This is a genomic window from Limnobaculum xujianqingii, assembly GCF_013394855.1.
Lineage (GTDB): Bacteria > Pseudomonadota > Gammaproteobacteria > Enterobacterales > Enterobacteriaceae > Limnobaculum > Limnobaculum xujianqingii.
Map to the genome: position 1 here is coordinate 576716 of NZ_JABMLK010000001.1, position 113712 is coordinate 690427.

At 45.8% G+C, this 113712-nt stretch carries 129 protein-coding genes and 3 pseudogenes (2 of these 132 only partly in view); 36 read left to right on the forward strand and 96 right to left on the reverse strand.

Annotated features, from left to right (window positions below):
* On the reverse strand, positions 1-227 hold the beginning of the coding sequence (locus tag GOL65_RS02355) for a YdgA family protein (protein ID WP_140918613.1). 1315 nt of this gene lie to the left of the window's left edge; the window shows 227 of its 1542 coding nt (coding positions 1-227); its start codon is at positions 225-227; its stop codon lies beyond the left edge, outside the window.
* Positions 228-491: 264 nt separating this feature from the next.
* Between GOL65_RS02355 and fumC the strand changes: the two genes are divergently transcribed.
* Entirely contained in the window at positions 492-1889 is a 1398-nt protein-coding gene (gene fumC / locus GOL65_RS02360; RefSeq protein ID WP_140918614.1) for a class II fumarate hydratase, read from the forward strand.
* Between the two features lie 133 nt (positions 1890-2022).
* Here the strand turns inward: fumC and GOL65_RS02365 are convergent, their stop codons facing one another.
* Both GOL65_RS02365 and GOL65_RS02370 read right to left on the reverse strand, forming a co-directional pair.
* Complete coding sequence (locus GOL65_RS02365; RefSeq protein ID WP_228723034.1) at positions 2023-2160, reverse strand: DUF2770 family protein; 138 nt, start codon at positions 2158-2160, stop codon at positions 2023-2025.
* A 10-nt stretch (positions 2161-2170) separates the two neighbouring features.
* Positions 2171-3391, reverse strand: a complete 1221-nt coding sequence (locus tag GOL65_RS02370) for an MFS transporter (RefSeq protein ID WP_140918824.1) — start codon at positions 3389-3391, stop codon at positions 2171-2173.
* 446 nt (positions 3392-3837) lie between these two features.
* Here GOL65_RS02370 and mlc point away from each other — a divergent pair, with 446 nt between their 5' ends.
* The 3 genes from mlc to GOL65_RS02385 all read left to right on the forward strand — a co-directional run bounded on the left by mlc (position 3838) and on the right by GOL65_RS02385 (position 6859).
* Positions 3838-5055 (forward strand): sugar metabolism global transcriptional regulator Mlc, encoded by a 1218-nt coding sequence (gene mlc, locus GOL65_RS02375; RefSeq protein WP_140918615.1) that lies wholly within the window; start codon positions 3838-3840, stop codon positions 5053-5055.
* Positions 5056-5315: 260 nt separating this feature from the next.
* Positions 5316-5987: a dethiobiotin synthase gene (bioD, locus tag GOL65_RS02380; protein ID WP_140918616.1), complete on the forward strand. Its 672-nt coding sequence runs from the start codon at positions 5316-5318 to the stop codon at positions 5985-5987.
* A gap of 125 nt (positions 5988-6112) precedes the next feature.
* Positions 6113-6859, forward strand: a complete 747-nt coding sequence (locus GOL65_RS02385) for an SDR family oxidoreductase (RefSeq protein WP_140918617.1) — start codon at positions 6113-6115, stop codon at positions 6857-6859.
* A gap of 73 nt (positions 6860-6932) precedes the next feature.
* Here the strand turns inward: GOL65_RS02385 and osmV are convergent, their stop codons facing one another.
* The 8 genes from osmV to GOL65_RS02425 form a co-directional block, all read right to left on the reverse strand.
* Complete coding sequence (gene osmV / locus GOL65_RS02390) at positions 6933-8069, reverse strand: osmoprotectant ABC transporter ATP-binding protein OsmV (RefSeq protein ID WP_140918618.1); 1137 nt, start codon at positions 8067-8069, stop codon at positions 6933-6935.
* A complete protein-coding gene (osmW, locus tag GOL65_RS02395) occupies positions 8069-8716 on the reverse strand; it encodes an osmoprotectant ABC transporter permease OsmW (protein ID WP_140918825.1) in 648 nt (215 codons plus the stop codon). Before osmW ends, osmV begins: the two co-directional genes overlap by 1 nt.
* 10 nt (positions 8717-8726) lie before the next feature.
* The gene (locus tag GOL65_RS02400) at positions 8727-9656 is read right to left on the reverse strand and encodes a glycine betaine ABC transporter substrate-binding protein (protein WP_140918619.1); all 930 of its coding nucleotides are present in this window, start codon (positions 9654-9656) and stop codon (positions 8727-8729) included.
* Between the two features lie 33 nt (positions 9657-9689).
* Positions 9690-10406, reverse strand: coding sequence for an ABC transporter permease (locus tag GOL65_RS02405; RefSeq protein ID WP_140918620.1), 717 nt, complete (start codon positions 10404-10406; stop codon positions 9690-9692).
* 424 nt (positions 10407-10830) lie between these two features.
* Positions 10831-11172, reverse strand: coding sequence for a DUF1161 domain-containing protein (locus GOL65_RS02410; RefSeq protein ID WP_140918621.1), 342 nt, complete (start codon positions 11170-11172; stop codon positions 10831-10833).
* A gap of 210 nt (positions 11173-11382) precedes the next feature.
* Positions 11383-11748, reverse strand: coding sequence for a hypothetical protein (locus GOL65_RS02415; RefSeq protein WP_140918622.1), 366 nt, complete (start codon positions 11746-11748; stop codon positions 11383-11385).
* 180 nt (positions 11749-11928) lie between these two features.
* Positions 11929-13320: an L-cystine transporter gene (locus GOL65_RS02420; RefSeq protein WP_140918623.1), complete on the reverse strand. Its 1392-nt coding sequence runs from the start codon at positions 13318-13320 to the stop codon at positions 11929-11931.
* Between the two features lie 199 nt (positions 13321-13519).
* Positions 13520-14074 carry a hypothetical protein gene (locus tag GOL65_RS02425; RefSeq protein WP_140918624.1) on the reverse strand — a complete coding sequence of 185 codons (555 nt, stop codon included), beginning with the start codon at positions 14072-14074 and terminating at the stop codon, positions 13520-13522.
* Positions 14075-14262: 188 nt separating this feature from the next.
* On the opposite strand from GOL65_RS02425, the gene GOL65_RS02430 reads away from it, so the two are divergent.
* The 3 genes from GOL65_RS02430 (at position 14263) to GOL65_RS02440 (ending at position 18060) form a co-directional block, all read left to right on the forward strand.
* Positions 14263-15513 carry a vWA domain-containing protein gene (locus GOL65_RS02430; RefSeq protein ID WP_140918625.1) on the forward strand — a complete coding sequence of 417 codons (1251 nt, stop codon included), beginning with the start codon at positions 14263-14265 and terminating at the stop codon, positions 15511-15513.
* A gap of 115 nt (positions 15514-15628) precedes the next feature.
* The gene (locus GOL65_RS02435; RefSeq protein ID WP_140918826.1) at positions 15629-16240 is read left to right on the forward strand and encodes a class I SAM-dependent DNA methyltransferase; all 612 of its coding nucleotides are present in this window, start codon (positions 15629-15631) and stop codon (positions 16238-16240) included.
* 224 nt (positions 16241-16464) lie between these two features.
* Positions 16465-18060, forward strand: coding sequence for an MFS transporter (locus GOL65_RS02440; protein WP_140918626.1), 1596 nt, complete (start codon positions 16465-16467; stop codon positions 18058-18060).
* 22 nt (positions 18061-18082) lie between these two features.
* Here GOL65_RS02440 and GOL65_RS02445 read toward each other — a convergent pair whose 3' ends face one another.
* Positions 18083-18616: a GNAT family N-acetyltransferase gene (locus tag GOL65_RS02445; RefSeq protein WP_140918627.1), complete on the reverse strand. Its 534-nt coding sequence runs from the start codon at positions 18614-18616 to the stop codon at positions 18083-18085.
* A 175-nt stretch (positions 18617-18791) separates the two neighbouring features.
* Between GOL65_RS02445 and GOL65_RS02450 the strand changes: the two genes are divergently transcribed.
* Positions 18792-19916 (forward strand): DNA alkylation repair protein, encoded by a 1125-nt coding sequence (locus tag GOL65_RS02450; protein WP_140918628.1) that lies wholly within the window; start codon positions 18792-18794, stop codon positions 19914-19916.
* Between the two features lie 81 nt (positions 19917-19997).
* Here the strand turns inward: GOL65_RS02450 and norR are convergent, their stop codons facing one another.
* A complete protein-coding gene (gene norR, locus GOL65_RS02455) occupies positions 19998-21536 on the reverse strand; it encodes a nitric oxide reductase transcriptional regulator NorR (RefSeq protein WP_140918629.1) in 1539 nt (512 codons plus the stop codon).
* A 164-nt stretch (positions 21537-21700) separates the two neighbouring features.
* Here norR and norV point away from each other — a divergent pair, with 164 nt between their 5' ends.
* Genes norV through tehB form a run of 3 tightly spaced genes read left to right on the forward strand, consistent with a single transcriptional unit; the run spans position 21701 to position 25171 of the window.
* Positions 21701-23131 carry an anaerobic nitric oxide reductase flavorubredoxin gene (gene norV, locus GOL65_RS02460; protein WP_140918630.1) on the forward strand — a complete coding sequence of 477 codons (1431 nt, stop codon included), beginning with the start codon at positions 21701-21703 and terminating at the stop codon, positions 23129-23131.
* 10 nt (positions 23132-23141) lie between these two features.
* Positions 23142-24275, forward strand: a complete 1134-nt coding sequence (norW, locus tag GOL65_RS02465; RefSeq protein WP_140918631.1) for an NADH:flavorubredoxin reductase NorW — start codon at positions 23142-23144, stop codon at positions 24273-24275.
* A gap of 35 nt (positions 24276-24310) precedes the next feature.
* On the forward strand, positions 24311-25171 hold the full coding sequence (gene tehB / locus GOL65_RS02470) for an SAM-dependent methyltransferase TehB (protein WP_140918632.1): 861 nt from the start codon (positions 24311-24313) through the stop codon (positions 25169-25171).
* A 135-nt stretch (positions 25172-25306) separates the two neighbouring features.
* On the opposite strand, the gene GOL65_RS02475 is transcribed toward tehB, so the two are convergent.
* Positions 25307-25807 carry a hypothetical protein gene (locus tag GOL65_RS02475; protein ID WP_140918633.1) on the reverse strand — a complete coding sequence of 167 codons (501 nt, stop codon included), beginning with the start codon at positions 25805-25807 and terminating at the stop codon, positions 25307-25309.
* Between the two features lie 160 nt (positions 25808-25967).
* On the opposite strand from GOL65_RS02475, the gene GOL65_RS02480 reads away from it, so the two are divergent.
* From GOL65_RS02480 to GOL65_RS02500, 5 genes are read left to right on the forward strand one after another with little or no spacing between them, the layout of a single operon-like run.
* A complete protein-coding gene (locus tag GOL65_RS02480; protein ID WP_140918634.1) occupies positions 25968-26432 on the forward strand; it encodes a MarR family winged helix-turn-helix transcriptional regulator in 465 nt (154 codons plus the stop codon).
* Positions 26433-26463: 31 nt separating this feature from the next.
* On the forward strand, positions 26464-27840 hold the full coding sequence (locus tag GOL65_RS02485) for a c-type cytochrome (RefSeq protein WP_140918635.1): 1377 nt from the start codon (positions 26464-26466) through the stop codon (positions 27838-27840).
* Positions 27837-28289, forward strand: coding sequence for a (2Fe-2S)-binding protein (locus GOL65_RS02490; RefSeq protein WP_140918636.1), 453 nt, complete (start codon positions 27837-27839; stop codon positions 28287-28289). The genes GOL65_RS02485 and GOL65_RS02490 overlap by 4 nt, the downstream gene beginning before the upstream one ends.
* Before the next feature lie 2 nt (positions 28290-28291).
* Positions 28292-30526, forward strand: coding sequence for a xanthine dehydrogenase family protein molybdopterin-binding subunit (locus GOL65_RS02495; RefSeq protein ID WP_140918637.1), 2235 nt, complete (start codon positions 28292-28294; stop codon positions 30524-30526).
* Positions 30527-31081 (forward strand): nucleotidyltransferase family protein, encoded by a 555-nt coding sequence (locus GOL65_RS02500; protein ID WP_140918638.1) that lies wholly within the window; start codon positions 30527-30529, stop codon positions 31079-31081.
* Here the strand turns inward: GOL65_RS02500 and GOL65_RS02505 are convergent.
* Together GOL65_RS02505 and GOL65_RS02510 are read right to left on the reverse strand one after the other, a co-directional pair.
* Positions 31053-32054 carry an XdhC family protein gene (locus GOL65_RS02505; protein ID WP_140918639.1) on the reverse strand — a complete coding sequence of 334 codons (1002 nt, stop codon included), beginning with the start codon at positions 32052-32054 and terminating at the stop codon, positions 31053-31055. The two genes, GOL65_RS02500 and GOL65_RS02505, sit on opposite strands and share 29 nt — an antisense overlap.
* 157 nt (positions 32055-32211) lie before the next feature.
* The gene (locus GOL65_RS02510; RefSeq protein ID WP_228723035.1) at positions 32212-32946 is read right to left on the reverse strand and encodes an MmcQ/YjbR family DNA-binding protein; all 735 of its coding nucleotides are present in this window, start codon (positions 32944-32946) and stop codon (positions 32212-32214) included.
* Positions 32947-33079: 133 nt separating this feature from the next.
* Here GOL65_RS02510 and GOL65_RS02515 point away from each other — a divergent pair, with 133 nt between their 5' ends.
* The 3 genes from GOL65_RS02515 to GOL65_RS02525 are packed head-to-tail and all read left to right on the forward strand — an operon-like array spanning position 33080 to position 36647.
* Positions 33080-34135 carry an AAA family ATPase gene (locus GOL65_RS02515; protein ID WP_140918640.1) on the forward strand — a complete coding sequence of 352 codons (1056 nt, stop codon included), beginning with the start codon at positions 33080-33082 and terminating at the stop codon, positions 34133-34135.
* Entirely contained in the window at positions 34135-35952 is a 1818-nt protein-coding gene (locus tag GOL65_RS02520; RefSeq protein WP_140918641.1) for a vWA domain-containing protein, read from the forward strand. Before GOL65_RS02515 ends, GOL65_RS02520 begins: the two co-directional genes overlap by 1 nt.
* Before the next feature lie 20 nt (positions 35953-35972).
* A complete protein-coding gene (locus tag GOL65_RS02525) occupies positions 35973-36647 on the forward strand; it encodes a DUF6304 family protein (protein ID WP_140918642.1) in 675 nt (224 codons plus the stop codon).
* Between the two features lie 18 nt (positions 36648-36665).
* On the opposite strand, the gene GOL65_RS02530 is transcribed toward GOL65_RS02525, so the two are convergent.
* From GOL65_RS02530 to GOL65_RS02540, 3 genes are read right to left on the reverse strand one after another with little or no spacing between them, the layout of a single operon-like run.
* Complete coding sequence (locus tag GOL65_RS02530; RefSeq protein ID WP_228723036.1) at positions 36666-37235, reverse strand: hypothetical protein; 570 nt, start codon at positions 37233-37235, stop codon at positions 36666-36668.
* 23 nt (positions 37236-37258) lie between these two features.
* Positions 37259-38398, reverse strand: a complete 1140-nt coding sequence (locus tag GOL65_RS02535) for an SEL1-like repeat protein (RefSeq protein WP_140918643.1) — start codon at positions 38396-38398, stop codon at positions 37259-37261.
* A 23-nt stretch (positions 38399-38421) separates the two neighbouring features.
* Positions 38422-39021 carry an START domain-containing protein gene (locus GOL65_RS02540; RefSeq protein WP_140918644.1) on the reverse strand — a complete coding sequence of 200 codons (600 nt, stop codon included), beginning with the start codon at positions 39019-39021 and terminating at the stop codon, positions 38422-38424.
* A gap of 214 nt (positions 39022-39235) precedes the next feature.
* Here GOL65_RS02540 and GOL65_RS02545 point away from each other — a divergent pair, with 214 nt between their 5' ends.
* Positions 39236-40372 carry a hypothetical protein gene (locus tag GOL65_RS02545; protein WP_140918645.1) on the forward strand — a complete coding sequence of 379 codons (1137 nt, stop codon included), beginning with the start codon at positions 39236-39238 and terminating at the stop codon, positions 40370-40372.
* A 231-nt stretch (positions 40373-40603) separates the two neighbouring features.
* On the opposite strand, the gene GOL65_RS02550 is transcribed toward GOL65_RS02545, so the two are convergent.
* From GOL65_RS02550 to GOL65_RS02765, 45 genes and pseudogenes are all read right to left on the reverse strand, one after another.
* Positions 40604-41023 (reverse strand): tail fiber assembly protein, encoded by a 420-nt coding sequence (locus GOL65_RS02550; RefSeq protein WP_140918646.1) that lies wholly within the window; start codon positions 41021-41023, stop codon positions 40604-40606.
* Entirely contained in the window at positions 41023-41697 is a 675-nt protein-coding gene (locus GOL65_RS02555; RefSeq protein WP_140918647.1) for a gp53-like domain-containing protein, read from the reverse strand. Before GOL65_RS02555 ends, GOL65_RS02550 begins: the two co-directional genes overlap by 1 nt.
* A gap of 3 nt (positions 41698-41700) precedes the next feature.
* Positions 41701-42111 (reverse strand): annotated as a pseudogene (locus GOL65_RS02560) (YmfQ family protein); the annotation flags it as partial.
* 18 nt (positions 42112-42129) lie between these two features.
* Positions 42130-42285, reverse strand: a complete 156-nt coding sequence (locus tag GOL65_RS22130) for a hypothetical protein (RefSeq protein ID WP_228723038.1) — start codon at positions 42283-42285, stop codon at positions 42130-42132.
* The gene (locus tag GOL65_RS02565) at positions 42276-43340 is read right to left on the reverse strand and encodes a baseplate J/gp47 family protein (protein WP_140918649.1); all 1065 of its coding nucleotides are present in this window, start codon (positions 43338-43340) and stop codon (positions 42276-42278) included. The genes GOL65_RS22130 and GOL65_RS02565 overlap by 10 nt, the downstream gene beginning before the upstream one ends.
* Positions 43341-43742: a phage GP46 family protein gene (locus GOL65_RS02570; RefSeq protein WP_322091293.1), complete on the reverse strand. Its 402-nt coding sequence runs from the start codon at positions 43740-43742 to the stop codon at positions 43341-43343. It abuts the gene before it with no gap.
* A gap of 20 nt (positions 43743-43762) precedes the next feature.
* Entirely contained in the window at positions 43763-44308 is a 546-nt protein-coding gene (locus tag GOL65_RS02575; RefSeq protein ID WP_140918651.1) for a phage baseplate assembly protein V, read from the reverse strand.
* Complete coding sequence (locus tag GOL65_RS02580) at positions 44308-45396, reverse strand: phage baseplate assembly protein (protein ID WP_228723039.1); 1089 nt, start codon at positions 45394-45396, stop codon at positions 44308-44310. Before GOL65_RS02580 ends, GOL65_RS02575 begins: the two co-directional genes overlap by 1 nt.
* Positions 45386-46723, reverse strand: a complete 1338-nt coding sequence (locus GOL65_RS02585) for a DNA circularization protein (protein WP_140918652.1) — start codon at positions 46721-46723, stop codon at positions 45386-45388. Before GOL65_RS02585 ends, GOL65_RS02580 begins: the two co-directional genes overlap by 11 nt.
* Complete coding sequence (locus GOL65_RS02590) at positions 46723-48510, reverse strand: hypothetical protein (protein WP_140918653.1); 1788 nt, start codon at positions 48508-48510, stop codon at positions 46723-46725. Before GOL65_RS02590 ends, GOL65_RS02585 begins: the two co-directional genes overlap by 1 nt.
* Before the next feature lie 108 nt (positions 48511-48618).
* The gene (locus tag GOL65_RS02595) at positions 48619-48990 is read right to left on the reverse strand and encodes a phage tail assembly protein (protein WP_140918654.1); all 372 of its coding nucleotides are present in this window, start codon (positions 48988-48990) and stop codon (positions 48619-48621) included.
* Positions 48990-49346: a phage tail tube protein gene (locus GOL65_RS02600; protein WP_140918655.1), complete on the reverse strand. Its 357-nt coding sequence runs from the start codon at positions 49344-49346 to the stop codon at positions 48990-48992. The genes GOL65_RS02595 and GOL65_RS02600 overlap by 1 nt, the downstream gene beginning before the upstream one ends.
* 9 nt (positions 49347-49355) lie before the next feature.
* Positions 49356-50708: a phage tail sheath subtilisin-like domain-containing protein gene (locus tag GOL65_RS02605; protein ID WP_179038134.1), complete on the reverse strand. Its 1353-nt coding sequence runs from the start codon at positions 50706-50708 to the stop codon at positions 49356-49358.
* Between the two features lie 106 nt (positions 50709-50814).
* A complete protein-coding gene (locus GOL65_RS02610; protein WP_140918657.1) occupies positions 50815-50988 on the reverse strand; it encodes a DUF2635 domain-containing protein in 174 nt (57 codons plus the stop codon).
* Complete coding sequence (locus GOL65_RS02615) at positions 50981-51541, reverse strand: phage protein Gp37 (protein WP_140918658.1); 561 nt, start codon at positions 51539-51541, stop codon at positions 50981-50983. Before GOL65_RS02615 ends, GOL65_RS02610 begins: the two co-directional genes overlap by 8 nt.
* Positions 51541-51984: a gp436 family protein gene (locus GOL65_RS02620; RefSeq protein ID WP_140918659.1), complete on the reverse strand. Its 444-nt coding sequence runs from the start codon at positions 51982-51984 to the stop codon at positions 51541-51543. Before GOL65_RS02620 ends, GOL65_RS02615 begins: the two co-directional genes overlap by 1 nt.
* A gap of 2 nt (positions 51985-51986) precedes the next feature.
* Positions 51987-52505: an HI1506-related protein gene (locus GOL65_RS02625; protein WP_140918660.1), complete on the reverse strand. Its 519-nt coding sequence runs from the start codon at positions 52503-52505 to the stop codon at positions 51987-51989.
* Between the two features lie 69 nt (positions 52506-52574).
* Positions 52575-53456 (reverse strand): Mu-like prophage major head subunit gpT family protein, encoded by an 882-nt coding sequence (locus tag GOL65_RS02630; RefSeq protein WP_140918661.1) that lies wholly within the window; start codon positions 53454-53456, stop codon positions 52575-52577.
* Positions 53457-53464: 8 nt separating this feature from the next.
* Positions 53465-54706 carry a phage protease gene (locus tag GOL65_RS02635; protein WP_179038135.1) on the reverse strand — a complete coding sequence of 414 codons (1242 nt, stop codon included), beginning with the start codon at positions 54704-54706 and terminating at the stop codon, positions 53465-53467.
* Between the two features lie 162 nt (positions 54707-54868).
* Positions 54869-55342 carry a phage virion morphogenesis protein gene (locus GOL65_RS02640; RefSeq protein WP_140918663.1) on the reverse strand — a complete coding sequence of 158 codons (474 nt, stop codon included), beginning with the start codon at positions 55340-55342 and terminating at the stop codon, positions 54869-54871.
* Positions 55343-56656: a phage head morphogenesis protein gene (locus GOL65_RS02645; protein WP_140918664.1), complete on the reverse strand. Its 1314-nt coding sequence runs from the start codon at positions 56654-56656 to the stop codon at positions 55343-55345.
* Complete coding sequence (locus GOL65_RS02650) at positions 56640-58220, reverse strand: DUF935 domain-containing protein (RefSeq protein ID WP_140918665.1); 1581 nt, start codon at positions 58218-58220, stop codon at positions 56640-56642. Before GOL65_RS02650 ends, GOL65_RS02645 begins: the two co-directional genes overlap by 17 nt.
* On the reverse strand, positions 58220-59812 hold the full coding sequence (locus tag GOL65_RS02655) for a hypothetical protein (protein ID WP_228723040.1): 1593 nt from the start codon (positions 59810-59812) through the stop codon (positions 58220-58222). The genes GOL65_RS02650 and GOL65_RS02655 overlap by 1 nt, the downstream gene beginning before the upstream one ends.
* On the reverse strand, positions 59812-60381 hold the full coding sequence (locus tag GOL65_RS02660; RefSeq protein ID WP_140918666.1) for a DUF3486 family protein: 570 nt from the start codon (positions 60379-60381) through the stop codon (positions 59812-59814). Before GOL65_RS02660 ends, GOL65_RS02655 begins: the two co-directional genes overlap by 1 nt.
* Positions 60381-60671 (reverse strand): VpaChn25_0724 family phage protein, encoded by a 291-nt coding sequence (locus GOL65_RS02665; RefSeq protein WP_179038136.1) that lies wholly within the window; start codon positions 60669-60671, stop codon positions 60381-60383. The genes GOL65_RS02660 and GOL65_RS02665 overlap by 1 nt, the downstream gene beginning before the upstream one ends.
* Positions 60671-60973 carry a DUF2730 family protein gene (locus GOL65_RS02670; protein ID WP_218651999.1) on the reverse strand — a complete coding sequence of 101 codons (303 nt, stop codon included), beginning with the start codon at positions 60971-60973 and terminating at the stop codon, positions 60671-60673. The genes GOL65_RS02665 and GOL65_RS02670 overlap by 1 nt, the downstream gene beginning before the upstream one ends.
* Positions 60966-61076, reverse strand: a complete 111-nt coding sequence (locus tag GOL65_RS22530) for a TraR/DksA C4-type zinc finger protein (protein WP_407657489.1) — start codon at positions 61074-61076, stop codon at positions 60966-60968. Before GOL65_RS22530 ends, GOL65_RS02670 begins: the two co-directional genes overlap by 8 nt.
* 104 nt (positions 61077-61180) lie before the next feature.
* Entirely contained in the window at positions 61181-61783 is a 603-nt protein-coding gene (locus GOL65_RS02680) for a hypothetical protein (RefSeq protein WP_179038137.1), read from the reverse strand.
* Positions 61776-62018, reverse strand: coding sequence for a hypothetical protein (locus GOL65_RS02685; protein ID WP_140918670.1), 243 nt, complete (start codon positions 62016-62018; stop codon positions 61776-61778). The genes GOL65_RS02680 and GOL65_RS02685 overlap by 8 nt, the downstream gene beginning before the upstream one ends.
* The gene (locus GOL65_RS02690; protein ID WP_140918671.1) at positions 62002-62274 is read right to left on the reverse strand and encodes a hypothetical protein; all 273 of its coding nucleotides are present in this window, start codon (positions 62272-62274) and stop codon (positions 62002-62004) included. The genes GOL65_RS02685 and GOL65_RS02690 overlap by 17 nt, the downstream gene beginning before the upstream one ends.
* Complete coding sequence (locus GOL65_RS02695; RefSeq protein ID WP_140918672.1) at positions 62271-62786, reverse strand: glycoside hydrolase family 108 protein; 516 nt, start codon at positions 62784-62786, stop codon at positions 62271-62273. The genes GOL65_RS02690 and GOL65_RS02695 overlap by 4 nt, the downstream gene beginning before the upstream one ends.
* Positions 62787-62917: 131 nt before the next feature.
* The gene (locus GOL65_RS02700; protein WP_140918673.1) at positions 62918-63358 is read right to left on the reverse strand and encodes a Mor transcription activator family protein; all 441 of its coding nucleotides are present in this window, start codon (positions 63356-63358) and stop codon (positions 62918-62920) included.
* Positions 63355-64107, reverse strand: coding sequence for a gp16 family protein (locus GOL65_RS02705; protein ID WP_140918674.1), 753 nt, complete (start codon positions 64105-64107; stop codon positions 63355-63357). Before GOL65_RS02705 ends, GOL65_RS02700 begins: the two co-directional genes overlap by 4 nt.
* Positions 64107-64361, reverse strand: coding sequence for a hypothetical protein (locus tag GOL65_RS02710; protein WP_140918675.1), 255 nt, complete (start codon positions 64359-64361; stop codon positions 64107-64109). Before GOL65_RS02710 ends, GOL65_RS02705 begins: the two co-directional genes overlap by 1 nt.
* Complete coding sequence (locus GOL65_RS02715; protein ID WP_140918676.1) at positions 64354-64599, reverse strand: hypothetical protein; 246 nt, start codon at positions 64597-64599, stop codon at positions 64354-64356. Before GOL65_RS02715 ends, GOL65_RS02710 begins: the two co-directional genes overlap by 8 nt.
* Positions 64600-64643: 44 nt before the next feature.
* On the reverse strand, positions 64644-64787 hold the full coding sequence (locus GOL65_RS02720; protein ID WP_179038138.1) for a hypothetical protein: 144 nt from the start codon (positions 64785-64787) through the stop codon (positions 64644-64646).
* Complete coding sequence (locus GOL65_RS02725) at positions 64784-65251, reverse strand: ANR family transcriptional regulator (RefSeq protein WP_140918677.1); 468 nt, start codon at positions 65249-65251, stop codon at positions 64784-64786. Before GOL65_RS02725 ends, GOL65_RS02720 begins: the two co-directional genes overlap by 4 nt.
* Positions 65251-65721 (reverse strand): Lar family restriction alleviation protein, encoded by a 471-nt coding sequence (locus GOL65_RS02730; RefSeq protein WP_140918678.1) that lies wholly within the window; start codon positions 65719-65721, stop codon positions 65251-65253. The genes GOL65_RS02725 and GOL65_RS02730 overlap by 1 nt, the downstream gene beginning before the upstream one ends.
* A complete protein-coding gene (locus GOL65_RS02735) occupies positions 65718-66179 on the reverse strand; it encodes a hypothetical protein (RefSeq protein WP_140918679.1) in 462 nt (153 codons plus the stop codon). The genes GOL65_RS02730 and GOL65_RS02735 overlap by 4 nt, the downstream gene beginning before the upstream one ends.
* Before the next feature lie 96 nt (positions 66180-66275).
* On the reverse strand, positions 66276-66545 hold the full coding sequence (locus tag GOL65_RS02740) for a hypothetical protein (protein WP_140918680.1): 270 nt from the start codon (positions 66543-66545) through the stop codon (positions 66276-66278).
* A 2-nt stretch (positions 66546-66547) separates the two neighbouring features.
* A complete protein-coding gene (locus tag GOL65_RS02745) occupies positions 66548-66754 on the reverse strand; it encodes a hypothetical protein (RefSeq protein ID WP_140918681.1) in 207 nt (68 codons plus the stop codon).
* Between the two features lie 2 nt (positions 66755-66756).
* Positions 66757-67683 carry an AAA family ATPase gene (locus GOL65_RS02750; protein ID WP_140918682.1) on the reverse strand — a complete coding sequence of 309 codons (927 nt, stop codon included), beginning with the start codon at positions 67681-67683 and terminating at the stop codon, positions 66757-66759.
* A gap of 16 nt (positions 67684-67699) precedes the next feature.
* Positions 67700-69783: pseudogene (locus tag GOL65_RS22135) on the reverse strand (Mu transposase C-terminal domain-containing protein).
* 9 nt (positions 69784-69792) lie between these two features.
* The gene (locus GOL65_RS02760; RefSeq protein ID WP_140918683.1) at positions 69793-69999 is read right to left on the reverse strand and encodes a hypothetical protein; all 207 of its coding nucleotides are present in this window, start codon (positions 69997-69999) and stop codon (positions 69793-69795) included.
* A 1-nt stretch (position 70000) separates the two neighbouring features.
* Positions 70001-70252: a helix-turn-helix domain-containing protein gene (locus GOL65_RS02765; protein WP_140918684.1), complete on the reverse strand. Its 252-nt coding sequence runs from the start codon at positions 70250-70252 to the stop codon at positions 70001-70003.
* Positions 70253-70415: 163 nt separating this feature from the next.
* Between GOL65_RS02765 and GOL65_RS02770 the strand changes: the two genes are divergently transcribed.
* Entirely contained in the window at positions 70416-70988 is a 573-nt protein-coding gene (locus GOL65_RS02770; protein WP_140918685.1) for a helix-turn-helix domain-containing protein, read from the forward strand.
* A gap of 299 nt (positions 70989-71287) precedes the next feature.
* Here GOL65_RS02770 and fdnI read toward each other — a convergent pair whose 3' ends face one another.
* The 5 genes from fdnI to GOL65_RS02795 all read right to left on the reverse strand — a co-directional run bounded on the left by fdnI (position 71288) and on the right by GOL65_RS02795 (position 77986).
* Positions 71288-71950 carry a formate dehydrogenase-N subunit gamma gene (fdnI, locus tag GOL65_RS02775; protein WP_179038360.1) on the reverse strand — a complete coding sequence of 221 codons (663 nt, stop codon included), beginning with the start codon at positions 71948-71950 and terminating at the stop codon, positions 71288-71290.
* On the reverse strand, positions 71934-72827 hold the full coding sequence (gene fdxH / locus GOL65_RS02780; protein ID WP_179038139.1) for a formate dehydrogenase subunit beta: 894 nt from the start codon (positions 72825-72827) through the stop codon (positions 71934-71936). The genes fdnI and fdxH overlap by 17 nt, the downstream gene beginning before the upstream one ends.
* A 12-nt stretch (positions 72828-72839) precedes the next feature.
* Positions 72840-75887 carry a formate dehydrogenase-N subunit alpha gene (gene fdnG, locus GOL65_RS02785; RefSeq protein ID WP_179038140.1) on the reverse strand — a complete coding sequence of 1016 codons (3048 nt, stop codon included), beginning with the start codon at positions 75885-75887 and terminating at the stop codon, positions 72840-72842.
* A gap of 449 nt (positions 75888-76336) precedes the next feature.
* Complete coding sequence (locus tag GOL65_RS02790; protein ID WP_228723043.1) at positions 76337-77128, reverse strand: siderophore-interacting protein; 792 nt, start codon at positions 77126-77128, stop codon at positions 76337-76339.
* 156 nt (positions 77129-77284) lie between these two features.
* Positions 77285-77986, reverse strand: coding sequence for a PadR family transcriptional regulator (locus GOL65_RS02795; protein WP_179038141.1), 702 nt, complete (start codon positions 77984-77986; stop codon positions 77285-77287).
* 267 nt (positions 77987-78253) lie between these two features.
* Between GOL65_RS02795 and GOL65_RS02800 the strand changes: the two genes are divergently transcribed.
* The 4 genes from GOL65_RS02800 to GOL65_RS02815 are packed head-to-tail and all read left to right on the forward strand — an operon-like array spanning position 78254 to position 81597.
* Positions 78254-79084 (forward strand): phosphate ABC transporter substrate-binding protein, encoded by an 831-nt coding sequence (locus tag GOL65_RS02800; protein WP_179038142.1) that lies wholly within the window; start codon positions 78254-78256, stop codon positions 79082-79084.
* Entirely contained in the window at positions 79077-79958 is an 882-nt protein-coding gene (locus tag GOL65_RS02805) for a PstC family ABC transporter permease (RefSeq protein WP_179038143.1), read from the forward strand. Before GOL65_RS02800 ends, GOL65_RS02805 begins: the two co-directional genes overlap by 8 nt.
* On the forward strand, positions 79955-80836 hold the full coding sequence (locus GOL65_RS02810) for a PstA family ABC transporter permease (RefSeq protein WP_179038144.1): 882 nt from the start codon (positions 79955-79957) through the stop codon (positions 80834-80836). Before GOL65_RS02805 ends, GOL65_RS02810 begins: the two co-directional genes overlap by 4 nt.
* 2 nt (positions 80837-80838) lie before the next feature.
* Complete coding sequence (locus tag GOL65_RS02815; RefSeq protein ID WP_179038145.1) at positions 80839-81597, forward strand: phosphate ABC transporter ATP-binding protein; 759 nt, start codon at positions 80839-80841, stop codon at positions 81595-81597.
* Positions 81598-81645: 48 nt separating this feature from the next.
* Here GOL65_RS02815 and GOL65_RS02820 read toward each other — a convergent pair whose 3' ends face one another.
* The 7 genes and pseudogenes from GOL65_RS02820 to GOL65_RS02845 form a co-directional block, all read right to left on the reverse strand.
* The gene (locus tag GOL65_RS02820; RefSeq protein WP_179038146.1) at positions 81646-84288 is read right to left on the reverse strand and encodes a calcium-binding protein; all 2643 of its coding nucleotides are present in this window, start codon (positions 84286-84288) and stop codon (positions 81646-81648) included.
* A gap of 297 nt (positions 84289-84585) precedes the next feature.
* Positions 84586-84732, reverse strand: a pseudogene (locus GOL65_RS22535) (DUF2501 domain-containing protein); the annotation flags it as partial.
* Between the two features lie 12 nt (positions 84733-84744).
* Complete coding sequence (locus GOL65_RS22540) at positions 84745-85008, reverse strand: hypothetical protein (protein WP_407657452.1); 264 nt, start codon at positions 85006-85008, stop codon at positions 84745-84747.
* A gap of 49 nt (positions 85009-85057) precedes the next feature.
* Positions 85058-85846, reverse strand: coding sequence for an ATP-grasp domain-containing protein (locus GOL65_RS02830; protein WP_179038147.1), 789 nt, complete (start codon positions 85844-85846; stop codon positions 85058-85060).
* Positions 85847-85933: 87 nt separating this feature from the next.
* Complete coding sequence (locus tag GOL65_RS02835; RefSeq protein ID WP_179038148.1) at positions 85934-86329, reverse strand: DUF1801 domain-containing protein; 396 nt, start codon at positions 86327-86329, stop codon at positions 85934-85936.
* Between the two features lie 192 nt (positions 86330-86521).
* Entirely contained in the window at positions 86522-87181 is a 660-nt protein-coding gene (locus GOL65_RS02840; protein ID WP_179038149.1) for an HAD-IA family hydrolase, read from the reverse strand.
* A gap of 169 nt (positions 87182-87350) precedes the next feature.
* The gene (locus tag GOL65_RS02845; protein ID WP_228723044.1) at positions 87351-88277 is read right to left on the reverse strand and encodes a LysR family transcriptional regulator; all 927 of its coding nucleotides are present in this window, start codon (positions 88275-88277) and stop codon (positions 87351-87353) included.
* Positions 88278-88382: 105 nt separating this feature from the next.
* Between GOL65_RS02845 and GOL65_RS02850 the strand changes: the two genes are divergently transcribed.
* Positions 88383-89522 (forward strand): alanine racemase, encoded by a 1140-nt coding sequence (locus GOL65_RS02850; protein WP_179038150.1) that lies wholly within the window; start codon positions 88383-88385, stop codon positions 89520-89522.
* Positions 89523-89583: 61 nt separating this feature from the next.
* Here GOL65_RS02850 and GOL65_RS02855 read toward each other — a convergent pair whose 3' ends face one another.
* Positions 89584-90333, reverse strand: coding sequence for a hypothetical protein (locus GOL65_RS02855; protein ID WP_140918687.1), 750 nt, complete (start codon positions 90331-90333; stop codon positions 89584-89586).
* 283 nt (positions 90334-90616) lie between these two features.
* Between GOL65_RS02855 and GOL65_RS02860 the strand changes: the two genes are divergently transcribed.
* Positions 90617-90988 carry a VOC family protein gene (locus GOL65_RS02860; protein ID WP_140918688.1) on the forward strand — a complete coding sequence of 124 codons (372 nt, stop codon included), beginning with the start codon at positions 90617-90619 and terminating at the stop codon, positions 90986-90988.
* A gap of 51 nt (positions 90989-91039) precedes the next feature.
* Here GOL65_RS02860 and GOL65_RS02865 read toward each other — a convergent pair whose 3' ends face one another.
* Together GOL65_RS02865 and GOL65_RS02870 are read right to left on the reverse strand one after the other, a co-directional pair.
* Entirely contained in the window at positions 91040-91294 is a 255-nt protein-coding gene (locus tag GOL65_RS02865; protein WP_140918689.1) for a YdgH/BhsA/McbA-like domain containing protein, read from the reverse strand.
* A 261-nt stretch (positions 91295-91555) separates the two neighbouring features.
* Positions 91556-91987: a carboxymuconolactone decarboxylase family protein gene (locus GOL65_RS02870; RefSeq protein ID WP_140918690.1), complete on the reverse strand. Its 432-nt coding sequence runs from the start codon at positions 91985-91987 to the stop codon at positions 91556-91558.
* A gap of 89 nt (positions 91988-92076) precedes the next feature.
* Here GOL65_RS02870 and pdxR point away from each other — a divergent pair, with 89 nt between their 5' ends.
* Positions 92077-93501, forward strand: coding sequence for a MocR-like pyridoxine biosynthesis transcription factor PdxR (gene pdxR / locus GOL65_RS02875; protein ID WP_140918691.1), 1425 nt, complete (start codon positions 92077-92079; stop codon positions 93499-93501).
* 57 nt (positions 93502-93558) lie between these two features.
* Here pdxR and GOL65_RS22445 read toward each other — a convergent pair whose 3' ends face one another.
* Both GOL65_RS22445 and GOL65_RS22450 read right to left on the reverse strand, forming a co-directional pair.
* Complete coding sequence (locus GOL65_RS22445) at positions 93559-93927, reverse strand: beta/alpha barrel domain-containing protein (protein ID WP_322091088.1); 369 nt, start codon at positions 93925-93927, stop codon at positions 93559-93561.
* A 45-nt stretch (positions 93928-93972) separates the two neighbouring features.
* Entirely contained in the window at positions 93973-94623 is a 651-nt protein-coding gene (locus GOL65_RS22450) for an oxidoreductase (protein WP_322091089.1), read from the reverse strand.
* Between the two features lie 150 nt (positions 94624-94773).
* Between GOL65_RS22450 and GOL65_RS02885 the strand changes: the two genes are divergently transcribed.
* Complete coding sequence (locus GOL65_RS02885) at positions 94774-95649, forward strand: LysR family transcriptional regulator (RefSeq protein WP_140918692.1); 876 nt, start codon at positions 94774-94776, stop codon at positions 95647-95649.
* A gap of 42 nt (positions 95650-95691) precedes the next feature.
* On the opposite strand, the gene GOL65_RS02890 is transcribed toward GOL65_RS02885, so the two are convergent.
* From GOL65_RS02890 to GOL65_RS02900, 3 genes are read right to left on the reverse strand one after another with little or no spacing between them, the layout of a single operon-like run.
* The gene (locus GOL65_RS02890; protein WP_140918693.1) at positions 95692-96144 is read right to left on the reverse strand and encodes a WapI family immunity protein; all 453 of its coding nucleotides are present in this window, start codon (positions 96142-96144) and stop codon (positions 95692-95694) included.
* Positions 96145-96170: 26 nt separating this feature from the next.
* Positions 96171-97049 carry an arginase family protein gene (locus GOL65_RS02895; RefSeq protein WP_140918694.1) on the reverse strand — a complete coding sequence of 293 codons (879 nt, stop codon included), beginning with the start codon at positions 97047-97049 and terminating at the stop codon, positions 96171-96173.
* Between the two features lie 26 nt (positions 97050-97075).
* Positions 97076-97666: a TetR/AcrR family transcriptional regulator gene (locus GOL65_RS02900; protein WP_179038151.1), complete on the reverse strand. Its 591-nt coding sequence runs from the start codon at positions 97664-97666 to the stop codon at positions 97076-97078.
* A 188-nt stretch (positions 97667-97854) separates the two neighbouring features.
* Here GOL65_RS02900 and GOL65_RS02905 point away from each other — a divergent pair, with 188 nt between their 5' ends.
* The 3 genes from GOL65_RS02905 to nemA are packed head-to-tail and all read left to right on the forward strand — an operon-like array spanning position 97855 to position 100240.
* Positions 97855-98436 carry a flavin reductase family protein gene (locus GOL65_RS02905; protein WP_140918696.1) on the forward strand — a complete coding sequence of 194 codons (582 nt, stop codon included), beginning with the start codon at positions 97855-97857 and terminating at the stop codon, positions 98434-98436.
* Positions 98437-98487: 51 nt separating this feature from the next.
* Positions 98488-99087 carry a TetR/AcrR family transcriptional regulator gene (locus GOL65_RS02910; RefSeq protein ID WP_140918697.1) on the forward strand — a complete coding sequence of 200 codons (600 nt, stop codon included), beginning with the start codon at positions 98488-98490 and terminating at the stop codon, positions 99085-99087.
* Positions 99088-99142: 55 nt separating this feature from the next.
* Positions 99143-100240 (forward strand): alkene reductase, encoded by a 1098-nt coding sequence (gene nemA / locus GOL65_RS02915; protein ID WP_140918698.1) that lies wholly within the window; start codon positions 99143-99145, stop codon positions 100238-100240.
* Between the two features lie 188 nt (positions 100241-100428).
* Here the strand turns inward: nemA and GOL65_RS02920 are convergent, their stop codons facing one another.
* The 4 genes from GOL65_RS02920 to GOL65_RS02935 all read right to left on the reverse strand — a co-directional run bounded on the left by GOL65_RS02920 (position 100429) and on the right by GOL65_RS02935 (position 103515).
* Positions 100429-101331: a hypothetical protein gene (locus tag GOL65_RS02920; RefSeq protein ID WP_140918699.1), complete on the reverse strand. Its 903-nt coding sequence runs from the start codon at positions 101329-101331 to the stop codon at positions 100429-100431.
* Entirely contained in the window at positions 101328-101825 is a 498-nt protein-coding gene (locus tag GOL65_RS02925) for a GNAT family N-acetyltransferase (RefSeq protein ID WP_140918700.1), read from the reverse strand. The genes GOL65_RS02920 and GOL65_RS02925 overlap by 4 nt, the downstream gene beginning before the upstream one ends.
* A 332-nt stretch (positions 101826-102157) precedes the next feature.
* A complete protein-coding gene (locus tag GOL65_RS02930) occupies positions 102158-102463 on the reverse strand; it encodes a hypothetical protein (RefSeq protein WP_140918701.1) in 306 nt (101 codons plus the stop codon).
* Between the two features lie 125 nt (positions 102464-102588).
* Entirely contained in the window at positions 102589-103515 is a 927-nt protein-coding gene (locus GOL65_RS02935; RefSeq protein WP_140918702.1) for a LysR family transcriptional regulator, read from the reverse strand.
* Positions 103516-103704: 189 nt separating this feature from the next.
* Here GOL65_RS02935 and GOL65_RS02940 point away from each other — a divergent pair, with 189 nt between their 5' ends.
* Positions 103705-104868, forward strand: a complete 1164-nt coding sequence (locus GOL65_RS02940) for a mandelate racemase/muconate lactonizing enzyme family protein (RefSeq protein ID WP_140918703.1) — start codon at positions 103705-103707, stop codon at positions 104866-104868.
* A 65-nt stretch (positions 104869-104933) separates the two neighbouring features.
* Here GOL65_RS02940 and GOL65_RS02945 read toward each other — a convergent pair whose 3' ends face one another.
* From GOL65_RS02945 to GOL65_RS02955, 3 genes are all read right to left on the reverse strand, one after another.
* The gene (locus GOL65_RS02945; RefSeq protein WP_140918704.1) at positions 104934-105791 is read right to left on the reverse strand and encodes an ETX/MTX2 family pore-forming toxin; all 858 of its coding nucleotides are present in this window, start codon (positions 105789-105791) and stop codon (positions 104934-104936) included.
* A 99-nt stretch (positions 105792-105890) separates the two neighbouring features.
* A complete protein-coding gene (locus GOL65_RS02950; protein WP_140918705.1) occupies positions 105891-106220 on the reverse strand; it encodes a hypothetical protein in 330 nt (109 codons plus the stop codon).
* 310 nt (positions 106221-106530) lie between these two features.
* Positions 106531-107967 carry a DKNYY domain-containing protein gene (locus tag GOL65_RS02955; RefSeq protein ID WP_140918706.1) on the reverse strand — a complete coding sequence of 479 codons (1437 nt, stop codon included), beginning with the start codon at positions 107965-107967 and terminating at the stop codon, positions 106531-106533.
* A 207-nt stretch (positions 107968-108174) separates the two neighbouring features.
* Here GOL65_RS02955 and GOL65_RS02960 point away from each other — a divergent pair, with 207 nt between their 5' ends.
* The 3 genes from GOL65_RS02960 to GOL65_RS02970 all read left to right on the forward strand — a co-directional run bounded on the left by GOL65_RS02960 (position 108175) and on the right by GOL65_RS02970 (position 109876).
* Entirely contained in the window at positions 108175-108975 is an 801-nt protein-coding gene (locus GOL65_RS02960) for a hypothetical protein (protein WP_218652000.1), read from the forward strand.
* An 81-nt stretch (positions 108976-109056) separates the two neighbouring features.
* Positions 109057-109611 carry a hypothetical protein gene (locus GOL65_RS02965; protein WP_140918707.1) on the forward strand — a complete coding sequence of 185 codons (555 nt, stop codon included), beginning with the start codon at positions 109057-109059 and terminating at the stop codon, positions 109609-109611.
* 28 nt (positions 109612-109639) lie between these two features.
* Positions 109640-109876, forward strand: coding sequence for a hypothetical protein (locus GOL65_RS02970; protein WP_140918708.1), 237 nt, complete (start codon positions 109640-109642; stop codon positions 109874-109876).
* A 43-nt stretch (positions 109877-109919) separates the two neighbouring features.
* On the opposite strand, the gene GOL65_RS02975 is transcribed toward GOL65_RS02970, so the two are convergent.
* The 5 genes from GOL65_RS02975 to GOL65_RS02995 form a co-directional block, all read right to left on the reverse strand.
* The gene (locus GOL65_RS02975; protein WP_140918709.1) at positions 109920-110180 is read right to left on the reverse strand and encodes a hypothetical protein; all 261 of its coding nucleotides are present in this window, start codon (positions 110178-110180) and stop codon (positions 109920-109922) included.
* 251 nt (positions 110181-110431) lie between these two features.
* Entirely contained in the window at positions 110432-111256 is an 825-nt protein-coding gene (locus tag GOL65_RS02980; RefSeq protein WP_218652001.1) for an alpha/beta hydrolase, read from the reverse strand.
* Positions 111257-111553: 297 nt separating this feature from the next.
* Positions 111554-111943 carry a VOC family protein gene (locus GOL65_RS02985; RefSeq protein ID WP_140918710.1) on the reverse strand — a complete coding sequence of 130 codons (390 nt, stop codon included), beginning with the start codon at positions 111941-111943 and terminating at the stop codon, positions 111554-111556.
* Positions 111944-111975: 32 nt separating this feature from the next.
* A complete protein-coding gene (locus GOL65_RS02990) occupies positions 111976-113436 on the reverse strand; it encodes an AMP nucleosidase (RefSeq protein ID WP_140918711.1) in 1461 nt (486 codons plus the stop codon).
* 164 nt (positions 113437-113600) lie between these two features.
* On the reverse strand, positions 113601-113712 hold the 3' end of the coding sequence (locus GOL65_RS02995; protein ID WP_140918712.1) for an RrF2 family transcriptional regulator. It continues 410 nt past the right edge of the window; only the last 112 of its 522 coding nucleotides appear in the window; its start codon lies off the right edge, out of view; the stop codon is at positions 113601-113603.

Genomic DNA, 113712 nt, shown 5'->3' on the forward strand with positions numbered 1-113712 from the left:
ACCATTTCAAACTGATAATTAATGGTAGAGGAGAAAATACCACGTTGATAATCAGCAACAGAAAGCTTTGCCTGATATTCAGGTGCATTTTTGTCAATGTAGGTTTGGGCATCAACAATGGATTTATTGACCTGATCCTGAATCATTTTCCCTGTATACCACGCACCACCAACCCAAGCGCCACCCAGTACGATTAATACACCAACTGCAACTATCGATTTTTTCATCGTTCGTTCATCCTGTTCCTTTGTCGTTAACGACTTACAATATCAGTGCGTAACTATACATATGACTAACTACAATAGGAGCTGATTGTCCGCTGAAAGACGGTTGATAAGCAACAATAGTTAAAAAGATTTTATGTACAGTTTAATAATATTAATGATTCTCATCTTCATTAAACAGTGGAATGTCACATATTCATACAGAGCATTATGAGATGATTGTTACCGTTTATTAACATATTAATTGACCAGAATCAGGAGAAACTCATGGTTGCTATGCGTACAGAAAAAGATTCAATGGGCCCGATTGAAGTACCTGAAAGCAGCCTGTGGGGCGCACAAACCCAGCGTTCACTGGAGCATTTCCGTATCTCTCAGGAGAAAATGCCCAAGGCGTTAATTCATGCTTTAGCCCAGGTGAAACGTGCGGCTGCTACGGTAAATATGCAATTAGGGTTGCTGGATGAGAAGAAAGGCCAGGCCATTATCAGTGCTGCCGATGAAGTGTTGGCTGATAAACATAGTAATGAGTTTCCTCTTTCTATCTGGCAAACCGGTTCCGGTACTCAAACCAACATGAACATGAACGAAGTTCTTGCCAATCGCGCCAGTGAAATACTGGGCGGTAAGCGGGGTAACGATCGTTTAGTGCATCCTAATGATGATGTAAATAAAAGCCAGAGCTCTAACGACGTATTTCCAACCGGTATGCACGTTGCGGCAGTGATTGCAGTACGCAGCCATTTATTACCGGAACTGAAAGCATTACATCAAGTTTTGGCCGGTAAATCCGAAGCATTTCACGATATTGTCAAAATTGGCCGAACACATTTACAGGATGCCACGCCGCTAACGCTGGGACAGGAGATTTCAGGCTGGGCAGCCATGTTGTCATATAACATCAAACACATTGAAAATTCGATACCACATCTCAGTGAACTGGCTTTAGGTGGCACGGCCGTGGGGACCGGACTGAATACTCATCCGGAATACGCCGTTCGGGTAGCTAAAGAACTGGCTTCGTTAACCGGACAACCATTTGTTACTTCACCAAATAAATTTGAAGCACTGGCAACTTGTGATGCGCTTGTTCATTCTCATGGTGCATTGAAAGGGCTTGCCGCATCGTTAATGAAAATTGCTAACGATGTACGCTGGTTGGCCTCTGGCCCTCGTTGTGGTATTGGTGAAATCGCCATTCCGGAAAATGAACCGGGCAGTTCGATTATGCCGGGCAAAGTTAATCCAACTCAGTGTGAAGCTCTTACCATGCTGTGTGCTCAGGTAATGGGCAACGATGTGGCCATTAATATTGGTGGGGCATCCGGTAACTTTGAGCTAAACGTGTATCGCCCGATGATTATTGATAACTTCCTGCAGTCTGTTCGTCTGCTGGCGGATGGCATGAACAGCTTCAATGAACATTGTGCGATTGGCATTGAACCCAACAGAAAGCGCATATCTCAATTACTGAATGAATCGCTGATGCTGGTAACAGCGCTTAACACCCATATAGGTTATGACAAAGCGGCTGAAATTGCGAAAAAGGCCCATAAAGAAGATCTTACCCTGAAAGCATCAGCGCTGAAGTTAGGTTATCTGACAGAAGCTCAGTTTGACGAGTGGGTCAAACCAGAGGATATGGTTGGCAGTATGAAGAAATAACTTATTGCTGCTAACCGAAGGCTGATGTGTTGGCTTTTCCAGGATCGATATAAAAGCCCGTAATTATACTCAGATAATTACGGGCTTTTAGTTTCCTTAGCGATCGAAAGTGCTTTTAGTTTTAATAAATCAATTACTCGTAAAACCAGATGTAATAAATATCCAGCAACAGAACAATGATCCAAATGATGATATAAATCATCATATGCTCCCGGATATTATTCATTACTGTATCAATAATGCGCGACATCAGATCTTTCTTTTCTTTCACCTTAACCTCTTTAGCGGCTTTTGGGTTTTGCTGATGCTTCCGGCAAACGAGCAAGATAACGCCCAATAAACAGGGCACAAAGTAACATTCCGGCAAGAAATATAACTAAGCCAGTCCAGCCATAGTTATGCCAGAAAAATCCACCTAAGGTCCCCGCAATGCTGGAACCTACATAATAGAAAAATAGATACAGAGCTGATGCCTGACCTTTGGCCCGCTTAGCCCGATGGCCAATCCAACTGCTGGCAATCGAATGTGCGGCAAAAAAACCAGGGGTAAAGATCAACATACCAATAAAGATAAGCCAGATTGATGAAAACAGGCTAATGCATAACCCTAATAACATCAGTGCGACAGAACAGATAAATACCGGACCACGACCATACTTCACGCTCAATGAGCCTGCTTTAGGGGAGCTAAGCGTACCGGTCAGGTAAACCAGTGACAGCAGGCCAATAAATGCCTGGCTAATATTGTAAGGAGGCTCCATCAGGCGATAGCCGATGTAGTTAAATAACGTAACAAAGGAGCCCATTAATAAAAACCCCTCTGCAAATAGCAGAGGCAGACCACGATCGTGCCAGTGTAAGTGAAAGTTTATTAATAAGGTTCGCGGGCGCAGGGAGGAGGCGCGAAAATGACTTGAAGGGGGTAATATCCGCCAAAAAACAATCGCAGCGATCAGGGCAATACAGCCGATGCTACCCAGCGTAATACGCCATGAAAACAAGTCGGTCATTACGCCGCTGATAAGCCGTCCACTCATACCACCAATCGAATTACCGCTGATATACAAACCCATAGCGAAAGCGACAAACATTGGGTCAATTTCTTCGCTAAGATAGGTCATTGCAACCGCGGCTACACCGCTTAATGCCAGGCCAACCAGTGCCCGCATGATCAAAATACCGTGCCAACTGGTGGTTAATGAGCTGGCAATGGTTAGCGTTGCTGCCAGCATTAACGCAACAACCATCACCGGTTTACGACCTACAGCATCAGAAATCGGACCGGTGAACAACAAACCTACTGCTAGCATGGCAGTTGAAACCGACAACGATAAGCTACTGCTGGCAGGTGAAATACCAAAATCTTGGGAGAGTATGGGCAAAATAGGTTGAACACAATAAAGCAAGGCAAAGGTAGCCAGACCAGCTGAAAACATTGCCGCCGTTACCTTCATAAAATCAGTGGTTCCTCTGACAATAAAAGGAGAACGGGAACGCGACATTTTTGCTTTAATAACAGGATAGGAAACCGGTAAGGTGTTCAAGTCAGGTTCGGGGGCTGCCTCATCGGTAGAGGTCTCTGCCGGATTTGCCTGTTCGGGCTTATGCTGTGCCACGATGATTCCTCAGCCATAACTGGCAATAATCAGGAAATTAAAACTATACGTTGGTGACAAATATTATCTGGTAAACGATAATCGAAATCCATCTACGATATTAGCCGGAAAATGCCAATTTTATTGCTGTCATCATCGCAGGTTGAATAAATAAGAACCAATTAGTAGCAAACAATGCTTTAAATGATAGAAATATAAACGGATCCTGTTAATCTGCCTGACGTCTTCGGTTAAATCGTATTGATTTTATTATATATTGCAACACATATAATTTCCGATAACCGGGTAAAATATTCTAAAAGATTTAATCAGCTGTATTCAGAGGCAATAACGTGAATAGAGAAGGGCAGCCGGGCCATATTGACCACATCAAGCAGACTAACACTGGCGCGGTATATCGACTTATCGACCAGTATGGTCCGGTATCACGTATTGATTTGTCTAAACTCTCCCATCTGGCACCTGCCAGCATCACTAAAATCGTTCGTGAACTGTATGATGCCCATTTAGTTAAAGAGACCGAATTCAGTGAAGCTGGTAGTCGCGGGCGTCCGGCAGTAGGTGTCGAACTGGATACTCAGGCATGGCATTATTTAAGTTGTCGTGTTCATTATGGTTACCTGACGCTGGCGTTAAGAGACTTAAGCAATCAGCTGATTATTGAAGAACAGATTGATTTTCCGATTGATAAAAACAGCTCTTGGTTAGAACGTTTTATTTATCAAATTGAATCCTTCTTTACCCGTCATCAGAAACTGCTGGAGCGGTTGACCGCTATTGCTATCACTATGCCTGGCATCATTGATGCTACAGCTGGCATGGTATACAAAATGCCATTCTACAATGAAGAGAATGTCCCATTAGGGCCAATGCTTAGTAAAAGAACAGGCTTACCGGTGTATGTTCAACAGGATGTTTCTGCCTGGGCTATCAGTGAAGCGCTGTATGGTGCAGCATTTGGCTGTCAGAATGTCATTCAAATAGTTATTGATGATGTAGTCGGTGCCTCGGTTATTAGCGATGGTAGGATTCTTCATGCTGACTCCAGCCGTCGAATTGAGATAGGGCATACTCAGGTAGATCCAAAGGGGAAGGCGTGCTATTGCGGCAATCATGGTTGTCTGGAAACCATCGCCAGCATGAGCAATATACTGGAGAGAACACGACAGTTGTTGCCTTCTTATCCTGACTCTATGCTTAACTACTCACCAGTTACCATCGAGAATTTGTGTGATGCCGCCAATAAAGGCGATCGGTTAGCCAAAGAGATCATCTGTTATGTTGGAGAAAGCGTCGGACATATTGCCGCGGTAATGGTCAATATCTTCAATCCGGAAAAGATTATCGTTGGTTCGCCGTTGAATGCGTCTTCTGGCACGCTCTATCCAGCTATAGAAAAATGTATTCATCAACAGTCCCTGCCACAATACCGTGCAGATATTCGCATTGCCCCAACTCACTTTGTCAATGTAGGAACCATGCCCGGAGCAGCTCTGGTGAAGATGGCTTTATACAATGGCTCTCTGCTGGTTAAGCTTCTTCAGGGATAATCTGCTTAAAATACCTGAACTTCCGTTATTTACCTCTAAATAAGTATAACGCTTTGTTTTCTAAAAAAGATATCAGCTGTTTTAGCAAATCTTGAGCTAACGCAATCTATTCAATCTGCCCTTAGCCTAGACTTTTGATCCTGAGAGGAATATCACTGCTTATGAATTCAATTATATATTTGTTGCTTATTCCGTTTTAGCAACCCGGCATTTGATAAGAATCAATCATTTATTTAGAAGGTTTCGGAGCAATAACTTTTATGCCGAATCGATTTTTTGTAACAGGTACTTGTACTGAAGTGGGCAAAACCGTTATTTCACGGGCCCTGTTGCAATCATTCATTAAACAAGGCAAGCGTGCAGTAGGGTATAAACCTATTGCGATTGCCTCTCACATTACTGATGAAGGTATCAGGAATCATGACGCCATGATCCTCCAGTCCTCTTCATCTATTAGTGTTTCTTATGATGAAGTTAATCCGGTGCTCATTGAAGATCATGCTGCATTAACTTATAGCGACAGCCCAATGGATTATGCCCGTCTTTCTCGAGGGTTAAAGCATCTTCAAGCTCAGTCCGATGCGGTAATTGTTGAGGGTACTGGTGGTTGGCGTTTTCTGTTTAACGGCATGCGTCCTGTTTCTGATTGGGTAATTGAAGAAAAACTTCCGGTAATTTTAGTGGTAGGTATTCAGCTTGGCTGTATTAACCATGCAATTCTGACAGCAGAAGCCATCGCTCATGATGGATTGAACATCGCCGGATGGGTAGCAAACCGGATCAATCCAGGTTTAGCTTATTACGCTGAAACTATTGAGGCACTTAAACAGAACATTCCTGCCCCCCTGATTGGTGAACTGCCATATCTCTCCCGACCAGAAGAACGGGACTTAACCAGTTTTATCGATCTTAGCCGCATAAAAAACAGCTGATATTGCATTGCCGTCATCTGATTAATCAACGATGATGGAAATGTGAGACAGAAATCGAGTCCTCTCCTTTTGGCTGTCCATAAGCCAAAAGGTTTCTTATATACAAACAGGTAAGGGGAAATGTAATGGTTGTTTTTGTTACCGGTGCATCTGCAGGGTTTGGTCAGGCTATCGTTAGAAAATTTGTTAGCCAGGGGCACTATGTAATTGGTGTAGCGCGTCGAGCAGAGCGTCTTCAGCAGCTAAAAAATGAATTGGGTGATAAATTTCTTCCCGTTGAGCTGGACGTTTGCGATCGCGAAAAACTACTGGCCACCCTAAAAACGCTACCGGCTGCGTTTAAAGATATTGATCTGTTGGTGAACAATGCGGGCCTGGCTTTAGGTTTAGAACCAGCCAATAAAGCAGACTTCAGTGACTGGACCACCATGATTAACACCAACGTGACGGCACTGGCATCAGTTACTCATGCAATTTTACCGCAAATGGTTGAACAGAACCGTGGCCACGTCATTAACATTGGTTCAATTGCCGGAACATACCCATATCCGGGCGGAAACGTATATGGCGCCACTAAAGCTTTTGTGAAGCAGTTTAGTCTTAACCTGAGAGCCGATCTGGCGGGTACCGCTATTCGTGTGACGGATGTTGAACCGGGACTATGTGGGACTACTGAATTTTCCAATGTGCGTTTTAAAGGGGATGATGCGAAAGCCGCAGGTCTGTATGAAAATGTGCAGCCATTAACCGCTACTGACATCGCCGAAACGGTATTCTGGATCGCTACTCAGCCAGCCCATGTAAACGTTAACCGCATTGAGCTGATGCCAGTGGCACAAAGCTTCTCGCCGTTGAAAGTTACTAAAGATTAATCAGTAAATAACAAGAAAAAAGCGCCGGTATGGCGCTTTTTTAAATCTCATTCTGGTGACAATGTCACTTATCTTAAGCAGAAATCTTACGTCGGGTACGTCCGGAGCTCAAGTAGCTGGCAATATAATCCTGAGAGATCTCACCGCTGTAACGTCCTTCTTCATCCACAATTGGCATCCACACCAGGTTGTGTTCATAAAGTTTAGACAAGACTACCCGAAGATTATCTTCCGCCCGGGCGGTAATGGTGATCGGGTGAGTTAATTCACCACACAAACCTTCAGCCCCACGGGCTTCCCGACGCTTGATAAAGCCCAGTGGTTTTTCATCATCATTGACCACAATGATAGAACGCATATCATTGTCATCCATAATGGTGAATGCCTCACTTAATGGCGTAGAGCGGCGAACAGTTAATGTTTCTTGCATATCAGTAACGTCACCGGCCTGAACTAACAGCAGGCGTTTTAAGGTACGATCCTGACCAACGAATGAACCAACAAACTCATCAGAAGGTTTAGCCAGTAATTCATCCGGCGTGGCGCATTGAACAATTTTTCCCTGACGGAAGATAGCGATACGATCGCCAAGTTTCAGTGCTTCATCAATATCATGGCTTACTAATATGACGGTTTTTTTCAGCTTACGTTGCATCTCCTGGAACTCATTTTGGATCGACTCACGGTTAATCGGGTCAACGGCACCAAAAGGTTCATCCATCAGCAATACCGGAGGATCCGCAGCCAGAGCACGAATAACACCGATACGCTGTTGCTGACCACCTGACATCTCTTTTGGATAGCGTTTCAGGAAACGATTTGGATCAAGCGCTACCATATCCATTAGTTCACGGGCTCGTTCTTTACACGCCTTTTTATCCCAGCCTAACATGCGTGGCACGATAGTAATGTTTTCTTCAATGGTCATATTAGGGAACAGACCAATCTGTTGAATTACATAACCGATTTTGCGGCGCAGGGTAACGGTATCCAGGCCAGAGGTATCTTCGCCATTAATCAGAATACGACCACTGCTAGGGGTAATCAGGCGATTGATCATCTTCAGAGTGGTAGTTTTACCACAACCAGATGGTCCTAACAGGACACACATTTCACCGGCAGGGACATGTAAATCAATGTTATCAACGGCGTTAAACGCTTTACCACTTTTCTGTTTAAATTGTTTTGTCAGATTTTCTAATTTAATCATTATCGAATTCCTTTAGGCGTCAGGGCAATTTGTAAACGGTGTAATAACCAGTCCATCGCGATCGCCAACAGGCTGATCATAACTGCGCCGGCAATTAACAAACGCGGGTCGCTTCGACTGATGCCATGCAATAACAGCAGGCCTAATCCACCGGCGCCAATAACAGCTGCAATAGCCATAACACCGATATTCATTACAACTGCGGTGCGTACACCACCAAAAATCACAGGCAAAGACATGGGAATTTCAACCCAACGCAAACGTTGCCAGAATGTCATGCCAATTCCACGGCCAGCTTCTCTCAGCCCGCCGGGCAAATTACTCAGCGCAATATGGGTATTACGCACTATAGGTAACAAAGAGTATAAAAATACTGCTGTTACCGCAGGAACAAAGCCAATCCCCTGACCAATAATAGAGAAGATTGGAATCATCAGGCCAAACAACGCGATAGAAGGGATGGTTAATACCACCGTCGCCAGGCTAAGTACTGGTGTTGCTAACCATTTATAACGCACAATTAAAATGCCAAGGGGGACACCGATAATAATTGCCAGACCAACGGCAATACTTACCAGAAGCATATGTTGTGAGGTTAAACCTGCGATATAACCAGCGTCTTGCCACATATAGGAAAGGGTTTCCATCATTGCCTCCTTAAAGCAAACCGTTATCTTTTAAGAATTGAGTGGCAACCCGTTCAGCAGATTGGTGTTCAACATCTACTTTGGCATTCAGGGCCGAGATAACATCATTATCTAACAGGCGGGACAGGGTATTCAGCGCGTCCGCCAGCTCTGGCGTGGCATTCAGTACTTCTTCACGAACGGTAGGAGTGACAGCGTAACTTGGGAAGAAACCTTTATCATCTTCAAGTACTTTCAGATCAAAGCCATTAACTCGTCCATCAGTGGTATAAATCAGACCAGCATCAACAAAACCATCACGAATAGCGTTATAGACCAAACCTGGATCCATCTGGCGGATCTGTGGGCGTTCCAGATTCAACTGATAAGTATCCTGCATGGGTTTCAAACCATCAGAACGATTAACAAACTCAGGATCGAAAGCTACCATCCAGTTATGTTTGGCATCAGTTTTCTGGATTTGAGTAATGCGATCAACCAGTTGTGAAAGGGTACTGATATTTTCTTTTTCAGCTCTGGTCCGTTGCATAGCAAAAGCGTAGGTATTATTCATTTTTGCTGGTTCTAACCAGACAATACCTTGTTTAGCGTCCAGTTTTTTTACTGTGTTATAGGTCTCTTCACTCGACATCGATTCATGGATATGGTTATAAACAATCAGTGAAGTACCGGTATATTCCCAGGCGATATCTACCTGCTTATTCAGCATCGCGTTTCGAATAATGGTAGAAGCGAGGTCTGTTTTAGGGGTAACGTCAATACCTTTAGTTGCCAGATATTGAACAGTAATAGCAGAAAGAATGTGCTGTTCAGTGAAGTTTTTACTTGCCAGCACTAATGGGGCCGCATGAGCGGTGACGCTGGTTAATAACAGTGCACTTAATACACTGAACTTCACCGTTCGTCCCCATTGTTGGTATCGTTGTTTTAATTTAATCATAATTATCCAAATCTGTTGTGGTATGTATCTGATTTACTTCACCAGTTGTGGGCTCAGCACATAGCTAAGACCGGCAAGAATGGTATCCAGTGCTAAAGCGATAATGGCGGTTGCTGCAGCGCCAAGAATTAACAATGGGAAGTTGTTCAGATAAATTCCGGGGAAAATCAATTCACCAAAACTACTGGCACCAATCAGGAAGGTTAATGGTACCGTCCCCACATTGATGGCAGCAGAAACGCGAACCCCGGACATAATCACAGGTAAAGCATTGGGTAATTCCACTTTCATTAAGCGCTGCATGGGTGTCATGCCGATACTGTTGGCTGCTTCAATTAATGAAGGTGGAATCGAACGAAGTCCTGAATAGGTGTTACGAACAATAGGTAACAGTGATGCAAGGAAAAGGGCAAAGATAGCCGGTTTATCACCGATACCCACCACAACCATGGCCAACGCCAGTACTGCTAATGGTGGTAATGTATTACCTACATTAAACACTTGCATAGCCGACTCAGCCCAACGATGAGCAAAAGGGCGACTTAGCAATACACCACTTGGCAAACCAACAATCAGCGCCAGGAACATGGAACATCCGACAAGAAACATATGTTGCTTACCAAGATAGGTCAGATCCTCAGCGTGAAGCTTCAGCGTATCCATACCAATGCCGTAAATCAGTAGGGCAAGCACCGCTATAAACAGCAGGCCTCCTATCATGATGCGTCTTAGTAACGCGGATTTATGCATATATTTTATCCCCCAGGATAGAGTTAACTATCAGCCAACAATTCTTCAGGCAACAAAAAATCGTCACTAATAGGTATTAGCTAAACGAAAATAGAGAAAACATTGAAAATTTCGGAAGTGTTCAGCAAAAAATATTAATTAATGGATTAGAGACAGCATTTCCTCAACTCATCGTACCTTTAAAGGTATAACATCATGTTTGAGCCAATGCCAAATTATCAGGTGAATTAATTCATATGAAATTAATAGTATTATTCGCTCCAGCCCTTGTTATCACTGCGTTAGAAGAAATTTAACTTTTTTACAAAAAATAAGTTACACCGTAACAAATAAATTTATTTGTTTATCAATAGATAGCATATAAATAGTGGGGATATTAGATAAAAGCCCTCAAACAGAGGGCTAAAACAAGTCGAGAAAAACGTTACGGTTGGGTTTGTGGCTGAAGGTCAGGATGTTCAGTATCTTCTACTACAGGCGTTTTCTCTGAAATACTACTATCAGAGGCAGCAGGGGCCGTTTCTGATGCATGGTGTTTAGCGTATACGATCTTCTGTTTGCCCTGTTCACAATTACCGACCACAGTTTCACCGGCTTGTTCTGCCTGTTCAACAGGAACTACGTTCAGTTGGAATCCGGATTCAGGTACACCGTTATTAATAATTTTCTGAGCTATCTCTGCTTTAATCTCATCACAGGTTGCAGCGAACGTAGCTAATGGGGCTAACAGCATGGTAGCCGTCAATAACAGTAGAGATTTTTTCATCGAGCGTTCCTCTGGTTGCGTATAACGCATGGGTTATTCGATAGATAGATGACAATAACCTAATTATTCTAGCAGAAATTATCTTTTTAAATTTCTAGCTTCTTCAGGTTTTGTAAGACATTAGAAATAATAACTCGCCCGGTATAACAGGTGAGTTATTACGATTCTGGAAAGAGAATTATTCGTAGTGCAGTTCAGACAGATAGCACGCTAGTTTTTTGAATTGGATTTAAACAGCGAATAGTTGCGTACAAAAATAACGATACCAAAAACAATGAAGCCAGCCCCCATGATAAATGGAAGGTTTGTCATACTGCCATCTTTATAACCAAAATAGGCAAATACCAAACCCATAAAAAGATAGAAAATCGGGGCAATCAGAATGTTTTTCGGTGCAGCCGAATAGACCCGGGCATTTCTTTGAATAATCGTATTGTAAGTTTCAACTACTTCTTCATGTTTGCCAGCACAAGCTAAACCATGACCCAAATCGTTGGCACATTCAGGGCACAGGCCCTTATGGCATGCTTTACAAGTACCTATTGCCTGAACATCCTGGTGATTAAAACAACGCATCCCTTACCCCTATAAAGCCTGATGATTTTTTAATAACAGCACTTTACCATCTGGTTAAATCACTGAAAAGGTAATGACTTATAACAGGTGGGAAAATTTGTAGGGATATTGGAATGATAAGACGTCCAAAATAATAATGCAGCCCACAGGCTGCATTATTTGACTCAGATAAGTTTGAGATTAACGGTGAGCTAATTCACCATCTTCTTCTGATTCAAAAACGCTTTTATCCGTTTCTTTCAGAATTTGACTGGTGATGGTACCTGCAGTCATTGCACCATTTACGTTCAATGCAGTACGACCCATATCGATCAGCGGCTCAACCGAAATCAGCAGAGCGACCAGCGTAACCGGCAGACCCATGGTGGGTAGCACAATCAGCGCAGCGAAAGTAGCACCACCACCCACACCGGCAACGCCAGCAGAGCTAACGGTAACGATAGCAACCAGCGTAGCGATCCACATTGGATCAAATGGGTTAATACCAACAGTTGGTGCAACCATAACGGCTAACATTGCCGGGTAGATACCCGCACAACCATTCTGACCAATAGTGGCACCAAATGATGCAGAGAAGCTGGCGATAGTTTCTGGCACGCCTAAACGACGGGTTTGAGCTTCAACGTTCATTGGAATACTGGCAGCACTGGAACGGCTGGTAAACGCAAAGGTTAATACCGGCAATACTTTTTTGAAGAATCTAATCGGATTAATACCGCTGAAGGTCAGCAGAATACCGTGTACCACGAACATCAGACCCAATGCGATGTAGGATGCGACGATAAAGCTACCCAGTTTAATCAAATCCTGAATATTAGAACCGGCAACCACTTTAGTCATTAACGCCAGAACACCATAAGGAGTCAGCTTAATGACTAAACGAACCAGCTTCATAACCCATGACTGTAGAGTATCAATCGCGGTCAAAACACGTTGGCCTTTTACTTCATCATCTTTTAACAGCTGTAATGAAGCAACACCCAGGAAAGCAGCAAAAATAACAACGCTGATAATTGACGTTGGGCTGGCACCGGTCAGGTCGGCAAACGGGTTTTTAGGAATGAAAGAAAGAATCAGCTGAGGTGTTGTCAGGTCGGCAACTTTCCCCATATAGTTGGATTCAATTGCTCCCAGACGCGCAGTTTCCTGAGCTCCCTGAACTAAACCTTCCGCAGACAGGCCGAACAGCAGGGTAATCATAATACCGATAAATGCGGCGATCATGGTGGTAAAAAGCAGAATACCAATAGTCAGGAAACTGATTTTTCCTAATGAAGACGCGTTATGTAGTTTTGCTACTGCACTCAGAATCGAAACAAAAACTAACGGCATAACAATCATCTGCAACAACTGAACGTAGCCATTGCCAACAATATTGAACCAGGAGATGGATTCTTTCAGGATAGGGCTATTCGCGCCATAAACCAGTTGTAATCCTAAACCAAAAATAACGCCGACAATCAGGCCGATCAGCACTTTTTTCGCCAGACTCCAATTGGTATGACGTGTTTGCGCCAGAAGAAATAGCAACGCTATAAAAACCAGCACATTTATAATCAACGGTATGTTCATTCCCGACCTCAGTCAAAATTATTATTCTGTTCAAATAGTAAGCAATAGATATTGCGTGGAAGTATTGTAACAGTTAAGCAATATTACTACTTATAGCAAAATAGTATTGTTTATGCTGTTTAATTGTATATAAAAAACTATCTTAATGATTAATAAATCATTTATTTATGATAGTCATCACCGTTAGGAGCGATAGCTGTTATGAATGGTCTAATGGGCGTTGATAACGGACGATAAAATAAGTCGATGACTGGTAATTAAATTCAGCAACAATATCTGCAGATAACCCTTTAGTATGTGCGCTCAGTGAATGCGGATTATCTCGATTAATAAAAGCAAAACCCGTTTGATATTGCCCCGGAGATAAATATTGCCACATATATTGGTATAAACCTTTAAATACCCCCAATCCTGCGGCCTGTTCTGATATACAAACAGGGCCAAACACAAAAGGCTTATCCAGATGCTCTGGCTGGAGAGTATGAATTAATGTTTTCAACATCGAATCAACAACCGGAGAAGGTGAACCATCAGAAAAGGGTGACAAGCCCAAAAATCCCAAAACCTGTTGGTTTTCATCTTGTGCTATCAATAATCCCAATCGTTGATTAATTGATGACAACATGGCTGTAGTAAAGCGTTTATCCAGAAAGCCTCGGGAACGATCGCCATTCTCAGCATCAGGATAAAAGGGCTCAGCCACTTTTAAAATGTCCGGATAATGACTTGTAGTAGCCCGTTGATAGGTAATCATGTTCAGCATTCCTTATATCTGCAGCTAAGTTTCATCATAGATTGAAAAGCATAGAATAGTTGGTTATCAATCGCTATGAATTTAATTTCATTAAGTCTATTTGCATTAAATGTGAATATTATTGAAACTTACCCATCAGGATAAATAAATCAGTGACATGAGCAACGAATCATTAAAGGATTAAAAATATGGAACTGCAGCCGGGGCAAAATATTCAGTTAAGCACAACATCCTTGTGCATCACGCTTAGTTATCCAAAGAGTCAGGGTTTTCAGAGCGAAGTTGACCCATCAGCCTTTATGTTAAATATGGACAATAAGGTTAGAGACGATAACGATTTCATTTTTTTTAATCAACCATCAACACCAAACCAAAGCCTGACATTGCAGACATCGAACGAGAGCAGCAAATTCCTCGTTGATCTGAATAAAATTGATGCTGATATTAATAAAATTGCAATTACGCTAGTAATAGATGGTCCAAATTCTGTAGCCCATCTCAATAATCTGAGGCTCAATATAGAAGGTATCGCATTTTTTGAAGTACCTCTTCAATCAAGGCAAGAAAAAGCACTTATTATAGGTGAGATATATCGACACAAGGGTGACTGGAAATTTAGGGCACAAGGGCAGGGATTTAATGGTGGCCTGGAACCGCTGGCCATTAATTATGGAGTTGATGTTTCACCTGGTGAGAGTAAGCCTGTTCAGACCGCACCGGTATCTACAATAAATCTGGAAAAGACAATTCAGGATAAGGCACCTCGTCTGGTCAGTTTAGCTAAAAAAGTTACTGTGAGTTTGGCAAAACACAATCTTCAATCCATTCGTGCCAAAGTTGCTTTCGTATTGGATGCCTCAGGCTCGATGACCGGAGAGTTTAGAAGGGGCAATGTACAGGCAGTACTCGATAGGATTGCAGTTTTAGCCGTCCAGTTTGATGACGATGGCAGCATGGATATCTGGGGATTTGCAGCAAAACATAGTAAATATCCGGATGTAACACTGGATAATTTAGACGGATATATTGATTCCATTCAGAACGCGAAACAGCGCTCAGCGTGGGAAATTCTTCCTGGATTAGGTGGTACTAACAATGAGCCGCCAGTTATGGAAGAGATTGTAGACTATTTTAAAAACAGTGATATGCCAGTATATATTGTGTTTATAACCGATGGCGGGATCAGTAAAACCCGTGCTATTAAAGATGCTATCCGTCGTTCTGCAAATTATCCGATTTTCTGGAAGTTTGTTGGCCTTGGTGGCTCAAACTATGGCATTTTGGAAAAACTGGATAACTTTACCGACAGACTTCTTGATAATACCAATTTCTTTGCCATTGATAATTTTGCCGCCATGACGGATGAATCAATATACGATCTATTGCTGGAAGAGTTTAGTGACTGGCATCAGGTAGCCAAAGAGAAAGGAATTATTTGATAATTTATCATTAAATTCAATGTATTAAATTAATTTGAGTCTCCATAAGGCTGCGATAGTGTTTATGCATATAAGCGCCAATGGTGACGATGTCACTTTTATTCCTGGTAATTATATGACACATCCTGCAGCGGATAAGATTATTGAGCTTTACCAAACCCATGCAAAAGATTGGGATTCACTACGTGGAAAGTCACTGAATGAAAAGGCATGGTTAGATAAATTCATATCCATATTACCGGATTTAAATAATCCCACAGTATTAGATATCGGCTGTGGTTCCGGTGAGCCTATTGCACAATATCTGATTGAACAACAAATAGCATTAACAGGAATCGATAGCTCATCATCAATGATCGCGATTTGTCAGGAAAGATTCCCGAACAGCCAGTGGCAAGTTGTGGATATGCGAACGTTATCATTGAATCAAAAATTTGATGGTCAGATTGCCTGGGACAGTTTTTTTCATCTTAACCATCAAGACCAACGAAAAATGTTCCCGATATTTAATGCACATGCAAAATCTGGTGGTGTATTGATGTTTACCAGTGGACCAGAACATGGTGAAGCGATTGGCAGATTTTGTGGACAGCAACTTTATCATTCGAGTCTGGCTGAAGATGAATACATAGAATTGTTAAACCTGAATGAATTTGATGTCGTTGACCATATAGTTGAAGATCCTGAATGTGGTCACCATACAATTTGGCTGGCCAGACATCGATAACTTGAAGGTGTGAAATGGTGAAAGCCAATCAATACAGAGAGGAATTACAGCGGCTGAAGTACCAGAAATCACTTAAATCGTTATAGGTGCGTATAATGTATATTATGTTAAATAAGATATCTGAATGTATTATGCTTAATGCCTCTTTGCTCCTGTTGTTCTAAGCTTTATTATTGTGACTGATAAATCATTACAGATAACCTTAAGCTAGAGATCATAATTCCATGGCAAAAAAACATTCATCTTCATGGTCACCTTTACGTAATCGTGTTTTCTTTATGTTATGGATGGCTACATTATTTTCCAATATAGGTACCTGGATGAATGATGTTGGTGCTGGATGGTTGATGACAAATTTAAGTCCAGACCCGGTCATGATTGCAGCTATTCAAGCAATGACAACTTTGCCTGTTTTTTTATTAGCGCTACCTGCTGGAGCAATTGCAGATATCTTTGATAAAAGAAAATTACTGATTTTTGTCAATATACTGATGTTGTGCGCTGCAACTCTACTTGCCATTTTAGTTTACCTTAATGTCATCAGTATCGGATGGTTGCTATTTATCACTTTTATTTTAGGGGCTGGCGCTGCCTTTTTAGGTCCGGCATGGCAGGCGATTGTGCCAAGCCTTGTTGAACCTCAGGAGTTAAAGGCTGGTATTGCTTTAAACAGCATGGGAATTAATATCAGCCGTGCTATAGGGCCTGCGCTTGCTGGTATTTTGATTTCTCAAGTTGGTCTTTATCTCCCCTTTTTGCTTAATGCCATCAGTTTTATTGCGATTATTTTGGCGGTTTGGCTGTGGAAAGGTGAAGAAAAATCCGAGCAAAATCTTCCCGCCGAATCGGTTATTGCAGCGATGATTTCTGGTTTACGTTATGCTCGTTACAGTCCAGCTTTAATCAAAACTATAATTAGAGCCGCCAGCTTCTTTATTTTCGCCAGTGCGTATTGGGCTATGTTACCTTTAGTTGCGCGAATTTCACTTCAGGGAGATGCCACTTTATATGGCATCCTAACAACCAGTATTGGGATCGGTGCTGTTTGTGGTGCTTTCAGTTTATCTTCATTACGTGAACGATTCAGTACAGGGACATTAATCACGCTAGGCACTGTTGGTACCTCTATCGTATTGCTCATTTTTGCCGTTGCCGTATCAAAATACTTAGCTATTTTAGCTAGTGCTATTGCTGGCTTTAGCTGGATTATTACATTATCAACCCTCATGGTATCAGCACAAACCGCCCTCCCTAACTGGGTTCGCGCCAGAGGGCTTGCGTTATACCTGACAGTATTTTCTGGTTCTATGGCCTCAGGTTCTTTAATCTGGGGGCAAATTGCATCACACACGTCAGTGACGATAGCATTACTTTCAGCAGCAATTGGTATTGTTTTAGTTTGGTTATGTGTATTAAGAGTAAAAATTGAACATGACAATATTAATTTACAACACTCCGATCACTTCGCTCTTCCTGATGAATTACTTAATGATGTGAGTATTGAAAAAGAACCTGTCATGGTATCTGTTCATTATCAGGTCAAGATGGAATATCATGATAAATATCTTAACTTAATGAATAAATTAAAAATTATTCGCTTAAGGGATGGTGGATACTCTTGGGGGCTTTTTGCTGTTCCTGATAAAACTGATGAGTTTATTGAAATGTTTATGGTTTCTTCATGGACGGAACATTTACGTCAACATGACAGAGCGACTATTGATGACAACCTGATACAACAACAATTGAATGAAGTTGTTCAATATAAGAAAGCGACTCATTATTTTTCGGCCTTCTCACAAAAAACAGGTTATCAATAGAAAAATGATAGAGCCAAATCACTTACTTCCACTCTTTTTTGAGAAGCGCGTAGATGAAGGTATCATCGTATCTTTCTTCACTACCATCCTGTTTGAACGAGACAAATTCTTTAAAACAACCCTCCTGCCGCATATGGAGTCGAGCACAAAGCTTTTGAGAGGCTAAATTATAGTTTTCAACGTAAGCATAGAGGCGTCGGGCCTCTTTTTGAGAAAACAAATATTGAAACAATGCAGTGACGGATTCCGTAGCATAACCCTGACCTTCATAACGCTGGTTAAAGTGCCATCCCACTGACCAAGTGTTCCTATCCGTCTCTTCACTGTTATCTGCAAAAAGATGACCAATCAATTCATCAGTCTCTTTTAGGCATACAGCTAATTGGCTGGTATCACGGGCTCTTCTACCAACCTCTTCTATTGCATCTTCAATTGAATTGAGTTTCTCATCCTGAAAACAAGGTGTACGTGGTGAAGACAGGTAATCGAAAAGTGCAGGTGCGTCTTTCTGGTTGAATGCGCGAATAATGAGTCGCGGTGTAGTAATTAAAATCATTATAACCTCATTCATAGGGCTCTATAATATGACTCAAAATTTTGGTTGACCATATTTTAACTCACCCTGATGCTAGATAGTAAAAACTAATGGACTATTCCATGATAATACATACAGTACTAATGCTTGTATTTAGATAGTTAGTTCATCATTTCAAGATAATTGGAGTTCAAATATGAATGATGCTTTGGATGATAAAAATGAAAACGCCTTTAAGCATGCCTTCGACGCGGTGCTGCTACAGCAAATTGCGAATTCAATTAGTCGTTACTTTCCTTCTTTTCGATCTGAAGAGTTTTTAAAAATTGAATCTGAACTTGCAACTCTGGAAATGAAGCCCAGAGTTAAGCTTATCCGTGATGCGCTTGCTAATGAATTACCGCAAGAATATCCCAAAGCATTAGAAATTCTCGTTTCGGTTCTTAACGAGAATAAACTCAGTGGTTTTGTGGTCTGGCCAATAGCCGAATACATTCAAACTTATGGCCTCAATGACCTTGAGATATCATTAAATGCACTAAAACTTGTCACTACGTGTTTTACATCTGAATGGGCAGTTCGACCATTCATCAAAAAATATCCTGGTGAAACAATGCGTTTTCTACTTCAATGCGCAAAGAGTGACGATGTTAATATCCGTAGATGGGCCTCTGAAGGCACCCGCCCTCGTGTACCATGGGGAGAACAACTTCAAGATTTCATTAAAAATCCATCTGCGACAAAAGACATTTTAGAAGTTTTAAAATTTGACCCTGAAATTTTCGTCAGAAAAAGCATCGCTAATCACCTTAATGATATTTCTAAAGATCATCCTGATTATGTTATTCAGTTGCTAAAAGGCTGGAAGCAACAGGCAAAAGGTGAAGATGAGAAAAAAGTCGAATGGATTATCAGGCAGGCTCTTCGCACCTTAATTAAAGATGGAAATCCAAACGCTTTAGCGCTTATTGGCGTTCAGTATGGCGCACAGGTAACCATTGATAATTTCTCTATTAAACAGAAAAATATCAAACTTGGTGATAGTTTGGAATTTGAAGTCCAAATTCGTTCTGTAAGTAATACACCACAAAAAATTGTTATCGATTACCTTATCCACTTTATGAAAGCGAATAAAAAAACCATGCCAAAAGTATTCAAGCTTCGCACTTTTGAATTGCCGGCAAATGGGTCAATAACAATTGAGAAAAAACACACGATTAAGAAAATAACGACTCGACAATATTATGAAGGTATTCAACAAATTGAAATTCAAGTTAACGGAAAAGTTATGGGGAAACAAGACTGGCATCTTGAACTATAACTAAGGCAGAAATAACTAAATGGCACAAAGCCGCCAACTAAGGCGGCGATCAACAAGGTAATACAAGTATCGTTCTCTTTATTACTTCATCCCTAACCGCTTTGCCAGTCGATGCAAGTTACCGACATCAAGCCCTAAGGCCCGGGCACTCGCGGACCAGTTCATTTGATTGTCCTTCAGAGTATTGGCAATCATCTGACGTTGAAAGCCCTGAGTTGCCTGCTGAAGATTTAACGATGATGAGGCTGTCACTGTCGCAATCAGATTGCTGTTTGTTTCTTCTTGTGGTTCAGATATCGGTAAATTAAACAGATAACGATGCAATATTACCTCACCCTGATTTTGTGCTGCGCGAGCTAAAACGGCCGCACGTTCAATAGCATGTTTCATTTCACGTACGTTACCAGGCCAGTCATAGCTTTCTAACATGGATAAAGTATCCGCAGGAAGGCTAATTTGAGTAAGGCCCAGTTTATTTCTAATCTGCTCAACAAAGAATCCGGCCAACAGCACAACATCGCCTTTTCTTTCCCTCAGCGAAGGTACATACAACGGGAATACACTCAGTCTATGAAACAAATCGACTCGAAAACTCCCTGCTATTGTGGCCTGTTTTAAATCACGATTGGTCGCCGCCAGAATTCGCACGTTAACCCTCTTGGTACTGTCTTCCCCTACCCGCTGTAAATCTCCGTACTGGATCACCCGCAAGAGCTTGGCCTGAAGTACCAACGACAGCTCACCTATTTCATCCAGAAATAGCGTACCGTTATCTGCCATCTCGAACTTACCTGTTCGATTATGTATAGCGCCGGTAAATGCCCCTTTAACATGTCCAAAAAGTTCACTCTCCGCCACACTTTCCGGCAATGCAGCACAGTTTAAATACACCATTGGTTTATCTGCGCGCGGCGATAATTGATGTATCGCATTAGCCACCAGTTCTTTACCAACACCGGTTTCACCAGTAATCAGCACATTCAGTTCAGAACCTGCAACTACACTAATCTCATGTTGGAGTTGCTTCATTGGCTCAGAAAGCCCCACCATTTCTTCATCTGCGCGATATGTACTCTGCTTTCCGGAATTAATCTCACCGGTCGTTGGCAACGCCCCTTTTTCCAGCATAGAAACCAAAAGTGCAGTGTTTAGCGCAGAAGATGCCAGCGCTCCAATTAACCACAATTCCTCATCGCTAAATACATCAAACTGTGCAGGATTCAGGCTGTCGAAAGTCAATGCCCCGATCAATTCCTGATCGGCAAACAGCGGCAAGCCAATACAAGCATGAACTTTAAGTTCATCATGACCTGGTATTAAACCATCATAGGGATCGGGCAACTGACTATCTGCCGGGAAACGCACAACGTTACCCGCTCTGGCTATCGCTTCCAGCCGGGGGTGTGATGACAACGCAAAACGGCGACCAAGCACATCAGGTGATAAGCCATCAATCGCCAACGGCCTGAACTGTTGATTTTCATAACGTAATAGTGCAGATGCATCACACTGCAGCAGCTCTCTGACGCTACTAATCAGTCGTTGAAACCGATCGCGCCCCGCCAGGCCATGTTGTAATTCGATAGCAATATTTGCCAGAGATTGAATAGATAGCTTCATAGTTTGTCATTCAGACATAGTGTTAGTCATATTGACAATAATACCACATTGTCAATATGACTAATTTGTTTTTTATTGTAATTAAAATCAACAAATTAACTATTGGCACACTACTTGCTATTACCAGATAAGGAAACCATTCAATTTAATTTCAGGAAACAACTATGGCTATTCAAGTTAAAAACAATATCAGTTGGGTTGGACAAAGAGATTGGGAAGTTCGTGATTTTCACGGTACCGAATATAAAACAACACAGGGTAGCAGCTATAACAGCTATCTGATCCGTGAAGGCAAAAACGTACTGATTGATACCGTTGATAAAAAGTTTAGCCGGGATTTCATTGCCAATCTGGAACAAGAAATCGATCTTAATGCTATCGATTACATCATTATCAATCATGCTGAAGAAGATCATGCCGGTGCATTGAGTGAATTAATGGCTCGTATTCCCAATACCCCTATTTACTGCACAACTAATGCTATCGACTCTATCAATGGTCATCATCATCATCCCGAATGGAATTTCCACACGGTTAAAACCGGTGATACGTTAGATATTGGCAACGGTAAGCAACTTATTTTTGTCGAAACGCCAATGCTTCACTGGCCAGACAGTATGATGACCTATATGACTGAAGATGCTGTGTTATTCAGTAATGACGCTTTTGGTCAGCACTACTGTGATGAACATCTGTTTAATGATGAAGTGGATCAGATAGAACTCTATGAACAGTGTATTCGTTATTACGCCAATATCCTCACGCCTTTCAGCCGACTGGTTACTCCTAAGATTCATGAAATTCTCGGGTTTAACCTGCCGGTATCAATGATTGCCACATCACATGGTATTGTATGGCGTGATAATCCGACGCAAATTGTAGAGAAATATCTTGAGTGGGCAGCCGATTATCAGGAAGACCGTATTACTATTTTTTACGATACTATGTCATCAAATACCCGAATGATGGCCGATGCTATCGCTCAAGGGATTCATGATACAGACCCCTCTGTTGCGGTAAAAATCTACAATATTGCTCGCCACGATAAAAATGAAATCTTAACCCAGATATTCCGTTCAAAAGGCGTTCTCGTCGGTTCATCAACCATGAATAATGTCATGATGCCAAAAGTTGCCGGCATGCTGGAAGAGCTGACCGGCCTGCGTTTTCGTAATAAAAGAGCATCCGCTTTTGGCAGTTTTGGCTGGACCGGCGGCGCAGTCGATCGCATCCAGACTCGCTTAATGGACGCAGGATTTGATATTTCCCTCTCGCTTAAAACTAAATGGCGTCCTGATGGTAGCGCTCTTGATGAATGCCGGGAGCACGGTCGTAAAATTGCCCGTGAATGGGCATTACATCCATTAGATGCCCCTGCTCTGGCAGCTACGCCTGCAACCAATGAGGATAATTCGGTAAAAACAGCAGATTACATCAGCGTTAGCATGATATGTAGCGTCTGTCAGTGGGTTTACGATCCAGCATTGGGTGAACCGTTACAAAACGTCGACCCGGGAACTGCATGGTCTGATGTACCCGATTCATTCCTGTGCCCTGGTTGTGCATTGGGCAAATCAGTATTTGATCCAATGTAATGGGGGATAAATGGAAAACAATATCGTTATTGTTGGTTCAGGTTTTGCTGCCCGCCAACTGGTAAAAACTATTCGTAAGCTTAATAAACAGGTACCTGTTACCTTAATTGCTGCGGACAACTGTGTTGAATATAACAAGCCGGATTTAAGCCACGTATTCAGTCTGAAACAGAGTGCTGATGATCTAACCCGACAATCGGCTGAACAATTTGCTGAAGAAAATAACCTACGGATTTATGCCAATACTTCTGTGACAACCATTGATCGCCCTGCAAAACAGATCGTTTGTGGCGATCTGCGCATTAGCTATCAGAAATTAGTACTGGCAACCGGAGCGCACCCTATTGTTCCCTCTATACCGGGAAGTGATTTGATTATCACCTTCAATAGTCAGGATGAATACCGGCGATATCAGGCTCGTTTGCAGTCAGCAAACAGGGTTATGGTACTGGGTGCAGGATTGATCGGCAGTGAGCTGGCCATGGATTTACAACGTTCCGGTAAACAAGTGATATTGGTTGACCGTGCTCATAGCATATTGCCTCTGTTAATGCCGGTAGAACTCAGCAGTCGTTTGACACATAAATTCAGTCAGACAGGAATTCAATTAGCACTGAATAATGAACTGACCAGCGTAAAAGAAACGGCTGACGGAATAAGTGCCACGTTACGCAACGGGTATATCGCAGAAGTCGATGCAGTTATTGCCTCTATTGGTCTGAAACCCAATATTGTATTGGCTGCTGCATCCGGATTAGAGGTACAACGAGGTATCAGGGTAAATAGCCAGCTACAAACCTCCGATACGGATATTTATGCATTAGGCGATTGCGCTGAAGTCGAAGGTAAAGTGCAGTCTTTTCTGCAGCCAATTCAGCTGGGCGCTATGGTTCTGGCTAAAAATTTACTGGGCGCAGAGGAAAAATTACTGCTCCCGGCAATGCTGGTTAAAGTAAAAACCCCCGACCTTCCACTATTCTTAGCCGGTGAAACTCATCGTCAGGATCTAAACTGGGATATCACCTTAAGCCAGACAGGAATGGTTGCCCGTGGTTTTGATCATCTAAAACAGTTCAGAGCTTTTATCACCAGTGAAAATCATACATCGCAGGCTTTTACTTTACTGCGTGAACTAACGCTTTAATTATTGAACCCTTCTGGAAAAACAGGACGTAATAGATGAAAGAATTACTATGTTATAAAACGATGCCAATCTGGAATAATGAAAACCTACCCCAAAGCTTTACCCAACAGCACAATACTAAAGCGGGAACCTGGGCAAAATTAACCATCCTGCAAGGTACTCTGAGCTTCGCGATGATGACTGAATCAGGAGATACCATCAAAACATTGGTTTTTACCCCCGAAAGCGATACACCGTTTGTAGAACCACAACAATGGCATCGGATTGCAGATTACTCTGACGACATGCAGTGTCAGTTAGCCTTTTATTGCACCGCCGAAGAGTACTTTAATAAAAAATATCAGCTTACTTCGACACATTCTGAAGTTATTGAAGCCGCAAATATTATCCCACCGGGTAAAGTGTTAGATTTAGGCTGTGGTTCTGGCCGTAATGCGTTGTATTTAAATTTGAAGGGATTTAACGTTGCCGCATGGGATAAAAATTCCACCAGTATCGATGCCGTCAATAATCTGATAACTACCGAAGCACTTTCTGGTATTACCGTTAACGTAGTGGATTTAAACAGCATTAATTTTAGTGGTGACTATGATTTTATTCTCTCAACCGTAGTCTTTATGTTTCTGGAGAGGGATAGAATCCCTGCATTGATCGATAATATGCAGAAATCTACGGTCCCAAATGGTTATAACTTAATTGTTGCCGCAATGGATACGGAAGATTATCCATGCCCTCTGCCATTCTCTTTTACCTTTAAATCCGGTGAGTTAAAAGAATACTATCAGGGCTGGGAGATAATTAAATACAATGAAAATGTTGGTCAGTTACATAAAACTGATGCAAACGGTAATCGCATAACCTTGCACTTTGCAACACTGCTGGCCAGGAAGGTTTGATTCGACGTTGCCTGGGTGGATGCGTTACTTAAAACTGCCTGCTGTATCATGATGAAGGTGAACTGAATATCACCGCTCATTACACCGATACAGCAGGCTCACTTAATATGTTTTGCTCGTCAAAAGAACCTGAATCTAAGGACTAATCGCACAAACATTTACCATGGTATTTCCTGAGTATGTACACCCTTCTCTTGTTCCTATTTTATCCGGATGTAAGCAGCCATAAGACACAGTGCCATCACTGTTTGAGGTGCTACTCAATTTTCCTTTGATTTGATTCTTACAACAGCTTTTAAATCCTGAAGGAGTTGAGTAATCACATCTGTTTGCAGCCTGCGTCATGGAGTCCAACCCTGAACGCACAGATGACATTAGCTCCGGATTATCCGAGTTATTAACTGCCATATCGGCCAGTCCATTATTAATAGCTTGCATGGCATCTCCACCGGAAGCCTCGGCCATTATGCCTGCACCAACTATTCCCACGATTTGTGAAACCAACGATGAAGAATCATCATTACTTTCATTTTCCACCGGTAAGGCAGCTATCTCTTCAGCAACCTTCATATGATTTTTTTGAGACTTTTTTCTCATGAAAATATTTATATGTAACCTGAGTAATATATCCATCATTATCATTTCTTATCCTCAAATTTAATGCCAAAGCTCTCCTTTTTTGGCGTTCTCGTTACTCTGATTGAACATTTCACCAACCATCAATTGCTCTTAACAACTTGCAGACTGATTATAAAAGTGCCATATTGTTTGCAAATGCAAGTAATTTGGATGCTTTATGAAATCTACTTCTCCGCGCCCTTATCCACTGGGTATTTACCTTGATATAACCAATCGTCAGTGGCAACTGGCGATGGAAAAGTCACTATATCCCATTCAAATAAACAAGCCTCAATGGCTGGTTCTTAGTGCGATGGATGAGCTCGGCAATGGTTGTAATCTGACTCAAATTGCCGATTTTCTGGCGATGGAAATATCAACGTGTTCGCGGGCTATTTCATGGTTAAACCACAAAAAGTACATAGAAAGAATTGAAGACAAAAATGATAAGCGGGCAAAAGTTCTGCATATCACTAACCAGGGCAAAGAAATGTTGTATCAACTGGATGAAGCCGCTCAGGAAGTGCGTAAAAAAATGCTGGTTAATATTACGCAAGAGCAATACGCGTTATTTCAGCAGGTACTGGATGCCATAAAAACACAGGCCACTGAAATATTGTCGCAAAATGATCCCTTAGATTAATGGCGAATCAAAAGCACTTTCGGTGAACATAATGAGCAAACAAAAACGCAATTTAACGTTACTTCTATTGATCGGTGCTTTGGGAATGATGGCCTTCCCCTCCCACTCAAGCACCTCCCCTGATGATCCGGCATTGCTTGCCAGAGGCGCTTATCTGGCCCGGGCGGCGGACTGTAATGCTTGTCATCGGGGTGTCGCTCCCGGCTCTGCGGATTACAGCGGTGGCCTGGCTATATCAACCCCGATGGGTAATATTATCGCGACCAATATTACACCGTCCGAACAGTACGGGATTGGTCGTTATTCCGAAGAACAGTTTAAACGGGCAGTGACAGAAGGAATTCGCGCTGATGGAACACATCTTTATCCTGCAATGCCTTACAGTGCATACCAAGGAATAAGTGATGCTGATATTCATGCGCTTTATATCTGGTTTCAGCAAAGTGTTCCTGCCTCAGATAATCCACCTCCTGAAACATCCTTAAGTTTTCCCTGGTCAGTCAGAGGATTAATGGCGATATGGAATCCTTTGAATGCTGAACTTCCCGAATCAGTAGCATCACAAAAAAATCCTCAGATAGAACGTGGCTACTATCTTACAGAAGTGCTGGGTCACTGCTCCGCCTGCCATAGCCCTCGAAATATTATGATGGGTGAAGATATGGGGCAGCGTTTTTCCGGAGGTGATATTGGCGGCTGGCATGCACCTAATATTACTGCCGACCCGGTTAGCGGGATTGGTGGATGGAGTGATTCAGACCTGTCGCACTATTTGAAAAGCGGAAATTTACCCGGTAAAGGCACCGCTGCTGGCGGCATGGCTGAAGCTGTTGACCATAGTCTGCGTTACCTTTCCGATAACGATATCAGTGCTATGATCGCTTACTTGCGTCAGATACCCGCCATACGCAATTCTGACGATCTAACCCCTGCATGGCAGCATAATCAAAAACCTCAGACAGCTGAAAACATTGACCATGAAGCGGCGCTACTTTATCAACAAGCTTGTGCTGCCTGCCATCGCTGTGATGGTGAAGGTGCTTATAACAATACTTTCCCTTCGCTAAATGCCAATACCACCACGGGAAGCACCCGCTCTAACAATTTGGTGAAAGTCATTCTTGATGGCGTTCAAAGAGAAGGCGCCAAAAGCGGCGGTAATATGCCCGCTTTTGGCGAAGCATTAACTGACCAACAGGTTGCCCAACTGACCAATTATGTTGCTCATCGTTTTGGTAATCCTTCCAGTCAGGTCAGTGCCAGTGATGTTGCCACTCTGAGAGCCGGGGGAGAAAAACCGCTGATTGTCAGATTATTACCGGTGTTCTATGGCATTGCTGCCGTTGTCATTATTTTACTGATAGCACTGTTTCTCCGTCGTTCTCGTCGTAAAGGAGCCTCACAATGAAATTCATACTAAATGGAAAACCTGTTACGTTTGACGGTGAGCCTGATACGCCTTTGTTATGGGTCCTGCGTGAAGATCAACAGCTAACAGGAACAAAATTTGGCTGCGGAATCGGTGCCTGTGGAGCCTGTACCGTACATGTAGATGGCGAAGCGGTACGCTCCTGTTGTTATCCATTGCTATTGGTAGAGGGGCGACATGTTACTACTATTGAAGGGCTTAGCCCGGACCGTTCGCATCCGGTTCAAAAAGCCTGGATAAAAGAAGAAGTTCCTCAGTGTGGATACTGCCAGTCAGGCATGATTATGGCGGTTTCTGCCGTCATGGCTCGTAAGCCTCTGCCTCCAGAACCTCAAGTTTATAAAGAAATCACTAACATCTGTCGCTGTGCAACTTATCACCGTATTCGCCTGGCAATTCATCGCCTGTATCAGGAACAAGGAGAATAATCATGGCACTGTCACGTCGTCAGTTTTTAAAAAGTGCGGCAATCTTCTCACTGGTTATTCCTTTGATACCCGGAGCCAACGCAGCACTAATTTATAATTCCCCTGAGCTTCCCCCTGATGATTTACCAATGAATGACTGGATCTGGATTGGGGCTGATAATCAGATAGTTATCGGTGTATCACAATGCGAAGTTGGTCAGGGTATCTATACCGGATTAGCTACTGTATTAGCCAGCGAAATGGATGCTGACTGGGATAAGGTTAAAGTTAAATTCGTTATTGGTCGTGATGCCTATCGTCAGGAATCTGGCGGTGAAGAAAGATCTCAATTCGTAGCCGCCTCAACCTCCATGACCAACTTCTATCAGAGAATGCGTGTCGCCGGTGCTCAGGCCAGATGCTTTTTCATCGCTGCCGCAGCACGTGAATGGAATGTTGATGCTCAACAGCTACGCACTGAAAATAGCTTTGTTATTGACGATCATCGGGGTAAAAAAATTGCCTATTCCGATCTCATTCACTGGTCGCAGGATATTCCTCTGGAAGCTAATCCTGCACTGAAAACCGCCGAACAGGAAAAAGGCAGCCTGATTGGTCGTAACCTGCCCCGTATCGATTGTGGCGAGAAAGTTGATGGCAGTGCTGAATTTGGTATCGATGTTCAGGTACCAGATCTGCATATTGGCGTACCCTGGATGGGACCTTCTCTGAATGGCAAACTGGGCAGCATTCGTAACGAAAAACAGATCCTTTCTCTGCCAGGTGTCATTGCTTTAGTTCGCACTCGCCACTGGTCAACGCTGAATATGGCACGACTGGACCCGGATATGGCTCCTAATACCATTATTGTGGTCGCAAGAACTTACTGGCAGGCGAAAAAGGCTGCCGATCGGCTGGATGTGGAGTGGATATTCAGTGATAAGGATAATTTTTCCAGTGAAACCATTAACCAGGATAATAAAAAGGCACTGGAAAGTGATGATTTCATCACTGCGACCAATATCGGTGATGCTCAGGGAATCATAGATAATGGTCGAAATAGCTCCCGGTTTCATGAAGCTCGTTACAAAGCACCCTACATCACCCATGCCACCATGGAACCCTGCAATGGCACATGCTATGTAGAAAAAGATCGGGTCACCGCCTGGGGGCCTTTTCAGGGACAGGATCTAGCCCAAAAGCTGATATCAATATTTGCCGGGGTACCTATTGAAAACGTCACCCTGCACAACACACTTCTTGGTGGCAGTTATGGGAGGAAATATATTCCCGACCCTGCTATGCATGCCTGTCTGGCGTCGAAAGCTACGGGTAAACCGGTTAAAGTGATTTATCCTCGCGAGGTTGATATTCAACATGCCTATTATCGTCCCGGAAACACCAGTCATTATCAGGCATTGCTGGATGAGGATGGTTATCCTTTAGCCCTATGGGCTCGCTACGCTGGTCAGGGATTATTCTGGCAACTACATCGTTCACGGGTAACAAAAAACGGTGGCTGGGATGAAACCATTGTTGAATGTGTCTACAACACCCGCTATGACCTTCCTGCACTTAAAGTGGAGTCGATAACCGTTGAGCAAAATATCTCCCTGAGCTTTCTTCGCGGTGTAGGTAGCGTTGCCAGTATCTTCTTTCTGGAAAGCTTCATTAGTGAACTGGCTATCAAAGCCAATAAAGACCAACTTGAATACCGCATGCGACTGCTAAAAAATGAGCCTGAAATGCAGCGAGTATTAAAAGCGACGGCGGATGCCGCAGGTTGGGGTAATCCTCTGGCGGATAACCATTATCAGGGAATGGCCGTCAATATCTGGGTGGCACGAGATGAAGCTTTTATCAGTTATGTGGCTCTGGTTGCTGAAATAGAAGTTCTGGGTAGTGCATGGAAGGTCACCCGAATGGTATGTGGTGTGGAGTGCGGTAAAGTGATCAATCCGGGGCTTATCAAAGCAAACATCGAAGGTGGGATTGGTTTTGCGCTGAGTGGAGCCTTACACAGTCAGCTTCATTTTGAACATGGAGGCATCGTGGAAAGTAACTACAATAATTACGGTGTACTTCAGCTGTCAGAGCAGCCAGAAATTGAAGTGGTTATTCTTGATAGTGAACGTGCCCCGCAAGGTTGTGGTGAAGTTTCAACTGCGGTAGTTACGCCAGCTATTGCCAGCGCATTACAGGTTGCCACGGGCAAAACCTACACTGAAATGCCCTTCCCGGCTATTTTAGAGCGTTAGATGCCAGGAATATTGCTGATCGCCGCAGGCAAAGGTGAACGCTACCGGGCGGCTGGCGGAAAGGGAGAGAAACTCATGGCTCCCCTTTCTGCTCATCATGGCCGCCCACTTTTCAGCGTAGTACTGGAAACCGCGATCGCCAGTCAACTGCCGCTACATATTGTTACCCGTCCGGACAACATCCCCATCATACAACTGGCTGCTGATAACGGTATTGCAGTAACCCTGCTTAACAGCCAGAGTATGGGGGAAAGTATTGCAGCGGGAGTAAAAGCGACCGATGACTGGGATGGCTGGCTAATACAACCTGCTGATATGCCAGAAATTACCGTCAGGGATTATCATCGTATCGTACAGGCCCTGCAACACAGTTCGCAGGCCAGACTTTATTGGCAGGAGCAGCCCGGTCATCCTGTCGGGTTCTCTCAACAATGGCGAGATGCGTTATGCCAGCTCTGTAATGAAGAAGGCGCTAAAAACGTGATTAACCATTCATTGCTTAGGCTAAACGGCCATCCGGGTGTGGTTATCGATCGTGATTTTCCTGAAGAATAGTTGCCAGATTTTTATGTTTTACAATATCTGCCATCACAGATAGTGCAATTTCTGAAGGGGTTTTGCTGCCAATATCCAGACCAACAGGGGCATGCACTCGTTCTAATTCTGATTCGGTTAACCCTCCTGTCCGGGCCAGTCTTTTCAATCGATTCTCACTGTTTTTAGCCGAGCCCATTACGCCGATATAAAACGCCGGGGTATTTACGGCCTCCATAATAGTTAAATCATCCATGCGAGCATCATGTGTCAGCGCCACTATCGCGGTCTGAGGATGACAACCTTCAGTCTCCAGATACACAGCAGGAAACTGCTCCAACACACTGATGGGCGAGCTGACTAATGGAAGTAATTGTGTCAAAAACTGCGGACGAGGTTCACAAATAACAACTTCAAACCCCAAACTATAAGCAAAGGAGACGCAATATTCAGCCACACTGGACCAGCCAGCCACAACCAATCGTGGAGATGCACCATGCCAGATGGTTACCATTCCCGTTGATAGATCAACGCCTGGAGCGCTTCTCTGATTCACGTCATTCAGACTATGGCAGGCATGGGACAATATCAGCTGTTTTTGCAAGGGTTGACTGCCATTCACCGCGGCAAGCATTCTTTTTAAATAGCGTTGCGTATTGTCATCGGGCTGCAGAAACTCAACCAATACATCCAGCCTGCCGCCACAAGGCAATCGGGTATCCGGCTCCAGTCCTCCATCACCATAGGTTACAATTTGGCTGAGTTGGCGCCACTGCCCGGCTTTTATCTGGCGAAGAAAACTCTGTTCGACACAGCCGCCGGATAATGATCCACACCAGTTACCCTCGGCATTAACCACCATCAACGCCCCAGGAGATCGCGGTGAAGAGCCCCAGGTTTTTAGTACCGTACATAACCAGACCGGCTGAGCTATTGCCCAGTCAATGGCTTGAAGAATAACTCGTTGGTCAGTTGGAAGTGATGAAGTAACCATAAGCCTCCCGGACAGACATTGCTCAGATAGGTTAACTCAGTTGTATCATTATTTGCATTTGCAAGCAAATAGCTTTGATTTTGACCAAAGCCATTGTCAGAACAGAATAGATTATTGGTGGAATTTGATGGAGATTATGAGCCGGGAACGTTGCGGGTCATTTCACCGCAAGCTTAAAACTATTATCTATTCGCATAAAAATCTCATCTACAGACACAGAGCCATCCAGACGAATAGTTATCCAGTACTTTTTGTTCATATGGAAACCGGGAAAATACTTTTTGCCGTCGGTAAGTGCAATGATGTCATCAGGGTCCATGCGTAAATCAAGGATCTCAATGCGCTCTTCCCCATCTAAGCCTAACTTATTATTTTTTATCGTTAATATTGCACCGTACCATTTTGCATTATCCTGACGTCGAAAAATGGCATTATCAGGCGTACGAGGCCATAAGAACTCCAGCTCATCATGGTATTTATCTCTGATAAATTGAATGACTTGCCTGGTTACCGGGCTTTTAAAAACATCAGGTATAAAGCATACCTTCGCGATATCAGTTAAAACCCGTTCATACTCTTCACGAAGTTTTCCAACAAACGCGCCGGTGGTTGCCACAACATGATGAAGCACATAATCCTCTCCAGTGGACGTATCAATGACCGTCGTTGATACAACGCCTTGGGATGAAACCACCACCGTCATTTCAAACTGACCTTCAATCAAATCCGTTAAGTAAACATAACGGTTGTCATGTTGGTTAAATCCGTAAGCCAGTAGTTTCTGGATATCCACTTTACGACGACCAAATATATCGATAATGCTTTTCATCTGCTGTTTTCCGCCCTGTCCGGTAACCGTATCGAGACTTTCTTTATCGCTATATTTAGGCATATAAATGTGCGCATAAATACCTGAAAATTCAAATTTGCGAAGCAACAGGGGAAATTATAAAAAATGCCTACCGTACAAAAACCGTCTTAGCGTAGGATATTTTCTGCTTAGTTAATTTTAGGGATGAAACAACATGCTCTCAGCCATTCAGCTTTCGCCTGCACAGGCGTTTGACTTCCTTCTTTCTGTTGCCACCACCAGACCGGTATTTATGTGGGGAGCGCCGGGGATCGGAAAAAGTGCATTAGTGCAGAAGTTTGCTAATGAAGTTGGCATGGAATGCGTATCACTGCTCGGCAGTCAGCTTGCACCGGAAGATTTAATGGGTATTCCTCAAATTGATGGTGAATGTTCGCGTTTCTTTCCCCCTGTGAATATTGTACGTAGTGAGCCATTTATCCTGTTTCTGGATGAGCTAAATGCGTCATCTCATGAAATTCAGAAGGCTTTCTATTCATTGATTCTTGAGCAGCGTGTCGGTGAATATCGACTGCCAAAAGGCACCATTGTTATAGGTGCTGGAAACCGGGCAAAAGATGCCGCTATAGTCAAACCAATGCCTTCCGCATTGATTAACCGTATGGTGCATATTCATCTACGAGCCGATCATCGGCAATGGTTGGACTGGGCCATTAATGAGTCTGGAATTCATCCATGGGTGGTTGAATATATTCAACTGCGTCCGGATCAGCTCTGGAATGAACCACCAAAACATGAAGAACCTTTCTCTACACCACGCAGCTGGCATATGTTATCTGATGCATTGCACTCCTTTGGCAACGATATTAGTGATGAGATGCTTGAGGCTCTCATTTATGGGCTTCTTTCCCCTTCCCATGCGGGTGGTTTTAAAGGTTTTATCAAACAAATTCGTCAAAAATTCACTATAGTTTCAATCATTAAAGGTGATGCTAACTGGCCAGAGGCACCGGGCGATCGTGATATTCTCTATTTTCTTGCTCAGGCTTTTAGGTCTCATTTGTATAAAGAGTTACCTGCTGAAGAATCTGCATTGAAGGGAGAACACCGACAGCTAGCCATACAGGCAAAAGATCGGTTGAAATCACTGGCACGTATTAGCGTTGAAATTGCTCAATCGGTCATGAGTGAAGACGATCAGGGGCGTAAACTTCCTTCCTGGTTTTTATTAGAAGTGGCACGGGACCTTCCACGGTTAGCGGTTCGCTAATGAGCAGGGAAAAAATACGCAATAATCCAGCACTGGAAGCTTGTCATGAAGGCATAACCCTTATCAATAATCACCGCCTGTTCGAACCCATATGGCGAGAAATACGCTGTCATTTTGATAATGATGGGCAGTATGTTTCCTCAAAAGCCTGGCTGGCTATCTCACCGAATGGTGACATCTGGCTTAATGCCAAACGTCATGCAACACCACAGCAATGGTCAAGAATGATAGCTCAAGGGCTGGTAACGTTGGGATTTGGTTTAATTCAGAAACGTTCACCCCAGATGTTATGGGAACTTGCGACATTAAGCGTAGTTAATAAATTCTGCGATGAACTCAAAATTGGTCCTTTGCCCGGTGAATTGCAGAACTGGCCTTTTCCTGAACAGCTGAGTAACGATGCGGAAGTGGTATTTCGTGAATGGGTAGCCGATGGTTATCCGGACTTACTCAGGCAATGGCATCATATCTGGTGTGGCGGTTCAGGCTCATGGTTTTGCCAGTTGGAGGCTCCTCCTCGTCGCTGGGGGCAACCAGTCGACTGGAAAGCGCTCTTTGTCGAAGGCATTACCCAAAGCGTCCAGCAGGCGTTGGAAATTGCGGGTGGGCATTTAGCGACTGACGCTCGTCCTAAAGTTTTGACAGTGGCACAAAAAGCCCGCCGCCAACTAATGGACTATTTTCCTTTATTGGGTGCTCTGGCTGCCAGCTTTGATATTGAAGAGGATATTCATTTATGTAGTCAATATGATATCCGCGTAGCCGCTATTGATGTTGGAGCACATAAAATTTGGATGAACCCGAGTGCCAGACTCAATCAGGCTGAATGTCTGTTCGTATTTGCCCATGAATTGCTTCATGCAGGTTTAAATCATACTTCTCGTCGACGTGGACGCGACCCATTGTTGTGGAATGTTGCCTGTGATTTTTCAATTAACAGTTGGTTAATTGAAATGCAGGTCGGTACGCCACCATCATTAGGTTTGTTATATGATTCTCAGTTTGCAAATTCATCCAGCGAAGAGATTTATGACATTCTGGCACAGGATGTGCGCCGGGCCAGAAAACTGATTACCTTACGTGGAAATGCCGGTGAAGGTGATATTCTGGGTAACGACGAAGGTTCTATTTTTGTCAATGCGGAAGCGTGGTGCCGCAGAGCTTTAAATCAAGGACTTGAACGCTGTTTGTATGGTTCTTCGCGTGGAACAATGCCAGCAGGACTGATCGAGGAGATTCGCAGTCTTGCTCAACCACCGATCCCGTGGGATGTTCGACTTGCCGAGTGGTTTGATGAGCATTTTCCACCACCAGAATCCCATCGTAGCTATGCGCGCCCCTCCCGGCGTCAGTCGGCTACGCCCAATATTCCACGCCCTTCTCTGGCTAAACCTTCAGATGAAAGTCGCCTGTCCCGGGTATTCGGCGTGGTTTTGGATACCTCCGGTTCAATGGACCCTGTTCTGTTAGGGAAAGCGCTGGGCGCTATTGCCAGCTATTCGCTGGCCCATGATGTTTTTATGGTGCGCTTAATCTGCTGTGATGCTCAGGCTTACGATCGTGGTTGGGTTGAGCCGGAACAATTACTTTATCGTTTCACCCTTCAGGGGCGAGGCGGCACAGTATTACAACCGGGAATCGATCTCCTTACCCGGTTATCAAAACAGGGTGATTTTCCCAGCGTTGGGCCGGTGTTGATAATTACCGATGGATATTGTGAAAGTCAGATTAATATCTCGATGGAACATGCATGGTTGCTGCCGGAGGGACGGCGTTTACCCTTTGTTCCTCGTGGTGAGCAGTTCAGAATACAGTGAAATACGATTTGAGAGATTCGATGCAAATAATGACCAAAGATATATTCTCGTTTCCTGTCATTTTCACCGATGATTACGGCACAAACGATGTATTGTGTTATTCCAACGGATATTCCTTGCAGTTAGAATTAAGAGGCATTCGACTAACGGGTACCTCTTTTAATCTTCTTTCGTTTTCTGATGGGGATAGGCAAAAAGCATTGGCTACATTTGTCATGGATAAATTCGATACTATTGAAGGTTTATTCTGCGTAAAACTGCCACTATCGATTCAGAAAGATACGGTGATGACATCAGGCGTTCTGTTATTAAATTTTGATTACCGGAATGAGAAAAACGATATTACATTTTCTCTCGAATACAATAATCAAACATACGGCACTACAGGGGTATTCTCATTTGTAGAGGATGTTCTCATCACTCTACAAAAACTGCTGCCTGAGGGTTGCCGACTTCGCTGTTGTATGTCATGTCGTTTTTCAAGCTACCACCCTGTGGGTAATAACGATTTTGGCGCTTTGGCCTGTTTCAGGTTAATGAAAGGTGACGTTGTAACTGTCGATGATAAACATTCACTGATGGATCTGTGGGATAAAAGCATTAAAGAAAACAAACACATTACCGTACAGGAAACATTTATCTGCCCCGAGTATGATGAGAATACTGGCGCGGTATGGATGTATAAAAGCTTTTAAATAGCGTTCTAGATTAGTTTATGGTTTAACAAAGTTACCGTTGCTTAATGACAGCCAAAATGGCTCCCATCCATCAGGTGGGTCCCACTCACCAGAGCCATAAATAATATTGTTCCGAATATCATTAATGATTACACCATCAATAGCGCATTGTTTTGACTGCCAGACTATTCCCGTATTTATATCAACCAGAAAAATATATGAGAAGGTAGCTACCAGAAAAGTATCACTGAGTACTTCGGCGAAAATATCGGGAACCGGATATAGATAACCAACATAGTCATGAAGAAATATGCTTTTTACTTCACTCGAGGCTATATCAAATAAATGAGCATGCTGACCATATAACACTGCAATTGTCTTATCATTACAAAGAACGTCACAAAAACACTGCTCAAGCAAATAGCCGTCCTCGTCTATCTCTGCAAAAATGCCAAGAATAATAACAGGCTGATTATTTTTACAGACTAAGACTTCTCTTCTTATCGTTGAACGGCTGGAGAAAGAATTAATATCGACTCTGCAAAGATGACTGCTTATATCATTACTATTCTGATTAACATCAATAAATTGCGCGCTGTATTCCATATCTGACTCTTCGTCTATTCATTCTATTTTGATCGTTTTGCAGGCGTCCCTGACCATAACAGCAGATTTTCCGGGCTCATACTGATATCAGGTGCATAACGATCAAATCGGATATCCATATTCTGTGCAGCTATCAGATTACGTTGAGCACCGCGATGACCTTGTTCAGCAGCTTTGGTATACCAATCAATAGCCAGTTGAGGCTCCTGATCAATTCCTCTTCCTTCCTGACAGGCAATACCCAATAGAAACTGTGCGTCTGGTACGTTTTGAGCGGCAAGTTTATGCAGAATGTTAACGGCCTTTTTGCACTGAGTGTTATCACCACTGTTTAAATAGAATATTGAAAGGCAACATAAAGCCTCTGTATTATTTTGAGCGGCAGCTTTTTGGCACCAGTAAAATGCCTTTTCGCTGTTTCGTTCAACTCCTTCACCATGTTGATACATATAAAACAGATTGAGCTGTGCCTGAAAATATCCCAATTCCGCAGAGCGCTGAAGGCAAGAGAAACCTTTTTCTCTGTCTTGCAAACATCCTGTTCCATCGTCATACATATAGGCCAGGTTAAACAATGAGATAGGATGTTGCTGTCCGGCTGCCTGTTGATACCAATACACCGCTTGTTTACTATCCATTTCAACTGCACCACCAAAATGATATTCGCTCCCCAATCTGAATTGGGCTTCGCTAAAATTATTCTGTGCAGCGCGTTGCCAGTAAAGGATCGCTTTATTCCAATCTTTTCCTAAAAACGTTTCATCATAATAGATAGTACCCAGCGCGTATAACGAGTACGGATGATCTTCTTTTTCTATTGCTTTGAGATACCAAAAGGTCGCCTGTTGATAATCTTGCTCAACGCCTTCACCTAAATGATATAACCGCCCAAGATTATGTTGTGCTTTTGCATTACCAAGTTCTGCTGCCTGACGATATAAAGACAGTGCCTGTTTTATATCCGCAAGGACCCCGGAACCATGTTCATATAGCAGACCAAGGTTATTTTGAGCATTAGTACTTCCCTGAACGGCCGCTTGCTCATACCAATAAACAGCCTGTGAAAACTCACTCTGAGCTACATAACGTTTGGCCAATTGAAACTGCTCTTCTGCATCCGTTGGCGAAGAACGTCGGGATAAAAAACGAGTAATGAAATTCAACTATGCATCCCTGTAAATACCTTTTATTTCATCGCTTCCGCATGCAACCTAAACGCTTTCAAGGTCTCAAACGGCCCATCGACAACAAACTGGTTTGCCAGCCAGGCAGGAACACTACCACCTGGTTCTGCCGCTACCTGATAAATAACTTTGGTGGTTTGCGCATCAACAGGAATGAATTTCCAGAATCCATCAAGTTTGGTGATACGAATATGCCCCTCAGCAGGCGGAACGTTTTGTGGTAATGCAGTGATGTTAACGGTAATGGTGCCATCTTTATCCTGCTCTGCACGGCTGAGGATCGACAAATCCCGATCGGATACTGGCCACGCAGTTTTAATTTGTGAGTAAGCCCAGTAATTGTAGCCTTCTTGTTTAATCAGTCGGGCCTGTTTACAGCCGTACATTAATCGACAGGAAAGAGGCATATCCGCCAACATTGTGGCAATAACCTGTGGCTGGGCTTTGATAGTAGTTTCAGCGCGATAGGCTTTAAATGAAGAGTCTGCAGGAGTAGATAAGAATACGCGAATATCTTCTTTATCAACGGCAAGCTGCCAGTTATCCGCATGGGCCAATGAACTAATAAACAGCAGGAGTAGCGCAATAATACGGTATGACATGATGAGTCCTTTTTAGTCAGCTGTTCCCTATTTCTGGCAGTATATCAGCTCAATGGCGGATTTAGTGTTTCTTAATCACCTTACCAATAATCTGAATAAAAACAATATCTCATGCCGCATTGGGTGCATCATAAGCTTTGCGTTTAATCTTCGGGTTGTTAGTATGGGTTGGTGCTAAATGCAGTGGTAGCTGATATCAATAATTTAGGGATAAATGATGCTCTCTTTTCCATCCCCTGAGGCCTATATCTTCTGGTGGCTATTATTACCGGTTTTGTTCTTTCCCTTTTATTTTGTGCCATTTTTCTTAAAACGATACCGATATGTATTGATCTACTGCACAACGGTTGCCGTTATTGCTCTGGCGCTACTGTACCAGTTCAGGCACTCTTATCAGGGCTCAGAACTGATGCTCTATACCGTTTCTGCTGTCGTCTTTAGCGGAATTATCAGATGTATACAGCTGTTTTGGAAAAATCAGCGAAAAAAAATAGCTACGATAGGCGCGATCATTTTCTACGGTATTCTGCCACTTTCAGGTGGCCTATTCTGGCCGGTATATTTAGTCGGTGTTCCCCTATGGGAATCCTGGGAAAACCGACCTGACAAAGATTGTATTGCTAAGGGGCGCTTAATATCGCTTGAACCGGGGGTGATTTACCGTCTGCATCCTGTTTATGGTGATGATTTTTGGGTCGTACAGGGCGATGAAACCTTCAATGTTTCCTCTAAGAAGTTTTGCCAGTCTTTTTCTACTGATGTGGCGTTTCCAATAGATAAACTGGAATTTAGTTTTTATGAACTTTGTCGCTCGCCACAAACGTCCTGGCAAAAGGCTTATTGTGCGGGAAACTCGCAGAGTCTGAGGTTAAGCAATTTAATATTAAAACGTTCAGCATCAGACAATGAAAGCGGCTGGCAACAATTACAAGAAGCATTAAACGGCTCGCGAAACATTCAACGATTGCAGGGACAATTGCCCTATAGCCCTTATTACTACACCGACTGGTTGCAAACCGTTCAGTTTGATAGTGGAGTTACGACCTATGAATTCTATCGTTCTGGTGTGAGTACGGTGGTTAAACATCCTGACTGGTTACATCAGCAACCAGAACCTGTGGTACTCAATTGTTCACAAGAGTATTACGTTAGGTGCAACACGGCTTATCTTTACCGTGATAGCCTGTATATCCGTTATTCCTATAATCGCGCTAAAGATAACCAGCGATATGATTTTGATGAAGATGCCCGACATATTTACGATAGTAACTACATCAATACACAACTTAATGCCGCTCGGGAAGCTGCCAGTATTGCTGAAAAGTTCCTTGAAGAAATGCGGGTATATTAACGGTATTAATTAACAAAAACGGCGGAATCACTCCCGCCGTTTTTTCAGTATTAACTCAATAAAAATAAACTACGTTACTGATTGTAGCGCGCGAAATCTTTTGATACCGGTTTGAATTTCTTTTGATACTGAGCTGCTAATGGCGTTTTAAAAACATTTGATACTAAAAAGATGGGTGACAAAATAAACGAGAGGTAACCCTCTCGTTTTATCATGAACAATAATTGAACATTATTTTGGCAGTGGTGGCCATTCAATATCAGGGTATTTTGAAGCATCAATCCTATTAAGCAATACGCGGTATTTACGCCATTCATTATATAGCCGCTTTTCCTCATCAGTAGCCATATCAAGGTCAATAGCGTCTTGTAGGGGCGTGATAATGACACTTGCTTCAGCTAATTTCTCAGTTCTTTCTGCGTTCGCTATTTCCATCACTTGCTCGTATGTCAGTGGGGGGATATCTCCCCAAGCAGGTAAGCCATCACGCCCGGCAATACGGCGCTTTCCATCAGGCGGGGTACCTGAAAACTCATTAAAAATATCAAGAGAGATATTAATAGCATCGTCAGGCCATGTTCCTGCCGTCTCATAATTTTCTTTACTATCAAATAAATAAAACGCATTTGTCGTTTTGCTATAAAAAATCATTATACTTTACCTTCTGCAATCCAATAAAACGCATTTGTGCTACCCGTAATAGTGCCTGTTCCATCAATCTTATAAGCGCGACAGACTGCACCGACATTAGACGACGCAGCATCATTGATAATGATTGACTGTATGGCTGTTGGCACTGACGACTGTTTATAACCAAAATAGACAGCATCCGGTTTTACCGAAAAGGCAATCGGGTAGTTGATTGTTACATCACCACTCGCATTAGCAACAGACGTTCCCCACTGTCGGATATATCCACCAGGGAGACGTTGAAAACCCGAAGCCCCCAGACTCCCGGCTGACCCGACACTTGAGCTGAATGACGACATGTCGGGTATTTGATTTACTCCAGTACCAACACTTCTTTTTGCCGCATCTTTCAAACCCAAATTTTTCAGAGCCTCCTCTATATCAGGAAGATCCGCAAGATTACCATCTTTAGTTAGTTTTGAATTAATTACCCCTGAAAGCTGGTTTAAATTCCCCTTTTCAAGCGACAGGCCAGCGCCAGTAATTGCATTAATCAGCTCACCCTGAACGATATTAAACCACGCCGCGCCAGGGTAGCTGGGCGGACTTTCAGTAAACCAGCGGGGCGTTGAGCTAACCGCTTCACCTACTGGCGGCATCGTACTGACGCCTGATTCATTATCAAGAAAGTACATGTCTTATTCCTCAGATAGATAGACAAAATGAATATGAGCCGGACGATAACGATCAAGCAGACACTCTAAATCGCCGTAATCGTAAACCTTTAAACGCGTCGTTACGTCATCAAGGACCGTCATATCGTGTAAAAATGGCGCGCCGATATAAACATACGCTGTCCACCAGTTTTCCTCCGGATAAAGCGGATAAGTACAAGTTCGCAGACAGTGATGTGGGTAATACTCACGAATTTTAATGTTGTAACCGCGCTCTGCGGCCAGTTGTTCAAAAAAACGGGTACAGAGTGAACCGGTCATCTTCAACTTGGCCGCCAGAGCCAGACGTCGGTTATCAATGGTCAGGTCGTCACCGCCCGGGCAGTCCGGGAGCCCTGCGAAAGCCTCCCAGTCAGGCAGGAGCATAAAGGCATTATCAGCAAACGACTCACCCTATAGTCGGTCGCCTATGGTATCAATGCGCGCCAGTTCGTCCCCCAGACCTAACATGAGCTTACCCAGTTGACTGTCCGGCGAACGTGTCCAGGCTCGCCCAATCGGCAACAATGCCAGCCCGGCCTGTTGATACTGTTCCGGGGTCATTGCCATGTGATATCACCTAACACAATCAGCTCATGCTCCCGGGCGTAAACATCCCCGGAGAGTGAGACGATTTTCCCATCCGTCACACCGTCAGCCGTTGCTACGGCTGCATCCATTTTTGACTGGTACGCCATACCACCCGGCTCGGCATCAATCAGTAAATCCGTTAACGCAGCAGTAACGGCGGCCTGTGTCGCGGGTGTTTTAGGTGAAAGACGAATAACCGGATTTAAGGGGAGTTTTTTCGGGCCTGAGACAATCAACTCAACACAAGGCGGCTTACCCTCCCACTGGTTAGTCAGGGGGTTAATGTGCGCGGTAATGTAATCATTAACGCGTTCAATATCTGCTCCTGTCGGGAAGATATCCGACTGACCATCGAGCACAAACAGAACGGTAATAACGTTACGGCCAAAGGTTGAAAAGCACCAGGCTCGCGTCACACCGGCACACTCCAGCGCCCAGCGAATGTAATCATGTGTATTACCGCCACTGGGTGGGTACTGAACACGAAGCAGCAGACGCGAACGCAACGAATCAACGCTCTCAATCGCCGCGCCACCGCTGATAGTGGTTGATGCCACAATGGCCGCGCTCTTGACGTTCACCACCGGGGAAAGCAGCTCAACCTTAATGTTAGCGGCGGTATTTCCCGACGTTCCGACCTCCACGGCCTCAACGGGTACCTGAACGTTACCGGCATCGGAGACCATCACGGCCGAGGTAGATGTAAAAATCACACCATCCTGACGCTGCCAGCGTGTACCGATATCAATAACAGCCTCGCCGACGGTGTCAACCTGGATAATGCCACTGGCGGCGGTGGGCTGTTTACGCCATACCCCCCAGAACTCACAATGACGTAGCAGGATATCGTCATCAGCCAGGTGAGGCACAATGTTTCGTGCAATCCAGGACAGGCGGCCATACAGGCCGTAAGCATTCGCGGCGGCTGATGCGGCCACGCCCTCAGTGGCAAGGTTTGACGTACCAGTCCGAGTTTCGATATCCGTGCGGGTTCGGGTCAGTAACTCGCTTAATGTCGGTGATATATATGGCATTTAAACCCCGTTTAAACTGGCTTTAAACGACATCGGCAAAGTTTCGCCGTCGTTTAATAAAATGATAATAGTGAGCAGCAAAACGCCGTTTTCCGGATTGGTGGCCGTTACGCGATAATCGCGAATGAGTCCGGCTTTTGGCATCCAGACCAGCGCTTCATCGGCGTAAGTCCGAGCCTTTGTGATGACCGTCTGTAATTGCTTTTCACGCGACAATAACCAGAGCCGGGAGCCCAGAAGCTCACCGCGCCAGGAGTCACACCACCACCCGCGCCGGTCGGTCCCGCCGTCCGGTAATTCATCCGAAGACTGGGCCCGCCTGTCCGTAAACAGCGAGGCGATAACGTTGGTGGTGATGTTGTCACCCGTCAGACTGTCGAGCACGATATCGGCATCGTTCATCTGCCAGACCAGAGATATCATTATTGCGCCTCATCTGTCAGGGCACCGTCATGTTCACGGTGTCGGTGTGTTTTGCCACTAATACCACCACTGATATGGTCGGCGGCCTCACTGGTGCCGGTGGTGGTACTGTTCCCGAGTATAGAGACATTGCCCGCAAATTGAGTTTCACGTGCTTCAAACACAACTTCATCCGCGACAACCTTAAAGATTCGGCAAGTCACTTCGGCCACACCATCTTCCGTCAGGAGAAAGTGATGTCCGTCCATATGGTAAAGCGCACTGTCACCGGGTTTGAGTGAGCCGAGGCGAGTGGCTTTATTATCGACCACAACCGCGACCAGGTGCTCACGCATCCCACCGACGGAAAGGACAATCGCTTCACTGCCTGCCGGCGGGACGCTGGTATGGCCGTAATTCTGGAAGCGTTCGACATCATCGGCGGTGTCATCGTCCAGGATACTGATTTGAAGGTTTTGCGTCTTCAGGCTGTCATTGATGACATTCACCACAGCACGGGAAACCAGCAGTTGCATACGGCGCTTTAAGCTATTGAAGGCTTTCATCAGTACCAGAGCCCCCCTGAACCACCCGAACCGCCCGCGCCGGTACTTTCCTTTTGCGCCGGTTCATCAAATCCGGCCGCCGGCATCAGGGTCAATTTTGTGGTGGTACCGCCGTCATTGGTGAGCGACAGTTCCATCTGAACGATAAGGAGTTCACGCTCGGTATAACCTTCGTCAGGCACATCCAGCACCACTAGGCGGTTAGGCATCCATAGCGCCTTATCACGGGTAAACCAGTCGACCACCTCAACCACTACCGGCTGGCCGTGCGCCATTGCCCGGCGGCGCTCCCAGTCAGCACGGGAACGACTTTCATCTGAGTTTTGATTACTGTCGGCCACAATGACGGTCGGGCGATAACGGGTAATTTCCGTATCGGTCATGTCAACGCGCACACCGGTCGACTGGTGGGCGGTTTGTTCATCCCCCCACAGGCCACCGGCCGTTGATGACCCCAGCACAATGTAGTCGCTGAAGCGCTCAGACCAGGAGGAACGCATATTGATATATTTGATATTCTCACCAAAGCGCAGGACTTCCAGACGTTCCGTGCCGGCCGTGGTGAATATCAGGTCACCGGCCGCATTACTGTTAACCATCACGCCACGGTGTCGGGCGGCTTTCGCCAGGTTCTCAAAGACGGTTTCGCCGGGTTCGACTTTCCATACCCGAAACGGCTTCGCGGCCGTCTGTGTCGTCACTGACCAGACGACACTCACACCAAAGGGCTGACACAGGTCACGGGCAATGGTTTCAAGGGAAGCATTGCGCCACTGGCCGGACTTATACCGGGCGGCGCAGTCCACCAGGTCACCGGTCTTGTCACGACCTTCAGCGACAATGGTGCGGGTCTCGGCGTCAATAGTTCTGTCCATCGTGTCAATGTAGCCGCTGATAACCACCTGGCCGTTAATCTCCACACGGCAGGGTTGCCCCTCTTTCAGCGGGACATCCTTATCGGTACGGGTACGTGTCAGGCCGAGACTGAACTGACCGCTCAACTCTTCAATACTGCGGGTGACGCTTATCTCCGTCCAGCCGGTGTATATCTTGTTACCGACATAAAGCTCTATGGTGTTACTTATCATCTATTACCTCTACCGGCTCACCACCACGCACGAACGTCGGGTGCCTTAGTGCGTTACGCTGTACAAAACGGAATATCGGGGTACTGTCACCGGTCGCGCGGTACAGAATAACCAGCGCCGGCTCGGTAATGTTAGGCGTAACCAGGCGCGCATCCGGTAACGCGGCGGCGGCCTTTTTCATTTGTTCCAGGAACGTCAGACGCAAACGCTGTAAGCGTAAGGTGGTGTTAAACCAGAACGCATCCGCAACGCGGACATACTCGACGGCCAGCTCGTCGCCCAGTTCGTCAGCAATGCGCTCGCAATCCTCCAGCGTCTCGACCAGTGGGTGGTCATTCGTTAGCAGTTCTTCACGCTCGGTATCCAGGATGACCACGCTGTCATCGATAACGACCGACACCACGTCATCCTTACGACCTTTGATAATGTCGCCGGCATCACTGACGGCACTCTGTGCAAGTTCGCTCAGTGCGGAGATAATCACCGCTGACCGGATAGATTCCTGCATTCTGGCCGCTGCCGGTCGCTCGCTTAACGGCATGTTTTCGACACTGACGATGATTGAACGCAATGCACGCTGCGTGCTCGGTTTGGAGCCTTTCGACCCTGACGAGGTAAAGCCCTGAAACAGGTTCGTCAGGTTGCTGATAAGCTTTTTCGGCGACTTTATCAGGTTACCGATAGCGCCCTGCAACCCCTGAACGGTACCCAGTAACGAACCAAATCCGCCCAGGCTACTGAGGCCGGTGATAACGTTGGTGATGTTATTGACCACATTGGTCGCAAACGTGACCACCGCTTCAATATCGGCGGCAACGGCGTTGATGGTATCCCAGGCGTCAGCAACATCATTCGCGATGGCATCGAGCAGGCTGGCGTTCTGGTCAAGCAGTTCTGCTTCGCCATCAATCTCCGCCTCCGGCGACTCGTCCTTCTCGGCGATACTGAAGGTAAGTTGAAACATGGCGATGCGCTGTTCCTGCGTCGACAGGCGACAGTTCCAGGTTTCCACCTGCACATATAACGAGCCGTGGTAAGGGTGTTCCAGGTCGGCCGGTTCAGGCTCACGCAGGGCAGCAATCAATGTTTCCTTTTGCTCCAGGTAATCATCACCAATCAGCACACAGAAAACAGAAAACTCGTCAGCCGTGGCCCCCATGTTCTCCACCTTGCCAGTCTGACGGCCGGGGAACATATGTTTAACGATACGGTGACCACCTGACTGGTTGCTGTCATCGATAACGTAAAACGGCACACCACGAAACGACCCTTTACCGGTCGGTGGTTGAGCCGTAATTTTGTCCCATAAGGTGCTCCAGATACTCATTAATAGGCCCCCGTATAGGTATTGCCGGTATTCACCGAGATACCCACGCCGCTGGATTTAACCTGTGTTGAGGCAACAGTCGCCCCTGGTGGCAACTCAACTTTGAGCTTGATTTCACCTTCAGGTGGTTTAGGGGGCACCGGCTGCTGACCGTAAGGCATACCGAGCGCCGTCGGAATGTTGTCCTGTTGTTGCTGCTGGTAAGTAGTTACCGGCGGCAGTTCTTTGGGCTGTGACTCATTACCGACTATCGCGTCCCAGAACTCGCCCCAGGTCGGAGCCTCCCGAATGCGGTTAAACCGGTCCGACTCACCAAAAACCGCGACCAGGGCATCATCAACAATGGGGGTGACTTCGGAGGCAATTATCCCGGCAAGACCAGCTTTCATGACCATGCCGCCACCACCGCCAGCCACGAAACCGCCGCCGCCATTTTTCCCGCCACCGCCACCCAGTCCACCCACAGGCCAGTTAGTGACGAAAACAGCCTGAGTACCGAGCGCACCATCACCGCCAGCGCCGCCTGCCGGGTCGGTACCGTTTCCGCCCTGGCGACCTTTCCACCATTTACGGGCAGCTTTACCGCCACGATAAAGCTTACGGATAGCCAGCGCGCCACCGACACCAATGGCAATATTTTTCAAAATATCCGCGTAGCGTTGCAGTTCTTCAGGTGACAGTCCGTTGATGGCATCGGCAAAGTCCTGGATAGGTTTTGCCAGATTAAGATTCGCCCAGCGTTCGCCGGCATTGGTTAGCGACGTCAGCGCACCATTAAAGGTCTGTACGCTACGTGACGCCTTCTCATTCACCAGTCCGTCGGTTGTGATATCCGGCGCACGTAGTTGTTGCTGCTTATCCTGGTCGTTAAACGACATGGCAAGCTCCAGCATGTCACCGCTGAATACCTGACTCAGGTTGCGCTCTTTGTATTTAGACCGGTCACCGATATCCAGCATCAGGTCACCGGGTGAAACAAACTCGCCTTTTGATTTATCCTTCCAGACCTTCACGCCGTTACGCTCCAGTATCCGGCGTTTCTCTTTGTCCTTGAGCGCATCGTGCATTTGCTGAAGGGCGGCGGACGTCTGACCGCTGCTACCGAACTCGGCATCACCCAGACGCTGCATTGCCAGTAACTGGTAAAGTTGCTCCGGCTTTTGCCAACTGGTGCCATGAGTCAGGTTAATCAGGCCGTCCAGTTGTTCATTAAGGTTGCCGGTACCAATAGCGGACAGTGACGCGAAACCGTCATACACCTTGAGCATGGCGCTCGCATCTTTAATGCCTTTATTCCACAGCGTACCGGTATACTTACCGGCCGTGGCGGCTTCCAGTCCGATACCTTTAATCGCGAGCGCAAGGTTATCCATGTTCTCAATCAGCGCAACCGGATCGTTGGTTTTCTCCAGGAACTGGTCAACGGCCGCCATCACATCCGCATAAGGCAACTTACGGTTGCTGGACGTCTGCCACATCAGGTCGTCAACTTCCTTCATCTGGTCTGCGGTCATGTTGTACCGGTTACCCAGATTGACCAGTTGCTGCTGTTGGTCGCCGACCCGTTTACTCATCATGACCAGGCCGCCACCGGCAACAAACGTCGCCAGCTTATTGTCGAACTTATCCAGCAGGTTATTAACCTGACCCGTCGCGCCCTGGAACAGACGCATTGAGCGTGAACCATCCGCGCCCAGGGAGCGAATGGAAGAACCAAACCGACGGGCCTGGTTAACCACATTACCGGTCAGGTCAACAATAAAACGGGCGCGGTTGTTGGTTGTCATTGTGATAATCCAAGCAAGTTGTAGTATCGGATAAGTTGGGACAGCGGCAGGTTAAAGGCCCAGACCGGACCCGCACTCAACCGACATCCCACCGTCAGGGCAACGCGTTCAATCCCCCGAACGCGTTGCAGGCTCTCGCCCCTGACTCTCAACCTCCTCACCTAAACGTAATTCCTGAAGCGCCATAATGCTGTCGTTAAGCAGACCAAAATCACGTTGAGACAGCTTTCCAAGCTCGGCCAGTGAGACCGGCCCCTGTACAGGCCCGATACTGACCACCGCACGACGCATCATTTCATAGGTCATCTGAGACGGACTACTGACCAGCTTTGCACCCTGACGGGTTTCGACTACGCGCTCACTGGCGGTCTGAGCGGTCATCATGTCGCCGGCCGTCAGTTCGCGGATGACGACCTCCTTGTGGGTTACCTGGTTATCCTCCTTACCAACAACCAGGCCATCAATTAATGTAATATTCATCAGAGTTCCTGTGCCTCAATACCGTTAAAGGTGGTGGAGATATCGCCTTCACCCACCAGGGAGGATTCGCCAGTATTCCAGGCGCGAGCAATCAACCATTTTTTACCGATATCGGCTTCAAAAATGAGGGTGACTTCCTCCATCCCGTTTAGTTCTGCCATGGAAATATCTTCATGATTGGGAATGGTCGCGGTCACAATGGAGGGTGCCGGCGTGCCTTTCCAGCCATAAACCCGGTGACCGGTAACCGGTGCGCGGGTCAGGCCTCCCAGGGTCAGGTTAGCCCCCGGCAGGGTGGGATATTCACAGCCATTCACCCGAAGTAAGGCCGTCCCCTGATAACGTAAAGTGGTCATTTAACCCCCTTATAAAACATACTGGATAGCATGGGCGTAGATGCGGAACTGGTTCACCAGGTCTTCATTACTGCGCACATTGATTCGGTTACGGTCAGTGGTGGAGCGCTCCACAATCAGCGTCGATTTATACGCATCAAAGTTCTCAACCAGACCGCGCTCTTCAAGCTCGGTAAATAACGCCAGTAACTCATCGGTAATGATGGCCGGCGTCACAATAGCCTGACCGGGGCCAAACCGCGTCCCGTTCTCCGCGAGCTTATGACGCGGGAATTTTTGCGTAATGCGCGTACGGATGGCATAGCGGATATAAGACAGGGTCGCGATGGTTTCTACATCCAGATAAGACGGGTCCGGCGAGCCGTATTTATTCAGACGGTACATGGTGATACAGCGCTCAATCTGCACATAGCCGCCGGCATCCACGGTGTAGGTGCTGATACCGTCATACAGATGCAGGTTACGCTCATTAAGCGTCCAGCGCGCGGATGTCACTGGCGGTTTCAGGCCCGGCAAGGTCAGTGTCTGAAGTGGGCGCGCCGGGTCAATACTGAGTGAACCGACCGCCACGGCTGCCAGAACAGCCGCCCAGATATACGGAGGCTCGGGTGCAATATTGGTCCCCACTGTGGACAGCAGATAGTCATTACGAGCGGTACCAAAAGTGGACGTTTGCGCATGGGTGCCACGGAACGCCTGAAAACAGGTGCTGTCAATCTGGCGCATGCCGCCCCAGCGACTGACAAACTCGGTCGCCAGTAAGTCCAGGTTGGCTGTATCGGTGAACGGGTTGACCACAAACTGCCACCAGGCTTCGCCAAATGCGGCGATAGTGGGTGCTAAATCCGGGTTACCGGTCGCCCCTGACATAGGGGTAATGTCACAACCGATGCCGGTCGGCAGCATTTCTCCGGTGTAGTAATTCACCCGGACATCAATATCATTACCCGTCAGTCCTGACCATCGGGCCGTCAGAGTGACGGTATCTTCCGTTGCTTCTGCTGTCACCGGTAGTTCGGTTAACAGGTTAATGGCAGCCGCCGTTTTTTGTGCCAGTACCGACGCGGTATCGTCCACCTTCACGTTAACGTAAGCCTTGACACCGGCAATCATCAGCGCCAACTGACCGGCCTGTGAACAGGTTCCGGTTAACTTGATAGTCCCGCCAGCCTTTGGGCCTTGCGGGTCATCATCCACCGCCAGGCACCACAAATCGGTAAACGGGTTGGCGCTTAAAAAAGCGATAGCCATGGTCGCCAGTTGCGAACCAAACCCGAACGCTTCGCCGGCTTCGTCTTTTCGGGTGATGCGCACCACTTCACCGGCAGGCACGCGACCTGAGGTAAAGCGCAAGCCCATCATCAGGGTGCGATAGAGCAGTGCCGGCGTGCCGGTAATGGCACCGCTATTATCAATCTCGATATACGCCAGGGAGCCCGGATAGTCTCCGTAATGGTGTTATAAGAAGTCATGCTTTAACCTCTTTGGCTTTGGTTTTAACCAGCTCAACATCACCATCCATCAGGCGGCGCTGCCAGTAGCTGGTCTTGGGTTTCTTTTCGCCCTGGGGTGCCAGTGGCGCGTTAGTTTCCGGGTCACGAACAACCCGCCCGGCCACAGGCCGGATATGTAACTCACTCATGTTCTGTACCTGTGTAAAGGTGGGTGTTAAACGAATCCTGAACGGGGGCACCGTCTGCCTGCGGCCACTGGTGGTAATAGGTCTCAAACTCCCCGATGTCACCTTCATCAATACGGGATGGCATTTGTTGAGGAATATCGAAGTAAAGACCACACACCACCGTACCGGTCTTGGCGGCCCCCTTGCTGTAAAGGTTGGCTATCTGGGTAAAATTCGCCGCACCACAGGCGGCGGTAAGTTGACGGCCTTCCAGCCAGGCAACCAGACGGTCATTGATGTCATAGGCTCCGACACTGTCTTTACGCTGACCTGACAGGACAGAGGCACTGGAGAACAGCCCCCAGGTACCCATGATGACGCCACGGCGTGGGTCACGACGGCCACCAATCCAGGCGACATACACCGCCGGGCTCACGGAGGTAACCAGTCGGATGGTCTCTTCCGTCCAGGCTCCATCCAGACGATCCACTTTGAGCAGGGTTTTACCGAATGACGTGCGGATGCCGCTTATCAGTTCCTGCTCAATGGCGGCGGTGCGAGGCATGACTATCATCAGATATACCCCTTAGAGCGGTCACGCGCCCAGACCGAGCCGGCGTTCTCCATCACCACCACGTCGCCCGTATCCGGTTGTTCCTCGTCCTGCGTCAGGGCCAGACTGATATCACCGGTACTGACTTTTTCCAGGAAGCGGATCGTCGCGTCGTACTCCTTCTCGGCCTTTTCCGTGGCAGCGCCTGGTTCCAGTGCATAACGCGCCAGAATGCAGGTGTGACGGATAAGCACGGCCGGGACCTTTTGAAGCGGCAATAACAACCGGGTATCGATATAGCCATCAATGGCGGCTGACGCATCCGCCAGCGCGGTTTCGATAACCTGCTCGACGGTCTGTAACGGCTGACCGTCGTTATCACAGTCAATTTTTTGCTCGGCCAACTGGCGGAGCGTGTCACGACCATAACGCACATTCATATCAGCGACGGATGCGTAAACCATAATTACCCCTCAGTCGTCGGCGACAGGGTGTCATGCGCTGCAATAGCCGCCTTGATATCCTCTGCGCTGACATCCACACCAATGACGTCGCGCCATTGCGTCAGGCGTGGCTCACCTTTCTGGGTAAACCATTTGTCATAAGGCTCAATTTTTGACGCCAGAATGGCCGAGATAAAATTATCCTGCGGATTAACCTGGCTACCTTCAGTCGGCGCCAGTTCGGGCGGCATCGGCGTGTTGACAATACCGGGCATATCTACGCGAACAGATATAGCGTTATCGTCCACGGCCCCCGGCGTCTGATGACCCGGCGCTGATTCAGTGGCAATAACGGAGACCACCAGGCGCGGGTCGCCATCCAGTAAGTGCCACTGTGCGGCCGTAACCGGCGGCAGAATGTTCTCACCGCTTTTGAAGCTGAACCCCGCACGCCGATAGCCGTCATGAGCCGTGTTAACCACCATGACGCCTGACATTTCAACCACATCAGACGGGTCATAAGTTTCTTGATTCTCTTGCATGGCATTGTGTTTCCTTTATGTGTCAGTAAACGGGGCGTAAACCCCGTTTAAATCAGGTTTAAAGAAGGGTTAACGTAACCACGGGCAGACGACAATCTCGACGGCCTTGTAGTTAATGTTGCTTTCACCGCCGGCCTTGTTCTCGGCTTCGACGACACGTTTTGCCGCCGCACGGTTTTGAGGGCCCACAACCAGCAGGTTCGGCATAATCCCCAGCGGGCGACCCTGTGAGGACTCGAACAACATCATGGACTGGATGGCACTGTTCAGGTTGTCCTCGTTCAGCTCGGCCTTGGAGGCGAACGCCTGTTGCCAGAAGCCATACCCGGCGGCGACACGCGCATCCACGCCATACAGGAATTCGTCCACCATAAAGACGCGGTCGGATGTACCCGAGTCGGTTTTGGATTGCAGACGATAATCGCGGCGCTTCTGGAACAGTAACGGCTTGAGCGGTCGCGAAGTGTCCAGCAGGTACCACGCCGGGGCGGTGCCGTCCTGCATATTGGAGACGGTCGCTTCACCAACCGGGTGGTCAGTATCAAAAAAGTTCTGTTTGTCGTAGCACAGTTGAGTAAAACCATCGGACAGTAACTTGAAAATCAGTTCATCGGGATGGGTGGCGGCGGCATACCCCATATCCTCAAACTTCGGCATTAACACGCCATAGGTGTCGTCTTCAATGTATTCCGCTTTAATCCCTTCAGTGGCTTCATACTTGACGTTCTTGACGGTGTAGTCACTGACGGACATCTCTTTTACGTCACGCTCACCAATCCACTGTTTCAGGCGGGTAAACTCGCCCAGCCAGGCGTAGTTCTCTGACCCGGAGGTTGAGTTGACGATGGTCGCAATACGCTCATACAGCGGGGTATAGGTACCGCGTCCGGCGTTAAATGCCGTGTTAACGGCGGTATAAAGTGCCTGTACGGCAGCAGGTGAAATTTCCATAGTCAGAATTAACCTTTCATCAGGGCGATTTTATTGGCGAGGAATTCCGCCTCACTCACGCCGGTGGCTTTGATAACCGCACGGTCTTCAGCAGACAGAGCGACAGTGTTGGTTTTGGCGGGGGCCGGCAGAGTACTGGTCTGACGGGCACCCAAAGCCACAATCGGGGTACGGTGCAACAGGTTTGATGACAGTGCCGCCACACCGCCTTTTTTCGCCAGTGCCAGCAGACCAGGGACTTCAGATTGCATGACTTTTCCCTGAGCGCGGGCTTTACGGATAATTTGCTCGGCCGTCAGTGCGGCATTACCCAGGGAAGCTTCCGCCAGTTTTCGGACGAGTTTGTTGTACTCAGAGCGTGGCACGGCAACCGTCAGGTCAATACCGTGCAACTCCGCTTCCGCGATGATGGCTTCGGCTTCCTTCAGGTCGGCGGCGGTGTCTTCCACGATGGTGGTGGCCTCGCTCACAATCGCTTCAGGGTCGGTGCCAGTCTCGACTACGTCCTGAACCTGGACGGCAGCCTCAGCGGCGGTTTTCAGGGCACCAATGGACTCAGCCGCTTTCGCGACCAGCTCTTTGAGCTGCTCCTCGGTGTACTCCGTTGTGTCATCGGCAGGGATGAGGCCCAGCGCGATAAGCAACAGTTTTAACATTTCATTCATGACGGGTTCGTCCTGTTGTGTTGGTGGGTTTAAAGAATCGTTCAGCGAGGCCGCCGCGAGCGCGACAAGCGGCTCCATACCAACCAGACCGGGGTCGTTGGTGATGGCAAACATGCGTAAATAAAGGGAGTGGCCGGTTTCAGTGTCATAGGGAAAAACGGCGGACAGATAGCGCCATTCTTCGGCATCAATGCCAGCCTGTGCGGCCGGCGTCCAGCGAGGACGAACATAAAGCCCGGATTCGCGCCACTGCATTTCAATCGCTGGGTTGTCTAACCAGCCGGCGGCCTTCGCAAGCTCTGCGGTCTGCTCTGCGCTGACTTGGCGTTCCGGGTCCTGGTCTCTGAGGGTGGCGTGGTTATAGTCACACAACACCGGTTGACCCACGGCAGCGGTCGCCGCGATAAACTGTGCCGCAATATCGGCATCGATATACCAGCAGCCGCGAGCAACATCATGCGGACGTCCGTCACGGGCTTTAAATTCGCCGGCCGGCAGAAGCTGATACCAGCCATCACCGGATGACTGAAGCTCTGCGGTCAGGATGGCGACGGGTGGTAACGGTGTGGAAATTTGTGTTTTCATGCCGCCAGAGTAGCGGCCGGGGTGTGACGATTGGGTTTGTAGCGTTTCACGCACATTTCGCGTGAAAAAGGAATGGTGGGGTTAACGGGTACGATGATACCCCGTTCAAACCCCGTTTAAAACTCTCTGTAAGCGTTTAAAGATTTTTAGATGATAAATGACTCACCCCTGACCATTGAGCGCGTTCTGGTGCATCTGGTTGATGATATCCACAATTCGCGTAACGCCTTCAGGTGATAGCCCCATATAAGGTCGCGCTTTGACCGCTGCCGGTGCTGCCGGCATGGCGGGCGTTCCGCCCAGGTGCATCAGGGCACCATAGACTTTATTGGTACCAATGGCCGCGCTGACCGCATCAAAGTCGGGTGTCAGTGACATAGCGAGACCGCCCTGGCTACGCTGTAGCATTTTGCCGTTCTTGCCTTTCTTCTCCAGATGTTCCCGGTAGGCTTCTGATAAGGCCGGCCACGGCTGGCCGGTTGTCGGGTCGGCTTCTTTCTCGAACGCGTCTTCTGACTCGCCGGCCAGTACCATCGATATCGCACGGGTAATGGGACGTAAATCCTGCCCCAGGTTGGTGAGCCCCTGGATACTGCGGTTAATCTCGTCATTGTCAAACTGATAGTCGATTCTCACTTACAGTACCCCTTTAATCAGTTGATAGCGTCCGGTTGCTAATGCCTGACGCAAGTCAGATACGGACATTTTGTACGCCTCGACCATCGCATCCAGTGCGCCGGGCTGAGGTGTCTGACCTGACAGGGTGCGAATAACGGTACTGACCTGACCATTACCCTGGCCGATGTATAACAACTGCTGTTTTTGTGCATCCCACAACACGGCCTGCGGCCGGTTCAGTATCTGCGGTAAGAGCTGGTACTCTGTCAGGGTCAGTTGTTTAACGCCCTTCAGGGCGTTAGCCTGGCGAATTTGCTGCTCGCTCACTCCCAACAGACGGGCAACCGGTGCACCGGTTCGGGCCTGAACGGCCTGGGCGACATCATCCGCCATAAATCCCAGTGGTTGCACACTGCGCCCCTGGCGGGTAGTCGTGAGTGCATCACCCACCCAACGGGAGAACGCCGCCTGACGAGCCGGTGCATTATTCAGTGACTGGATAACCTGCTGGCGAAGCTGCCTGTCCTGCATCTCCACGAGTTTACGGGCAATATTCGCATCTGAACCCATCGCCGCACTGCCGACGTTGCCCGACCACCCCGGGCCGGTTCGCATGGTCTGCTTGCCGTCGGTATAGGTGGTGACGTCTTTCTCGTAAATCTCCCCGGTGCGCTTATCCACACCGGCCTCGACCGTATCGGTGGCAATCCGGCCGACACTGGACTCGACCTTCAGACCTTTTTGCTTCACCTCGGAAGCGGTCAGCGCACGAACGCGACAGCGACACCCCCAGTCATTGGGTGGGTACATCGTTTCCCAGATAGGGTCTGTACAGTGAAAGACCTTACCGTGCAGGGCGCGATGCGAGGTTCGGGTGTTATCGTCCAGGATAGCGATATATTGCCAGTACGGGTGCGTTTCCGTGCTGGCGAGCTGTTGCTGATAGCGTCCGGCCTGGTAGGTGGTTGCCAGATTGGTACGAAAGATGGTACCCAGACGCGCCGGGCTACCCAGTTGCACCACTTCAGCACCGCCGGCACTGTCGACCACCACCTGCTTACCCCACCAACCCAACTCCTGAAGCTGAGGTGTCAGGGTCTTTTTAAACTCCTGTTCCGTAATACCCTGGGAGAGCCCCCGGTCAACCTGTGCCCCGATGGTGGTCAGGACGTCCATACGCACACCTTTCGCCACAGTAAACGCCTGTGAGTGCGTCTGGAGACTGGTTTCCTGCCAGTTCCATGAAACGTCATACCCTTTGGAGCGAAAATAGTCGACGGCGAGCTTCGGCTCCAGCTTCATGGCATAGCCTAAATCAACCGCCTGACGCATTCAGCCGCCCCCAGGTCTCGGCAACAAACATCGCCCGGTGCAACATATCAGTAAGCTGTTCATCGTCCAGGTCACTGTAGAGTGCGGCGGCTTTTTCCTTGGCCGCCATCATGCCACCGGTCTCCAGCGCCTCCAGTATCGGCTTGAGTATCGGGTCAATAGCCTGCTGCCACTCCACACCCGATATCGCCCCGGGCATCGCTTTGACGGCATTCTGGGGACTGGAAGGGACAGCCCCCGCCGCCAGTGCCGCAAACCCGGGTGGCACCTGTGCGGTCAGAAACGCCGGCGCGGCAGGTTGTGACGGCGGTGTCAGTACCGCGTCGTTTTCATCCGCGACCGGAATTTGCAGTTTGTCATGGGCCCACTGCACGGGGATTTTCATCCCGATACCGGCGAGCAGCGGCAAGGCGGTTGAATAGGCTGTCAGGTCTTCCGGTGTGCTCAGGTCAAACACAAAACGCGGCATCCGGCGCAAGCTGTTAAACGACCGGCCATTAAACGCCATGATAGGCTGCACCAGGTCACGGGTGATGGTCGGGGCAAGCTGGAGTGCATCGCTCTCGCAGATATTACCGGCCATCCGTTCATGCACATTGCCCAGAGCATTGGTGCTCGTCGCGCCGTCCGCCTGACTGGTCAGCGTTCCGCCTAAAATCACTTTGGACATGTTCAGGTCCCAGTAATTGACGAACGCCATAAATGGGTCAGATGAACCTTCGATGACGGATTTTAGCTCTAAATCCATGCCCCGGGGGAAGATACCGCCGGCATTATGGCCGATAGACATAATCGCGCGCAGGAGCTGGTTCTTTTCCTTCTCGGTACTGCCTGACGGATATTTACCGATGCGCACCGGCATGCCGTAAATCTCCAGAAACTCGGCCAGGTCACGAATGGAATAGTGTTTGAAGATGTAACACCAGACAATATTGCGCACCAGACCGGTACGGGCCAGATAACCCGAGCGGGATTTTGCCACATGACGAACCCAACCGAATGGCTGAAGCGCTTGTCCCTCATGACTGCCGTCGCGCAGGCGCAGTTCATTACGGTTTTGTGGGTGGGTCTGGAACCAGGCTGCCTCCCGAAACTCAATAGCGCGGGGAAGAATCAACCCCTCGACGTCCTCCCATTCGATTTCCTGACAGGAGAACCCCTTGAAGATGGCGTCAGTCGCATCAAACAGACAGTCATTAAACCAGGTGGCGTCCGTCAGGATTTCCGTCAGCATGTCCACGTCGTACTGTTCATCATCTGTCGGATTGACGGGAGGAACGATTTTCCACGGCAGCGACTGCACCGCCCGGCGACGCTTACCCAGCTCTGACTGTAAGTGCGTGTCTTTCTCTTCCATGTCCTCGGCCAGTTCACACTGCGCCATCAGTTCGCCGTTCTCGGCATCCTTCAGCAGTGCCGCCGCTTTTGCCGGCGTCAGGCCGATAGAGGGGTGGGGACTCTGCTGCTGATGCAGGAAAGCCACCTTGGCACCGTCAGTCTGCTGGTCATCGGAGAAGGTAAAACGACGCCCGAAGGCGTCAACGATATTTTTCAGAAATTTCATTACCAGCAACCTCGCTCGAATTCGTCATCGTCTGCGTCATCATCACCAATGGAAGACATCGGCGCGCCTTTGGCCGGAATGGGAATAAAGCCGTCGCTCTCGAACCCGTCCATATAACTGGCGCGCGTCACCATGATGTAGGCGACTGCACTGTCACCGTGCCGGGCCTTACCGTCTGCGCCTTTATTACGGGACTTATCAATTTTGGGAATGCCGCGAATATTCTGGAGGTGGCGCTGGTCGGTGATGATGTCTTCATCCATAGGTATCTGGATATAACCGGACTCATACAGCGCCTTATACTTCGGCGACCATTCGCGATAAAAGTTATCGGTAATATGGATGGCATCGACCATACCTTCGCCATAGCGCAACAATAACGCCTCACCCAGATAGCCGCCGTTACCGGTCTTATCCACAGCAATACCCACGATGCGGGGGGTATGATCGATAATGAAAAAGGCGATTTCCCGCTGCTGGTTGTAGGGCACATTACGCAGCTCAACGGTCAGGCGCATAATGCGGCGCGTATCGGTCTCAATGCTACCGATACCAATATCGGATAAGTCGCCATTACGGGCGAAGTCCTGACCATAACTATGACGTGTATCCGGATCGAGCGTTTCGAGGATGGGGAGTAACTGCTCGGTACAGAATGCCAGTGCGGTTTTGGTGCGTTCTTCTTCCGTCCAGGTCATATTGCCGTCAGGCATGGTGAACCGGACGACCGGTAAGCGGTCATTGGCGGCCCGGTCAATCAGAACGCGGGGAATATAGGCACCACTGCCGTGCTTGGGTACGCAGGCGTATTCTTCCAGCGCATCCTCTTCAGTGAGACAACCTGCCAGTAAATCCGCTTTCCATTGTGCCTCTGCGCTCATTGACCAGGACTGACGCGTCACCTGACAGATACGCTGATAAAGGCCTTCCTCGCAGGCATCGTCCAGCGTAATGGTATGAACGTTACCCTTACGACGTCCCGCCCGGATATCGTTAATCAGACCGTTAAACGGGCTTTCATTACCGTTATGGGTACTGATAATACGGACTTTAGCCCCCCACATGGTGAGCGCCATTGCCGCTTTAATCAGTTCGTCCAGGCTGTCATGGAAAGCCGCTTCATCAATCACCACGTTACCCTGCATCCCCCGCAGGTTCTTCGGGTTCGATGACAGTGCCTGTACTTTAAAACCCGAGGAAAAGTAGACGACAAAGGTCAGAATATCCTTACGGTCATCATCAATCACCGTCTCGTAGGCTTCTTCGACAATATCCCCGGCAGCCAAATCGTAAGCTCTGGCCCACATGGCAACGGCATCAATAAACTCACGTGCCATTTCTTTATTGGAGCCGATATAGAACGTATTGCAGCCACCAGCCTCACGGGAGAGAGAACCATTAAATGCACCGTCAGCCGCTTCAGCCCAGGTTAAACCGGTGCGGCGGGATTTTTCGGCAATTTTTAAGGTGGAGGTATCCGCAATCCAGCGCCGCTGATAACCGAGCAACAGTTCGCCCTGGTCAAATTTTTGCAGCAATATCGCATTCATGGAGGCGGAGGTTTGAGCTTGTTCAATGTCAGGTGTGTTCATCAGGCAATCCCCAGAATACTGCGCTTGATTTCCTCGGCGGTCTCTTTGGACAGACCAGCCGACTTGACAACCCGGTCAGCGACTTCAGCGGCTTCAGTAGCAAAGGCTGACCGAATTTCTTTTTCGCGCTTGTGGCTAATCATCGCGGCCTGTTCGATACGCTGAGCAAACAGCGCCCACTGGTTAAGCTCTTTTGGTGACATCTTTTGAGTAACATCAACATCCATCACCTGGTCAAATGCAATGGCTCTGACCATTTCCTGTACCAGTTTGCCGATATCTGTCGTTGGTGCGTCGCCCAGTTTGGCGACCCAGGCTTCAGACACTTCTCGCGCTTCGCGGATACGTGCTCCGATGGTTTCCATTCGGGAGGCGTAGCGATTAAGGCCGGTGCGGCTGAGTTTCATGTCCTCACCCAGACCGTTCTGGTCAATCAGCTCATTGACCGCCTCGCGAATATCTTCCTGCGTATGACGCTTGTCGCGCAGCAACTGGTGTAACTGGTCGCGGATATCCTGAGGAAGCAGGTCAATTTTTGACGGGCGGCCCCGTGTTGATTTCTCTCTCATTACGCTGGTCTCGGACGTTTTACACCGGGAACGGTAACGCGGCCTTCGCACACATCCTGACCACGGCCGGTCAGGCTGGCGACCAGGCAACCGGCAATATCGGTCAGGGTGACCAGGCGATTTTCATCCAGCCAGCTCAGGTGCGTTCTGACTTCATCCCGGCTGACCAGGTGACCGTAAGAATCCAGACAGGTCTGGAGAATGGATTCATTGGCCTTGCCGCCGAATTCGGTGATCGAGCGCAACAGCACCAGACGGCGGTCAGCATCTAATAAATCACGGATAGACATTATTTCTTTTCCTTCAGCTCATTTTGTAATAACAGGTCACTCAGGGCGCGCAGGTTGCGCAACTCCGGCTTTGCCTCTTTCAGGTCGCCTCGCAGGTTTGCTATATCCAGTTGCAGCGCGTGCAACTCCTTCTGACTTGGCAGTGAGGACAGAGATTTTTCCAGCGCGGTCATGTGTGCTTTCAACATTTCGACATCCTCACGTTTGGCATAGGTTCGGGATAGGAGCCCCAAAATAGAAAGCAGTACGGCGGTACCAATCGACCAAATCATTGACCAGTGCGCGGCAAGTAATTCAAACACGGTAGTGTCGTTCCTTTTTTTCGTGGTCAGACTGACACTCAAAACAACGTTGAGCATAAGCATTGACCTGTAAACGTGAGGGGGCGATGGCTTCGCCGCACACCTGACAAACTCCGGTACTCAGGTGGCGCGCTCTGCCCTGGTGGCGCAAAAGTGCCTGTACCCGTTATTGCTCCTCCACCAGGCTCCCTTTGTCGGCAATATCACTCATTGTCCTGGCTCCGTTCTTCGTCCCACTGATGAATCAGAATGAGCTGGTTTTCCAGCGTCATCGCCCACTGACCGTAAGCGTTCGCGTGTTTCAGTAACGTCTGAGGGTCGCCCGATACCGGTGCGGCTGGTCGGGTGGGTAACATCATCAGTGTTGCCGGAATACGGGGGCAGATGACCGTTACTGGTGGCGGTGGAATAACCGAGGGCGGCGGTGTAGAGCCGCAACCCGTCAGGGCCAAGACCGGTATAAGCCTGACCATCGCGAGAAACCGCATGGGAAATACTCCGTTCACGTTGTTGTTTGAGTTGTTCCAGTTCACGCGCCTGTTGCTGGTTTTTAACCTGAAGCTGTTCACTGAGGTTGTGGTATGCCTGCTGGCGACTGACCGCCACCTTCAGGGCATCATTATGTTGTTCGGTGGTGGTGCGCTGTGCTTCACTGAAGGTCAGCGAAGCTGTAATGAGCGCCTGTTCGGCGGCGGCGACTTGAGGCTTCAGGCGGTTTTCTGTCATGGACATTCCCAGAGCAAAACCAAACGCCAGCGCCGACACCACAAAAAATAACTCCCAGATGTAGGTACGTAAGAGGTTAATCATGACCAGGTCCCTCCCGTTCTTCCCGGGCACGCTTAATGGATGCCTGTTTGGATGCCTGATTTTGAGCCACCCAGGCGGTGAGATAGCCGATAAACAGCCATTCATCCATGGTGCCATGCCAGGCACACCACAACAGTACCGATGTCGAAGCGATAAACGCCCCGGCCAGGGTGGTATCGGACAATGACAATCTACCTGAAGGGGTCGCGATTAATTGTTTAAGCGTGTGAAACATGCGGCCCCCGGTAACTCATAGAGGTATCACGATGCAGGCGAATATCCTGCGCACTGACACTGTGCCAGCCCTGTTTAAATACGGCCTGATACGTGCCGTGATGGCTGAATAAAGGGACCATTGAGGTATCGAGTCCGGACAGTTCCCGATCCAGACGAGCATCCCGCCCGGCTTCGTATGCCTGACGGTAGCGCGGGTGACGCAGTGCCGGCTGGCTTTTGAGTAACAGCCGTTCAGGAATGGCGCGGGGTATCATCCGACCACCTCTTCAACGGCCAACATCAGGCTATCCAGGCGATTAAACCAGCCACTGATAAACTTAGCCTGAGAGGGATTGCTCGCAACGATACGGGCATAAGTACGGCCGCGCTGAGTCAGGATGCGCTGACAGATGAATCGCACGCTTACCATAGTGGTGTTGGCGGAAATCAGGGTTCGCTGCCCGATAATGCCATCATCAGTCACACCCAGTGCACGTTGTAACTGCTGAATGGCCGTTGTTGAGCCGTGCTGGACGATACCGTCAAAGACCATCAGGGAAATACCCGGCGGCAACTGGTCACACTTGGCTTTTAGCCAGTAGTCACGGTAATAGATGTCTGTCGCCTGTTCTTCGGTCAGGGTGGCAATATTCAGGTGAGGATAAGCTCGCTTTGAGATACCGTATTTAGTCTCACCGCCACGGTCTGCGGGGTCATTAACGTAACCGCCTTCAGCTCTGAGCAGATAATCAAGGGCATGGATAAAGGTAACGCTGTAAGGTTTCATAATGGCAACCGGTTAATAAGGGATAGCTCATCATGACGTAGGCGGTGGGTGGTTTGGGTTTGTAACCCTTCACACAAAAAAGCCCTCAGAAAGAGGGCTCAGAGCACTATAAATCAGTTTAAATAATCTGGCTATGACTCTTTACCAAACAGCGTCAACTGGTGACGGTTACGGTGCAGCACCATCTGGTCTTTGACTATCTGGTAAACCCGGCTGTCAGTTAGCTTATAACGGTCTGCCAGTGCGGAGATATCCCCGTTACCACGGGTATAGTCGTGGTAAAGCATATTATCACGAATGGCGGTTTTTAACCGGTCACCCACCGGCAGGTAACAAGAACGGCCACCGTAATAATGTGCCAGGGTTGCCACCAGTTTACCCGCCTGAGACAAGGCTTTGTCTTCTTGTTCGCCCTGGCGTTTTAGCTCACAACAAAACAGGTCAATCAGTCCCGCCAGCATCTGCCCCCAGTATTTACCGGTTTCAGCCGGTGGGATGTTGTCGAGTCGGTCGAGCAGTTCGCCGAGTTCCTGATGGTCAGGCGCGAACAGGTCGAGGTTATCGTCTTTCATCGTACAGTCCTCATGATAACGGAGTGACAGGTTACAATGCGCATAAACTGCTTACGGCACACCGGACAACCGATCAGCGAGTCCCATTTCTCCGCCCGGTCAGTTGGCGCAGGCGTTTCAAAACGAAAACCACAGCAGGGGAAAGACGACGTCAGCATAAAGTCACCACGTGCCCGACAATTATTTAGATATTCATCAAGCTGGCGGATACGTTCATATACACCAGTAATCGCATCATACGAACGGACTTCGTCACCGTTCCTGTTGGTCGGTAACACAATGCGGCGGGTTTTTAATATCCCTTTAATCAGGCGCAGGTGCCAGGCTTTCAAAGCTTCAAGCACCTTGTAAGCAAGGTGTGCATCCAGCCAGCCCACCTCAGCCACACCGATACCATTCAACCGTTTGGTCTGGCGCATGACGTAAGCATTCAGCGAGGACTCGTCAGGTCGGGTGACAAACCCTTGCTCGTGCATGGTTAGCCAGATGGCGCGGATTTTGGCGATTTCCGGCGCTTTGTTTTTTCCCTGGCTGTTCGGGCTAATGTGTGCGCCTTTCTTCTTATTGAACTTAGGTTTAAATCCGGCTTCTTCAAAAGACTGGTAAACGGTTTGCAGTTCACCATAAGTCATCTCAGAACATGACCTTTTACCTGTGATAGCCTGGAGTTTTGCCCGGTAAGTTTCCATATCCAATTTGAACTCTTTCTTTGCGATATGAATACGTGTCAGTAACTGTGATTTGGTCATCACTTACCCCCTTCAACCAGCGTCCAGACAATGTTATTCCCGTCCTGATTAACGGATGTCAGTAGCCCTCTGTGTTCCATATCCCGCATGTATTTTCTGATAACACAAGTAGGGATACTGAACTGAGGCACCATGTCTGATATCAGTAAGCGGATTAACCACGTTGCCGCCCGGTAAGGTTTGTGCTGGTAACGACCGGCTATTTTTATTGCCTTGATAATGTCACTGTCATTGAGTTGGTATGGTTTAGTCATCACGGCCCCCTAAAATAAAGGTGCGAAACAGGAAGCGCCACCAGAACGATAACGGCATACGGTTACATAACGCGTAAGACAGCTCCTGATTGCGGCGCGCCAGTTCCTGACGCTTCGCCTTATCGCGAGCTTCGTCGGCATCCCGAGCCAGTAACAAGGTTTCCAGCACGAAATAGTCGTTAAACTCAACATAAGAGCCGGTCGGGTTTTCGCGCATGAAGGCAATCTCGGCGCTCATGTGGATGCTGCAATCGGGTGTGTAGCGTTTGAGTACGGATTTTTTCATTTGATTTTTACCCCTCTGACTCCAATCATCTGACTAAATACCCAGGGAGCAAAACGACCCAGACCAATACCCGTCCACTCTGATAACACCCAAACCTGTAACCAGAACCATTGCCAGGCTTTTAAACGATAACGATTCATGCTGCACCTCCCTGACGACTCCAGCCGCGATCGAGCGCGGCCATACAGAACTGCGCCCGGTGGTGGCAATACTCGATATTGATATCCAGCGCCGCTAATCCTTTAGCCTGTAGCCAGAGGGGAACAGCGTTGTCATAGTCTGCGGCTTTCTCTCGTTCGACAGCCTGTGCCGCTATATCAGGAAACAGACGCTCGACGGTTTCGGACAGAACAGAGGCAGCGTTCTGATAATCCTTTTCGGTGCGTGGCTTTTTGGCTTTTCGCTCACCTTCAGGTAGTAAACGGTAACTGCGGTTCTTGCCTTTCCAACCACGCCCGACAACATCATTATTGATGTTATGTCTTAACAACATACCAATCTGGTCGGTCGGAATACCGGTGTGCTGATACAGTTCATACGCTGTTAATTCGCCATAAACCTGTAGGGTCTGCCGCAGGGTTTCAACCTTTGAGATGATTTCCATTATGATTTTTCCTCTGGTTTATAGCTGTCGATGTTCAGCAAAAAGCGCAGCGCCATCGCGCCGACCTGGATGGCATCGGAGCGCATAAGAGCTCTGGGAGCTGCATAGAAATGAAAGTCAAGAGAGGCTTGAGTCAGCCCTCCAGTGATGTCATTAAGGATGGCTGAAGCGTGAATAGCATCCGTCGGCCAGAAGGACTGCGCCTCGACAGCGCGATGTAGCTCAGCTTTAAGCTCCAGTAAAAGGAGTGATAACGGCGAATCAGTTGGTACTGAATGATTGACCGCACGGCGATTCCATGCCGCAATAGCCATTTCTATCTTGTTCCTCCCCACCATCTGAGCAGATTGTGCATCGCACGAATAACAGCGAGCGATAGCGGAGCGTTCAGGGCAGTCATCTTCATATTGAGCAAATACCCCAATGTCGTGACTGCCGCAGAACGGACAAGGTAAGAGATTAGTATTCATAGCGGTAAAATCTCCCAGGTCATTGCATTGGCAGAGTCTGGACTGGTCACTCTGAAACTGATTGTCTCCTCAAAAAATAAACCTTGTAACGGGCAGTGTTCGTCCAGCCAGTTAGCCAGCAAACATTCCAGCTCTGCCTGCTGGCTCAGCTTAAGGTCGCATTCGTCACTGGCATCACCAACACTCAAAAGGCCATCCAGTCTTTTGCGAAGAGTGGTAACAATATCAACGGCATCAATTACGCCAAGATAACTATGTCCGTATGTGGGCTTACCTAAATAACAACGCTCACCTAGATCGGGAGTATAAATTTTTAAGGCACACATGATGGCTTCTTCCGGCGATTGAGACAGTAAAACCGGTAGTCGATAAAACTTGCTGTACCCCTCTCGGTAAAAGTACCAGTTTGTTGGTTCGGAATGCGCACAGCCAACTGCGTTAGTATTTCGAGATTTCATATTTAGTTTCCTTGTTTTAGGCGTAGCCGCGCCCCGGCGGGTTTACGCCAAATAAAAATTAATGTGTGTTTAAATAACGTTTAAATCAGTGTTAAATCAGAATTCCAAATAATAAAGCGGTGTTCTGACTACGGGCCCGATAGTGGAAAATGGACCTGGTTTTTCCTGTTTGATGTCGGCAATAGAAATAATGTGCAGCGCCTTGATTGGGACAAACCATGGGTTGCGGTTAATTTCTACCATCGGCTCAGTATCGCCACAGTCATGCGCCGGTGCTGTTGTACGAACAACCCGCTGACCGTGAATGGTGCGGTAATAAAATAATGAGCGCGCCGGGTACTGCTGATTAAATTGCTGTGCGTTCATAATTAATGACACCCCTTACTTTTAGCTATCTCAATAAGCATCTTTTGCGCCACGGCACCCGTTGCCGGAATAACTTTCTCCAGCGTATCCAGATAGAGCTTTACGATATCCTTAAGCGCTTCGTGACCGGCCGCATCGATTTGATGATGGATCCCGTCCTTTCCGGGGATAACCCGGATAATAATCGCCATGATTTCTTTCTCTTTCACAATTAAACTCCTTCCAAATCTTTAACAGCAGCACGGATATGACGCTCAGATAAGGCTTCATCAGCGCCCTGGGCGATGATGGCAGCAAGATCGAGCGTGGTGGATACGGTTCGCAATGCACCACTCTTGGCGGCCAGCTTATGGATTAGCTCGCGTTCTTTGCGGCCGTTGAGTTGCCATGCGTCCGCGATGGCGTCAACGTCGCCAGTGCGCACACCTTCAATCACTATCTTTTTAGAGATACGGGAGAACAACCGCGCATAGTCCACACTGCGGGAATTGCCGCCGGTGAGTTTGGAATACACTTTATGGTTACCGCACAAAGCCAGACCGATACCGGTTTCTTCCTGAAGCAGGCGCAGTTCCTCATAAACGTCATAATCAAGATGGTCAGATTCATCAACAATGAGCAGACCTTTCGTACCGGTAATGCGACGGCGGATAGTTCGGCATAACGGGCCAGCACGGCGAGGCGCATCAGATAGCCCCAGCGCATCCGCAAACTCGCTCAGACATTCCACCAGTGACGAGGTGGACGGCTTGATAGTAATGAGCCAGACATTCGGGTTACGTTCGGAGAACTCACGTAAGGCAACTGTTTTACCCACGCCAGGGTTACCGTAAATGATGGCGATACGCTGCGCTCCTTGTGCATAAACCAATGCACGCCAGATATCTGAGACGATTTTCGTTTCAATAAACCGGGGAGCAGTAACCACTGCCGCCACTGACTGACGGGCTGCACGGTTTTCGAGCCACTTATCCAGCTTCAGAGCTACTTCAGCACTGTCACCGGGATAGGTTCCGCGCAAGAACTGAGACAAGGCAGAAGTAGAAACAGTGCTTTCGCTGGCAATGGTGGCAGCGGTTAGTTGTTCTTTGTCCCTGATTGCTATGACAGCAGCGCGGGTTTCTTCAATAGTATTCATCGTGTTTCTCCTGGTATTAAATCTGGTCGTCTAGCTGTTTACGGTACAGGCGGTCTATACCGGCGCTGAATGCGCTATCGACATCAATATCGACGGGTTCTTCGACTGATTGCTCTACCGCAACAACATTACCAATAGTGCGATAGACGTTATTGTTCAGGCGCTCCTCTTCCACGGGTGATAACAATGTACGGTTACCTTCGGCCTCAGCCAGACGGATTTTTTCTTCAGCACGATTACGCATACCTTTGATGCGCTGCTGGCGCTGATGGTATTCGGCAGTAACAGCAAAGGCGGCTTTCTTGTTGCCATCCCAAACAGCATCACAGATATAGGTACCATCCATGCGGCGCACGATGACGCGATTTGCATCATGGATGTCATAGCTGACCAGTACCTGATTACCGTGCTCATGGTTCAGGTCTAAGGAATAATAGAAGTTATTGAACAGGCGGACTTCACAGCGGTTCACGGTACGTTCAATCTGTGGCATGAACATGTCGCGAAGCTCCACGTCTGACAGCCACTCAATCGCGGTCTTGTCCTGTTCCAGTTTGTAGCGGCGGAACTGCGCGGGGGTGAAGTGTTCACCGCTGTCCGTTTTCGGTAGTTCGCTGTGCGGTCGATTGTTGTACCACTCGATACCGGACTCAATTGCAGCAACCAGTTCATCCCATGAAGGCAACCCTTGCAGGGCGCGTTTTTGTACAGGTGTCAACTCCCGGCCTTTGCGTTGTGCGTTTAAGGCGGAGGTCAGCGTCTTACCCATACGGCGTACAGTATTACGGTCAGCCCCGGTACCGTAATAGGTGGCGAACTGGCGAGATATGCGCATAGCTAAGGAACGGTTCAGACGTTCGATGATACCCCGGCCTTGTGGGTTCTCAGGAATACCAGTGCGGTGGTCAATGCCTAAGCGCGGCAGTATCCCGGTGATATCAGCATCAAAGGTATTGTTTGTTTCACCACCGCCGTTATCAGAGTAATAGATAAACGGCTTGCCTTCCTTCTTGATGCCATAGCGAAGCGCATCAGCAACAGCAATCACGCTCTCTGACAGCGCCAGACTCCAACCAGTAATAAAGCGGCACGAACCGTCCATGACGAAGGTCACTTCAGGGGTAAACGGGTTACCGTGGTCAGGATGTGCAACTTTCATCTTCATGCCGTGACCGTCACCAATCCAGACATAATTGACCGGTAAACTGTTCCAGTCACGGCGAACAAAACCTTCAATCTGACGTGATTCACTGCCAGTAACCCGGCCTTGTTGCTTCACGACAGCGGGTAGCTTTTTCATCTGGTAGCAAATGGTATCGTAGGACGGAATAGCCGCCTGCATGTCCGGTTGGTCGGCATAGCGAGCGCACCATTCAGCCTTGAATGCTTCGTAAGCCTCGGTCATCAATATTCCGTTGGTATCCCTGTAGTGCGCCATGAAATCAGAGAACCATGGTATACTTCCAGTTTCACAGGTTGGCGCTTACCCGGAGCCAGTAAGACCAGACGTTCAGCAGGTGAAGACGCCTTGTTGAAGTCAGCGACCCAACGCTTGAGGGTGATTTCACTAAGGGCGCGAGTCTTGCCTTTCTTGGCGTTGGCCTGAGCTGCGGCCTGTGTCAGGTGCGACGGTAAATCATTAGCCTGAGCCAGGCGGACAATCTCGCGGATAGCTTTGGCGCAACTGTAACCAGGTACCGCACCCAGGCGCAGAACTTCGGAGACCAGAACGATACGGGCATCAGCGACGGTGCGCTGCGCTGCATTGAACTCAACCAGCTTTTGTTCCATCAGTGCCGGACACTGACGATAGAGGGCTATCTTGCTTTCGTCGCGGCCTTTGGCGGTTGGTGATACTGGAGCCGGAACGGTGGCGGAGATATCTGGCTTAGTCATCATCTGCTGAACAAAACGAGCGCGGACTTGTTCCTGAGCGGCAATAGGCAAACAGTCGATATGATATTCAAAGGCCTTGGAACCTTCACGCTTGCGACAAAGTGCAGGTGAACCATTAGCTGCGCGATCGAGTGCTTGACGGATACCTTTAGTGGTAACTGGCATCCCCGTTATTCCTACCAATTCTTTGACAGCAACAAACATAATCGCACCTTACCTTTTGAAGCCCATCATGCGTAGCCAGCTATTTAAGCGAGCCCGAGTTTTAAAGTGAGTCTCAGAGAGTTTGCTGCCAGCTTTGTAACTACCATCGAAATGAATTTTCGTGTTAGCCGCAAACTGTTCAACCTTGGTGCTATATCCGCCTTGAACGCGATACAGCTTACCGGTGTACTTATCTGTGTAAATGACGGTGCTCATCTCATGCCACCTCACGATTAAAGCAGCGATTGCCCTGGTAACGGCTAGGCCAGATAACATCTGGCGGAACATCCAAAGCGCTGGCTACGATTTGTTGGTAAGGGCGGCAAGGCGTACGCAAAACACTTTTGAGTGAGTCCTCGGCATATCCTGCCTGCACTGATAATTGGCGGAGTGTCAGACCGCGCTTTTCAAGAGCGGCCTTAATGTCGGCTGGATGCCAATCTGCATTCAGATCTTCTTTTCTTTTCATGATTGCTTTATCCTAAAAAATTATCTGTACGAGTAACCGAGAGAGTAACCCTACAGATAAATATTAGATCACGAAAAATACCAAATCAAGGTATTTTTGTTGTTTTTATTGATTTTGTGTTTTTTATAATACTTTCAAGTGATTACATAGAAAGGAACCAAGTATGACAAAAGAACCTAAGGGTACTTTGCTATCAAAGGGAAAAGTACCTGTTATTGAGAGGATTGCAGAACTCGCAAGAAAGTACCCATCTAGAAGCGCAGCAGCTAGAGCATGGGGGATAAACGTCAATACATTGAACAGTTATTATAAGAACGAGACACCTCCTCCAGTACCGCGTGAAAACCTACTAGCACGCATCGCAGAAAGAGAAGGAGTGAGCTTAGATTGGTTGAAGACAGGTAAAGATGAAATACCAAAATTACCAGAAAATAGTGTAATTCGTGATGGGTTGTCAGACCTACTTTCATTCCTTACTGACGAAGAGCGATATCAACTGACTATGGTTTTGACTCGCAAAGGTGTAGAAACAATTCTCTATCTACTTAATGAAGATAATCTATTACTTCTACAACAACCAGATACGCTCAAGGCGCACATGCTTCAAGAGTACGTAACAGGCAAGCTGCGTGATGAAAGCGCAATTAGTAACGATCAGGATAAAGTGTGTGCTCGCTCAGGAGAGAAACAAACGCCACCTCAGAGCCTAGCATCTGGACAGAAGAAGGCAGGATAAGGCACAGTGTCCGTTACTGTGCCGGTCTTACATGGTACTCACTGTTTCTTATAGAACCATGCTGACAGCCTCTTTCTGAAGTCTTATATTGAAATAAGCGACGCAATTGTTACACTGATTAAGTGTATGGAGTTTTAAATTTATTTAAATGTTTTTGAACATGGTTTGAACGAGTAGTGTCGAAGTATCAAATGTTTTGCCTATAGGCTCATTTTTTCGGAAGTGGTATCAAATCCTCTCTTTCGGGTAACTTAATGATAACCCGTTTATTTCCGCCTCTTTCAATTTATTCCCTAGTATCAAATGATTCCCTTCATAACATGATTACCCTTTTCTTCTTCTGCCTCAATCTGACGCGCCCAACGAGGGTGATGTTTCTGAGCCCATTTACGGCTGACTTTACCTTCAATCATGCCGGTGATTGAGCCTTTCACCCAAAACGCCATATAGATATGAATCAGAATCGCATGAATCAACACAATGGCCGATACTGCGTGAATCAATAGCCCCAGGCGAATAGACCACATCGGGAAGAAATGAGCAAAATAGGGACGCCAGATAATCACGCCACTAACCAACAGGACTAAAATTAACCCCATAATGCTCCAGAACATCGCCTTCTGACCCGGGTTATATTTACCCACATCAGCCACTTTATGCTCATTACCCTTCAGCACTTCAACGATATGTATAAACCAGCCGATATCGTCTTTCTTCGGGATATTGTGCTTCACAAAACGGAAGAACATCAGTACCAGTACGCAGAAAATCAGTACGCCAAAAAATGGATGCAGAATACGCCCCATCTGTGGAGTACCAAACGTCTGAGTTAGCCAGCTCAACGTCGGGAAGAACATGGCGATACCGGATAACGCCACCAGAAAGAAGCAGATAACCACGGTCCAGTGACATGCCCGATCGATAAACGAGACGTGCTTAATCATGTTACTTTTCTTCATGATGCTCCCCCTCGTCATCGTCTTCATCTACTTTGTTCGGCCCAACACCGATGTAGTGATAAATCAAACCGGCGAAGCTGGCAACGAACGCAGCGGCCGATAACGGTTTCAGAATACCTTTCCAGAAACCAACTACCTGACTGATCGCTGGATCTTTCGGTAAACCGTGATACAACTCCGGGCGATCCGCATGGTGCAGTACATACATTACATGTGTGCCACCAACCCCTTCAGGGTTGTACAGGCCAGCATTAGCATAACCTCGAGTGTGTAGCTCAGTGATACGGCCCTCAGCCATCTCGACCATCTGCTGCTTAGTACCAAAGTGAATAGCGCCCGTTGGGCAGGTTTTCACACAGGCAGGTTCCTGGCCTACGGTGACCCGATCAACACACAAGGTGCATTTGTACACCCGGTTATCCTCTTTATTCAGCCGGGGAATGTTGAACGGACAACCGACAATACAGTAACCACAGCCGATGCAGTGCTCTGACTGAAAATCCACAATACCGTTGGCATACTGAACAATCGCACCGGCTGAAGGACATGCCTTCAGACAGCCCGGATCGCTACAGTGCATACAACCGTCTTTGCGGATTAACCACTCCAGTTTGCCGTTCTCTTCTACTTCAGAGAAGCGCATTACCGTCCAGGATTTTGCCGTTAAATCGGTTGGGTTATCGTAGACCCCAACGTTATGACCCACTTCATCACGGATATCATTCCATTCTGAACAGGCTACCTGACAGGCCTTACAGCCAATACAGGTGGTAACGTCAATCAATTTTGCCACTTCTTCCTGATGGTGACGCACCTGTGGAGGCGGCGTCAAAACGTTAGTGGCGGAACGTTTCATAATGTCTTGAGATTGCATTGACATATCTTTTCTCCGTTACACCTTCTCTACGTTAACCAGGAACGCCTTAAACTCTGGCGTTTGTGAATTAGCATCACCAACAGACGGCGTTAATGTATTGGCTAAAAAGCCTTTACGTGAAGCGCCTTCAAATCCCCAGTGACAAGGAATACCGATGGTATCCACATTGTTACCATTGATAGTAAGAGGTTTGATACGTTTGGTGACAACGGCTTTCGCCTTAATAAATCCACGTTTAGAAGAAACGACAACTTCATCTCCCTGAACAATGCCTTTCTTACCGGCCAGTACTTCACCAATTTCAATAAATTGTTCAGGTTGAGCAATGGCATTCAGCAAAGCATGCTTAGTCCAGTGACGGAAGAGTTCGGTAATCGAGTAGGTTGTAGCAACGAAAGGATATTCATCTGCTTTGCCCATATTCTCAATATCGCCAGAGAAAATACGAGAAACCGGGTTAGAAATAACTTTCGGATGTAACGGGTTGGTGCCAATTGGCGTTTCAATTGGTTCATAATGCTCAGGGAATGGGCCATCGTTCATTTTATCGATAGAGAATAATCGACCAACCCCTTCCTGATTCATAATAAATGGACCAACGTCAGTCCCCGGTGCAGCCTGACTGTAGTCAGCGACATCAATACCGGTCCATTTACTGCCATCCCATTCAATGATTTTACGCTTCTCATCCCAGGGTTTGCCCTGTGGATCGGCAGAGGCTCGGTTATAGAGAATGCGACGGTTAGCTGGCCATGACCATGCCCAACCCGGTGTGCAACCCAGACCTGATGGATCGCTATTATCGCGTTTATCCATTTGGTTGCCCTGTTCAGTCCAACTGCCGGCATAAATCCAACAGAAGCTACTGGTAGAACCATCATTTTTTAATTGAGCAAATGAGCTGAGCTGCTGTCCTTTCTTAAGCTGTACATTGCCCCGATCGTCAACAATATCGGCTAAAGCATAACCATTGGCTTCGCGAGCAATTTCTTCCGGAGTTGGATCTTCCGGATCCTGATAGTTCCAGGACATGTTTAATACCGGATCAGGATTAGCGCCGCCTTCTTCCCGATAAAGCTCACGCAACCGCATAAACAAACGGCCAAGAATCTTACCATCGTGTAGTGCTTCACCCGGTGGTTCTGCCGCAGCCCAGTGCCATTGCAACCAGCGACCGGAGTTAGCAATAGAACCATTCTCTTCAGCAAAACAAGAAGACGGCAAACGGAACACTTCAGTTTGAATATCTGCCGTGCTGACGTCGTTCATCTCCCCATGGTTTTGCCAGAAATTAGATGACTCTGTGACTAATGGGTCAATCACCACCATATATTTCAGTTTAGCTAGCGCCTGCGCAGACTTATTCTTATCCGGGAAAGCCGCTAACGGGTTAAAGCCCTGAACGATATATCCATTCATCTTACCCTGAGTCATCAGCTCAACCTGAGTCATCACATCATAGAGTTTGTCCCATTTAGGCAACCAGTCGTATCCCCATTGATTTGACTCTGTGGCATGCTCTCCCCAGAAGCTTTTCATCATACTGACGAAGAATTTCGGGGTATTCTGCCAATAGTTGACATCATTCTCTCCCAGACTCTTTGGCGTAATCTGCGAAATATATTGCTGATAACTTTGCTGCTGATCTGAAGGAAGAGGCATATAGCCAGGGAGGTTGGTGGAAAGCAGACCTAAATCGGTATAACCCTGAATATTAGAGTGACCGCGTAACGCATTTACGCCGCCACCCGCCATACCAATGTTACCCAGAATGAGCTGTAACATGGCCGCACCGCGAATAATCTGCGCACCGCCGGTATGGTGAGTCCAGCCTAATGCATACAGAATGGTTGCTGTACGATCGGGCGCACTGGTTTCCGCCAGAATTTCACAGATCTTCAGGAAATCTTCAATGGAGGTACCACATAAGTTATTCACCATTTCTGGTGTATAAGGACTCACGTGTTGTTTCAACAGATTCCATACGCAACGAGGATGACTCAATGTCATATCGCGCTTAGCATATCCCTGCTCATCCAATTGATAAAACCAGGAGCTTTTATCGTAATGACGTTTTTCTGCGTTGTAGCCACTAAATAGCCCATCATCAAACGAATAATCATCACGAACTAAGAAACTGGCGTTGGTATAATGCTTCACGTATTCGGATTGAATTTTATTTTTTTCAATCAGATAACGAATGACGCCTAATAAAAACGCAGCATCAGAACCTGCTCGTATTGGCGAATAGATATCTGCTACTGCAGCACTGCGGTTAAACCGAGGGTCAACAACGATCACCGTGGCGTTGTTTTGTATTTTCGCTTCAACTACCCACTTAAAACCAACGGGGTGAGCTTCCGCAGCATTACCGCCCATAATCAGTACTACGTTGGCATTTTTAATATCAACCCAGTTGTTGGTCATTGCGCCCCGGCCGAAGCTGGGTGCTAATGCTGCAACGGTTGGGCCATGACATAACCGGGCCTGACAGTCGATAGCTACCATACCCAGTGCACGACTGAATTTCTGGTCCAGAATGCCGGTTTCATTGCTTGCCGCAGATGAACAAAGCATACCTGTGCTTACCCAGCGGTTGACCGTGGTATTGCTTTCATTTTTTTCAATAAAGTTAGCATCACGATCGTCTTTCATTAACCGGGCAATACGCTCTATTGCATCATCCCAACTAATACGCTGCCATTTATCTGAGCCAGGGGCCCGATATTCGGGATAACGTAACCGGTTATTACTATGAATATAATCTACAAGTCCTGCTCCTTTTGGACAAAGAGAACCCCGACTGACAGGATGGTCCGGGTCGCCCTCTACGTGAAAAATACTCTCCCGAACATTTTTAGCACCATCACCCATGCTATAAAGCAGCACGCCGCAACCCACTGAACAGTAAGTACAGTTATTACGCGTCTCTTTTGAGCGGAGGAGTTTATATTGACGTGTTTGTGCTAACGCTAATGAGGGGGTAAATCCGAGTGTTGCGGCTGTAGTTCCAGCCATTCCGCCTGCACAAATGCGGAAAAATTGCCTTCTTGTGACCTGCATCAAATTTCTCCAAGCTTAAACTTAAGACATGAAAAGAAAGAATAGAATGTTGTTAAATGAAGTAGTTACGTATTGGTAGTAAAAACCCTTAACTTTTTAATGTTATCATGAGACTCGAATGTAAATAAATAATTTCATATTTATTAATTTATTTAACATTTGGCAATGCAATGAAAATGAATTAAAAACTAACGCGTTGTAGACAGTTGAGATTGGATCAGATGGTGTAATCCATAGACGGATTTTAGATTGAAATGGAAATGAGTATCAGAGAATTCAGGAGAATTAGATTACTCAGTAAAGTGAAATAACGTAATGCGTTGTTTTTACTTATCGCGGCACCGTTATCAGCTATTCTGATAAAACTTTATTAACCACTTAGCTGAAATTGAACGGCTAAATGGTTAATATCTCGTCAGATAAATCAGACTATCTAACCGATACCGACACTACTTTTGATGCCAGTAGGCAACCGCACGAACATATTCAGGATCGCACCCTCTGCGCTGAGTGAAATACTCATTTAGCATCTTCACGGTTTCCCCTTCGCCCGTCAGCCAGATAAAGTAATCTTCCATTGGAATCGATACTTTATCCAACAACGCGATTAGCCGCCCTAAATGATCGAGCTGCATATTGCCAGAACCCAGCCACTGGGCTGTTACACCGTTCAAATCTTCAAGATAGCTGCGGCCAGGTTTTTCATCAGTAAAGGCATACAAATAACACTCAGAGGCACTCAGAGTCGCATTGCGGCGTTTAAAAGCCGGTAAACCAGTTTCATCGGCAATATAGAGTTGAAAAGCATAGTCATCAGGCACAACTAATGAACCACGAGGCCCACCAATCACCAGTTCATCACCCACTCTTGCCTTATCTGCCCACTGGCTGGCAACTCCACCTTCATGAATATAAAAATCCAGCGTTAATGTTTTTTCACCATCAAAAAACAGTGGGGTATATTCCCGTGCAACCGGTGTTTTCCCCTCTTTCCAGACTATTCCTTCCTCGGTAACCTGAGGTAACTCCAGCTTGCTGTTTTCAGTTTCCGGGAAAAACACTTTGATATGGTCATCAAAACCCGGTGAAACAAAACCAGCCAGATCGCTGCTGGCAAAATCGATACGCCAGAAGCGATCTGCAATAGATGTTTTATTTGTTACGGTAATAGAGCGAAAACGTAATTCATTGCGAACGCGTTGTGGCGCTCGGGAATCTATATTCTTTTTATTGTTTTTCACATGAATTTCCTTCTGTCTGAAAACATATAAGTTACAGTGTAACGAATTTTATTCTTTGTTTTCATAAAATGTATCAGGCTGACGCGATAATCATCAGCCTCTACGGTTATAAAATTCTCTGTTGCGATAATGCCAGAGAATGCTCTGTCAATTGGGTTAATCTTTTGCTGCTTCAGATGCAGCAGCATCTTTACCTGAACGAATCTCAGTCTCTATACGTTGTACCGCCTCATTCAGCGTGGCGGCAATGCGATTAATCTGTTCTGGTGACAGTTCACCACGAACTAAGTTTTCCCGCAGCAGCCCTTTCAGCTTATGTACTGCTTCTCTGATTTCAGAGCCCAGATTTTCATTGCGACCTTTGCCAACGTGAGACAGGCGCTGGAATATCACATCAACAGTACCCTGATTGTCTTTAAGTTCCTGTTGGCCTTCGGCGGTAATTTGGAAGCTTTTACGCCCTTTTTCACCTTCGATGGTTTCGATATAGCCTTGTTCTTCCAGTAACGATAACGTTGGATAAATAACACCTGGACTTGGAACGTATAAACCTGATGTTGCTTCTTCAATGGCTTTGATTAGCTCATAACCATAGCTTGGTTTTTTCTCTACAAAAGCCAGCAATACCACGCGAAGATCGCCATGTTCAAACAGGCGACGTAACTTCATATGGCGATCTCTTGGGTCACAGTCTCCCGGACGTCCTCTTCCGCGACCGTGATGGTGCTCATGCCCTTCATCACGACAACGCTCACCACCTTCCATGCCCCGACGGCCACGACCACCAAAGCCACGGCCTTTCTCACTGTCGTCACCATGACGTGCATGACGTTGACGATTAAATAGTTGAGTTAACATATTTCCTCCTTATTTAGATATATCTAAATCAACGTGGGTAACTATAATTTAGATATATCTAAATAGGCAAGAAGAAAAATGCTTTTCTGCATTTATTATGTCACTTAGAGCATTACCATATTGATATCAAAGTAATTTTATTTAAATACCTATTCATATGTCGCTTCAATCACAACGTTTTATTCGTTATGATGCTTATCGTTATAAGGGCTGACACGTCAAAAAGTGCAGTGTTAATACAACAAAAACAATAAGGGATAGACTGACATGAATCGTTATCTTTCATATATCGCTGCGGCATTTATCTGCCTCTCATCTTCTACAATGGCTTCCCCTTTAGATGCGTTTAAAGAGACAAAAGGCAACGTTAATATCGCTGGCGGTACGGCACACGTCCCTGTGATGGTTGGCGCGGCAAAAAATATTATGAGCGCCAACCCGAATGTGAATATCACCGTTACCGGTGGCGGCTCTGGTGTTGGAGTTCAAAAAGTGGGTGAAGGTCTGGTTGATATCGGCAATACCGGACGTGCGTTGAAACAAAGCGAAGTTGATAAATATGGTCTGGTCACTTTCCCATTTGCCATTGATGGCGTTGCGGTAGTCGTTAACGATGCCAATAGTGTGAAGAGCGTTAGCCGCGAGCAGTTGAGCGATATTTTTGCCGGTAAGATTAGCAACTGGAAACAGCTTGGAGGCACTGATGCAGCAATCTCTTTATATGTACGTGAAGATGGCAGCGGTACCCGGGAAGTATTTGAAGAAAAAGCGCTGAATAAAGGTACGGAAATCTCCAGAGCTAACGTGGTTAACTCTAACGGCGCAATGAAAACTGCCATCGTACAGGACAAAAATTCTATCGGTTACGTTGGTATTGGTCATCTGGACAACACGCTTCAGGGCTTAACCATTGATGGTATGGTTCCTTCCCAAGAGAATGCGGCAAACGGCAGCTATAAAGTCACTCGTTTGCTGTATATGAATACTAAAGGACAACCTCAGGGATTAACCAAAGCGTTTATTGATTATATCTACAGCCCTGAAGGTACTCTGATTATTGAAAAATCAGGCTATTTACCGACAGGTAAAGGTGAGTAATAACCATAAAAGCGCCGGTTTTCTGCTACGACTGGCAACGGCGCTTACCGTCAGCGGCATAGGTTTGATTTTCTTAATGGTGGTCGCCTTTGCCCTGCCGGTATTTACCTCCAACTACGGCTCTGACGATATCGAGCTGTTTTCCTGGCATTGGAATCCGGTTAGAAATCAGTTTGGGATCCTACCGATGATTGCCGGCTCGGTGCTGCTATCTGTTTCTGCGGTTGCCCTTTCATGGCCTTTGGCACTGGGCTTATGCAGTTGGTTATTAAACTCATCCGCTCCCTATTCTTCGGTTTCACGCCGTTTACTGTTTCGCCCTGTTTCAGGCTTAGTCCGTTTTATGACCGCTGTTCCTACGGTGGTATACGGATTTGTGGCTATCTTTTTAATGGTACCGTTAATTCGGGATGTCATGGGTGGAGGTTCAGGTTTAAACTGGCTTTCTGCCGCTCTGGTACTTAGCCTGCTGTTGCTACCAACCATGGTGCTGGTTATGGAAGCAGGACTTCGCCCGCGTATGGAACAACTGCATCTGACAACCGCAGCACTTGGCTTTAATCGATTACAGTCTTTAACTTACTTTGTTCTGCCACAAGGGCGACGCTGTTTATTAACCGCCCTGGTATTAGGTTTTGGTCGTGGCGTTGGCGATACATTAATTGCCCTGATGTTATCCGGAAACTGGCCGCAACTGCCTTCTCTGCCTGGAGATAGCTTACGAACACTAACGGCACATATGGCGCTGGTTACCGCCAATGAAGTGGGTGGAATGGCTTATAACTCCCTGTTTGCTGCCGGGGCTATTCTTCTGTTGATTAACGGTAGCGTTAGTCTGGCACTGCGTCGTCTGGAGCGCGGAGCTGACCAATGAGACTCGATCGGTTAACCACAACATTAAATATTATCGGTTGGCTGGCCGTGTTGCTGCTTCTGCTAGCAATGGGTTGTATGTTGGGCTTTCTGTTAATACGTGGATTACCCACGATTAATTTATCGCTGTTTTTTGGTGATGTTTCTCCCAAAGAGGCAATTCTTGGCTTGCGTCCGGTATGGGATGGAATCTGGCCGGCCTGTGTCGGCACGCTCTATTTAGTTTGCCTGACCGTCGCATTAGCCCTATTTCCCGGTATTGGTTGTGGTATTTATCTGGCTGAATATGCCGGAAAACGGCAAAAAAGATGGTTAGGCAGTGCCATTGATATTCTGGCGGGTATTCCCTCCATTGTGATGGGCCTGTTTGGCTTCACTCTGATACTGTTTCTGCGCTATACCTTTTTACCCCATGCCAATACCGGTATGTTGTTGGCAGCAATTTGCCTGGCTTTGCTTATTCTACCTTCAATGGTATTAACCACGCGCGAAGCCCTGAATGCGATTCCTGAAGATTTACGTCTCACCTGCGCCGCATTGGGATTTAACCAGCGTCAAAGCCTGCGTCATGTATTGCTACCCGCCGCCAGTCGTGGAATTCTTGGCGGCATAATGTTGGCCTTTGGGCGCGCAGCGGAAGATACCGCAGTAATTCTGTTAACCGGTGTGGTGGCAAACGCTGGGTTGGCAAATGGGATCTTTGATAAATTTCAGGCCCTGCCGTTTACCATTTACTACACGGCTGCACAGTATCAAACGCAGGAAGAGCTCCAGCGTGGTTTTGGTGCAGCATTGATTTTATTACTGCTGGCCGGTGGATTATTACTGTCTGCTTATGCAATTGAGCGTACTTATCATGCTCGCTGGAAAAAGGGATAACCATGAAGAACGCTGCACAGGTACGCCATCTGACCATTGCATTTGATAACAAACCCATTGTTAATGACGTTAGTCTGGATATTCCATCTCATCAAATTAGCGTCCTGGTTGGTCGCTCGGGCTCCGGTAAGACCACCTTTCTTCGCGCATTCAATCGATTAAATGAAGAACATGCTGGTTGTCAGACCTCCGGCGAACTGTGTTTAGATTTAGGCACAGGTCTGGAGAAGCAATCCGATATCTACGCAGGTTCCGTTACCGCTCTTCGCCTGCGAGTTGGAATGCTGTTTCAAACCCCCAATGTATTACCTGTTAGCATATGGCGGAATATCGCTATGCCGCTGGAAAAGCTAACCAACCTCTCCCGCGAAGCTATCTCACAGCGAGTGGAAAAAAGCCTGAATGATGTTGGTCTATGGTCTGAAATTCACGATCGCCTTCACTCTCCGGCTACACGGTTATCCGGCGGTCAACAACAACGGCTATGTCTGGCTCGTGTTCTGGCGCTGGAACCTAAAATTCTGTTGCTGGATGAGCCTACTGCCTCCCTTGATGTATTGGCTTCAAAACATATCGAACAATTACTGCAACAGCTGGTTGAGCGTTATACCATCATTATGGTTTCTCACAGCCTGTCTCAGGCCTGTCGTTTAGCCAACAAACTGTTTGTTTTTGATAGTGGAAATATGGTGAAGAGTCTGAGTAAACAGGACGGCATAACGGAAGAGAAATTAGCTGTGCTGATTGAACCACGGCTTTAAATAAAAACGCCCCTGATACGGAGCGTGAATTAATTAACTTTTATTGTCTTAACCCATCATCATAGACGCTTGTGCCATCATATAGTCATCAATGATTGAGGAGTTACTTGCTGTCGGCATGGTCTGGTTTGCCATAATATCGACCAACGACTCGACTTGATTGATAGATAAGGTCATACCATCTTGCGTTTTGATTTCCTCCAGCTTGCAATTAGAGGAATACCACTCATTAACCAGAATTTGATCGCTGGTTCCTAATACTTTAACCACTAAAGACTCCCGTCCCAAAGAGAGGTCTTTGGTAAACCATAGTTGATTAGCTGAGATATCGGTGAATAAGAGAATATCCTTATCCGTTACTGCTACGTCGTGGTTACTATATTCCCAGATAGTGTCCTGGCCATCACCCAGGTTAAAGATATAGGTATCACTACCTCTATAACCCTGTAAAGTATCATCCCCTTTCCCGCCAATTAAAACGTTATCTCCAAAATTGCCACTAATGACGTTATTTAAGTCATTACCCGTAATACTAGAAGAATGCATTAACATTGTATTTAAGCTGATATTTTCAACGTTCTCTGGAGCAACAAAATTGGTCACGCTATTGATATAAATATATAAATGATCGATTCCTTGATTTGTTTCTTCAATAATACGAAACTCCGTGCCATATATCTCATACCGATCGTTTCCTTCACCACCGATTAACGTATCGTTACCTGTAGAGATAAATTTATCAATTCCGGCACCGCCAATCAGAATATTGCTACCTGAACCACCACGCAATATATCATCACCTTCATTGCCATACAGGGTATCATCGCCATCACCACCATCTATCACATCATTACCCGCGCCACCGTACAATGTATCTTTACCTGAACTGCCATTAATCACGTTATCCTGTTCATTACCGCGGATAACATTTTCATTTGGAACATCACTAATACCGGTAAGGGCCAAATAATCATGAATAACTGAGGAGCTACTACCTTCTGGCATAGTCTGTTGTGCCATAATATCAACCAGTGCTTCAACTTGGGTGATAGACAATATAACGCCATCTTGAGTTTTTAATTGTTCCAGTTTCGCGCTGTATGAATACCAATTAGATATTGTTATTTCATCTGTGGTACCTAATATTGTCACGTTCAATGACGTTAAACCCATAGATTCTTTCTTACTAAACCATAACTGGCTTGCCGAAATATCAGTAAGCACCAAAACATCAGTGTCCGTTATAGGAGCATTACTAGTATTAATTTCTCCGATAGTGTCTTTACCATCTCCACGACTAAATATATAGGTATCACTTCCCAGATAGCCAACAAGATTATCGTTACCTTTTCTACCAATCAGAATATTGTTGCCATCATTTCCGTAAAGTATGTTATCTATCTTGTTTCCAGTAAGCGTTGAGTTATACGTAAAGTCAGAGTACAGACTAAATATTTCTACATTATCCGGAAGAATAAAATTCGTTACGCCATTGATATTGACTCTTATCTCATCTGAGCTGCCTTCCCCCTCATGCTCTACGATACGAAACGTTGTACTGGTAATAAAGTACCGATCGCTACCATTACCACCGTATAACGTATCGTTACCATTACCACCATTTAAGTTGTCATTCCCGTCACCGCCGTATAAAATATCGTCACCGTCACCACCATTAAGTGTATCATTACCTGCACCACCATATATAATGTCGTTACCCGCATTGCCGTTAATAATGTTGTTTAATTCATTACCATAAATAATGTCATTCCCTTTGGTCCCATTCGCATTCTCGATATTTGCACCATAGGCAATACCGATTGCATGAGTGCCATCATAAACATTTTTCGAATTTGTTTCTGGAACGGGAATATAGATGGAGCTACGAGTGCCACCGTTCAGGTTTATTATCGAACCCAGTTCAAAATCACTAAAGTCCAAGGTATCAATACCACCGCCATCCCAGATGGTGTCATAGTAATTCAGCTCATTTGGCGAGTATTTATAGGTCGTGTTGCCTTTGTTATATTCATAATTGGCACCATAGATATATTGATACGCCAATATGTCATCAATACCATAGTTTTTTACCGTTGCTTCTCCTATAGACGAACCATCAGCGGAAAGTAAGGTCGTTTTTTCACCTGACTGTAAAGAATTGTATGTCATAACAGTATTTAACTCTGTTATACCCGCTTTATATTCATCGGAATCCCATTTTCCATTAATGATCGACTGGGTATGCTCTAACCCCATCACATGCCCTAGCTCATGAGCTGCCGTTGAGAATTTATAAGGTGGATGAGAAGCAACATTACTACTATAAGTTTTTAAAACGATGTCTTGACCATAACCACTAAACGCCGTTGCAATACCGGAATAATCGAAACTTCTATCATCGCAAGACCAATAACGGATCATGCCTATGTCACCGCTATTTTCATCGACTTCTTTGAATGTGACATTAGCAAACGTGCTCAGTTTATCCAAAGAGTCTCTAATCATGTTGATATATGCATGATTTTCAGTAAAAGCTTCGAATGTATTCTCCCCTCGGATAAAAGTGGTATTTGAAAAACTCCATGTATATGTGCTTCCCCCCTCCTTGGGCACCGGATATCTACCGTTTAAAATATAATCTATACTTTCATTACCACTTCGAGGAATATCAACCAGATTTAATTGGGACATAATGACACCTTTTTAGAGTAAGAGTAAGCGACCATATTCCTTTAATTAACAAAATGTTCAGTGATACTTGTCAAACATTCGGTGATGATTTTGAAGTATTTCCGTGGCTTCATCTCAGCCTTTGAGGTGGTAGTATGGATGATGGATGGTTGACCGTTATACGAGTCATGATTGAAAGGCAAGTTGCACGTCATCAGCAAGCAATATAAGCCAGCATAACCTGGGACAGCATCTGACAAGACTGAGTAGAATTTCCAACTGCATGTCACTTAAACATGCAGTTGGACCAAAATTAGCTTATTTAGTAATAAAGTTAACGCCCTGACTTAACGCTACATCACAGGCTTTAGATTTAACCTTTTCCCCTAAAGCCGAACTACCGAGAGTATTGAGGTCAAGTACCTTATCGTTCTTAAGTTTAAGCAAACCTTGTAAGCCATCCTGATAATCTTTTTGCTAACTGGCTTTACTGTCATTCAGGCCCAGCTTTTCTTTCAGTTTATTTTTGATATTTTCAGGATCGGTCGCTTCGGTTATTTTTCTCTTTACGCAATATTCCATCACTCCGGCAGTGTTACTCATGGTTTTCGCAGTAACTGCCTGAGCCCCACCGCTCAACAGGCTGGTTAAAGATGCCAGAGAAAAACCTTTGCTTTCACCGGCAGCGTAAGCAGTGGAGGCAAACAGAAAACTTAAAGCAATAACTTTAGAGAAATTCATTTTGTTACTCAATTTATTATCCTATCGATTGATAAATGATAGTCGATTTTTATAGGGAATTCAGTATTTGAACAAAACGTTCAACAGACCATTCTTTTATATCTGAGACTTGCCCATCACCGATTTCAATCAGCCTCAGTTCACCGGCATCATTAATTGCCATATCTATAGTAAAAAACGGGCTCTCAATGCGCTTAGCAATCTCAGTAACCAGCATTGGAATATGGTTATCAGAAGAGTAAACCTGCCCTTTTAAAACAAAGTATCGTCTCTCACTTTGCTGATCAAAATGCTCAAAATGTCGCAGACAAATACCACCTTCAATTTGGCCCCGATATTGTTTAAGAAGATTGATGACTTCCTGTATCTCTTTTGCATCATGGGCAACCGAGCCACGTGTGGTCGTTAGTGATTTTACATAATCTTTAACGAAATAGGCTGGCCACTGAAGTTGTTTTACCAGGGTGTCAAAATCTGCATCCGCACTGACAATCACCGTTTTAGGAGTGAAGCTTTGACATAGCGAATACCATCCAACTAAGTGATGGCAATTAAGATATGCATCTACAGATGTCAGTAAATGTACTCCCTGCTTATCAACTGCCTGATATAACTGTTGATACTCATCTTTATCCATCATCCATCCGCGCCAAATCACCGGGATATCGGCGTTAAACGTGGTTGAAAAACGATATTTCCCCAGTGCCGCCGCTTCTGAGGACAGCAATAAACAATGTATGCCGCTTTGTTGAGCCTGTTGGTACTCTTGAGCAAAGTTTTCATCCGGCATGGTTGCGTGCAGCAAGTCACTTGGATAAACAATCTGTATCGAATTCATCCTTTAATCCCGTATCCCAATTTGATCCTGATATGTGGTCAATGTAAGTGGAACAGTTAAAATCAACAAGCATAAGGCTGGAATTGCTCAATCTCCGGGTGTTTTGTCTCCTGTCACTTTCTTCTTATGTTGATTGAAACTGATTGCCGCCCGAATAAGTACCTTCAGCGCAGGTTGATTGATTTTATCGCCTTCAAAGAAATCAATGGCGCGCCATGTTTTACCGTCAAGAGCGGCGTTAAAAAGCTTATTGGGATCGTCAAGACGAGCTCCGTGAGAAAAGGTAATTTTCACCTTTTCTTTATGGACATTAGCGACCGCAATCATTCCATTACGACACCATACCGGGCTGCCTTTCCACTTCCATTCTTCGACGATTTGCGGATCGGCCTCAAGCATGCACTGCCGGATTTCAGCCAGCATTTTTCCTCGCCAGTCAGTAAGCCCGGCTATCAGCCGATCTATCTGTTGTGATGGGTTCATCAATAATCCCCATAAAAGTATCTGAGCGGATTAATTGAGTATACGCAGTGCATGATTTTTTGCGGGATTCTGACGGGATATTGCCTTTATCTTATTACCAACAAACTATTTTTAGTGACATTGTCACCTTAAAGATACAAAAGCCACTAAATAATAATTAATGGCTTTTGTTTATCGCTTAAGTTAGCTTTTTTAACCAATATACTTCCCGATTGCCGCTGGCAGATCGTTTAATGTTGGCATTTCTTCTATTGGCAAAGGCGCCTGTTCCGGGGCTTTCAGGCCAATTCGGTTATGCCAGAATGTTGGAATACCTACTTTTGCTGTTCCAATCAGATCGTAAGCGGAACCGGCCACAAAGATAGCCTCTTTTGCCGTAACACCTGCCAGATCCAGCGCTAACTGATAAGGCCTTGGGTCCGGCTTATAAAAACCAGCCCGATCGGAGGTAACTACAATATCAAAAGGAACCCCGACCTGTTCTGCCGCCATATGCCCTAAACGTTCAGAACAATTGGTGACTACACCCAACTGATAATCTTGTTTTAATAACCGAAGCACCGAAGCGGCCTCAGACCATGGTTGAAGGTTTTTCCAGTTTTCATCTAACTGCCGAGCCAGACTACGCTCTAACCCGGATGCTACCGCGGCCTCTTCGACCAATGTTTCATAAGGACGATAGGCACCACAGCCATAAGTGAGTTTTAAGTAAGTCATACGCCACTTTTTACCCAGCTCTTCTGAGCCAGCGGTTTCATTCCATACCTGCCAGGAATCAATTAATGCCGTTAACAGATCAAACAGAATAATTTTAGGTACATTTGGAGACGAAATTACTTGAGGCTGATTCATGACTTGCTCCTACAGGGGTAAGTAACAAAATGATGATCGGGTAGCATTAACGTAATGATGAGGCGCTCAATGCTGTCTAAACTTTCAGCGAGTATAGACAGCCAGCAATTAAGAGTAAATTAAGCATTAATAACTATGTTGTTAAGAAAAACTTAAACAGATAGTGAAGCTATTGTTGTGTTCCTGACAATTTTTGCCAGGGTGCCTCTGGTGTAAACTGCTGCTTTAACAACGTCATAAATGCATGAACTCTTTCAGGCATTCCTTTACGTCGATGGGTTAACGCAACCACTGGCGCTTCCGGTAATGCCCATTCAGGTAACAGTCGAATTAGCAGCGTTTGTGATAAGGCTTCTGCCACATCCCACTGGGAACGCATAATGATTCCCAATCCTTCCTTAGCCCATGAACAAACAACATCACCATCATTACTGCTTAATGAAGGCGCTATTCTGATCGTTTGCTTCTTGCCCTGCTGTTCAAAACTCCATAGTGTGGTGTCTTCGTTATTTTCCTGCAGCGCAATGCTTGGATAATTCAATAAATCCTGGGGTGATGAAGGAATACCATAACGCTCAACCAATACTGGTGCTGCGCAGATAAAACGCTGGTTTGGTGCAATGGTATGTACGATAAGATTGGAGTTATACAGCTCTCCAATGTGTAAAATCAGATCGAATCGCTCCTGTTCCTCGAGTAAAGGTTGTTCTGAAAGCTTTACTAACACCTCAACCTCAGGATACAGGCGATGATACTGAGCAATAATGTCAGTTAAATACTTTCGACCAAACCCAAACGGCGCATTGATTTTTAGTGAGCCAACCAGTTTACCGTGTTGCTGCATCACCTCTTCTAATAGCGCTTTATGTTGCTCCAGCAGCGCCTGCCCCTTTCGGCACAGTAATTCTCCCTCTTCGGTAAAATGGAGTCGTCTGGCCGTACGGTCGATAAGATGTATATCAAGGCGAGCCTCTAACTGTTGTAGCCGCTGGGTCACCGCTGAAGGCGTTACATTCAGGAACCTTGCTGCTCCCACCAGTGAACCATGCTGTTTTATCGCCAACAGAAATTGTAGATCGAGGGTATCTATCATCATCTAATTCACACTCAATTCAGGATAGCTAAATAATAGAGTTATAAATTGTTAATTTAAACTTAAATATCTAATGGCTATATTGGATTAGTCAATATGGAGGCCACTATGCCAATGAAACAAGCTCCGATTAATCAAGAAACACCTTATCTTCTGCTGGATATCAATAAGCTGGACGCTAACATTGCGAGAATGAAAGCACATCTGGCACCACTAAATATCACCTTGCGTCCTCATGTAAAAACCAATAAATCTGCTCAGGTTGCCGATCGCTTCTTTAATACGGCTGACAGACCAATTACTGTTTCAACGCTACATGAAGCTGACTTTTTTGCTCAACATGGTTTTACTGACATTTTATATGGAGTAGCCATTGCACCGAATAAATTTGAACATGTGAGAAAGTTAATCAGCGAAGGTATCGATCTTAAGCTGATTCTGGATAATGTTCAGACGGCTCAACTGTTGCTGGATTTTTCGTCGTTACATCATCTTTCCATTAAGGTATTACTGGAAATTGATAGCGATGGGCATCGCTCTGGTTTACCACCCTGTGATGCGGAAATTGAACAAATTGTCGGATTACTTCAGGGAAGTTTAGTCACTATATGTGGCGTAATGACCCATGCGGGTAACTCTTATAACAGCCGTTCCCTCAGTGAAATAGAGCAATATGCCAATCAGGAGCGGGATGCTGTAGTTTCCAGTGCAGAGATGCTGCGATCGTTAGGGGTTAATGTCACTATTGTCAGCGTTGGCTCAACGCCAACAGCGCTCTTTTGCAAGGATCTCACTGGGGTCACTGAAGTCCGGGCCGGAGTTTTTGCCTTTTTCGATTTAGTCATGGCTGGCTTAGGTGTTTGTAAACCGGATGATATTGCGCTATCGGTTGTCACAACGGTGATCGGACACCAGAAAGAAAAAGGCTGGGTCATTGTGGATGCTGGCTGGATGGCCCTTTCTCGGGATCGTGGAACCGCTAACCAAAAGGTTGATCAGGGCTATGGCATCGTATGTGATATGAACGGAAGACCCATTGGCGATCTGATTGTCAGCGCAGCTAATCAGGAACACGGTATTATTAGCTCCAGAAGCGGTAAGCATGTAGATGGGCTTCCGGTGGGAACGCAATTGCGCATTCTGCCTAATCATGCCTGTTCTACTGCTGCTCAATATAGCGGTTATTATCTGCTTAATTTGGATGGAAGTGCCGATACATACTGGCCGAGAATCAATGGCTGGCAGTAATCGTTTTTAATTAGCCGCTTAATCCCTGAATATCAGGAAAATTAAGCGGCTATTAAATCACTTAGCGCTTTTCACAAGGTTCTGGCGCATAACGAGAATCCTGAGGGAAAGCCTGCGGTTTGCAGTCTGGTAATTTTTCCGGCGCTATTTCAAATATTGCCACACCAATAATGCCGGTATTTTTCACATCGCCAGCAAGGGATTTAGCGGCATAGCTCTCTCCTGGTTTAGAGAAGCGGAATGCGGCTACCGCAGAGTCGCTCTTGCGGAATCCTTCAATTTGCAGTGATGAGCCCGGACGAAGCAGATAACCTGAACGTGACAGCGACCCGGCCTGACCTGAAATAACGTCTAATCCATCAATGGTGGCTACCACTTCATAAGTCGTGGTATTACTGCGGTTGCGGAAAGAGAGTTGATAGCGATCCCCTTCTTTAGCACTTAGCGCGTACTCGCCGTTACTACGCTGTTTGATGGTCATATTACGACCACTGTCATCCTGAATGTTCATTTTTATCGATGGTACTAAAGTCAGGTCAGTTCGATTTTGGCCAGTGACTTTCGAGCCATTATAATAAATTTCCACCACGCTCTCTGGCGTATTACGTAAGCGGGTAGCTTCAACGCTGACGACGCTTGAATTAACATTCTCACCCCATTTAGTACCCAGATTCTGAGATAATCTGGCTGATGGAGCACTGTCTTCCATGACCGGTGATTCAGAGGAAACTTGCTGCTGATTACTACATCCGGCAAGGATGATAATCAGACCAAAAATTAAGGCGATATTACGTTTGAAATTGATTTTCATGCTAGCTCCTGCCTGTGGCTTTCGTTCCTGTAAGATGACAAATCAAATTGAATATAACTGATGTGATAGCAACCAACTGATGATTGTTTAGCCATTATTCATTAATGCTATTTCTTTTTCCAGTTTGGCAGTGATGATAAACCACCATTAATTATTCAGGGTCAGTTAAATCATCTGCTTTACTAAGATCTTTCTCCCGTTTTTAACCGGCTTTATCCAGTAAAGTACTTATTCAAATTTCACTGATATACGGTGGTCTAATCACAACCCAAGAGGAAGCCCGATGAAATATAACCCGACAGTTTGGTTTGAAATTTATGTTTCAGATATGGAAAGAGCCGTTCGTTTTTACCAGTCACTGTTAAATATTGAATTAACAAAGCTGACTGATACCGACACTGAGTATTTTATGTTTCCTTATCAGGAAGGTATTGAAGGTTCTGGTGGAGCTCTGGTTAAAAGCCATGAAGGTGCTCCGGGAAGCGCAGGATCTCGCATTTATCTGGCTTGTTCCGACTGCGCTGTGCAAATTAGCAAAGTTGAAGCAATTGGCGGACGGGTTGTATCACCAAAACAATCTATCGGAGAGTTTGGCTTTTGTGCCACGATTGAAGACACTGAAGGGAATGTGATTGGTTTGCACAGTATGCAATAAATGATGTTTGAATAACAAAAAAGGAGGTATCCCTCCTTTTTTTCATACTGATTACTTATAAATAACAGCAACACCATTCAATTTATTATCGCCACCGGCGGAGATAATCTGATAGGCACTGGCACTCGCCTTATCAGCTTTTTGGGATAATTGTCTTTCCAATTGATCGAGCGTACTGGCACCAGACACCGAAACGCTGCCCACCTTATTTAAACCGTTACCAGAACTTACCTGATTTGCCGCAAATGCACTTACAGAGGAGGCTCCCGCCATTAATGCTGCTAATACTAATTTAGTCACTTTCATTTAATTACACCTCGTAAAATATTTGAGAAAAGTACTGCTTTCGGGATGTATTCTACGGTGTGATATCTGACCTGAGCATGACCGAAAAATGACAATTTTGTCATCTGACAAAAATATACATTTCTTTAGAAAAGATAGGGATAGATAAGTTATACCCCATCAATATAAATAACATTGATGGGGCCTGAAATTGACGAAATTTGTTAATTTCTACTCAAAGTGGAATATAAAAAATTCAATAACAACACGCATCCGGCAATATTACTGACGCAAACTAATAGCAATACGGTTAAATGCATTCATTAAACCAATTGCCAGGGTTAGATCAGATATTTCATTATCCGCGAAATGTTGTTGTAACCGCTGATAAAGCTCATCAGAGCTATTTTCAACTGAAATATGAGTCAATCCCTCGGCCCACTGCAGTGCAACCTTCTCTTTTTCACTGAAGGCTGACGATATTTGCCATCCAGCCAGAGTGTCGATTTTATCGTTAGAAACATTCAGTTTACGCAATTCATCGGTATGCATTTTTAAACAAAAAGCACAGCCATTAATTTGAGAAATACGTAAATCAAGTAAAGCAATCAGCTCAGGACCGACTGAACTGCCATGAAGCGCTTGTTTACAGGCAATGAGCCCCTGATAAGCCTGAGGGGAAAGTTTAGGATAAGAAAGACGTAGCTGAGACATGATGTTCTCCAGAGTGATATTTGATGACTAGTTTTGTATAAATATGCCCTACAATAAAGAGCCATAAATTGACTTTTTTTATAGGCCATATGAATCGTTTTTTAACTGACATCAACTTCTCTACTCAACTGCCTGTCTATCAGCAACTATGCTGGCATATAAAACAGGCTATTTTTGATGGTCAGCTAAAGTCCGGTCAGCGTATTCCATCTACCAGAAATCTGGCAAACCAACTGAATATCGCCAGAGGTACGGTAGAAAAAGCCTATGACATACTGACAGATGAAGGATTGCTGATAACTAATCAGCAGCGCGGTACTTTCGTCGCCAATATTCCATTAGCCATTCAGCCTGCACAAAACTTACAACATAATCATTTAAGTTCTGATTTGAAGGTCAGCGATCGACTGTTGCCTTTTCAATTGGGGGTACCTGCGGTAGATGCTTTTCCTTTAGCTAAATGGAACCGATTACTGGGCCATGTTAGTCGCACCATCAGAAACTCGCTGTTAGCCTATCCGGATCCGCAGGGTGAAATGCCACTACGTGAGGCTATCGCCAGCTATTTAAGAATCTCACGCGGTATTGATTGTCATCAGAATCAAATATTTATTACTGCGGGCTACAGTTCAGCTGTTCGCTTAATCACATCAATTATTCTGGCTGTCAGTGACAAAATAGCCCTTGAGAACCCCTGCTTTCCTCAATCCCGTATTCTTCTGTCAAATCTTGGCTATCAAACCATTCCTGTTGAAGTTGATAGTAATGGTCTTAACCCTGCGTTTCTTAACCCGGATACTGCTAAAGCCATTTTATTAACCCCGGCTCATCAAAGCCCGTTAGGCGTGACATTAACGCTGGAACGCCGACTTAAGTTAATCGACTGGGCAACACAAAATAACCATTGGCTGATTGAAGATGATTATGATGGCGAATACCGCTATATCGGCTACCCTTTACCTGCATTAAAAAGTCTGGATACTCAACAGCGGGTTTTTTATGTTGGTTCCTTCAGTAAAGTATTGTTTCCGGCCCTCAGACTGGCCTATTTCGTGGTTCCTGAATCACTTATTGAAGCCTTCAGCCAGTCTTTCAAATTCCAGCCCTGTTTATGCCCGGTATTAACTCAATTAACCGTGGCTAAATTTATGAGCGATGGACACTTTTTCCGCCATTTGAAAAAGATGCGACAGCTATATGCCAAACGACGAGAACTGTTAGCTTGTGCTCTGGAAAAAAACTGTCCATCGGTTTCTAAAATTGAATGTCATCAGGGTGGTATGAATATTATTGCTCACCTGCCATCTCATCTTAATGATAAGAAGATAGTGTCCAAAGCCAGACAGCACCAGTTAGCTATTGAAGCATTGAGTGATGGATATGCAACTGAAACAACGCCAGAGAAAAAACAAAATGGATTACTGTTAGGATTTACCAATATCGACAGCAGAGAAAACGCTGAACAGATTTGTTGTGCCTTACAGGAGGTAATAAATAGTGAATCGAAATCATGATAAAAGCCCACAAGGTGCCCGTTAACAGGACACCTTGATAACTTCCTTCAAGATCTTTTAGCTTGCATTCAATACAGGATAATCGGTATATCCTTGAGCACTACCGCCAAAAAAAGTATTACGATCGGCGTCATTCATCGGCGCATTTGCTTTTAGCCGCTCAACAAAATCGGGGTTGGCAAGCACCATCTGACCATAAGCTTCAAGTTCAGCCAGACCGGATTGCACATCACTACCGATTTTCTCCCGAGGCTGACCGGGACGATTAACAATCAGAGTTTGTGTCCAGCGTTCGCGCATCTCTTTTAGCAACGTTTCATTGCCTTGCTCCATAATGTGCAAATAAGCCAGCCCCAATTTATTCAACTCAGCAACCAGATAGCGGTAAAGAGCGGGCCCTTCGTCACCTTCATCAATACCCCACATGGTAATACCTGGAGATAACCGAATAGCCGTTCTGTCGGCACCAATTTATTCAGCTACCGCGGCAGCCACTTCTAACGCAAAGCGAGCCCGATTCTCTATTGAGCCGCCATATTCATCAGTACGGGTATTAGCACTGGGTGCTAAAAACTGTTGGATCAGATAGGCATTTGCACCATGAATCTCTACACCATCAGCGCCAGCTTCAATGGCACGACGCGCCGCAAAACGAAAATCAGCCACGGTCTGACGTACTTCTTCGGTACTCAATGCTCTGGGAACCGGAATATCCTGCATACCTTTAACGGTAAACATTGGCGTTGCCGGGGCAATAGCAGAAGGCGCAACCCCCTGACGATGATGAGGCGTATTATCAGGATGCGACATACGTCCGGCATGCATCAGTTGAATAAAGATATGCCCACCTTTGTTATGAATTGCAGTGGTTATTTTGCGCCAGCCAGCAACATGTGCATCGGTATAAATTCCCGGCGTCATCAGATAGCCTTGCCCGTCATCGGAAGGTTGAGTACCTTCTGCCACAATGAGACCAATAGTAGCGCGTTGTGCGTAGTATTCAGTAGCCAGCTCACCCGGAGTGCCGTCGTATTGTGCTCTGCTACGGGTCATTGGCGCCATAACCAGACGGTTTGATAAGGTATAACGACCAACCTGAACCGGAGTAAATAGCTTATTCATGATCAATTCCTTGTGTATTGTCGGTACCGGCAACAGTGCTTTTCTGTACCATCCGAAGATTAATTTGTGCTCGGGAGTATCATGGTTTAAAAACAAAATGGGATAAATAGGGTAAAATGGAAATCATTAATCCATTTATGGAGCAATTGGATGGAAATGCTAAATGATATGGCGCTGTTTGTTGAGGTGGTAAAAGCCATGAGCTTTCGCAGAGCTTCGGAAGCCACTGGCGTACCCAATTCAACGCTTTCACGGCGCATCAGTGCATTAGAAAAAGCAATTGGCTTGAGATTGCTACACCGCACTACCCGCAAAATTGAACTAACAGAAGCAGGTCAAATCTATTATGACCGCTGTCGACGAATTGTAGAAGAAGCCCGACTGGCGCATGAAGCGTTAGGCGATATTCTGGCACAGCCGAGTGGCCTGTTGCGCGCCTCTTTACCGGTAGACTTTGCCATTAACTATATGGTGCCGCTGCTGATTGAATTTGCCGAACAATATCCAGATATCCGGTTTGAATTTGACTTAACGCCCCGCAGAGTTGATCTGGTAACCGAACCTTTTGATGTTGCTATTCGTATTGGAGAACAGAAAGATTCAAACCTGATTGCCCGGCTGCTGGCCAATCTTCCGGCTCATCTTTATGCTTCACCTAAATATCTTGAAAAGCATGGTGAACCTTCTCACCCTCAGGAACTTATCCAGCATCAATGTTTAGGTTTTCCCCGAAATGGTGTCTGGACGCTGCATAATTTCGACGCAGAAGACAAAGTTGAAATTAATGTGAGTGGCCGATTTATGTTGAATAACGTGGGTATGATTAAACGCCTTGCCGCTTTCGATCAAGGAATTGTACTGTTACCACAGGAAGTGGTTACTGAAGATCTGGCTGAGGGGCTCCTGCATCGAATATTACCACAGTGGCAGGGAGTACCGGTTCCAGTCTATGCCCTGACAGAAACCCGGTTATTACCGGCAAAAACCCAACGTTTTATTGAGTTTTTGCGGGATAGGATGAGATAACTAATTAGCGATACAGCGTGCAAAACAGAGGATTTTATAAAACTACCGTCTTGATGGATAAGCATTAATCCATTGTCTGAATGAGCTCAAAATATGGTTAAAATCCTCTTTTTGTAAAGCAAAAACCAGACGCCAGTCCTTCTCTTCTCCGAATTCATTCTTCAGTGGAAAATGCGGTTTTAATTCACAGTTGAGGATAAACGCTACTCTGACAACATCATTCTGGTAAGAAAGAAAAGCCAGCTCCAGACAAGGTTCAGTAAAGGATAAATTCGCATATTCAGGTAATCGGTTTTCTGCCAGCGCACTAAACCAATGATAAAGACGATTAAGGTCACCCGTTTCCAGCGCAGGATCGACTTTATCAAAATGCTCAGATCCTTGTTTAACAGACAGGTTTAATAAGCACCAATTATCTGATTGATCGGGAAACTGATAACCAACAATATCAAGGTCTAATGTGGTGGAACCATCAATGCTTGTTAGTGAAATCAATTAATTATCTCCATCTGATATAAAAGTCACTGCATAAGCGGTAATCTTGCCAACATCTGTTTTAATGCAATGGCATCCCACGGTGTATGCTCAGCGATAGTAATACCTACCACATCCGATATGTTAGCTATATCTTCCAGCATACTCACCAAGGTTTCTATGCGTAATTTTCCATGAGGAATTCCGGGAAGCGCCGTTTCTCCTTCAGCAACCGGACGGGCAAAAAGCAGCGATCTAAACCAATGAGGATCGAGCGCATCTAAGTCTAAATGAACAACCAAGTGTTTAGCGCCGGTATTTTTAAACCAGTTAAGCAAACCATCGGTGCTGTGGGCTAACTCTTCTGCCGATATTGAAGGCAAATGCAAACGTTTCATCACTTCAATTTCATAAGGTTCGCCACCAGAAAAACCGGCATACAGTACCCGGTTAGCGTGGAATGGCAATACTACTTGTTTTACAAAATCAGGATCGCCTTCTCCTAATAAATTACCTAATACCATGGCGTGACCATGAGAAAAATGCTGCGGGATATTAAGATCCGGATGAGCATCAATCCATAACACGGCAACATCACCATCATAACGCTGGTTCAAATAAGAAAATGGCGCCAGGCTCACCAGACAATCCCCACCCAACGTCACAATACATTTTGGTTGATGGCGCTGAATAATGTGCTTTGCCGAATTGATCTGTTCAAGTAATGCATTTCGCGCAACCAGACCACTTTCCACAACCAGGGTATCATCGTGCAAAATGTTCTCCGGTGGCGGTATCGGAACATTTTCGGTTATTCCATGATGTTCTGGTGCCAGCCAGGCAAGCAACTGCGCGCCAAAGTGATAAACCGCATTATTTCCGCCCTGCCACTGCGGCATCAGAAGGCGAAGTGTGGAATCTGACATGACAAAATCTCCTGAAATTAAAGGCGTTATTTACTTAGCGCTTTGGTCACTAATTTGTTGAATAAATCGATATGAACTGAAAAATCGAAATCAGGATCGATTGCCGTACGGGCGATCATTCCATCCACTAAGGCGTAAAGCCAGATTGAGGTACCATCAGGATCGAGATCATCGGCGATTAACCCTTTTTTCATGGCATCTTGTAGCAAATGTTTAAATGCGGTTCGCATCTGATTATCGTTGGCTTTAAATACCGTTCTTAACCGTTCGTTTCTCGCGGTTTCAGCCAAAATCTCGATCCATAATCGATGATCCATCGGATAACCAGGATCAAAAATGCAGCTGCTAATCACGCTAAGAATATTTATCAATGGCGATTCTGAATCATCCAGGTCATTCATTTTGGTAATGGCACCAGACATTTCATCTTCTACCAGCGTAGCAATAAAGGCCTCTTTATCAGGAAAGTAGCGATAAAGATTACCGGTACTCATTCCTACTGAGTTGGCCAATTCAGCCATCCCTGTGCCTCGAAATCCTTTCTCGGAAAAACATTTAGCAGCTGACTCAAGAAGCTGAATCTGTGTAGAGGCTTTCTTTTGTTTGCGAGTTGTCATCACCATTAATCTCAGTAAACGATCATTTACTAAAATTAAACTATCCCGGGCCTGAAAACAATAGTGAATGATCGTTTACTGAATTTTATCGGTGACGGAGCTTTACATTTCCTTGTTTATTAAATTGATTAGTTTATGTTTTCTTTCTATGTTGAATAGCAATGCCATTGTAATGAAAGGATCGCCCGATGAGTCACTTCCTACCGATAGAACTAAAACATGCCAGCCGCTTACTTAACCATGGGCCAACGATACTAATAACCAGTTACGATCCAGATAATAACCATCGCAATGTGATGGCTGCCGCCTGGTCCATGCCGGTGGAATTTGAACCTCCAAGAGTCGCTATTGTGGTAGATAAGAGCGCCTGGACTCGTGAGCTGATAGAAAAAACCGGATCTTTTGGTATCTGTATCCCAACTGTCGCCATGGTCAATTTAACCTATGCGGTAGGTAGCGTATCAGGCCGCGATGAGGATAAATTTAACCGATTCTCAATTACTGCTCATCAGGGTCCATCCCTCGGTCTTCCGGTCATTGAATCAGGTTGTGCGGCCTGGATGGAATGCCGACTTTTAACCGAACCCGGTGCGCAGGAAAAGTATGATACTTTTTTTGGTGAAGTGGTTTCTGCTGCTGCTGACCAGCGCGTTTTTATTAATGGTCACTGGAACCTGAATGAAAACAATGCGGATTTGCATACCCTACACCATCTGGGGGGCGGAAATTTCCTCACCGATGGTCGCCAGATTAAAACCCAATTTGTTTAAAAAAGTAAATCAGGATTGCATTAGACCGACTGGTCTATTATAGTGAACTCTATGAATCGATATCCAGAACATGATACGCGCGAACATCTCCTTGCTACCGGGGCTCAACTTTGTCTGAGCCGTGGTTTTACCGGCATGGGATTAAGCGAAATGCTGGCAAAAGCCGAAGTTCCTAAAGGATCTTTTTACCACTATTTCCGGTCAAAAGAAGCATTTGGTGTAGCCATGCTCGATCGCCATTACGTGCTGTACAATCAGCGGTTACAACAGCATTTTTGTCAGGAAAATGCCAGCTGGCGTGAACTGATCATTAACTGGTATCAACAAAGTCTGGACTATTTTAATCAGCATGGCAGTTCGCCCAATTGTCTGGTAGTAAAACTGTCAGCTGAAGTGTGCGATCTATCAGAAGATATGCGTAACGCGCTGGATAACGGAAGCGCTCAGGTTATCGCCCACCTCGCCAACGCGCTTGAAAAGGGGCGAGAAGAAAAGTGTTTCGACTTTCCTGGTGAAGCCCGGATGCAGGCGGAAGTGATGTATGCCCTGTGGCTTGGAGCCAGCCTGCAGGCAAAAATTTCACGTAATTCAATGCCGCTGGAATGCGCTATTGGCCACGTAACCCGGCTTTTAGTGGAGCCTGTCTCCTGACAGGTTCTTTTATTTTTTCTTATTTATAGACGACCGGTCTACTTGAGGATGTATCATGTCAGCAGATAAATTATTTACCCCGTTAAAAGTGGGTGCCATTACGGTGCCAAACCGTATTTTTATGGCACCGTTAACCCGTTTACGTAGCATTGAACCCGGTGATATCCCGACCCCATTAATGGGTGAATATTATCGTCAGCGCGCCAGTTCCGGGTTGATTATCAGTGAAGCTACCCAAATCTCAGCCCAGGCAAAAGGTTATGCCGGAGCGCCGGGTTTACACAGTGCTGAACAGATCGCCGCCTGGAAAAAGATTACCGATGGCGTACATGCAGAACATGGTCATATGGCAGTCCAGTTCTGGCATACCGGACGTATTTCTCATAACAGTTTACAACCTGGCCAACAGGCCCCAGTTGCTCCATCCGCGATTAGTGCCGGAACCCGTACCTCTTTGCGTGACGAACAAGGCCGTGCTATACGGGTTGATACTTCTATGCCACGCGCACTGGAAACTCATGAGATTCCCGGCATCGTTAACGATTTCCGTCAGGCCGTCGCTAATGCACGAGATGCCGGATTTGATTTAATCGAACTTCACTCGGCACACGGTTACCTGTTGCATCAGTTCCTTTCTCCGGATGCTAACCATCGTACCGACCAATATGGTGGTAGTCTGGAAAACCGCGTTCGTCTGGTACTGGAAGTGGTGGATGCGGCCAGCAAAGAATGGAGTGCCGATCGTATTGGTATTCGTATTTCACCTCTTGGCACCTTCCAGGGCGTGAGTAATGGTGATAATGAAGAAGCTGACGCCCTTTATCTGATCGAACAATTAGGTAAACGCGGTATGGCATATATACATATGTCCGAACCTGACTGGGCTGGCGGCCAACCATACAGCGATGATTTCCGCCAAAAAGTTCGTGAGCGTTTTAGTGGTGTGATTATTGGCTCTGGTGCTTATACGCCAGAGAAAGCCGAAATGCTGATTGCCAAAGGTTATATTGATGCCGTTGCCTTTGGTCGTTCATATATTGCTAACCCGGACCTGGTTGAGCGTTTACATCGTAAAGCAGCTCTTAACGAACCTCGTCCTGAATCATTTTATGGTGGTAATGCGGAAGGTTATACCGATTATCCAACGCTTTAATCGTTAAATAAATGGTGGGTCTGGTGATGCCAGGCCTGCCTCTAATAGCGCTTTCCCTTCATTGATATGGTTTATTTTAATTCCACATTTTAAGTGACGGCGTCACTCTATTCTTCATCTTCAAATATGACTTTTCCCTTTACCATGTTATTTTGTTATTATATGTAGTACCGAAAAGCCAATACCCATTAGCCAATACCCATTGTCATCATGCGTTCTTTCCTGTTGGTTAGAAGTTGTTGTGTCCAGTCGAGCAACCCACCATCGCCAATCTCAATCACATTCTCGCCTGTTACTATTTTTGCTTTTATCCGAAAACCATAGTAATAGTTATTTTCATAGTCGGGTTCGACAACCGATACTTTTATATGGCCGCTGTTTTTCTGAACATATGATATTGACTCTGTAATTAATGGGCTTTGACCGTCATACCCTTTGCATGGGATAATCTCGAAGTATATATGTTCAAAGCTGTAACTTCGTAAAACGTCATACGATGCTGTCAGGTGTTTAAATAGTTCCTCTTTTTCAAAATTAAAACTCCCAGTATCTTTACCACAGGAAATCAGGCAAATAACTGAAAAATGAGGAGTAAAATTAGGATTGTCAAATACCTGTGTTCGAATAATCCGTGAAATATTACTGTAGTTGTAGGTTCGGCTATCTAATCCGCCTTTTTTCTTTAATGAAGCATAATGCAAGGCTGTTGCATTGGTTGGGTCTGCCTGCATTTCTGTATTTCTTAAAGCCGTCAACACTTTCTTTTGGTCTACGGTAGCAACAACACTACTCGTTCCCAACTGTGCGGCAGGAGAATGTTCTATCGGTTCAAATCCTCTGCTGGCTAATACTTTATAGCACGTCAATTCTTGTTCTTTGTACCTTAAAACATCTATATTGGCAGGTTTGACAAGTTTATTCCTCTCATATTTCTTTAATAAAGACGAGGGCGTTTCTTGCTGGATGCGCCTGTTAAAAACCTCCAATAAAATAGTGTTCAGTTCCGACCCACTTAATTCATCAGATAGTATCTTAACTATATCCGGCAAATCCAATTTGCTGATAATATGTTCACTTATATCTTTTTTCATGTTTTTCTTATACTGTATAAATGTTCATCAATTATTTTCCCCTCTTTTATTACTGAGGATTTAATAACAGCCTCTTTTTCAAAACCCACTTTTTCTAACACTTTCATTGAACCTATATTATACTCGTAAATATTTGCATAAACCCTCAATAAGTTAAGTGTTTCAAAAGCAAAATTTAATAATAGCCTTACTGTTTCAGTAGCATAGCCTTTCCCCCAATAGGGTTCTCCAATCCAATATCCTATCTCTGCATTAATACGATATACGTCATGTTGTGGTATTAAACTACCACAACCGACAAATGTATTGTCCTCATATATTCCGAAAACATGCCCTAATACACCACTTTCGGCTAAACCGAGAAATGTAATAGCATCCTCAATCGCATAAGGATATGGAAACGCATCCCGTAGGTTTACAGCGATTGCGTGATTATTAGCTAATTTCTGTATTGCTTCAGGAGAAGTTAGGTTTATATTTTGTAATCGTATCATTTTAAATTAGTTTACTCTGAGTTATAAGAGATTATAAGCGATAGCGCAAGATGCAGACAAATAGCGACTTAAAAGCAAATAGCCTTTTCACGGGCTGGTAATGATGTGGTAACTGAACTTTGTCTTACCTTTGTCTATTGATGGCTTTTGCCGTTCAAAAGAAAAGCCAAACAAAAGACTTTACCCACACATTATCAATCGGTTGTCCTCGTTTGGCTGATTCTTGCTTTTTTATCAGACTTTTATTTTATTAATCAACTATCTGCTAGTGATTCATCAATAAAAAAGCCAGAAGTTTTTACCCCTGGCTCTATACTCTCAATGGGAGACTTTTATTCTTTTGGATAACCCTGTTCTTGCAGCCAGATGCGTCCCGCTTCAATGGTTGGGCTTTGTACTAAAACAATAAATAAGAATGCAACAAACACACCTATCATTGCGCCACCAAGCACGCCACCTAAAGGCAGGAACATTGCAATAACAGCGGCTAAAACAATGGCAATAACCAGACGAATCCAGAATGCTGAGCCAATACGCTTACGCCCTTCTTTATTGCACTCTTTAAATAAACGCTTTTGTTCTTGTTTATCTAATCCTTTTAACTCCGGAACATTATCAATAGACCAATATATCTTCATAAATTCCTCTAAATCCGTTTATATGAGTGAAAAACACAGCAATTATAATGAATATTTCAAACAGGAACCAACTATCCCTTGTGTATAATAAATTCCAACGCTTGCAAATATGGATGTAAATAATTCTACTGTTGATCTTCAACGAAAATACGCCATAACTCTTCAACCGCTTTAGACATTTTGGTAGCTGGTCGATATAGACGAATTTCCACCGGAATGCACAGATCGGAGTCTTTATCAACGACAGCGATTATGGTTCCATTTTTTACCTCCGGTTCAGCCAAAGACTGTGGTAGCCAGGCTATGCCGTCTCCTGCTCTTACCATCGCCAGTAATGTTGCGGCTAAATCGGAAGTAAAAGCCACTTCCATTCCCCGTTTAACCCGATTAATGGATGCAGTGTTTGAAATAATGCGCCCTAAGCCAGACTCGCCGCTAAATGACAGGTAGGGGAATTTTTTTCTGTTATTCACCGTCCATAATGGTTTTGTTGAATCACCAGAAATAGCGCTGTAAGGAATGAGTCTGTCCAGCCCTAAGCGAATGCTAAAGAACTTTTCGGGCTCGAGATTGATACGCATATGGGGATGATAATGACAGAGCAAAAATTGACAGCCTCCCTGTAAAATCATTCTTTCACAGGCTTTCAAGGTATCAGACAACAGCCGGAAAGATCCAAATCGCGCAATCTTGTCATTCCGTCTCAATAATTCAGGAAAAAAAGAAAACGACAGAGCATGAGTGGCAGAAAAAACCACATCGGGTTGTTCTTGCCCCGCGACATCCAGAGCTTCACTTCTTACAGCATAAAGCGTTCTGATTAACTCTGGAGCCTGCCCACAAAAGACCTCACCGGCTCGCGTCAGGTCAACGCCCCTTCGATTACGTTCAAACAATGCGGTACCTACCCATTCTTCAAGAGACTGGATGCGTCGGCTAAATGCGGGTTGGGTCACATAACGCAAAGCGGCCGCTTTAGAGAAATTAAGGGTTTCAGCCAGTGCTACGCAGTCTTCAAGCCATGTTAGTTCCAGGTGATGCCGATTTTGCATTACAGCCATCCTTACAGGCATTAGATGAAGATGAATTATCCCCTTAGTATGTGGCTATACCAGATTACTTTTCAATCAAATAGTGGCAGTGAATGTAATAACTGTTTTAAATACAATTCATTAATAGTGCATGACAGGCGATGTCATCCTATCTGGCCACCTTTTCAGCCGTAAAATCAGGAGAAAAGAATGCGCATACTTGATGTTGTTGAAATCACCAAACCCATTGCATCCCCTATCAGAAATGCCTATATCGACTTCAGCAAAATGACAACCAGTCTGGTTGCTGTAGTAACCGATGTGGTTATTGATGGCCGACGAGTAGTGGGATATGGCTTTAACTCGAATGGTCGGTATGGTCAGGGCGGCCTCATTCGCGAGCGTTTTCGCGATCGGATCTTACAGGCAGATCCGGATAGTCTGCTTAATCATCGCGCCGATAATTTCGATCCTCATCGCATATGGAATGTGATGATGAACAATGAAAAGCCCGGTGGTCACGGCGAGCGCTCTGTGGCTGTAGGTACAGTGGATATGGCAATTTGGGACGCTACGGCAAAAATTGCCGGCCAGCCCCTATTCCGTATGCTGGCAGAAATGAAAGGTGTCGAAGCTAATCCTCGCGTTTTCGTTTATGCCGCTGGTGGTTATTACTATCCGGGTAAAGATTTAACGGCGCTAAGACAAGAAATGCGTAGCTATCTCAATCGCGGCTATAACGTGGTTAAAATGAAAATTGGCGGAGCGCCGCTGGAAGAAGACCGTCGCCGTATAGAAGCTGTTCTGGATGAAATTGGTGGAGAAGCGCAGCTTGCCGTCGATGCTAACGGCCGTTTTGATCTGGAAACCGGCATTGCTTACGCCAAAATGCTGCGTGAATATCCGCTATTCTGGTACGAAGAAGTGGGCGATCCTCTTGATTATGCCTTGCAGGCAGCACTGTCAGAGTTTTATCCGGGTTCAATGGCAACCGGTGAAAACCTGTTCTCACATCAGGATGCCCGTAATCTTTTACGATATGGCGGTATGCGTCCGGATCGTGATTACCTGCAATTTGACTGCGCCCTCTCCTATGGTTTAGTGGAATATTTGCGCACTCTGGATGTACTTGAACAATTTGGCTGGTCGCCAACTCGCTGCGTTCCACACGGTGGGCATCAAATGTCGTTAAATATTGCCGCCGGTCTGGGGCTGGGTGGAAATGAAAGCTACCCTGACCTGTTCCAGCCTTATGGGGGATTTCCTGATTCAGTAACCGTTGAGGATGGACATATTGTAATGCCTGAACTACCTGGCATTGGTTTTGAAGGAAAATCTGACTTAATAAAAGTGATGCGAGAACTGGCTGAATAAAGCACAGTGGATAATCAAACAGCAGGCCTGTGATTGACAAAAACAGGCCTGTATTTCAAGACTTACTATACCGCCACGGCTTGCGCTATTCCTTCCGGGATATAGCCATCAAAACTTTTGGTAATGTCTTCGGTAGCAACATGAAAGTTTACCGTTTGAGTTGCCGTCAGCATCCCTTTAACTCGGATCAAACCTTTGGTTGGGTCATCCGGGTCCCGACAAAATATCAGGTTATCATCGCTACTGGACTTATATTGGCTAATCCATTGGCAAAGCGTTCCTGCATCGGTTGACCAGATTTTCTTTCCATTCACCGGAGAACGAAAATTAGCGGTTGAGTTTCCACTAAGGTAAATATCTGCAAAATAAGGTACTTCTAACTGCTGTTCATTACACATCAGAAGCACTTTCATTACGTGACCAACGGGAATGTTAATGGGAACGGTATCGCTAAACTCAAGCGTTTCCGTCTTTGAGGTACTGGTTGTATCAGACCAGGAGTGTGAATACTCAAAACTGAATTTGAATGTCACTTCTCCCCCGCTCCCCAGAAATTCAGCTTTAGATTTAATATCTACACCAGTTCCCACTTTAATACTGTGGCTTTTGGTATGTGAAGTGGTTGATGAATTTTGATAAGCATATTTTAATGACACGGTCATATTAGGAGTAAGACCGTTTCGATTATCCGCAATTCCGGTAACGGCCGCTTTTTGATGTACTTCAAATACTTTTTGGCTTTGATCAAAAACTAATTTAGTCGCGATCTTATCCACTAAATACCCATATAATCCGCCATTATTGTCCGGTCCATTAGTAAACCATTGTCCATCAGCAGGATTCATTTCGGTATTAAGATTACTTTGCCACGCATCTATTATGATGGCTGCTATATATCTTTTATCTAAAAATTGAAGTCCCATAATTTATCCTCCAGATGATATTTCTATCATCACATCCATATTTACCTAACATAATTAACTTTAGAATAGATACAGACAACTTATTAAAACAAGGAGTTACTATGATACGTCAATCAGTCCAAGATCATTATTTAATGTAGTGCCACTAATATTATAATTAGCAGTGGTTGTATTACCTTTTTCGAATATAAATGCTCTGCGAGCTTCATTATCTGTTCCCCAAACAACAAACGCATGCATATATATCATTGAACCATCAGGAACGCCAAGCTCATCAGGTGCAATAGTTTTCGACTGTCCCAATGTGATATCATTACTTTGTTTTGTAAGATGTTTTTCACCGCTATCATCCATATAACTATATTGAATTCGGGCAACAAAACCACCAGAGTTTTTAAGATTCATTTTACCAATTTTTTGCATAGCCATATTAAGTTTCCTTATTTAGAAAATAAATAATTTCAACAATATAATATATAATAATAGATAGTTATTATTCAGGCGTTAGGTAAATATGGTTAGGCGCTATTCATTCTGAAATGAAACCATCTACATAATAAAGCGTAGTCCAATGATTTAATTAACACCAAAAACATTTCAAATTATTTCAATTTATAAAATTAAATGACTGTTAATTAAAAATAAATATATGATAGTCATTGAGCATTAAATTAAATGCAGGTGAAGATTCAGCAATATAAATAAGAATACACTCACTTTAAATAAGTAATATCTTATTTTATTTCCAGAATGAATAAGAAGAATTAGCATGACTAATATTATTAACCTCCGGCATATCACGAACACTAAGCAGATATTGTTCCTTCAGCTTTCTGGTTATCTGTTTCTCTTGCTGTAATCGCTGTTTGAAGGATGGATAGTCAACCACCAAATAGAGTGATTCATCCATATCAATATTTTTACCGCTGGTTGATGAGAAGTAATAGTCACCTTTAGCCTGCCATATGGTTCCCGTCACCCTACCATTACGTTCGAGTGTTTCAACCAGATGCCAGTCAGACAAGGATACGCCAGGCAAAATGGAAAGTACGGTATTCCGACTTACTAAGCCCCTGCTCTTTTTACCCCATACCTCATAAGAGGACAAAATAATCGTATCTTTAGCGTTGGTCCAAATTCCTGCTGCGTAATGCTCTGAAATCCGCTGTGGATGATTTGAACCAAAAGGATTTGAACCGGCATACTTAAATTTTTTACTCTGATAATCCCAATAAAAAACGCCATTATTGTTGATGAATAACTCGTGATTTGCCCGATCGCGATCGGCGACCAACAGGCTTAACCCTTGAGTTTTTTTACCATCAATAATATCCGGAAAAGAAATTGCGCCAAAATAGTAGGTATTTGTTTTAGCATCCCAACCGTAATCGGTTTGCCACTGATCGCTATCCGGGGAGAACGCACTAAAAGTAATCGGACTGGCATCAATTAAAGGCTTCCCCTGATAATAAACGCGAGTACTATCCGCCAGATAACGATTATGTATTCTGCCTTGCAGATGCCCCTGACCATAGCTTACAGATTGAATGCGACTGCCATCGGCTGCAGCAACCATCACACCTTCATAAAACAGATGTTGACCATCAGAGAGATAATTCTGTCCCCAGGTTTTCAGATTGCCATAGATAACATTTTCTACGCGGCTTAGGATAAAATCCCGACGTCTTGGGCGGTCAGGATTATCATAATCTTTATCGCGTACAATTTCGTGCCACCAGTAATAGTCAGGGTTCTTGCGTTCTTCACTACAAAAATAGGTCTTCTCACCATCGCTGATATACCCCTGAGAAGTATAGGTTACTCTCTCAGGCTGCAATCCCTGGATAATATGGGTGCCGCAGAATACCGATTGGTTATTCTTGGCTAATGGCGCCAGATATGGTGAAGAATAGACCTGAAAATCGCTGCTATCTACACCGGGTAATAAGTTGTACCCCTGAAATGGAATATTGACATAAACTTTTTGCTGATAGCTGTAATAACGTCCACCGAGCGACTTGCTGCTATGCCCAAAATCGCTGGAGTCTGAGTCTCGCCAAAGGTTGGTAAAGATAAGTATTGAGAACAGCAGTCCCAGTAAAATAGAGAAAATGACAAACAGTCTTACCCAAAATGTGCGGGGAAATTTTCTGACTTTTGACGTCTCAACGATCATTTGGTTTTCCTTTACCTGATTCCAATAACATCCCGCTATTGTGCTGCTATATAATACACGGGTTCAGATATTTGAGACAAAATCATTAATAGACCAGATAAACATTCACGTATAATCACCATCTGTTTTTGCTCTGAATCAGATCGTTAAGTACATGACTATTATTTCTGTTTTGTTCGCCAATATATCATCGGAAGAGTGACGAATATGCTGAAGAAATTTACCTACCTACTGTTATGCTCATTTTTATTCACCAATAGTCTGTCCCTGTTAGCCAAGACCCGTGTGGTTCATGTTGTGGTTGCCCTGTGTGATAACAAATATCAGGGAATCGTTCCGGTGCCGGAAAAAATTGGCAATGGACAAGACCCGGTGAATAATCTGTATTGGGGGGCAGCTTATGGTGTGAAAACCTTCATAAAGAAACAGTCAAACTGGCAACTTGTTACCTCTTCTACCAATCCACAAAAAAACATACTGGAACGTATCGTTTTTAAACATAAAACCGATGATGTTTATCTGGTAGCTGATGCCTATGATGGTCAATATATCGGCCAAACCATTGATGATTTTTATCAATATATTGGCGGTGCTAAAAAAGGCAGTATGGATATCCAACAAAAATCTATCAATACCGGTGGCGGTGCCGATATGGTGGTTTATATTGGCCACAATGGCCTGATGGATTATTCAATTGCTCAGCTTAATTTAACTGCGCCAGAGATAACTAATGAGAAAAACAGAAATCAGAACGCCCAAAGGCAAGCCGCCGTATTTGCCTGTAAAAGTAAGCCCTATTTCCTGCCTCAGTTTGAAAAAACAGGCATTCGTCCGGCAATGATGACCACCAACTTTATGGCACCGGAAGCCTATATTCTGAACGCGTTAGTCGATTCCTGGATTAAAAAGCATTCCCCGGAACAAACTCGCGAAGCGGTTGCACAAGCCTATGCTAAATATCAGAAAATTAGTGTTAAAAGTGCTAAAGGGTTATTTGCTACTCAATAAAGTAAGTAATGATTATTGGTGAAATTAACCAGCGTTTGTTCCTGAATATTTTTAGTCAGGAAATATAAAGGAATACTTATTATGGATGCTTTTAAAAAACGGCGATGGGCTATTGCACTGGTATTGACTGCTATTATTGCAGTTATTATTTGGTTTACCCTGTTCCCATCACGGCAGCATCAGATCCTGTTAACTCATCAGGGAGATAATCCCCCATCTCTGGAACGTTTATTTAAACAATTAGAGAAAGATAACTTCACCACAGAACAACGCTCTTCTTCTGAAACTCTTGCATTTTATCGCTGTGAAACTAAAGAAGATTATCGTTTCACCGGTTCCGGTGTCCGCCATTTCTATTTTAACCGCACTTTCCCAATAAAATCCCCGATTGGCAATGTTTATCCTGATTTCCATTTATATGTTTTAAGTTTTGAAACCGAACAACAGGCCAGCGCATATGCCATAAAGATTAATGCGGCTAAACGTTATTATGATAGTAATGATGATAAGTGCGAATTTGATAAAGCTCCCTGGAAAATTGTCACTAATGGCCCAACGCTGTATTATCTTGATACCAGAGCACAGATGTTGATAGATTTTATCGAACAATACGGCAAGTTATTAGAAAAAGAGTAATTTAACGGTACTACTACAGGGATATCTTATGCTCAGAAAAAGAAGATTTATCATTGCGATACTGTCTGCCGTACTGTTTGCAATGATCTTTTACGTTATCTATTACGCCCGCATTGGCACCGGACGATATTGTAACGAAAGCCCGGAAGTTCGCTGGCGTTTAGCCATTTATACCGGTGAGTGTAACGATGAAACCGGATGTTTTTATTCTAAAAGAACAGGTACCGGCATATTGGAATACTTTGGTATTCGCCCCCGCGCCTGATCAAGGCTGTTGGCCGGCTAGAGATTAAATTTCCTATCGCCTTCTATCTTGGCCTGTAGCAAGAACGCCCATCGCGGCACTTATGATGGCCCTGATAAGAATTCTCTCTGCCTTTCGGTCTATCCCGATGATGATGCCTGTCGTCATCGTCACTGTCGCTATCCAGTAACATTACTGCTGCTGCAATGCCAACTAGCCCAATGATTAACCCGGCTGATGTGACGTCATCTGAATCCATATTTGCGCACCCTACCATCGATAAACAAACGGCACCAATCATTGAATTTCTCAGCCCTGTTTTCATTTTTTTTCTCCCTCTGCTGCCTCCTATTGGGCTGTTTAACAGTACGAGCAATAGCCAATATGCTCAATGCCGCTTAAGGTAAAGTAAGTGAAAAGATTGAGTAAAGCAGGGAGGAAAAACGACTTTCAATTTATTTACTAGAGCGAAATATCAACGATTATCCGAATCAATAATCGTTGAGTTTAGTATTTTTGGCAACAAACACACAGGCATAGGCTTGTTGAGACAAGCCTCAGTAAAACCATATCGCGTTATTGTATTTGCATTAATGCCTTGATTTGCCACCCATCAGGATCTGCCAGATCGTTTAGCATTGAGAAATGTGTCGCTTTCGGTAAGTGGATGAGCCCTACGGTCTCACCAATATTTTCACAAACGACTGCGTAATCTGTCGAATGGCGTACCAGTTCGCTTAACTCCCCAGCACCCACACTAATCAGAGTGGGCGCACCTTTTTGAATATGTAACAATGGACTGTACAAATTAATCTCATCAGTTGTCAGATTTAAACTGTCCTGAAGCCAGCTTAAACTTATCGGTTCCAGATCTACTAAGGCACTAATCATATGGATCTTTGATACTTTCGCGTGAGAACGATATAACGCCGACAAATGTCCCCCGGCAGAATGCCCAGCCAAATATAAAGGATTGCCAACGATTCCGAGGTTATCTGTATCGGTTATGACACGTTCAATTAACATCCCTATTTGTTTAACAATTTCCGTCATTGTTGCCTCTGGGGCTAGCGTATACTCTGCCAGAATAACATTCATTCCGTGAGCAAGCGGTCCTTCAGCAATAAAGGCAAAATCTTCCTTTGTGCAGTTACTCCAATAACCACCATGAATAAACAGATATGTTGGCGCTTTATTAAGCCCACATGATAGAAAATCGTAACGTTCACGAGGTTTATCGCCATATCTCAGGTCGCGTACCCAGTTGTATGTATTGTAGGTTCGAACGCTACATGCCTGGAATTCACGTAATAACTCAGGGAAGTTAGCTGCTGCTTTGGTATTATTATATGCAGCATCAAGCTCTTCTCTATTCATATTTCTGTACAGATTTTTACTCATAATTATTATCCTCAAACAATGGATGCGTTGCATGTGTAATACATTTTCATATCCTTTCATATGTTGAGGGTTAATTCTTGACGCTAACTGCGCTTCTCTCCCTTTGAAATACTTTTTGAAGAATTAAATGATGAGATGAATCAAAATGATGACAGTTATATTGACAGGAAGTATCGGATTGGTCTGATAGGAGACTTATATAACAGAGCTGCTCCCATTATTAGGACTCTTCAGGGAATCCATTTGAGCCAGACCAACCCCTTCCCGGCTTTTGCCGTATTCAACAGAACCTTACTATTAGTTTTTTACGTAATAGACAAACGCCAGTTTATTACCGTCAGGGTCGCGCACATAAGCGCTGTAAAATCCTTCACCATATTGAGGACGAAAACCAGGCGCACCTTCACTGGTGCCGCCATTGGCAAGCGCGACAGCATGCAAACGATCGATAGTATGAATATCCGGTGCATTAAAAGCGGCCATTACGCCGTTACCTGTTGTGGCTTTTTCTTGATTAAATGGGCGACCGACACACAAACCAACACTGTGGTTGTCACTGAATGTCCCCCATGAAGCCCCTTCATCATTACTGCCACCGCGAGGATGACCCAAAATCTCCATCAGCGGATCGTAAAATGCAATCGCCGTAGGAAGATGGTTAGTACCCAGCATGATATAAGAGAACATCCTAAACCTCCTGACTGTTCTATCGCCGCTTTTTAACGAAATGGCGGCTCGTTAAAGGTGCGTAACTTACGCGAGTGTAGCTTATCGCCCTCTGCACGCAGTAAATCTATGGCGCGAATACCGATTTGCAAATGTTCTGATATAGCCCCTTCATAGAAATGGTTCGCCTGACCCGGCAGTTTAATTTCTCCGTGCAGCGGTTTATCAGAAACACATAACAGCGTGCCGTAAGGCACCCGAAAGCGATAGCCCTGAGCGGCAATGGTGGCACTTTCCATATCCACCGCAACCGCACGGCTCAGGTTAAAGCGTCGCGCAGATACTGAAAAACGCAGTTCCCAGTTACGGTCATCGGTAGTGACAACGGTACCGGTTCTCAACCGCAGTTTTACCTCTTCGCCAGGCATTCCACTAACCACTTTAGTGGCGTCATACAAGGCGCGTTGTACTTCTGCAATACTTGGAATGGGAATATCGGGTGGCAACACCGCATCCAGAACATGGTCATCACGTAAATAAGCATGAGCTAAAACATAGTCGCCGATTCTTTGACTTTCACGTAATCCGCCACAATGACCAATCATCAGCCATGCATGAGGACGAAGTACTGCCAGATGGTCACAAATTGTTTTGGCATTGGAAGGTCCTACGCCAATATTGACCAGTGTGATTCCCTGACCAGAAGAGGAAATAAGATGATAAGCCGGCATCTGATGTTTTTTCCAGGCCAGATCTGACGCCGTTCTCTCCGGATCGGCGTTTTCCGCAGTAATATAGCTACCACCGGCGCATGATAGCGCCTGATAAGGGCTGGATGGATCAAGAATCTGTTTGCAGGCCCAACTGATAAATTCATCCACATAGCGACTATAGTTGGTAAACAGAACATAAGGTTGAACATGTTCAACTGGCGTTCCGGTGTAGTGCTTAAGCCGCGCTAAAGAGAAATCGGTACGTAGCGCATCAAAGTGAGATAACGGGAAAGTATCTCCCGTACTCGCCAAACCATCAGTAATATCATCACCAATTTTCGCCAGATCGGTAGTGGGAAAGTGCTGCACAATCCCTGCCGTCATGGTGCGGTCCAGCATCAGATCGGAGCCATCTATCACAAAAGGATAAGGTATCTCTTGCTGTGACGGTGTCACCTCAAAAATGGCAACATAATCATGTTCCAGCAATCCTAACTGTTCCGTCAGATAGCGACGAAACAGATCCGGGCGAGTTATGGTGGTGGTGTATTGCCCCGGATGAGCAAAGCGCCCGTAAGCACGAGTGCGTAAATGTTCCTGAAATTTACCATCCCAACAAACCCGCAGTTGAGGATAGGAAAATAACCCCTGCTCTCTGGCTTTAGGGTCAGGCAAGGTTCCCTGCTGAATAAAAGCACCAATGGCGCTACGCAATGCACTCAAGGCGGATTCATATTGTTGTTCGAGTTTATCGATGGCTTCAGAAGCCGTAAGACGGGTATTAAATGGTTGCTGATTCAAGAGAGCTCCTTTAAGGGCAAATGGAGACAGTCACTAAATTAAGTGGGTTGTGATAATAATAGAATAGCTTATTTATCAGTGGAAGTTTTTGATAAATAAGCGCTGTAGTTAATTTTCCTACAGCGCAGCGATTTTAAAAATTCAAAATCAGAGAGGAACAGCAATCATTCAGATGATGCACGTTGATTTGAAGGCCGGGATTCAAACCATTGTATAATTTGCTGATTAAATTCAGCCGGTGCTTTTTTATTAGTAGACGCAGAGAGCGTTGCCAGC

Bases quoted from the DNA above. Each gene is read 5' to 3' on its own strand.
- fumC (WP_140918614.1), top strand. From the start codon at position 492: ATGGTTGCTATGCGTACAGAAAAAGATTCAATGGGCCCGATTGAAGTA.
- GOL65_RS02370 (WP_140918824.1), bottom strand. From the start codon at position 3,391: ATGTCGCGTTCCCGTTCTCCTTTTATTGTCAGAGGAACCACTGATTTT.
- bioD (WP_140918616.1), top strand. From the start codon at position 5,316: ATGCCGAATCGATTTTTTGTAACAGGTACTTGTACTGAAGTGGGCAAA.
- GOL65_RS02385 (WP_140918617.1), top strand. From the start codon at position 6,113: ATGGTTGTTTTTGTTACCGGTGCATCTGCAGGGTTTGGTCAGGCTATC.
- osmV (WP_140918618.1), bottom strand. From the start codon at position 8,069: ATGATTAAATTAGAAAATCTGACAAAACAATTTAAACAGAAAAGTGGT.
- osmW (WP_140918825.1), bottom strand. From the start codon at position 8,716: ATGGAAACCCTTTCCTATATGTGGCAAGACGCTGGTTATATCGCAGGT.
- GOL65_RS02400 (WP_140918619.1), bottom strand. From the start codon at position 9,656: ATGATTAAATTAAAACAACGATACCAACAATGGGGACGAACGGTGAAG.
- GOL65_RS02405 (WP_140918620.1), bottom strand. From the start codon at position 10,406: ATGCATAAATCCGCGTTACTAAGACGCATCATGATAGGAGGCCTGCTG.
- GOL65_RS02410 (WP_140918621.1), bottom strand. From the start codon at position 11,172: ATGAAAAAATCTCTACTGTTATTGACGGCTACCATGCTGTTAGCCCCA.
- GOL65_RS02415 (WP_140918622.1), bottom strand. From the start codon at position 11,748: ATGCGTTGTTTTAATCACCAGGATGTTCAGGCAATAGGTACTTGTAAA.
- GOL65_RS02420 (WP_140918623.1), bottom strand. From the start codon at position 13,320: ATGAACATACCGTTGATTATAAATGTGCTGGTTTTTATAGCGTTGCTA.
- GOL65_RS02425 (WP_140918624.1), bottom strand. From the start codon at position 14,074: ATGATTACCTATCAACGGGCTACTACAAGTCATTATCCGGACATTTTA.
- GOL65_RS02430 (WP_140918625.1), top strand. From the start codon at position 14,263: ATGGAACTGCAGCCGGGGCAAAATATTCAGTTAAGCACAACATCCTTG.
- GOL65_RS02435 (WP_140918826.1), top strand. From the start codon at position 15,629: ATGACACATCCTGCAGCGGATAAGATTATTGAGCTTTACCAAACCCAT.
- GOL65_RS02440 (WP_140918626.1), top strand. From the start codon at position 16,465: ATGGCAAAAAAACATTCATCTTCATGGTCACCTTTACGTAATCGTGTT.
- GOL65_RS02445 (WP_140918627.1), bottom strand. From the start codon at position 18,616: ATGATTTTAATTACTACACCGCGACTCATTATTCGCGCATTCAACCAG.
- GOL65_RS02450 (WP_140918628.1), top strand. From the start codon at position 18,792: ATGAATGATGCTTTGGATGATAAAAATGAAAACGCCTTTAAGCATGCC.
- norR (WP_140918629.1), bottom strand. From the start codon at position 21,536: ATGAAGCTATCTATTCAATCTCTGGCAAATATTGCTATCGAATTACAA.
- norV (WP_140918630.1), top strand. From the start codon at position 21,701: ATGGCTATTCAAGTTAAAAACAATATCAGTTGGGTTGGACAAAGAGAT.
- norW (WP_140918631.1), top strand. From the start codon at position 23,142: ATGGAAAACAATATCGTTATTGTTGGTTCAGGTTTTGCTGCCCGCCAA.
- tehB (WP_140918632.1), top strand. From the start codon at position 24,311: ATGAAAGAATTACTATGTTATAAAACGATGCCAATCTGGAATAATGAA.
- GOL65_RS02475 (WP_140918633.1), bottom strand. From the start codon at position 25,807: ATGATGGATATATTACTCAGGTTACATATAAATATTTTCATGAGAAAA.
- GOL65_RS02480 (WP_140918634.1), top strand. From the start codon at position 25,968: ATGAAATCTACTTCTCCGCGCCCTTATCCACTGGGTATTTACCTTGAT.
- GOL65_RS02485 (WP_140918635.1), top strand. From the start codon at position 26,464: ATGAGCAAACAAAAACGCAATTTAACGTTACTTCTATTGATCGGTGCT.
- GOL65_RS02490 (WP_140918636.1), top strand. From the start codon at position 27,837: ATGAAATTCATACTAAATGGAAAACCTGTTACGTTTGACGGTGAGCCT.
- GOL65_RS02495 (WP_140918637.1), top strand. From the start codon at position 28,292: ATGGCACTGTCACGTCGTCAGTTTTTAAAAAGTGCGGCAATCTTCTCA.
- GOL65_RS02500 (WP_140918638.1), top strand. From the start codon at position 30,527: ATGCCAGGAATATTGCTGATCGCCGCAGGCAAAGGTGAACGCTACCGG.
- GOL65_RS02505 (WP_140918639.1), bottom strand. From the start codon at position 32,054: ATGGTTACTTCATCACTTCCAACTGACCAACGAGTTATTCTTCAAGCC.
- GOL65_RS02510 (WP_228723035.1), bottom strand. From the start codon at position 32,946: ATGCCTAAATATAGCGATAAAGAAAGTCTCGATACGGTTACCGGACAG.
- GOL65_RS02515 (WP_140918640.1), top strand. From the start codon at position 33,080: ATGCTCTCAGCCATTCAGCTTTCGCCTGCACAGGCGTTTGACTTCCTT.
- GOL65_RS02520 (WP_140918641.1), top strand. From the start codon at position 34,135: ATGAGCAGGGAAAAAATACGCAATAATCCAGCACTGGAAGCTTGTCAT.
- GOL65_RS02525 (WP_140918642.1), top strand. From the start codon at position 35,973: ATGCAAATAATGACCAAAGATATATTCTCGTTTCCTGTCATTTTCACC.
- GOL65_RS02530 (WP_228723036.1), bottom strand. From the start codon at position 37,235: ATGGAATACAGCGCGCAATTTATTGATGTTAATCAGAATAGTAATGAT.
- GOL65_RS02540 (WP_140918644.1), bottom strand. From the start codon at position 39,021: ATGTCATACCGTATTATTGCGCTACTCCTGCTGTTTATTAGTTCATTG.
- GOL65_RS02545 (WP_140918645.1), top strand. From the start codon at position 39,236: ATGATGCTCTCTTTTCCATCCCCTGAGGCCTATATCTTCTGGTGGCTA.
- GOL65_RS02550 (WP_140918646.1), bottom strand. From the start codon at position 41,023: ATGATTTTTTATAGCAAAACGACAAATGCGTTTTATTTATTTGATAGT.
- GOL65_RS02555 (WP_140918647.1), bottom strand. From the start codon at position 41,697: ATGTACTTTCTTGATAATGAATCAGGCGTCAGTACGATGCCGCCAGTA.
- GOL65_RS22130 (WP_228723038.1), bottom strand. From the start codon at position 42,285: ATGGCAATGACCCCGGAACAGTATCAACAGGCCGGGCTGGCATTGTTG.
- GOL65_RS02565 (WP_140918649.1), bottom strand. From the start codon at position 43,340: ATGCCATATATATCACCGACATTAAGCGAGTTACTGACCCGAACCCGC.
- GOL65_RS02570 (WP_322091293.1), bottom strand. From the start codon at position 43,742: ATGAACGATGCCGATATCGTGCTCGACAGTCTGACGGGTGACAACATC.
- GOL65_RS02575 (WP_140918651.1), bottom strand. From the start codon at position 44,308: ATGAAAGCCTTCAATAGCTTAAAGCGCCGTATGCAACTGCTGGTTTCC.
- GOL65_RS02580 (WP_228723039.1), bottom strand. From the start codon at position 45,396: ATGATAAGTAACACCATAGAGCTTTATGTCGGTAACAAGATATACACC.
- GOL65_RS02585 (WP_140918652.1), bottom strand. From the start codon at position 46,723: ATGAGTATCTGGAGCACCTTATGGGACAAAATTACGGCTCAACCACCG.
- GOL65_RS02590 (WP_140918653.1), bottom strand. From the start codon at position 48,510: ATGACAACCAACAACCGCGCCCGTTTTATTGTTGACCTGACCGGTAAT.
- GOL65_RS02595 (WP_140918654.1), bottom strand. From the start codon at position 48,990: ATGAATATTACATTAATTGATGGCCTGGTTGTTGGTAAGGAGGATAAC.
- GOL65_RS02600 (WP_140918655.1), bottom strand. From the start codon at position 49,346: ATGACCACTTTACGTTATCAGGGGACGGCCTTACTTCGGGTGAATGGC.
- GOL65_RS02605 (WP_179038134.1), bottom strand. From the start codon at position 50,708: ATGATGGGCTTGCGCTTTACCTCAGGTCGCGTGCCTGCCGGTGAAGTG.
- GOL65_RS02610 (WP_140918657.1), bottom strand. From the start codon at position 50,988: ATGAGTGAGTTACATATCCGGCCTGTGGCCGGGCGGGTTGTTCGTGAC.
- GOL65_RS02615 (WP_140918658.1), bottom strand. From the start codon at position 51,541: ATGATAGTCATGCCTCGCACCGCCGCCATTGAGCAGGAACTGATAAGC.
- GOL65_RS02620 (WP_140918659.1), bottom strand. From the start codon at position 51,984: ATGGTTTACGCATCCGTCGCTGATATGAATGTGCGTTATGGTCGTGAC.
- GOL65_RS02625 (WP_140918660.1), bottom strand. From the start codon at position 52,505: ATGCAAGAGAATCAAGAAACTTATGACCCGTCTGATGTGGTTGAAATG.
- GOL65_RS02630 (WP_140918661.1), bottom strand. From the start codon at position 53,456: ATGGAAATTTCACCTGCTGCCGTACAGGCACTTTATACCGCCGTTAAC.
- GOL65_RS02635 (WP_179038135.1), bottom strand. From the start codon at position 54,706: ATGAAAACACAAATTTCCACACCGTTACCACCCGTCGCCATCCTGACC.
- GOL65_RS02645 (WP_140918664.1), bottom strand. From the start codon at position 56,656: ATGCGTCAGGCGGTTGATTTAGGCTATGCCATGAAGCTGGAGCCGAAG.
- GOL65_RS02650 (WP_140918665.1), bottom strand. From the start codon at position 58,220: ATGAAATTTCTGAAAAATATCGTTGACGCCTTCGGGCGTCGTTTTACC.
- GOL65_RS02655 (WP_228723040.1), bottom strand. From the start codon at position 59,812: ATGAACACACCTGACATTGAACAAGCTCAAACCTCCGCCTCCATGAAT.
- GOL65_RS02660 (WP_140918666.1), bottom strand. From the start codon at position 60,381: ATGAGAGAGAAATCAACACGGGGCCGCCCGTCAAAAATTGACCTGCTT.
- GOL65_RS02665 (WP_179038136.1), bottom strand. From the start codon at position 60,671: ATGTCTATCCGTGATTTATTAGATGCTGACCGCCGTCTGGTGCTGTTG.
- GOL65_RS02680 (WP_179038137.1), bottom strand. From the start codon at position 61,783: ATGATTAACCTCTTACGTACCTACATCTGGGAGTTATTTTTTGTGGTG.
- GOL65_RS02685 (WP_140918670.1), bottom strand. From the start codon at position 62,018: ATGTTTCACACGCTTAAACAATTAATCGCGACCCCTTCAGGTAGATTG.
- GOL65_RS02690 (WP_140918671.1), bottom strand. From the start codon at position 62,274: ATGATACCCCGCGCCATTCCTGAACGGCTGTTACTCAAAAGCCAGCCG.
- GOL65_RS02695 (WP_140918672.1), bottom strand. From the start codon at position 62,786: ATGAAACCTTACAGCGTTACCTTTATCCATGCCCTTGATTATCTGCTC.
- GOL65_RS02700 (WP_140918673.1), bottom strand. From the start codon at position 63,358: ATGAAAGACGATAACCTCGACCTGTTCGCGCCTGACCATCAGGAACTC.
- GOL65_RS02705 (WP_140918674.1), bottom strand. From the start codon at position 64,107: ATGACCAAATCACAGTTACTGACACGTATTCATATCGCAAAGAAAGAG.
- GOL65_RS02710 (WP_140918675.1), bottom strand. From the start codon at position 64,361: ATGACTAAACCATACCAACTCAATGACAGTGACATTATCAAGGCAATA.
- GOL65_RS02715 (WP_140918676.1), bottom strand. From the start codon at position 64,599: ATGAGCGCCGAGATTGCCTTCATGCGCGAAAACCCGACCGGCTCTTAT.
- GOL65_RS02720 (WP_179038138.1), bottom strand. From the start codon at position 64,787: ATGAATCGTTATCGTTTAAAAGCCTGGCAATGGTTCTGGTTACAGGTT.
- GOL65_RS02725 (WP_140918677.1), bottom strand. From the start codon at position 65,251: ATGGAAATCATCTCAAAGGTTGAAACCCTGCGGCAGACCCTACAGGTT.
- GOL65_RS02730 (WP_140918678.1), bottom strand. From the start codon at position 65,721: ATGAATACTAATCTCTTACCTTGTCCGTTCTGCGGCAGTCACGACATT.
- GOL65_RS02735 (WP_140918679.1), bottom strand. From the start codon at position 66,179: ATGAAATCTCGAAATACTAACGCAGTTGGCTGTGCGCATTCCGAACCA.
- GOL65_RS02740 (WP_140918680.1), bottom strand. From the start codon at position 66,545: ATGAACGCACAGCAATTTAATCAGCAGTACCCGGCGCGCTCATTATTT.
- GOL65_RS02750 (WP_140918682.1), bottom strand. From the start codon at position 67,683: ATGAATACTATTGAAGAAACCCGCGCTGCTGTCATAGCAATCAGGGAC.
- GOL65_RS02760 (WP_140918683.1), bottom strand. From the start codon at position 69,999: ATGAGCACCGTCATTTACACAGATAAGTACACCGGTAAGCTGTATCGC.
- GOL65_RS02765 (WP_140918684.1), bottom strand. From the start codon at position 70,252: ATGAAAAGAAAAGAAGATCTGAATGCAGATTGGCATCCAGCCGACATT.
- GOL65_RS02770 (WP_140918685.1), top strand. From the start codon at position 70,416: ATGACAAAAGAACCTAAGGGTACTTTGCTATCAAAGGGAAAAGTACCT.
- fdxH (WP_179038139.1), bottom strand. From the start codon at position 72,827: ATGTCAATGCAATCTCAAGACATTATGAAACGTTCCGCCACTAACGTT.
- fdnG (WP_179038140.1), bottom strand. From the start codon at position 75,887: ATGCAGGTCACAAGAAGGCAATTTTTCCGCATTTGTGCAGGCGGAATG.
- GOL65_RS02795 (WP_179038141.1), bottom strand. From the start codon at position 77,986: ATGTTAACTCAACTATTTAATCGTCAACGTCATGCACGTCATGGTGAC.
- GOL65_RS02800 (WP_179038142.1), top strand. From the start codon at position 78,254: ATGAATCGTTATCTTTCATATATCGCTGCGGCATTTATCTGCCTCTCA.
- GOL65_RS02810 (WP_179038144.1), top strand. From the start codon at position 79,955: ATGAGACTCGATCGGTTAACCACAACATTAAATATTATCGGTTGGCTG.
- GOL65_RS02815 (WP_179038145.1), top strand. From the start codon at position 80,839: ATGAAGAACGCTGCACAGGTACGCCATCTGACCATTGCATTTGATAAC.
- GOL65_RS02820 (WP_179038146.1), bottom strand. From the start codon at position 84,288: ATGTCCCAATTAAATCTGGTTGATATTCCTCGAAGTGGTAATGAAAGT.
- GOL65_RS22540 (WP_407657452.1), bottom strand. From the start codon at position 85,008: ATGAATTTCTCTAAAGTTATTGCTTTAAGTTTTCTGTTTGCCTCCACT.
- GOL65_RS02830 (WP_179038147.1), bottom strand. From the start codon at position 85,846: ATGAATTCGATACAGATTGTTTATCCAAGTGACTTGCTGCACGCAACC.
- GOL65_RS02835 (WP_179038148.1), bottom strand. From the start codon at position 86,329: ATGAACCCATCACAACAGATAGATCGGCTGATAGCCGGGCTTACTGAC.
- GOL65_RS02840 (WP_179038149.1), bottom strand. From the start codon at position 87,181: ATGAATCAGCCTCAAGTAATTTCGTCTCCAAATGTACCTAAAATTATT.
- GOL65_RS02845 (WP_228723044.1), bottom strand. From the start codon at position 88,277: ATGATGATAGATACCCTCGATCTACAATTTCTGTTGGCGATAAAACAG.
- GOL65_RS02850 (WP_179038150.1), top strand. From the start codon at position 88,383: ATGCCAATGAAACAAGCTCCGATTAATCAAGAAACACCTTATCTTCTG.
- GOL65_RS02855 (WP_140918687.1), bottom strand. From the start codon at position 90,333: ATGAAAATCAATTTCAAACGTAATATCGCCTTAATTTTTGGTCTGATT.
- GOL65_RS02860 (WP_140918688.1), top strand. From the start codon at position 90,617: ATGAAATATAACCCGACAGTTTGGTTTGAAATTTATGTTTCAGATATG.
- GOL65_RS02865 (WP_140918689.1), bottom strand. From the start codon at position 91,294: ATGAAAGTGACTAAATTAGTATTAGCAGCATTAATGGCGGGAGCCTCC.
- GOL65_RS02870 (WP_140918690.1), bottom strand. From the start codon at position 91,987: ATGTCTCAGCTACGTCTTTCTTATCCTAAACTTTCCCCTCAGGCTTAT.
- pdxR (WP_140918691.1), top strand. From the start codon at position 92,077: ATGAATCGTTTTTTAACTGACATCAACTTCTCTACTCAACTGCCTGTC.
- GOL65_RS22445 (WP_322091088.1), bottom strand. From the start codon at position 93,927: ATGTGGGGTATTGATGAAGGTGACGAAGGGCCCGCTCTTTACCGCTAT.
- GOL65_RS22450 (WP_322091089.1), bottom strand. From the start codon at position 94,623: ATGAATAAGCTATTTACTCCGGTTCAGGTTGGTCGTTATACCTTATCA.
- GOL65_RS02885 (WP_140918692.1), top strand. From the start codon at position 94,774: ATGGAAATGCTAAATGATATGGCGCTGTTTGTTGAGGTGGTAAAAGCC.
- GOL65_RS02895 (WP_140918694.1), bottom strand. From the start codon at position 97,049: ATGTCAGATTCCACACTTCGCCTTCTGATGCCGCAGTGGCAGGGCGGA.
- GOL65_RS02900 (WP_179038151.1), bottom strand. From the start codon at position 97,666: ATGACAACTCGCAAACAAAAGAAAGCCTCTACACAGATTCAGCTTCTT.
- GOL65_RS02905 (WP_140918696.1), top strand. From the start codon at position 97,855: ATGAGTCACTTCCTACCGATAGAACTAAAACATGCCAGCCGCTTACTT.
- GOL65_RS02910 (WP_140918697.1), top strand. From the start codon at position 98,488: ATGAATCGATATCCAGAACATGATACGCGCGAACATCTCCTTGCTACC.
- nemA (WP_140918698.1), top strand. From the start codon at position 99,143: ATGTCAGCAGATAAATTATTTACCCCGTTAAAAGTGGGTGCCATTACG.
- GOL65_RS02920 (WP_140918699.1), bottom strand. From the start codon at position 101,331: ATGAAAAAAGATATAAGTGAACATATTATCAGCAAATTGGATTTGCCG.
- GOL65_RS02925 (WP_140918700.1), bottom strand. From the start codon at position 101,825: ATGATACGATTACAAAATATAAACCTAACTTCTCCTGAAGCAATACAG.
- GOL65_RS02930 (WP_140918701.1), bottom strand. From the start codon at position 102,463: ATGAAGATATATTGGTCTATTGATAATGTTCCGGAGTTAAAAGGATTA.
- GOL65_RS02935 (WP_140918702.1), bottom strand. From the start codon at position 103,515: ATGCAAAATCGGCATCACCTGGAACTAACATGGCTTGAAGACTGCGTA.
- GOL65_RS02940 (WP_140918703.1), top strand. From the start codon at position 103,705: ATGCGCATACTTGATGTTGTTGAAATCACCAAACCCATTGCATCCCCT.
- GOL65_RS02945 (WP_140918704.1), bottom strand. From the start codon at position 105,791: ATGGGACTTCAATTTTTAGATAAAAGATATATAGCAGCCATCATAATA.
- GOL65_RS02950 (WP_140918705.1), bottom strand. From the start codon at position 106,220: ATGGCTATGCAAAAAATTGGTAAAATGAATCTTAAAAACTCTGGTGGT.
- GOL65_RS02955 (WP_140918706.1), bottom strand. From the start codon at position 107,967: ATGATCGTTGAGACGTCAAAAGTCAGAAAATTTCCCCGCACATTTTGG.
- GOL65_RS02960 (WP_218652000.1), top strand. From the start codon at position 108,175: ATGCTGAAGAAATTTACCTACCTACTGTTATGCTCATTTTTATTCACC.
- GOL65_RS02965 (WP_140918707.1), top strand. From the start codon at position 109,057: ATGGATGCTTTTAAAAAACGGCGATGGGCTATTGCACTGGTATTGACT.
- GOL65_RS02970 (WP_140918708.1), top strand. From the start codon at position 109,640: ATGCTCAGAAAAAGAAGATTTATCATTGCGATACTGTCTGCCGTACTG.
- GOL65_RS02975 (WP_140918709.1), bottom strand. From the start codon at position 110,180: ATGAAAACAGGGCTGAGAAATTCAATGATTGGTGCCGTTTGTTTATCG.
- GOL65_RS02980 (WP_218652001.1), bottom strand. From the start codon at position 111,256: ATGAGTAAAAATCTGTACAGAAATATGAATAGAGAAGAGCTTGATGCT.
- GOL65_RS02985 (WP_140918710.1), bottom strand. From the start codon at position 111,943: ATGTTCTCTTATATCATGCTGGGTACTAACCATCTTCCTACGGCGATT.